Here is a 115343-nt window from a genome sequence, read left to right on the forward strand (position 1 = left end):
CACCGGTTCCCGGTCGCGGGTGAGGACCGTGCACTCCAGGGTGCCCGCCTCGGGGAAGGGCGCGAGGAGCATCCCGCGCCCGGGGCGGACCAGGCCGCGCACGTGGTCGGTGAGCCCGAGGTCGTCGGGGAGCTCGAAGAGGGCGATGTTGGTCCCCAGGTACTTCCGGAAGCGCTCCTTGGGCCCGAAGACGAGGGAGCGGGTGTCGGAGTGGATCCCGTCGGCCCCGATCACGAGGTCGAAGTCCCGCGGCCGCCGGTTCCGGAAGCTCACGGTGACACCGTGGCCGGTCTCGCGGATCCCGGTGACCGAGTCGTCGAACAGGTACTCGGCCTCGTCGCGGGTGGCGCGGTACAGGATCTCGCAGAGGTCGCCGCGGCGGATCACCAGGCCCTGTTCGCCGGAGACCAGCGAGGCCCCCTCGATCACCACCCGGCGGCGCCCCCCGTGGCCGAAGCGGATCTCCCCGGGCGGCGCGCCGGAGAGCTCGCGGGCCTCCTCCAGGAGCCCGGTGCGGCGCAGCGCGTCGACGCCGACGCCCTCGATCTGGATGCGGTGGCCGCCGGTGCGCACGGCCGGCGCCCGCTCCACGACGGTGGGCCGGAATCCGTAGCGGTGCAGCCAGTGGGCGAGGGCCGGGCCGGCGATGCCGCCGCCCGAGATGAGGATGCGTTCTCCCGGCATGTCGTCCTCCCGAGAAGTGGACCGGCACTTTTGATTGTACGTACGTTCAAATCCAGGGCAAGGGGCTCTCCCGGCCGGAATCGGACACGCCCCCGGGAACGCCGACGGCGCCGGTCCCGGTGGGACGCGGCGCCGTCGGTGGGCGGGCGGGGCGGTCAGCCGGAGCGTTCCACCACGTAGTCGCACAGGGCCTCGAAGGCGTCGCGCGCCGGGCCCTGCGGCAGGGTGGCCAGCTCGGCGCGGGCCTTGTCGGACCAGCCGCGCAGGGTCTTCTCCGCCTCGGCCATCGCCGGGTGGGCGCGCAGCAGGCCCAGGGCCTCCTCGGCCTCGGTGTCGTCCAGCGGGCGGCCCAGCAGCGACTTGAGCCGGTCGTCGGCCGGGTCGGTGGAGCGCAGCGCGTAGAACATCGGCAGGGTCAGCACGCCCTCGCGCAGGTCCGTGCCGGGGACCTTGCCGGACTCGCGGGTCTCGGCGGCCACGTCGATGAGGTCGTCGGCGAGCTGGAAGGCCATCCCCAGCGCGTCGCAGGCGCGGGTGAGCGTGCCGGTGGTCACCGGGTCGACCTTGCCGAACATGCCGCCGAACTCGGCGGAGGAGGCGATGAGGGAGGCCGTCTTGTCCCCGATGACCCGCAGGTAGTGGTCGAGCGGGTCGACGCCCTCGGGCGGGCCGGAGGTCTCCAGGATCTGTCCCTGGACCAGCCGGCCGAACGTCTCGGCCTGGAGGCGGACGGCCTCCGGGCCCAGGTCGGCGAGGATCTCCGACGCCTTGGCGAACACGTAGTCGCCGGTGAGGATGGCGATGGTGTTGCCCCAGCGCTGGTTGGCGCTGGGCTTGCCGCGGCGCAGCTCCGCCTCGTCCATGACGTCGTCGTGGTACAGCGTCGCCACGTGGGTCAGCTCGACCACGGCCGCCGCCGGGACGAGGTCGGGCATGTCCGGGTCGCCGAAGTGCGCGGCCAGCAGCACCAGCATCGCCCGGAACCGCTTGCCCCCGGCCTCCAGCAGGTGGGAGGCGGCCTCGGTCAGCATCGGGTCGCTCGCGCGCACCGACTCCCTCAGGACGTCCTCGACCTTCTCGAGACCGTCCTGGACCTCCCGGGCGAGGGCCGAGTCGACTCTCGGCAGAGCGAGAAACCCGCTCGGGACAGCACCGCTCACCGTAAAGCTCCACCTGTTGAACGGGCACGGCGGCGGCCGCTCGGGGCCGCCGCGTGCTCAGCACATGAACATGATCCGACTTGCCACGGTATCCGACCCGGAATGATCATCCAAAGCCACACCCGGGTACGACCCGGACCGGAATGGAACCGCAGCTCATCCGGCCCGGGCCGCGGCCGTGCCTCCTCGAACCCCCGCTCCGCCCCGGCTCGCGCGGGGGCGCCCGGGGAACGGGGGCCTTCGGCCCTTCCAGAACCCCGTGCGCCCCCGCGGGCCCCCGGCGGTACAGGGGTGTGTTCGAGAACGGGCCCTACGGCCGCCCGCCCTCGGTGGACGCCTGGTCCACCATCACCGAGACCGGGTCCTGCCCGCTCTCCGGGGAGGGCAGCAGGTTGTCGAGCACCGGCCCGGGGTACAGGCCGAGCGCCAGGGTGGCGGCCACACCGATGGCGATGACCCCGCCGGTGGCGGCCCCGGCCCGCACGACGGTGGGCCCGTCGGCCTCCGGATCCCGGAAGAACATCACAACGATGATCCGGACGTAGAAGAACGCGGTGACGGCGCTGCTGAGCACGCCGACGATCACCAGCGGGGTGGCCCCGGCGGCGACGGCGGCCTCGAACACCGCGAACTTGCCGATGAACCCGCTGGTCAGCGGGATGCCCGCGAAGGCCAGCAGGAACAGGGACAGCGCCCCCGCCAGCAGCGGGTGGCGGCGGCCCAGCCCCGCCCACCGGTCCAGGTCGCCCAGCTCCTGCCCGCCGTCGGCGGTGCGGACCAGGGTGACCACGGCGAACGCGCCCAGGGTGGTGAACCCGTAGGCGGCCAGGTAGAACATCGCCCCGGCCAGGCCGTCGGTGCTCCCGGCGACCACGGCGGTGAGGATGAACCCGGCGTGCACCACCGAGGAGTAGGCCAGCAGCCGCTTCACGTCCCGCTGGGACACGGCGATGACCGCGGCGACCACCATGGTGAGCACCGCGATGATCCACAGCATCGGCTCCCAGGCCCCGATCCGGCCGCCGAAGGGCACGAAGAACACCCGCAGCAGGGCGCCGAACGCGGCGACCAGGGTGCAGGAGGCCATCAGCGCCGTGACCGGGGTGGGCGCCCCCTGGTACACGTCCGGCTTCCAGTTGTGGAACGGCACCGCGCCGACCTTGAACAGCAGGCCGACGGCGACCAGCCCGATCCCCATGAGCAGCAGCGGCTCGCCGTTGCCGTCCGCGAAGATCGCCGCCCCGCCGGCCTCGACGGCCGCGCGCACCTCGCCGAAGTTCACCGACCCGGCGTAGCCGTACACCATGGCGGCGCCGAACAGGAAGAACGCCGAGGAGAACGCCCCGAGCAGGAAGTACTTGACCGCGGCCTCCTGGGAGAACAGGCGGCGCCTGCGGGCGAGCCCGCACATCAGGTACAGCGGGAGGCTCATCACCTCCAGGGCGATGAACATGGTGAGGAAGTCGTTCGAGGCGGGGAACATCAGCATCCCCAGCACCGCGAACAGCACCAGCGGGTAGATCTCGGTGTGCTGCGACCCGGCCAGGATGTGCGCCCGCTCCTCCTCGCTGCCGGGGACCGCGGCCGCCTGGGCGGCGAACGCGTCCCGGCCGTCGCGGCGCTCGGCGATGAGCAGCAGGCTCACCAGCGCCAGCACCGTGATGGTGCCCTGGAAGAACAGCACGGTCCGGTCGACGGCCAGCGAGCCGACGCCGACGGTCACCCCGGCCTGCCCGTCGGGCAGGGACCCGACCTGGAGCACCACGAGCACGAACGTCGCCAGCAGGGCCAGCGCGGCCAGGCCGATCTGGAGCGGGCGGCGGCGCGCGGCGGGCACGAACGCCTCGAACAGCACGGCCACCATCGCGGCGCCGAACAGGGTGAGCAGCGGTGCCAGCAGCCACCAGTCGAGGACCGGTGCCTCCTGGGTGACGACGGGGAGGTCCTGGGGGATCACTCCGCGCCTCCTTCCTCGGCGGAGTCGACCGTGGCCACCACGGTGCGTTCCGCGGCCGGTTCGATCGCGTCGAGCAGCGGCTGCGGGTACAGCCCGAACGCGATGATGAGCGCGAGCAGCGGACCGACGGCCCACGCCTCGCGCGCGGACAGGTCCTTGAACCCGGACACGCTGTCGGCGGTGGGCCCGGTCATGGTGCGCTGGTACATCCACAGGATGTAGAGCGCGGCGAGCACGACGCCGATCACGGCGATCAGGGCGGGCGCGGGGCTGAACGCGTACACGCCGACGAACACCAGGAACTCGCTGACGAACGGCGCCAGCCCGGGCAGGGCGAGCCCGGCCAGGCCGGTGACCAGGAAGACCCCGGCGAGTTTGGGCGCCGCGTTCTGCACCCCGCCGAAGTCCTCGATGCGCGAGGAGCCGCGGCGGGCCACGAGCAGCCCCACGACCAGGAACAGGGCCCCGGTCGCGAACCCGTGGTTGACCATGTACAGCGCGGCCCCGGTCTGGGCCTGCGCGGTCATCGCGAAGATGCCCAGGGTGATGAACCCGAAGTGGGAGATCGACGTGTAGGCGACCAGGCGCATCATGTCGGTCTGGCCGATGGCCAGGATCGCCCCGTAGACGATGCTCACCAGGCTCAGCACCACCACGGGCCACACGAACCAGGACACGGCCGCGGGGAACAGCTCCATGCAGTACCGCAGCATGCCGTAGGTGCCGACCTTGTCGAGCACGCCCACCAGCAGCACGGCGGTGCCGGGGCGGGAGGCCCCGGCGGCCTGCGGCAGCCAGGTGTGCACGGGCCACATCGGCGCCTTGATCGCGAAGGCGATGAAGAAGCCGAGGAACAGCCAGCGCGCGGTGGACGGGTCCAGGGCGGCCAGCGCCCCGTCCTCCCCGACCAGGTCGGCCCAGAGGAAGGTGCCGCCGTGGACGAACACCCCGATGACGGCGACCAGCATGACCAGGCCGCCGGCGAGGCTGTACAGCAGGAACTTGACGGCCGCCCGGGCCCGCTCGTCGCCGCGCCCGTACCGCCCGATCATGAAGTAGACCGGGATGAGCATGGCCTCGAAGAACACGTAGAAGAGGAAGACGTCGGTGGCCGCGAAGACCCCGATCATCATGGCCTCCAGGGCCAGGATGAGCGCGAAGTAGCCGCGCCCGCCGTCCTCCCGGTCGTCGTGCTCCCTCCAGGCGGCCAGGACCACCAGCGGGACCAGGACCGCCGACATGAGGATCAAGGTGAGGGCGATGCCGTCCACCCCGACGGCGAAGTGGACCCCGAAGCGGGGGATCCACGGGTACTCCTCCACGAACTGGAGGGAGCCCGCGTTCGACGTGTCGAAGCGCAGGGACATGGCGACCAGGACGGCCAGGGTGGCCAGGGAGAAGCCGAGCGTGATGCGCTTGGCGTTCTCGGCGGAGGCCGCCCCGGAGGCGGTGGCCGCGGGGGCGCGGACCGCCGTGGCGGTGCCGCCGCCCCCTTCGGACGCGACGGCGGCGGCCGACGCGGCCGGCGCCCGGCCGCCCGCACCGGTGCGCGGGAGCGCCCAGACGAGCACGGCGCCGATCGCGGGCAACGCGATCGCGATGGTGAGCCAGGGGATCATTGTCTACAACCTCACAACCAGCGTCGCGGCGACGATCACGGCGCCGAAGAGCATGGTGAGCGCGTACGACCGGGCGAAGCCGGTCTGCGCCCGCCCGAGCCCGCGGGAGGAGTCGCGCACGCCCGCGCCGAGCCCGTTGACGAACCCGTCGATGACCTTGTCCTCGATGTCGGAGAGCACCTTGGTGAGGACCTGGCCGGGGCGCATGAACAGCCCCTCGTTGATCTCGTTGCCGTACAGTTCGCGGCTCGCGGCGACGGTGACGGGGCTCCCCTTCGGAGCGGTGCGCGCGACCGGACGGCGCAGGTACACGGCCCAGGCCGCCGCCACACCGAGGACCAGCACGCCCAGCGCCGCCAGCCCGTAGGGCGAGGTGAAGGCGTGGGCCAGGTCGAAGTGGTGCGGGTGGGCGCCGATGGTGGGCGCCAGGAAGTTCGCGAACCGGTCGCCGAACACCAGGAACGCGCCCAGGAACACCGAGCCGATGGACAGCACGACCATGGGGGCGGTCATGCTCACCGGCGACTCGTGCGGGTGCACGCCCTCGTCCCACCGCTTCTCGCCGAGGAAGGTCATGAAGAACATGCGGGACATGTAGAAGGCGGTGAGCCCGGCGCCGAGGATGACCGCCGACCCCAGGACCATGCCCTGGGTGCCGCCGACGCCGAACGCCTCGGTGATGATGCTCTCCTTGGTCCACCAGCCGGACAGCAGCGGGACGCCGATGATGGCGAGGTAGCCCAGTCCGAAGGTGGCGAAGGTGATCGGCATGACCCGGGCCAGGCCGCCGTAGCGGCGCATGTCGACCCCGTCGTCCATGGCGTGCATGACCGATCCGGCGCCCAGGAACAGCCCGGCCTTGAAGAAGCCGTGCGTGATCAGGTGGGCGATGGCGGCCACGTACCCGACCGGGCCGAGCCCGGCGGCCAGCACCATCATGCCGATCTGGCTCATCGTCGAGCCGGCCAGGGACTTCTTGATGTCGTCCTTGGCCGAGGCGATGATCCCGCCGGCGAGCATGGTGGCGGCCCCGACCACCGCGACGGTGGTCTGCGCGGCGGGCGCGGCCTCGAAGACCGGCCCGGCGCGGACGATGAGGTAGACGCCCGCGGTGACCATGGTCGCCGCGTGGATGAGCGCCGACACCGGGGTCGGGCCCTCCATGGCGTCCAGCAGCCACGCCTGCAGGGGCAGCTGCGCGGACTTGCCGCAGGCGCCGAGCAGCAGGCACAGGCCGATGGCGACCAGCACCCCGTTCCCGGCGCCGGGGACGGCGGCGAACACGTCGCTGAAGCTCACGGCGCCCAGGGCGGTGAACATGATCATGATCGCCGCGAGCAGGCCCATGTCGCCCACGCGGTTGATGATGAACGCCTTCTTGGCCGCGGTGGCCGCCGACGGCTTGTACTGCCAGAACCCGATGAGGAGGTAGGACGCCAGGCCCACGCCCTCCCAGCCCAGGAACAGCAGGGCGAAGTTGTCGGCCAGGACCAGCACCAGCATGGCCGCCACGAACAGGTTGAGGTAGGCGAAGAAGCGCCGCCGCCCCGGGTCGTGGGACATGTAGCCGATCGAGTAGACGTGGATCAGCGACCCGACGAACGTGATCAGCAGGACGAAGCTGATGGACAGGGGGTCGACCAGCAGGTCCGCCCCCACCGTGAACTCGCCGACCGAGAACCACTCGTAGACCGGGACCGACACGCTGCGCGCGTCCTGCGCCCGGCCCAGGAGGTCGAACAGGATGAGGGCCGCCCACACGAACGAGCCCACCGGCAGCGCCGTGGCGAGCAGGTGGCCCCAGGAGTCGGTCCGCTTGCCCCCCAGCAGCAGGACCGCCGCGCCGGCCAGCGGCAGGGCGATGAGCAGCCAGGCGTTCGACAGAACCGCGCCTTCCGCGGCCACCGCCGTCCCGGTGTCGGCGGCGAGGAGAGTGTGTTGTTGCACTGCCACGTCGCCTTCTAGTGCTTGAGCAGGTTGGCGTCGTCCAGCGACGCGGACCTGCGGGTTCGGAAGATCTGCATGATGATCGCGAGACCGACGACCACCTCGGCGGCGGCGACGACCATCACGAAGAAGGCGATGACCTGCCCTTCGATGTCCCCGTGCATGCGGGCGAACGCGACGAACGCCAGGTTGCAGGCGTTGAGCATCAGCTCGACGCACATGAAGACGATGATCGCGTTGCGCCGGATGAGCACGCCGACCGCGCCGATGGTGAACAGCAGCGCCGCGAGGACGATGTAGTTCATCGGGTCCATGTCGACTCCACCTCCTGCCCGTCGCCGTTCTCCTGGGCCCGGTCGCCGGCGCCCGCCTCGTGCGGGTGGGCCTCGGCCCCCGCGGTGGGCTCGCCCTCCTTGGAGTGGGCCGAGTCCGACCCCCCGCCGGGGAGCGGCGGGCGCCCCGCCCGGACGTCGTCGGGCACCCGCGACTGGTACTCGGGGTCGCGGGCGGTGAGCACCGGGTTGAGCGAGAGCCGGGCGACCTGGCCGTCCGGCAGCAGCGCGGGCATGTCGATCGCGTTGTGCCGGGCGTAGGTGCCGGGCCCGGGCAGCGGGGTCGGGTGGTCGCCGCGGATGCGGTCCTCGGAGATCTCCCGCTGGGTGCGCCGCTTCTTGGTGCGGGCGGTGTGGGCCAGCACCAGGGCGCCCAGGACCGCGGTGACCAGCAGCGCGGCGGTGGCCTCGAAGGCGACCACGTAGCGCAGCAGCAGCTCCCCGGCGATCCAGGGGATGCTGCCGCCCGCCGCCGCGGTCCCGGCGGCCAGGCCGACCGGGTCGCCCACGGAGATGCGGGTGATGCCGGTGGCCAGGGCGCCGACGAAGCACAGGGCGACGACGGCGGTGAGCAGCCGCTGCCCGCCCAGGGTCTCCTTGAGGGAGTCCGCGGAGCTGACGCCGATGAGCATCAGCACGAACAGGAACAGCATGAGGACCGCGCCGGTGTAGACGACGATCTGCACGACCATGAGGAAGGGCGCGGCGTTGATCCCGTAGAAGATCGCCAGGCCCACCATGGTCAGCGCCATGGACATGGCCGAGTGGACGGCCTTGCGGGAGAACACCACTCCCAGGGCGCCGAGCAGGACCACGGTCCCCAGGATCCAGAAGGCCGAGGCCTCCCCGCCGCCGATGGGGGCGGCGAGGTGGACCTCGTGCGTCGGGCCGAGGGGGGAGGCGAGGAGGGCGGAGGGGGTCATCGGACCGCCTCCGTGCTCTCGTGGTGCCCGTCCTGGGAGCCGTGCTGGCCGCGGCCGGTGGCGTAGTAGTCGAGGTCGCTCTCGCCCAGGCGCATCGGGTGCGGCGGCGCCTCCATGCCCTCCTTGAGGGGGGCGAGCAGCTGCTCCTTGGTCCAGATCAGGCTCTGCCTGCTGTCGTCGGCGAGCTCGTACTCGTTGGTCATGGTGAGGGCGCGCGTCGGGCACGCCTCCACGCACAGCCCGCACAGGATGCAGCGCAGGTAGTTGATCTGGTAGACCCGCCCGTAGCGCTCACCGGGCGAGTAGCGGTCGTCGTCGGTGTTGTCACCGGCTTCGACGTAGATGGCGTCGGCGGGACAGGCCCAGGCGCACAGTTCGCACCCGATGCACTTCTCCAGCCCGTCCGCCCACCTGTTCAGCTGGTGCCGTCCGTGGAAGCGCGGCGCCGTGGGGCGCTTGACCTCCGGGTACTCGACGGTCGGCACCTTCTTGAACATGGTGTGGAAGGTGACGCCGAAACCCTTGACGGGATTGAGCCAATCAAGCACCGGTGACCTCCCCCTTCTGCTTGACGCTGCGGCCCGCGGCGGCCGGGGCCGTCCGCGGCGGTTCGGCGAGCACGCTGCTCCCGTAGTGCGGTGCGGTGCTCGGTGGCACCGGGAACCCGCCGAAGGCGGAGTCCTCGTGTGCGCGGCGGGCGTTCTCGGCGCGCTGGGCCGCCTCCTCGGCGCGTTCGCGGCGCGCCGACCGGAGCCAGGCGTAGAACGCGACGAGGGTGGCGAGGGTGAACGCGGCGACGACCGAGCCGATGACGACCGGGGAGGCGCCGTCCAGGACGAGCATCCGCACGACCGCGACGGCGGTGATCCACACCAGCTGGATGGGGATGAGGACCTTCCAGCCGAACTGCATGAGCTGGTCGTACCGGACCCGGGGCAGGCTGCCGCGCGCCCAGATGAACAGGAACATGACGCCGACGAACTTGAGCAGCCACCACAGGGCGGGCCACCAGCCCTCGTTGGCCCCGGGGAAGGCGGTGCCGATCCCGAAGGGGGCGTACCAGCCGCCGAGGAAGAGCGTGACGGACACGGCGGCGACCGTGCACATGTTCACGTACTCGGCGAGGAAGAACATCGTGAACTTCATGGACCCGTACTCGGTCATGAAGCCGCCGACGATCTCGCCCTCGCCCTCGGCCAGGTCGAACGGGAGCCGGTTGGTCTCGCCGATCATGGTGACCAGGTAGATCAGGAACGACGGCAGCAGCAGCACCGCGAACCACAGCCCGCGCTGGGCCTCGACGATCCCGGACGTGGTGAGCGTGCCCGACATGATGAAGACCGCGACGAACGACAGGCCCATCGCGATCTCGTAGCTGATCACCTGGGCGGACGCGCGCAGGCCGCCGAGCAGGGCGTAGGGCGACTGGGACGCCCAGCCGCCGAGCACGAACCCGTACACCCCCAGGGCCGCGGTGGCCAGGACCACCAGGGCCGCGATGGGCAGGTCGGTGAGCTGGAGCGGGGTGACGACCCCGAACAGGTTCACCTCGGGCCCGATCGGGATGACCGAGAAGGCGATGAACGCGGGGACGGCGGCGATCACCGGGGCGGCGATGTAGACGAACCGGTCGACCCCCTCGGGGATCAGGTCCTCCTTGAGGGAGAGCTTGATCCCGTCGAACAGGGACTGGAGCAGGCCCCAGGGGCCCATCCGGTTGGGTCCGTGCCGCTGCTGCATCCGGCCCATGACCTTGCGGTCGGCCATGATCATCATCAGGACGCACACCATCAGGAAGACGAAGATGGCGAGCGCCTTGATGGTGGTGATCCACCACGGGTCGTTGCCGAAGGCGCTGAGCGTCTCCTCCGACGCCAGGTGCGCCACGCTGGTGGCGACGGGGGTCACTGGTGCCTCCCGGCGGTGCTCGGCGCCGACAGCAGGACCGTCTCGCCCGCGCCGCTGCCCAGATCGCGACGGATGTCGCAGCCCCTGGCGTTGGCCGGGAGCCAGACGACCCGGTCGGCGATGTCGGTGACGACCACGGGAACGGTGACCGAGCCCCGGGTGCCGGTGACGCGGAGCGATCCGCCGTCGGGCACCCCGACCTCGTCGGCCGTGGCCTGGGACAGGTAGGCGCGGGCCGGCCGGGCCGTCCCGGCCAGGAACGGCTCGCCGTCCTCCATCCGCCCGGTGCCCAGGAGCTGGCGCCAGGTGGACAGCAGGGCCTCGCCGGGGCGGGGCTCGGGGACGGGGACCGGGCGGACGGCCGGGGCCGCGGCCCGCTCCCCCGCCCACAGGCCCAGCTCCAGCAGCTCGCGGTAGGCGGAGGCGGCGTCGGGCAGCCCCAGGTGGACGTCCATCTCGTCCGCGATCGCGGACAGGACCCGCAGGTCGGAGAGGGCTCCGGGGACCTTGAGCGCGTCGCCGAAGGGCCGGTGGCGGCCCTCCCAGTTGACGAAGGTGCCGGACTTCTCGGCGACGGCGGCGACGGGGAAGACCACGTCGGCGCGGTCGGTGACCTCGCTCGACCGCAGTTCGAGGCTGACGATGAACGGCACCCGGGCCAGGGCCGCGCGGGCGGCCTCGGGGTCGGGCAGGTCGTCGAGCTCGACCCCGGCGACGACCAGGGCGTCGAGCTCGCCGCGGGCGGCGGCCTCGATGATGGCGGCGGTGTCGCGGCCCGGCTCCGGCGGCAGCGTGCCGACGTTCCAGGCGCGGGCGACCTCGGCGCGGGCCGAGGCGTCCGAGACGGGCCGGCCGCCGGGCAGCAGCCCGGGCAGGGCCCCGGCGTCGACGGCGCCGCGCTCCCCGGCCCGGCGCGGGATCCACACCAGGCGGGCGCCGGTGCGGTCGGCCAGCGCCGCGGCGGCGGTGAGCGCGCCGGGGACGGCGGCCAGCCGCTCCCCGACGACGATGACCGCGCCCTGCGCGCCCAGGGCCTCGGCGGCCTCGGGGGCGGTGTCCTCCAGGGCGTTGAGGACGCGGGCCTCGTCTCCCGGAACGGCGCCGATCAGCGTGCCGCCCGCCTTGGTGAGGCCGAGGCTGGCATGGCCGGCGACGGAGTACAGCTTCAGCCCGCGCTTGCGGTGGGCCTTGCGCAGCCGCAGGAACGTGGAGGGCGACTCGTCCTCGGGCTCGAACCCGGCCAGGAGCACGGCCGGGGCCTTCTCCAGGCCGGTGAAGTCCACGTCGATCGGGGTCCCGGCGACACGGGCCGCCAGGAAGTCGGCCTCCTCCCGCGAGTGGGCGCGGGCCCGCATGTCCACGTCGTTGGTGCCCAGGGCGACCCGCGCGAACTTGGCGTAGGCGTAGGCGTCCTCGTAGGTGAGGCGCCCGCCGGTCAGGACGCCGACCCGGCCGCGGGCGGCGGCCAGGCGGCGGCCCGCGATGGAGACGGCCTCCGGCCAGGAGGCGAACTCCAGGGCCCGGGAGTCCTCGTCGCGCACCAGGGGCCGGGTGAGCCGGTCGCTCTGGGTGGCGTAGGTGAACGCCCACCGGCCCTTGTCGCAGTTCCACTCCTCGTTCACCTGCGGGTCGTCGCCGGCCAGGCGGCGGGTGACCTTGCCGCGCCGGTGGTCGGTGCGCTGGGCGCAGCCGCCGGAGCAGTGTTCGCAGACGCTGGGGGTGGAGACCAGGTCGAAGGGGCGGGACCGGAACCGGTAGGCCGACCCGGTGAGGGCGCCCACCGGGCAGATCTGCACGGTGTTGCCGGAGAAGTAGGAGTTGAACGGCTCGCCGCCGGCGATCCCGACCTGCTCCTTGGCGCCGCGCTCCATCAGCTCGATGAGCGGGTCGCCTGCGATCTGCGCCGCGAACCGGGTGCAGCGGGCGCACTGGATGCAGCGCTCCCGGTCGAGCAGCACCTGGCTGGACAGCGGGATCGGCTTGGGGAAGGTCCGCTTGACGTCGATGAACCGGCTCTCGCCCCGGCCGGTGGACATCGCCTGGTTCTGCAGGGGGCACTCGCCGCCCTTGTCGCAGACCGGGCAGTCCAGCGGGTGGTTGATGAGCAGGAACTCCATGATGCCGCGCTGGGCCTTCTCCGCCACCGGGGAGGTGAGGTGGGTGTTGACCACCATCCCCTCCATCACGGTGATGGTGCAGGACGCCTGCGGTTTGGGCATGCCGCGCCCGTTGCCCATGTCGGGGATCTCCACCAGGCACTGGCGGCAGGCCCCGACCGGGTCCAGGAGCGGGTGGTCGCAGAAGCGCGGGATCTGGATCCCGAGCAGTTCGGCGGCGCGGATGAGCAGCGTGCCCTTGGGCACCTGGATGCGGAAACCGTCGATGGTGACGGTGACCAGGTCCTCGGGCGGGGGCGCGGGGGCCGCTCCGCCCGGCGTGTTGGTGGTGACGGTCACGGGTTCCCTCCCGTCGTGGTCGGGCGGTCCGCCCACAGGGTGGACCTGGAGTGGTCGAAGGGGCAGCCGCCCTGCTCGACGTGGTCGATGTACTCCTGGCGGAAGTGCTTGATCGACGACATGACCGGGCTGGTCGCACCGTCGCCCAGGGCGCAGAACGACCGGCCGAGCAGGTTGTCGCAGATGTCCAGGAGCTTGTCGAGGTCGGCCTCGGTGCCCTGGCCGCGCTCCAGGCGGTCCAGCACCTGGACCATCCAGTAGTTGCCCTCGCGGCAGGGTGTGCACTTGCCGCAGGACTCGTGGGCGTAGAAGGCGATCCAGCGGCCGACGGCGCGGACCACGCAGGTGGTCTCGTCGAAGATCTGGAGTGCCCGGGTGCCGAGCATGGAGCCGGCGGCGCCCACCGACTCGAAGTCGAGCGGGGTGTCCAGGTGCTCCTCGGTGAAGATCGGCGTGGAGGAGCCCCCGGGCGTCCAGAACTTGAGGCGGTGGCCCGCGCGGATCCCGCCCGCCATGTCGAGCAGTTCGCGCAGGGTGATGCCGAGCGGGGCCTCGTACTGACCCGGCCGGGTGACGTGCCCGGACAGGGAGAAGAACCCGAACCCGGCGGACTTCTCGGTGCCCATCGAGGTGAACCACTCGGCGCCGCCCAGGACGATGCTGGGGACGCTGGCGATGGACTCGACGTTGTTCACCACGGTCGGCGAGGCGTAGAGCCCGGCGACCGCGGGGAACGGCGGCTTGAGCCGGGGCTGGCCCCGGTAGCCCTCCAGGGAGTCCAGCAGGGCGGTCTCCTCGCCGCAGATGTAGGCGCCGGCCCCGGCGTGGACGACCACGTCGAGGTCGAAGCCGGTGCCGAGGATGTCCTTGCCCAGCAGCCCGGCGGCGTAGGCGTCGGCGACGGCCCTGCGCAGGCGGCGGATGACGTGGACGACCTCGCCGCGCACGTAGATGAACGCCTGGCTCGACTTGATCGCGTAGGAGGCGATCGCCACGCCCTCCACGAGGGAGTGCGGGTTGGCGAGCATGAGCGGGATGTCCTTGCAGGTCCCGGGCTCGGACTCGTCGGCGTTGACGACGAGGTAGCGCGGGTTGGGGTTGTCGGCCGGGAGGAAGCCCCACTTCATGCCGGTGGGGAACCCGGCGCCGCCGCGCCCGCGCAGGCCCGACTGCTTGACCAGGTCGACGAGGGCCTCGGGCTCCATGGCCAGCGCCCTGCGCAGGGCCTGGTAGCCGCCGTCGGCCCGGTAGCCCTCCAGGGTGAAGGAGTCGGGTCGGTCCCAGTTGTGGGACAGGACCGGGGTCAGGGTGGTCACTTGGCCTCCTCCTCACCCTGGGCGGGACGGGGAAGGTTCGCGGGTTCGGAAGAAGACCGCGCCGAAGGCGTCCGTTGAGGGTTGGCGGCGGGCGACGGGTCGGGCGCCGTCCACCCGCGCTCGCGCGCGAGGGCCAGCCCGGCCAGCGAGGGTCCGGCGGCCTGCACGCCCTCGCCGGCGCGGCCGTCGTCGAACCCGGCCAGCACCCGGGAGGCCTGCTTCCAGGTGCACAGGGACGCCGGGCCGCGGGTGGGCGCCACGTCGTTGCCCAGGCGCAGGTCGTCCACGAGCCGCTTGGCCGAGTCCGGGGTCTGGTTGTCGAAGAACTCCCAGTTGACCATCACGACCGGCGCGAAGTCGCAGGCCGCGTTGCACTCGACGTGCTCCAGCGTGACCTTGCCGTCCTCGGTGGTCTCGTTGTTGCCGACGCCCAGGTGCTCCTTGAGGGCGGCGAAGATCTCGTCCCCGCCCATCACGGCGCACAGGGTGTTGGTGCACACCCCCACCTGGTAGTCGCCGCCGGGGCGGCGGCGGTACATGGTGTAGAAGGTCGCGACCGCGTTCACCTCGGCGAGGGTGATGCCGAGCTGGTCGGCGCAGAAGCGCATCCCGGCCCGGCTGACGTGGCCCTCCTCCGACTGCACCAGGTGCAGCAGCGGGAGGAGCGCCGACCTCGGCTTCGGGTAGCGGCCGATGAGCTCCTTGGCGTCCTGCTCCAGGCGCGCGACGACCTCGGCGGGGAACGTGTCGGTCCCCTCCGGGATCGCGGTCGCGCCGTGGTCGTGGCTGTGGTCGTGTCCGCTCACCGGTCCACGCCTCCCATCACCGGGTCGATACTGGCCACGGCCGCGATCACGTCCGCCACCGTGCCGCCCTCGCACATGGCGGCGACGCTCTGCAGGTGGGTGAAGGAGGGGTCGCGGAAGTGCACGCGGTAGGGGCGGGTGCCCCCGTCGCTGACCGCGTAGCACCCGAGCTCGCCCTTGGCGCTCTCGACGGCCGCGTAGGCCTGGCCCGCCGGGACCCGGAAGCCCTCGGTGACCAGCTTGAAGTGGTGGATGAGCGCTTCCATGGAGCTGCTCATGATGTGCGCGATGTGGTCGGGCGAGTTGCCCATGCCGTCCGGCCCCAGCGCCAGCTTGGCGGGCCAGCCGATCTTGGCGTCCTCGATCATCACCGGGCCCGGCGCCAGCTTGTCCAGGCACTGCTCGATGATCTTGAGGCTCTCCTCCATCTCGGCGATGCGCACCCGGTAGCGGGCGTAGACGTCGCCGCCGTCGGAGACGGGGACGTCGAACTCGTAGCCCTCGTAGCCGCAGTACGGCTTGGCCTTGCGCAGGTCGTAGGCCAGCCCCGAGGCCCGCAGCAGCGGGCCGGTGACGCCCAAGGCCATGCAGCCGGGCAGGTTGAGGTAGGCGACGTCCTTGGTGCGGGCCAGGTAGACCGGGTTCTCGTCGAGGAGCTTGCGCATGATGGTGATGCGCTTGGGCATCTCCTCCAGCAGCTCCCGGACCTTGCCGACCGCGCCGGGCGGCAGGTCCTGGGCGACCCCGCCGGGGCGGACGTAGGCGTGGTTCATCCGCAGGCCGGTGACGAGCTCGAAGATGTCCAGGATCATCTCGCGCTCGCGGAACCCGTTGGTCATGACGGTGGTGGCGCCCAACTCCATGCCGAACGTCGCCATCGCCACGAAGTGCGAGGCCATCCGGTTGAGCTCCATCATCATCACGCGGATGACGTTGGCCCGCTCCGGGATCCGGTCCTCGATGCCCAGCAGCTTCTCGACCGCCAGGCAGTACGCCGTCTCGTTGAAGAGCGGCGTCAGGTAGTCCATGCGGGTGACGAACGTGGTGCCCTGCGTCCACGTCCGGAACTCCATGTTCTTCTCGATGCCCGTGTGCAGGTAGCCGATCGCGACCCGGGCCTCGGTACAGGTCTCACCGTCCAGAGTGAGGATGAGGCGGAGCACGCCGTGCGTGGACGGGTGCTGCGGCCCCATGTTGACGACGAGGCGCTCGGCGCTGGTCGCCTGCGCCTTCTCGATGACGTCGTCCCAGTCGCCGCCGGAGGCGTCGATGTAGTCCTCGGTGACGGTCATGCCGTGCCTCCCTTCCAGAAGTGTTCTTGCCGGGTCACGTGTACGACCTCCGCTGGTCGGGCGGGGGCACGGTGGCGCCCCGGTACTCGACGGGGATGCCGCCCAGCGGGTAGTCCTTGCGCTGCGGGTGGCCGTGCCAGTCGTCGGGCATCTGGATGCGGGTGAGCGCCGGGTGGCCGTCGAAGACGATCCCGAAGAAGTCCCAGGCCTCGCGCTCGTGCCAGTCGTTGGTCGGGTAGACCGACACGATCGACGGGATGTGCCGGTCGGTGTCCGGGCAGGTGGTGGACACCCGGATCTCGCTGTTGTGCGTGATCGAGCGGAGGTGGTAGACCGCGTGCAGCTCCCGGCCCTCCTGCTCCGGGAAGTGCACCCCGGTCACGCCCAGGCACAGCTCGTAGCGCAGGGCCGGGTCGTCGCGCAGGATGCGGCACAGCTCGGGCAGGGCCTCGCGGCGGACGTGGAAGGTGATCTCGCCGCGCGAGACCTCCACCCGCTCCACCGCCCCGGCGGCGTCGCCCAGGGCGGCCTCCAGGTCGTCGGCCACCCGGTCGAAGTCGGCGGTGCGCGGGTCGTCCGGGTCGGTGAAGGGCCGCTGCGAGGAGACGGGAGCGCTCCCCCGCACCTGCAGCCGTCCGAAGCCGGAGGTGTCCCCGGTGGTGGTGGTGCCGAACATGCCGGTGCGCCTGATCGGCGCGGCCAGGCGCTCCTCGCCCAGCCGGTCGGGGAGGCGCGCGGCCTCCTCGTCGCGTTCGCGCTCGTTGTCGGTGCTCATGTCAGTCCTTGCTCACCAGGGGAAGCGACCGGCGGAGCATGCGCTCCTCGGTTTCGGTGATCTCCTGCTCGCGGTGCGCGCCGAGCTTGGTGTTCTGCACCTTGTCGTGCAGCTTGAGCACCGCGTCCAGGAACATCTCGGGGCGGGGCGGGCAGCCCGGCAGGTAGATGTCCACCGGGACGATGTGGTCCACGCCCTGGACGATCGCGTAGTTGTTGAACATGCCGCCGCTGGAGGCGCACACGCCCATCGCGATGACCCACTTGGGCTCGGGCATCTGGTCGTAGATCTGGCGCAGGACCGGGGCCATCTTCTGGCTCACCCGCCCGGCGACGACCATGAGGTCGGCCTGGCGCGGGGTGGCGCCGAACTTCTCCATGCCGAACCGGGCCAGGTCGTAGTGGGGCCCGCCGACGGCCATCATCTCGATGGCGCAGCAGGCCAGCCCGAACGTCGCGGGCCACATCGAGGTCTTGCGGGCGAGTCCGACGACCTGTTCGACGGTTCCGAGCAGGACGCCGCTGGGCAGTTTCTCTTCGAGTCCCATCAGCTGCGGACCTCCTCCGGGCGGGGCTGCGGGGTGCGGACGCGGGGTGCGGGGGGTCGCGGGGTCAGTCCCATTCCAGGCCCCCGCGGCGCCACTCGTAGGCGTAGGCGATGGACACGTTCACCAGGAAGAGGACGATCGCGACCAGTCCGAACCAGCCGAGGGCGTCGAAGTGCACCGCCCAGGGGATGAGGAAGATGATCTCGATGTCGAAGACGATGAACATCATCGCCGTCAGGTAGTACTTGACGGTGAAACGGCCGCCGCCCGCGGGCTGCGGAGTGGGCTCGATGCCGCACTCGTAGGCCTGCATCTTGGCGCGGTTGTAGCGCTTGGGTCCCAGCAGCGCCCCGGCGACCATGGACACCACGACGAACGCGGCGCCGATCCCGCCGAGCACGAAAATCGGTGCGTAGAGCTCCACCGGTCACCCTCCTTCCGGCTGATCGGCGCGGCCGCGGGGCGTCGCGCTTGTGATTGCTTTCACTTGTGCGGGCTCTTCTCTGATCCGTCCCGTCGTCCCCGGTGGCGGCTGCGGGGCCGCCCGGAGGGGCGGGGCCGCTTATGCCGCGGGTGCGATCTTGGACAGGCCGTTGATGACCCGGTCCATGGCGTCGCCCTGCGAGGGTTCGGTGAGGTTGGCGAGCATCTTGAGCGCGAACTTCATGAGGGTGCGCTGGCGCAGGCCGTACTTGGTGGCGTACTTCATGAACTCGGGCTGGCCGATCATCTTCACGAAGTAGCGGCCCAGCGTGTAGTAGCCGCCGTAGGTGTCGGCGAGGACCTGCGGGTAGCGCAGCAGGGCGCGCTCGCGGGTCTGCTGGGTGGAGCGGCCGTGCGCCTGCACGACCACCTCGGCGGCGATGGCGCCGGCCTCCATGGCGTAGGCGATGCCCTCGCCGTTGAAGGGGTTGACCATGCCGCCCGCGTCGCCGACGAGCATGAGGCCGCGCGAGTAATGCGGGACCCGGTTGAAGCCCATGGGCAGCGCGGCGCCGCGGATCGGGGTGGTCTGGTTCTCCTCGGTGAAGCCCCACTCCGGCGGCATGGAGTCGGTCCAGCGCCGCAGCAGCCTGCGGTAGTCGACGTCCTGGAAGGAGGCCGTCGAGTTGAGGATGCCCAGGCCGACGTTGCTGGTGCCGTCGCCGACGCCGAAGATCCAGCCGTAGCCGGGGAGCAGCACGTCCTTCTCGCCGCTCCTGTCCCACAGCTCCAGCCAGGACTCCAGGAAGTCGTCGTCGTGGCGGGGGCTGGTGAAGTAGGTGCGCACGGCCACGCCCATGGGGCGGTCGTCGCGCTTGCGGATGCCCATGGCGACGGACAGCCGGGAGGAGTTGCCGTCCGCGGCCACGACCAGCGGCGCCCGGAAGGTCACGGGTTCGCGGTCGGCGTTCTTGGCCCGGACACCGACGATGCGGTTGCTGCGCTCGTCCATGAGCGGCCCGGTGACGGTGGTGCGCTCCAGGAGCTTGGCGCCGGCGGTGACGGCGCGGTCGACCAGGATCCGGTCGAAGTCGAACCGGGTGCGCACGAGGCCGAAACCCGGGTAGGCGGCCAGGTCGGGCCAGGGCAGTTCGAGGCGGACCCCGGCGCCGACGATGCGCAGGCCGTGGTTCTTGATCCAGCCCTCGTCCTCGAAGGTGATGCCCATGGCGGTGAGCTGCTTGACCGCCCGGGGGGTGAGCCCGTCGCCGCAGACCTTCTCCCGGGGGAAGGCGGTCTTCTCCAGCAGGAGGACGTCGAGTCCGGCCTGCGCCAGGTAGTAGGCGGTGGTGGAGCCGGACGGTCCGGCGCCGACGACGATGACGTCGGCGTCGTACTCGACGCGGTCCCGGCCTCGGCCTCTGAGGTCGGGAGAGGAGGTGGCTGTCTCGCTCACGGGTGTGTCCTCGACTGCTCGCGCGGATGCACCGTGGCGGGCCAGTGCGGGGTTTCGACCCGCTCACGGGGGGCTGTCCTGGTCGTGTTCTCTCGGCGTTATGGGGCGTCCGGGCCGCGGCCCCGAGGGTGGCTCTGCGTGCGGGGGCCGTGACCAGGTGCGTTGTACGGTTGGGGACTCATGTCATGTCGGACATAGGGCCATGTGTCACATCCCTCGTGTCCTTGTGAAGCACTTCACAAGCTTCTTTTCGGCAGTCTAGCCCTCTGGCGGCGCGGTTGCGAGCCCCGGGGGGTATACGGAGCGAAACATTCTCAATCGCCCCATAGGCACACGAGAGCCATGAAAGCCACCACAGACTGACAAATACGCAGCTCATCACCCTTTCCACCGCCACATGCATCACATAGGGCACAACAAAAACCCGGAGAACACAGAGTTCTCCGGGTTTTGCGAGCTTTGAAGCTATTTAAGAAGTAGGCGACTCGGTGAGTCCTATGTCGGTTTTACTTCTCGCGGAAGCCCCGGTGGAGGGCGACGATCCCGCACGACAGGTTCCGCCAGGCGACCCGGGACCAGCCGGCGTCCTGGAGGTGCCGGGCCAGCTCGGCCTGGGCGGGCCACGCCATGATCGACTCCGAGAGGTAGTCGTAGGACTCGCCCTTGCCCGACACCGCGCCCGCGATCTTGGGCAGCGCGGCCATCAGGTAGGTCGAGTACAGGCGGTCCACGAATTCCACCGGGATGTGGCTGAACTCGCAGATCACCACGCGGCCGCCGACCTTGGTGACCCGCAGCAGCTCGCGCAGGGCCCGGTCCACGTCGTTGACGTTGCGCAGGCCGAACGAGATGGTCACCGCGTCGAAGGTCTCGTCGGCGAAGGGCAGGTGCAGCGCGTCGCCCGCGACGAAGGTGACCCCGCCCCGGGACGCGCCCCCGCGGCGGCGAACCCCCGTGGACAGCATGCCCAGGGAGAAGTCGCAGGCGATCACCCTGGCGCCCTTGCGGATGAAGGACTCCGAGGAGGTGCCGGTGCCCGCGGCCAGGTCCAGGACCAGCTCACCGCTGTGGGCGTCGACGGCGTTGACGGTCGCCCGGCGCCAGGCGCGGTCCTGGCCGAGGGAGATGACGTCGTTGACGAGGTCGTAACGGTCGGCGATGCCGTCGAACATCGCCGCGACGTCCTGGGGCTTCTTGTCGAGTTCAGCGCGGGCCATGCCCACCAGCCTACGGCCGCCCGGACGCCGCCGTGCCGCGGGCGGCCCCTCGGCGGCACGGATTTCGTTACTCTATGTGATTTAGGCGCGACTCTTTGCGAGAATCGGTCGTGCCCCTTACCCTGCCGCGCGACCGAGGAGAACACCCCGTGAAACCGAAGCTCACCGCCCTGGTGCTGGGCATGGCCCTGCTGGTCCCGCTCGGGGCCGCGACCCCCGTGGCCGCGGGCGAGACCGCGCACCGGTCGGTGGTGGGCGAACGACCGGTCCAGTGGACGCCGCACGTCCTGGACGGGGCGGTCAAGGACATCCTCCGCGTGGGGGACACCGTCGTCGTCACCGGGGCGTTCGAGCGGGTCTCCGACGCCGACGGCGGGCGCGTCCACGAGCTGCGCAACATCTTCGCGTTCGAGCACGGCACCGGGCGGATCATCCGCGAGTTCGCCCCGCGCGTGAACGGGACCGTGGCCTCCGTGGTCCCCGGGCCCGACGGCACGGTCGTCATCGGCGGGGAGTTCCGGACGGTCAACGACACCCCGGCCCGCGGGCTGGCCCGGGTGCGGCTCCACGACGGATCGCGCGTCGCGGCGTTCACCGCGACCCTGGACGGCGGGTCCGCCTACCGGCTGGCCTCCGACGGGGACCGGCTGTACGTCGGCGGGTCCTTCCCCGGGATCGGCGGGACCGCGCAGCCGGGCATCGCCCGGCTGGACACGACCACCGGGGCGGTGGACACCGGGTTCGCGCCGCGCGTCTCCGAGCAGCGCCGCGGCTCGCTGCGGGTGCAGGAGCTGGCGCTGAGCCCCGACGGGCGGAGGCTGGCGATCAACGGCACGTTCACCAAGGTGGACGGGCAGGACCGGTACCAGATCGCCGTGCTGGACACCGCGACCGGGAGGCCGACGCGGTGGTCCACCGACGCGTTCGAGCCGGACTGCGACTACTCGTCGATGCACACCTACATGCGGCGGATGGACTACGCCCCGGACGGGTCGTACTTCGCGCTCGTGACGGCGGGCGGCCCGCGGGTCAAGCCGGGGCTGTGCAAGGCGGTGGTGCGGTTCGAGAACACCGACACGCCCGGCGCCGAGCCCACCTGGGTCAACAAGACCGGCGGCGACTCGCTGTACTCGGTCGAGGTGACCGGGGCCGCGGTGTACGCGGGCGGGCACCAGCGCTGGATGGACAACGAGCAGGGCGCGCTCAACCCGGGGCCGGGTTCGGTCGCCCGCGAGGGCATCGCCGCCGTGGACCCGCGCACCGGGCGCGCCCTGGCCTGGAACCCGGGCCGCTCCCGCGGCCACGGGGTGGAGGCCCTGCACGCCACCTCCGACGGCCTCTACGTCGGCAGCGACACCGAGCGGTTGGCCGGCGAGTACCACGCCCGCCTGGGCATGTTCCCCCTCCCCTGACCCCTCCGGCCCCGTCCCGCCCACCCGGGCGGGACGGCGGAGCGGCCCCCGGCGGCGGCCTGGAACGGCAGCGGCCGGCGGGGTCTTCGGCGGGGTGCGGTCCCGGGCGCGGTGCCCCGCGAACGGAAGCCGCCGGAGGCGACGGCCGAGGGCGCGGCGGAGCGGCGCGCCACGGCCCCGCCGGGCCGGTGGCGGGTACGGCTGCGGTCCGGGGCCCGGCCGAGCGGCGCGAAACGCCCCCGGCAGGACCGGTCACGGGTACGGCGGCCCGGGACACGGCGGGGCTGCGCGCCACGGCCCCGGCGGACCCGGTGGCGGGTACGGCGGCGGTCCGGGGCACGGCCGAGCGGCGCGATACGCCCCCGACAGGACCCGCGGCAAGCGCAGCGGCGGTCAGGCGTCGCGGCCCCGCCGGGCCGGGGACGGGTACGACGGCGGCCCGGCCGGAGCGGCCGGGCCGTCGGACCGGGGGGCTAGGAGTCCTTGGGGGCGGCGGGGGCCTCCTCGGCCCTCTCCGCGGCCGGGGCGTCCTCCGCGGCCTCCTGGAGGTGGTCCTCGCGGGCGGCGCCGTCGTCGAGGCGGTCGCCCACCAGGGAGCCGCGGCGCTGCTCGATCCGGTCGACCACCGAGGCCGACATCCGGTCGCGCAGGGAGGACAGCAGCACGTAGGAGGCCAGGCCGCTGATCAGCCAGGCGAGGATGAGGGCCATCCACGAGCGGGCGCCGAACAGGTACACCACTCCGAACGCCGCCAGGAACAGCCCCACGCGGGCGGCGGTATAGGGCAGCCAGCTACGCATCGAAAAGCCTCACAACAGATGATTACCTGGACTAGATTGGTCGCTACGCCCATCAACGCACGAGACGACCGGTCCGCTGTCGCGGTTTCCGGGGGGCCGGCCTCTCGATGAGGCCGGTGTCTGCGCGCTCATGTGCTCTCACCTCCAGGTTAAGGGTGAGCCGCCCGGAGCCCGCACCGGGTAGGCCTGTGTCCCTCATCGCGGATGATCGGACCCCTGCGCCCGGATTCAGATAGTCATGGGATGTTTCCAATCCCGACAGCAGGGCCCGAACATCACGTTCCGGTCACATATCCCGTACTCCTCCCCCCAACACCGCAATTTCTCCGAAAACTAGGGAGGAAACGGACCAACTCATGCACACTAGGGGATCAAACGCCCGCCGCCCCCATAGTCCAGGCGGGCACGATTGGGGGAATGTGAAGGTGGAACGAGCAAGCGAACGCCTGTTGACCCCCGGGGAAGTGGCCTCACTCTTCCGGGTTGATCCCAAGACCGTCACCCGCTGGGCCGCCTCCGGGCGGATCAGCAGCATCAGAACCCCGGGCGGCCACCGCCGCTTCCGGGAGTCCGAGGTCCGCGCCCTCCTGCTCGGCGAGCCGAGCGAGAGCAGTTCCTGACCCCCAGGGGACGCGTCCCCGAGAGGCATCCCGGGGTCCGCACGGACCCCTGGTGAAGGGAGCCGCGCCTCCGCGACCCGGGCAGCCGCCCCGAGGTCCGCGGTCCCCCCGCCGCGCACGGCGCGGCGGCGTCACGGCCGTGGGAGTCGGCCCGACCATGGGGAGTGGACAGCGGGAGATAGGCTGGAAACATGGTGTGGCTTGGTGGCCTGATCACGCTCGTGTCGATCGTTCTCTGGGTGTACGCGTTCTTCGACGCGCTGACCACCCCGGCCCAGGACGCCCGGAACCTTCCGAAGATCCTCTGGCTGGTCGTCATCGCGCTGTTCGTGCCCGTGGGGTCCATCCTGTGGCTGTTCCTGGGACGGCCCCGCAGGTCGGCCGCCGTATGGGGCGCCGCGGCCTCCCCGGCCCAGGCCGCCGCCTCGATCGACGACCTCGACCCGTCGGACTTCGCCAAGCCCTCCAACAGTCCGCACCCGCTCGGTCCGGACGACGACCCCGAGTTCCTGCGCGGCCTCGACCGCCGGATCGACCCCGACGAGTAGACCGCGCCCGACCTCCAGGACCCTCACGGGTCCCTGCGTCGCAGGGGGCCGCTCCGCATCCCGGAGCGGCCCCCTGCGCCGTTCCGCGTCAGAGCAGGCCCGCGCCCGTCTTCCGCTCCAGGCCGCGCAGGGCGTGCACGGGCTGGACCCCGGTGTCGAGCCGCGGCGTCCAGGCGGACCCGGTGCCCAGCAGGGCCTCCGGGTGGGCCGCGTTGTGCTCGGCGACGAGGTCGACGCGGGTGATCCTCCCCCGGCCGTCCGTCATGACGCCGTTGCCCGTGCCGCCCACGTCCGTGCCGCCCCAGTTGTACAGCAGGGCGCCGGCGGTGTGCCCGTCACGCAGGTCGAACAGGTTGTTCTCCACGTACAGCTGCGACTCGAATCCCGCTCCCAGGCTGTACTGGTACAGGTCGCCGCTCACCGTGTAGAGGTTGTTGTAGACGTGGACCTGGCCGTACCGCACCCGCGGGGCGCGCTGGCCGAGCCCGTCGAAGTGGTTGTGGTGCCACGTCACGCGCAGGCGGCCGCGGTCGGTGGTGCGGCCGTCGCTGTTGCCCAGCAGCAGGGCCTTGTCCCGGCCGTCGAAGTGGTTCCACGACACCGTCACCAGGTCCGAGGCCCGCACGATGTCCAGCAGCCCGTCGTGCACCTCGTACCTGCGGCCGAAGTACTCGGGCTGTCCGGCACCGGGGCGGTCGCCGTCGTCGAAGGTGTTGTGGTCGATCCACACGTTCGTGGAGCCGGACACCTCGATCTGGTCGTACTCGGAGTTCCAGTTGCCGCTCTCCCCGTCGCCGGGGTCCCAGCCGGGGAAGCAGTCGTGGGCGTCGGAGAAGGTCAGGTTGCGCAGGATGACGTTCTCCACGTCGTGGACCAGCAGGCTCATGCCGGTGAGCTCGGCGCCGTCTCCGGCCCCGACGATCGTGGTGTTGGAGCCGACCCGGTAGCGGACGTTCGCGGCCTGGGCGTTCTGCGATGCCTCGCGGGCCTCCTCCAGGGGTCCGGAGGGGTCCTCCCACCCCCAGACCCGCGGGTCGTAGGCCGCCAGGTACGCCTCCAGCGTGTAGCCGCCGACGGCGTAGTCCTCGCAGTCCAGGGGGGAGCCGTCGGGGGCGGTGTTGGCGTCGATGAGGCCTTCGACGTAGACGATCTTGGGCTCGTCCCCGGCGACGGCCTCCCGGAACCCGGCCGCGGTGGACACGCGGAACACGTTCTCGTCCGCGGCGGCCGCGCCGCCCGTGGTGCCGTCGCCCGCAGAGGCCCAGCCGTCGCCCTCGGGCAGCACCCTCCTCCCGAGGTCGTCGTCGGCGGCGGCCGGCACGGGCGCGGTCAGCGCCGCGGCCAGGGCGAGGGCCAGGGCGGGGGTGAGCCGTCTTCGCATGGTGCGCTCCTGGGGGATGAGGCTGCAAACGTTTGCAATAAACTCCTCGAACGCCCGGAAAGAAGCAAGGCCTCCGGCCGTGGAAAGATGGGAAAACCCGGACCCGGTCGGAGCGGCCGGCCGCCCTCCCCCGCCCCGGGCCCTCACGGAAAGGTCGTGCCGTGGCCGTGACGCTCAAGGACGTGGCCCGGGCCAGCGGGGTCCACGTGTCCACCGTGTCCCGGGCGTTCTCGGCGGCGCACCTGGTCAACGCCCGGACCCGGGCCCGCGTGCTGGCCGCCGCGGACGAGCTGGGCTACCGTCCCAACCGGGCCGCCCGGGCGCTGTCGACCCGCCGTACCGGGAACCTCGGCGTGGTCGTCGCCGACATCGCGAACCCGTTCTTCCCGCCGCTGCTGAAGGCGGCGCAGGAGGAGGCGCGGGCCCGGGACCACCACCTCTTCATCGCCGACACCGACGAGCGGACCGCGGTGGAGGAGGAGGCCGTCCGGTCGCTGGCGGGCCAGGTGGACGGGCTGGTCCTGGCCGCCCCGCGGATGTCCGACCGGCTCATCCGCGAACTGGCCGCCGAGGTCCCCCTGGTGGTCGTCAACCGCCGGGTGCGGGGGCTGCCGTGCGTGCTCATGGACGTCGGCGGGGGGATCGCGCGGGCCGTCGCCCGGCTGGCCGCCCTGGGGCACCGCGACCTCGCCCTGGTGTCCGGGCCCGCGGCCTCGTGGACGGGGCGGCGGGCGGCGCGGGCGGCCGGGGCCGCCGCGCGGGAGCACGGGGTGCGCGTGCACCGGGTCGGCCCCCACCCGCCGACGGAGGAGGGCGGGGCCGCCGCGTTCGACGCCGTGGCCGGGCTCGGCGCGACTGCGGCCCTGGCCCACAACGACCTCATGGCGCTGGGCCTGCTGGCCGCGGCGCGGGAGCGGGGCGTCCCCGTCCCGGGGCGGCTGAGCGTCGTCGGGGTCGACGACAGCCTGACCGCCCGGCACACCCGCCCCGCCCTGACCACCGTCGCGATGCCCGCCGGAGAGGCCGGCCGGGCCGCCGTCGACCTGCTGCTGCGGGGCGCGGCACCTCGGGACCTCGTCCTGGGCACCCGCCTGGTCGAACGCGACTCGACGGGCCCCGCCCCTCGCGCTCAGGCGTAGGAGTGCAGGCCGCTGAACATGTAGTTGACAGCGAAGAAGTTGAACAGGATCGTCGCGAAGCCCAGCACGTTGATCCACGTCGCCTTGGGCCCGCGCCAGCCGCCGGTCGCCCGCGCGTGCAGGTAGGCGGCGTAGATGATCCAGGAGATGAACGACCAGACCTCCTTGGGGTCCCAGCCCCAGAAGCGGCCCCAGGCCTCGTCGGCCCAGATCGACCCGGCGATGATGCCGAAGGTCCACAGCGGGAACGCGAACAGGATGAGCCGGTGCGAGATGCGGTCCAGCAGCTCCGGGCTGGGCAGGCGGCCCGCGATGCCCGCGACGTCCTCCCCCGCGGCCCGCTTGACCTCGGTGCGGTGGGAGACCAGGTAGGTGATGCCGGTGACACCGGAGACCATGAACGCGCCGCCCGCCAGGATGGCCGCGGTGACGTGGATCGGCACCCAGTAGGAGTGCAGCGCCGGGATCAGCGGGCCCGGGTCGACGTACAGCCACTTGACGCCGATGCCCAGCAGGATCAGCACCGGGACCAGCACGAACGCGCCCAGGAAGCGGGCCTGGTAGCGGAACGAGGCGTACAGCAGCACGCCCACCGCGACCAGGCACATCGCCACCACGAACTCGAACATGTTGCCCCAGGGCCAGCGGCCGGCGGCCACGCCCCGCGTGATGATCTGGGCCAGGCCCATCAGGAAGCCCAGGGCGGTCACGCCCAGCGCGACCTTGCCCAGCACGCTCTGGGAGGCCTTGGCCTCGCCCTCGGTGGTGCGGACGTTGACCTCGATGCCGTCGTCCCCGTCGGACCCGCCGGCCGCGCCGGCGCCGACCGGCATCAGCCGTCCCGACTTCAGCTTGGTCCGCTTCCCGTAGGCGGCCTCGATCGCGAACAGGAACAGGGCCGCGGCGTAGGTCACGATCATGGCGATGACCAGCGTGTCGCTGGCGGACGCCATCGTCTCGTTCACCGGCGCGGCGAGAGTGTACGTCACCGGTCACTCCTCGTGTCGGAAGGGTTCTGGGGGTTGTCGTCCGACTCGTTCCGGAGTCGTGCGGCAAGCTCGGTCGTGATCTCGTGGAACTCGGCGTTGTTCCCCGCGACCTCGGTCTTGCCGAGGCCGGCCAGCTCCACCCGGGTCCGGCCGTCCGCGTCGCGGACGGCGCGCACCCACACCCGGCGCGGGCGGATGAACAGGGTCAGCAGCAGCCCGCCGACGGCGGTGGCCGCGGTGATGAGCGCGGGCAGCCGGGCGCCGTCCCGGTTGGCCTGGAGGCTGACGTACTCCTTGTAGCCGGCGAACTCGATGGACCCGGCGCCGTCGGGCAGCTCCCAGACGTCGCCGACCTCCAGCACCGGGGATTCGCCGAGGGACTCCATGCCCTCGGTGCGCAGCTGGTACACCGACTGCGGGTCGATCATGCCCAGGTCGCCCGTGTACCCCTCCAGGGTCACCCGCGGGTCCGTGGCGCCGGGGAAGCTGGAGGTCAGCTCGCCGTCGGGGGTCTCGGCCGCGGTCGGCAGGAAGACCCCGACGAAGCCCAGCTGGTCGGCGTCCTCGTTCCCGGTGTCGGGGACCTTGACCACGCCGTCGGACACGAAGCTCATGGTGTCCCGGTACAGGAACGGCACGGCCTGGTCGAACACCACGTCGCCGTCGGCGTTGCGCACCACGAACTCGGGCGCGTACCCGTGGCCGAGCAGGTAGACCTGCACACCGGAGACGCTGAGCGGGTGGTTGACCTCCAGCCGGTGCGTCTGCTCGGGGCCGCCGGGCTCCTCGGTGTAGGTGAGGTCGGCGACGTAGGACGCGGCCTGCCCCCGCAGGTCGCCCTCCTCGATGAACCGCGCCTCGAAGTCGTCCAGGTGGATCGTGAAGGGCGCGATCGCGTCCATGTCGGTCCAGTGGCCGGGGTAGATCGCGTCGTAGGAGGGCAGCGTGTTGGCGAACCCGTCGCCCTCGACGACGAGCATGTTGCCGCGGTAGCCGAAGAACGACCCGGCGGCCAGCGCCAGCAGCAGGCCGAGCAGGGCCAGGTGGAACAGGACGTTCCCGGCCTCGCGCAGGTAGCCGGTCTCGGCCGAGACGGAGTCGCCGTGGCGGTCCTTCCGGTACCCCTTGAGCACGCGCTCGGCCTGCGCCAGCACGGTCTCGGGGTCGGCGTCGGTGGTGAACCTCGCGGCGTAGGGCATCCGGCCCAGGTTGCGCGGGGTGGGCACCGGCCGGGCGCGGACCGCGCGGGCGTGCACCAGGGCGCGCGGGATGACGCAGCCCGCCAGGGACACGAACAGCAGCAGGTAGATCGCCGCGTACCAGGGCGAGGAGAAGACGTCGAAGAGGTAGAACCGGTCCAGCCAGGGGGCCAGGTCCGGGTTCTCCCGGAAGTAGTTGTTCACCTCGTCGACGCTCACCACGTTCTGCGGCAGGATCGACCCGGGGATGGCCCCGACCGCCAGCAGGAACAGCAGGATCAGCGCGGTGCGCATCGAGGTGAGGACGCGCCAGGCCCAGCGCAGCCAGCCCAGGGCGCCGAGGCCCTTGGGGCCGGGCGCGGCCGCATCCGCGGCGCCCGCGTTCGTCTCGGTCGTGGTCGTACTCATCAGATCACCGTCTGGTAGTCGGCGGCCCAGCCCTGCATGACGATGGTCCACTGGGTCCACAGCCCGGTCACCATCGCCAGGCCGACCAGGACGAGCATGGCACCGCCGATCACGGTGACCGTGCGGGTGTGGCGCTTGAGCCGCCCGAAGGCGGTGAGGGCGCGGCGGTACAGGAGCGAGGCCGCGATGAACGGCAGGCCCAGGCCCGCGCAGTAGGCCAGGGAGAGGAGCATGCCGCGCCCGGCGCCGCCCTCGACGAAGGCGAGCGTCTGCACGGCGGCCAGGGTGGGGCCGATGCACGGGGTCCAGCCCAGGCCGAACAGCACCCCCAGCAGGGGGGCTCCGATCAGTCCGGCCCTGGGCAGGCGGTGGAAGCGGAACTCGCGGGCGAAGCCGGGCAGGACGCCCATGAAGGCCAGGCCCAGGACGACCGTCAGCACGCCCAGGACCCGGGTGATGGGGTCGGTGTAGTCCACCAGGAGGTCGCCGAGCCAGCCGATGAAGCCGCCCACGGCCACGAACACCAGGGTGAACCCGGCGATGAACAGGGCGCTGCCGGTGACCATGGTCCAGCGGCGCCCGGCGAGCTCGTCGTCGACCTCGGCGAGGGTGGCGGTGCCGCCCCCGACCGCGGTGCGCTTGCGCACGTCGGCGGCGCTCATCCCGGTGACGTACGACAGGTAGCCGGGGACCAGGGGGAGCACGCACGGCGACAGGAAGGAGACCAGCCCCGCGGCGATCGCCAGCGGGACGGCCATGAGGAGGGAGCCGGTGAGGACGGTGGTGCCGACGGGGTCCATCAGGCGTCGTCCCCGTCGGGGCTCGGGCTCTCGCCGGGTTCCGCGGACTCCTCGGGCTCCCCGGACTCCTGCGCCTCGGCCTCCTGCTCGGCCACGCGGGGGCGCTCCTCCGGGTCGCCGAGGTCGTACTCCACGACGATCGGGTTCAGCAGCTCGGTGAGCTGGCCGTAGGTGGTCGGCCCGATGACGCGGGCGGCGATGCGCCCGTCGGGGTCGATGATCAGGGTGCTGGGGATCGCGCGCGGCGGGACCGTGCCGCGGAACGCCTGGGGCACCTCGCCGGGCTGGTCGTACAGGCTCGGGTACTCGACGCCCTTGGTCTCCAGGTAGGCGCGGGCGGCGGTGTCGTCGTCCTTGATGTTGACGCCGAGGAAGTCCACGCCCAGGTCGGTGTACTCGGTGTACACCTCGTCCAGGACGGGCTGCTCGGTCCGGCAGGGCCCGCACCAGCTGGCCCAGACGTTGAGGACGACGATGCCGCCGGCGTAGTCGGACAGCCCGATGGTGTCGCCGTCCAGGGTGGTGCCGGAGAAGTCGGGCGCGTCGACCCGCTCGTCGGCGGGGAAGGCGGTGGCGCTGCCGTCGCCCGAGATGAAGCGGTCGTCCTCGCCGCCGGTCTCGATCTCGTTGCCCCCGGCGCAGCCGGTCAGGGCGAGGACGGCGGCCGCCGCGGCCGCGGCAAGGCGCGTCACAGCGCGACGGGACCGCGCGCCGTTTCTGGCACTGGGCATCGAGGAGACCTCGCGAACGGGGTGTGAACTGGGCGGACTACGACAACGACAAAGTGTAGTAGACACCCTGGGGCCCGTTCCGTCGCCCCGGCGCAAGAGCCGTCCGTCCCTGGTGGGGGACGTCACGAGAGCGGGACCACCCGTGGGGGTCCGGGGGCCCCGCTCTGCGCGCTCCGGCGGCCGACCGGGAGGGGTGGAGACCCCGGCCCGGCCGTTCCGCGATCATCCCGCCTCGACGAAAGCCTCACGGAGGTAGTCGTGGACGGCCCGCTCGGGGACCCGATAGGAACGCCCCACGCGGATCGCGGGGAGAACTCCCGAGTGCACCATGCGGTACACGGTCATCTTGGACACTCGCATGATCGTGGCGACCTCCGCCACGGTCAGGAACCTGACCTCTTCGAGAGGCGGCTTGCTCCCGTTCATCTTCCGACGCCCTCATTCCCGGACGTGAGTATTGGCTACCAGTTCGGCCCGACGCGGTGCCGGTGGGAAGCGACCCCGGTATGTGCTCCGTCCCAACGCCACGCCGGCGTGTCATGCTGTCACTACTGACACGTCCGTTTTCAGAGTAGAGCGGAGTTCCCGTCTGCGAAAGGTCGTTCGTGCCGTCTTCCGAGCAATACCCGGAAGGCGCCCCGGGTGAGGTTTAACGGTGGGTATAAATGGCCGACACGGCTCAGGATAGACCCGCTCGGGCGAGAACGTAATCGCGCAGCGGCGCGTAGTCCTCGGTCAGATAACCGTCGTCCAAAGGGACCGTGACCAGTAGTTTTCCCTCGTGTTCCGCGAGAAAGAGGGCGGGGTCGTTGCAGTCGGCGAACCCCAGTGTGGGCACTCCCGCCTCTCCGGCCGCACCCGCGAACCCGTGATCCGCGATGACCAACTGCGGCCATGGCTCCCCGCGGTCGGAGAGGTCCCCGAGGATGGCCCGCATGGCGAACGGGTGGTGGCTGTGCCGGGCCAGGTGCCCGTCCGTGACGATGGCGACGTCGTCCCGCCAGACGACGAAGCGGCGGTTGGGCGGGCGCTCTGTGGTGACCTCGTAGGTGTAGCCGCCGGCGGCGGTGAGGACGGGGCAGCCGCGGGCGGCCAGGGCGTCCTTCCAGACCCGGTAGGTGCCCTGGAGCTTGTTCGGGTGGCCGGTGGCGAACATGACCCGTTCGCGGCGCTCGGCGGCCAGGGCCATCCGGTCGGCGACGGCCTCCAGGGCGTCGACGGTGAGGTCGGGGTCGATGGTGTCGATGCCCCAGACGTACTCCTCGTCGCCGACGACGCCGCACCGCTTGCTCATCAGGGCGAGGACCTCGGAGAAGGTCCAGTCGTGGGAGAAGGTGAGGCCGAACTGGTGGTAGGGGTCCTTCTGGACCAGGCGCCGGTAGTGCCGAAGATTGTTCTGGCGTGAGGTGTCGACGTGTCCGGCGATTCCCGTCCGCACCAGATGGGAGATGAGTTCAGCACGTGTCGGCGGCGTCACCAGGTGTTCCCCTTCCTCGTCGGGGCGACCACGTGACGCGCCGCTCGGCCACCACGACGCCTGCTCACGTTCGCCCGGTATTCAACCTCTTCCTACCCGCTGGACGCGCGCCACGCCCCGTCCTCCGGAATTCGCCCCGGCGCTCACCGGGCGACATGGCCCACCCGGAAACGATACCGGGGGCACGGACATCGGGTTAGAAAATAGAAGAGATCGGAACGAAAGGGTGTCTTCGTGAGAAGCCGCCCGAACACCTCTGATCAGAGACTCGGGTCGATACCGTGGCTCGGGAACACCGCGGTCCGGGTCGCGTGAATGGCGCGGTCCACCGGGTTACCGGGGTCGTAGCCCTCCTCGAAGGGCGAGAACACCACGTCGCGGCCGTCGGTCATGTACAGCGGGGCCAGCTCGCCGGTGCGCTCCCGGACGAAGTCGCGCCAGCTCTGGGGGGTCTCGCGGTCGGGGTCCACCGGGCGCCCCGCCGCCTCGGCGAGCAGGTGCGTCCAGGCCCGGGGCACCACGTGCACCAGCCCGTACCCGCCGCCGCCGAACAGCACCCAGCGGCCGCCCGCGGTGCGCTGGGCGAGCTTGTGCAGCTCGGCGTAGGCGCGCCGCTGGCCGTCCACGCTGAGCGTGAGGTTGGCGAGCGGGTCCAGGGCGTGGGTGTCGCAGCCCTGCTGGGTGACCAGGATCTCCGGCTGGAACTCGTGCAGCAGCGGCGGGACCACCGCGTCGAAGGCGCGGTGCCAGCCGCTGTCGCCGGTGCCGGCGGGCAGGGCGACGTTGACCGAGTACCCCTCGGCGTCGGGTCCGCCGGTCTCCCCCGCCTGGCCGGTACCCGGGAACAGGGTGACCGGCGACTCGTGGAGGCTGATGGTGAGCACCCGGGGGTCGTTGTAGAAGGCGCGCTGGACGCCGTCCCCGTGGTGGACGTCGATGTCGACGTAGGCGATGCGCTTGGCGCCCTGCTCCAGCAGCCAGGCGATGGCCAGCGCCGGGTCGTTGTAGACGCAGAAGCCCCAGGCGTTGCCGCGCATGGCGTGGTGCAGGCCGCCCGCGATGTTGGCGGCGTGCACGGACTCCCCCGTCCACACCGCCTTGGCGGCGGCGACGGAGGCGCCCGAGATGAGCGCCGCCGCGTCGTGCATGTCCTTGAAGACGGGGTTGTCGGCGGTGCCGAGCATGTGGGCGTCGTCCGGCTCCAGGGTCCGCCCGGCCCGCTTGACCGCCTCGATGTAGGAGCGGTCGTGCACCAGTGCCAGGAGGTCGTCGGAGGCGGGCTCCACGTCCAGGAGCGAGACGCCGGGGGCGCCCAGGACCCCCAGTTCGCGGGCGAGCGCCATGGTCAGCTCGACCCGGATCGGTGCCATCGGATGCTGCGGGCCGAAGTCGTAAGCCGTCAGCCCGTCGTCCCATGCCACCCGGAGCGAGCAGGACGTGCGCCCTCCCATGTCGGTGACCCCCGTTTCAGGTGTACGTGTTCCGAAGCACACAGTACGCAAGGGCGGACAGTGCTCGGGACCCCGGGGTGCGGGGACGGCGCGGGCCGGCGCGGGACACCCGCGCCGGCCCGGCCGCCCGCCGGGCGCTACTCGCCCGTGGTGACGTAGTAGCAGCTCTCGGACAGGTCCCCGCCGCTCAGGTCCACCGTCCCGTGCATGGGCCGGGTGAACAGCGAGTCGCTGTTGGCGATGAGGATGCGGTACTCGCCCGGCTCCAGCTCGACCTTGAGGGTCTCGCCGTCGCCGAAGCACGCGTCGTAGGAGGGCGGCGAGCCCGGCGCGTAGGTGTCGCAGTCCTCGCACGGGGCCGCGGTGACCTCGCCGTGGACCTTGTCCGGTCCCACGTAGAGGAAGCGCAGCTCGTACGGCGAGTGGTTGACGATCTCGAAGACGAACTTGTCGTTGCCCGAGCCGCCCGTGGGCGAGGCGTCCAGGTCGCTCTCGCCGATGGCGGTCATCAGGTCCATCTCCTGCTCGATGCGCCCGGCACCGATGTGGGTGACCATCGTCTCGACGTCGCCGGCCTCGTAGTCGGCGTACTGGGACTCCAGGATCTCGACCATCTCGTCGGCCTGGTCGAACTCCTGGGCCTCGACGGACTCCCAGCCGCACTCCAGGGCGGCCTCGGGGCGCTCCTCCTCGATCCGGTCGGGGATCTCGGGGGCCGCGCTCCAGTCGAGGTCCCTGAGGACGTCGATCTGGTCCAGGCCCACGCACCACTCCGAGCCCAGGCGGTTGGTGCCCGTCTCGTACAGGCCGACCAGCGCCTCGGGCACCCGGCCCGCGGCCGCGGTGCCCTCGTAGTCCACCGGGATGATCGCGAAGATCTCGTGGGCCCGCAGGACGTCGTCGGTGTACTCGGGGGTGACCTCGCCGGCGAGCGCGGCGTCGGCGTTCTCCAGCAGGTCGGTCGCGTAGGAGAAGTGGATGTCGGCGACCTCGCCGTCGGTGTCCTGCCAGCGGGCGGCGGGGTGCTCGAAGTAGACCGCGTAGGAGTCCAGCGCCCGCCCGTAGTCCTCGGCGGCGACGTCCTCCTGGGCCTGCTCCAGCAGGCGGCAGGCGGCGATCCCGGCGCGGGCTCGCTCCATGAGCGAGGGGGAGAAGGACAGCTGGAAGAAGTCCTCGACGGACTCGTACTCGGCGACGGCCTCGGAGTTCCCGCACTCGCCGCGGGCGTGGGAGGCGTCGGCCACGCGCAGCCGCCACTCGCCGAGCTGCCACACGGCGGTGAGGGAGACGACCAGGGCGACGGCCAGGCCGCCGGCCGTCAGGTAGGGGACGGCGCTGCGGGGCGGGGTGCCGCCCTGGGCGAGGACGCGCTCGTCGTGGGCGCGGCCGGCGAAGAGGCCGTGCACCGCGGCGGCGAGGAACCAGGCCAGGAGGACCGGGGTCCACAGCAGCAGGTTGTCGGCGGCGCCGAGGAACGCCGCGGTGACCAGCAGCCCGAGGGTGACGGCCAGGGCCACGGCGAAGAACGGCCACCGCTTGATGCGGAGGTAGCCCGCGCCCACGCCGGTGGCGTTGAGGGCGGCGGTGTGCAGCGCGGTGGGCGAGGAGAACAGGCCCAGGCGCTTGGGCCGGGGCGGCGGGGGCGGGCCGAACGGGCCGCCGGGGGGACCGGGCGGTCCGCCGGGACCCATGGGGCCGCCGGGTCCCATGGGAGCGCCGGGGCCGGTCGGTCCCCCGGGGCCCATCGGAGCCCCCGGTCCGGCTGGCCCACCGGGGACGCCCCCGGAGTACATGCCGCCGGCGGGCATGCCGCCGTGGGGCGGGACACCACCGGGAACACCTCCCGCGGGCATGCCGCTGTACGGCGGATTACCACCGGTCGGAGCACCGCCGGGAACACCGCCGGCGGGTGTGCCACCGTGGGCCGGCACACCACCGGGAACACCTCCCGCAGGCGTGCCGCTGTACGACGGGTTACCACCGGACGGCGGACCGCCGGGGACGCCCCCCGCAGGAGTACCTCCGGTCGGCGGACCACCGGGAACACCTCCGGCGGGAGTACCGCCGTAGGGCGGATTGCCACCGGTCGGGACACCACCGGGGACACCTCCCGCGGGCGTGCCGCCGTACGGCGGACCACCGGGGACACCCCCGGCGGGGGTACCGCCGTACGGGGTGTCGCCGCCGGTCGGCGGACCGGCCGGTGCGCCCTGGTCGCCCGCGGGCGGGCCCCCCGACGGGGGTACGGGGCCTCCCTGCGGCTGGGACGGGTCTGGGGACGAAGGGGGAAGACTCATGAGGTGGGGCCCTGGGTCGGGGGAACGGGGGAGGCGACCCTGCCTCCCGGGAGATGACAGAGCCTGTCGAGGGCGTTCCCGCCCTCCCTCAGAACACTATCTATGTACCCGGACGACCCCTTCGTGCAGTCCGACCGTTTTCGGCCACCTCGGCCGGGAACCGGCGGCCGCCCCCACACGTCTCAGCGCCCCGGGAGGAGCCCCGGCCTCAGTTCCCCGAGAGCGCGCTGCTGCGGTCCCGGGCGGCCTCGATCGCGTCCGTGAACGCGGCGCGCACCCCGTGCCGCTCCAGCTCGCGCAGCGCCGCCGCGGTGGTCCCGCCCGGCGAGGTGACCGCCTCGCGCAGCACCACCGGGTGCTCCCCCGAGCCGTTGAGCATGGCGGCCGCGCCGGTGATGGTCTGCCCCACCAGTTTCTGGGCGGTGGCCCGCGGCATGCCCATCGCGACCCCGGCCTCGATCATCGTCTCGGCGATGAAGTAGAAGTAGGCGGGCCCGCTGCCGGAGATCGCCGTGACGGTGTCCATGTGCTGCTCGCCGACCCGGATCACCTCGCCGACGGTGCCCAGCAGCGACTCGGCGCGCTCCAGGTGCGCGGGCCCGGTGTGGGCGCCGCCCGCCACGGCGGTCATCCCCTGTCCCATGAGGGCGGGGGTGTTGGGCATGGCCCGCACCACCGGGGTACCCGGGGGCAGGTGGCTCTCCAGCACGGCGGTGGTGAGCCCGGCGGCGACGGAGATGACGAGCCGCCCGTGGCCCAGGTGCGGGGTGATCTCGTCCAGCAGGGCGACCATGTCCTGCGGCTTGAGGGCGAGCAGCAGCGTGTCCGCGCGCTTGGCGGCCTCGGCGGCCGGCACGACCTCCACGCCGTAGCGCTCGCGCAGCTCGGCCGCGTGCTCCGCGCGCGGCTCCGTGACGAGGACGTCCTCCGGCGCGTGGCCCTTGGCCAGCATCCCGGCGAGCAGCGCCTCGCCCATCTTCCCGGCACCGATGATCGCGATCATGAAAGGGTCCTCTCTGCGGTCCCCTCCAACGCTAGCCGCCCCGGGGAACCGGAGCGGACACCGCGTCCCACCCAGTGGTACGGGGGCCGGGTCAGTCCCCGTCGCCGCTCTCGACCGTCCCCGAGGAGTCCACCTCGAACAGCCGGGGCGGGGCAGGCGGACGGCGCCGCAGCAGGGCGATCCGCTCGCGCCGGTCGCGGGGCCCCGGCGCCCCCGCGGGCTCGGCGGGCCGGGCGAAGTGCAGCCGTGTGAAGGCCAGCGCCTCGGCCAGCTCCCGCAGCCGGGCCTGGCGGTCGGGCGCCTTGCGGGTGCTCACCTCCAGCACCAGCTGCCCCTCGAACCCGCCCGCGGCCAGGTACTCCAGGACCTCGGCGACCGGCTGGCGGCCGCGGCCCGGGATGAGGTGCTCGTCGAGGTTCTGCCCGCCGAAGCCGTCGGCGACGTGGATGTGGGAGAGCCGGTCGCCCAGCCGCTTGGCCATGTCCATGGCGTCGGAGCCCGACATCGCGGTGTGCGACATGTCCAGGGTGACGTCGGCGTAGTCGCGGTCGAGGGGGTTCCAGCTCGGGGCGTAGGGCACGACCTCGCGGTCGCGCACGCGCACCGGGTACATGTTCTCGACGGCGAAGACGACGTCGGTCTCCTCCTGCATGCGGGCGACGCCCACCTCGAACTCGCGGGCGTAGTCGCGCTGCCAGCGGAAGGCGGGGTGGACCACGATGGTCTTGGCGCCCAGCGCCTCGGCCATCTCCTTGGAGCGGACGAGCTTGCCCCAGGGTTCGCGCCCCCACACCCGCTGGGTGAGGACGAGGCACGGGGAGTGGACTGCGGTGACCGGGATCTGGTGGTAGTCGGAGAGGCGCCGCAGCAGGTCGATGTCCTGGCTGGCGGGGTCGGAGGAGACGAGCACCTCGATGCCGTCGTACCCCAGTTTCGCGGCGATCTCGAAGGCGGCCGGGGTCTTCTCAGGGTAGACCGACGCCGTCGAGAGGACGACGGGCGCGTCTGGTACCTGGATAGCGCTCACGTGGACAGGGTATGCGCTCCGGCCCGCCCCGTGCGTAGCCGCCGTGTGAACGTGGCGTGCCGCCGGTCCGCGCCCCGCGGGGCGCTGCGCGTAGGCTCTTCGGTCATGATCCCCGCAGAGGCCGTCCCGAGCCCGAACATCTGGCGCCACCCCGACGTCTACGAGCTGGAGAACCTCGCCGTGGACCCGGACGGGGTCATCGAGGCGGCGATGGAGCGCATCCGCCCGATGGCGGGCGCCCGGGTGCTGGACATCGGGTGCGGCACCGGGTTCCACCTGCCCCGGTTCGCGCGGAGCGCGGCCCGGGTGACCGGGGTGGAGCCCCATCCCGCGCTGGCGGCGCGGGCCCGCAAGCGGGTGGCGGGACTGGACGGCGTCGAGGTCCTGAACGGTGTGGCCCAGCGGCTGCCCGTCCCCGACTCCGTCGTCGAGGTCGCGCACGCCCGCTGGGCCTACTTCTTCGGTCCCGGCTGCGAGCCCGGCCTGGCCGAGCTCGACCGGGTGATGCGACGCGGCGGGGTCGCGTTCGTGATCGACAACGACGCGACCCGCTCCACGTTCGGCGGCTGGTTCCGGCGGTCGCTGCCGTCGTACGACCCGGCCGCCGTAGAACGGTTCTGGTCCTCCCACGGGTTCGGGCGCGAGGCCCTGACGATGCGATGGGACTTCACCGACCGCCGCGCCTTCGAGGCGGTGGTGGGGATCGAGTTCCCTCCGGCCCTGGCCGCGGAGATCATCGCGGCGCATCCGGGGACCGCGGTGGACTACGCGGTCAATCTCTGGTGGCGGAGGTACTGAGTGCACCGGGTCCAGGGGTGCGGGCCGCCGGGGTCACCCCCCGGGAGAGCGTGTGCCCGCGGCCGTCGGCGCCCTGCGCGCGGCCTGCGGGGGCGGCGTCACAGCCGCACGGCTCCGGCGAGGTTGTAGCGGGTGACGTCCCGCTCGCGGACCTCGTCGCCCGTTCGGGGCGCGTCGATCATCCGGCCGTTGCCGAGGTAGATGGCGACGTGGTAGGCGTAGCCGCCGCTGTCGGTCCAGTACAGGAGGTCGCCCCTCCTCGCGTTGGAGTAGCTCACCCGGGTGCCGTGGTCCACCTGGTCCTGGGCGATGCGGGGCAGGTTCACCCCGGCCTGCTTGAACGACCACTGGACGAGCCCGGAGCAGTCGAAGCCGCCGGGCTTGCTCCCGCCCCAGGCGTAGGGGGTCCCCTTCTGGGACTCGGCGGCCTCGATCGCCCTCTCCGCGGTGGCGGAGGAGAGCTGGTGGACGCGCTCTCCCCCGCCCGCCGGGGCGGCGGGGGCCGCCTGTGCGAGCCCGGGTGCGGCGCCGAACGCCAGCGCGGCGGCGAGGAGGGCCGCGGAGAGCGCACGCGCCCCGGTCCGGGGCCGCCGGGAGTGCGAGGCCTGCCGCCCCGGGTCCGCGGGACGACAGGCCTGCGTTTGCTCGTGGTGTCGCGGTATTCGCACTGGTCCTCCACATGCCGAATGTCGGTTCGCCGTGGCGTCCGCGCCCCTGCGACGCGGATGGGTCGGTCACGACGCGCATTTCATTCGTCACACAGACACCACGAGAAATCACTCTCCGTAGTCTAATCGGTCTCCAAAAAAGGTAAAGCATCCTTGACGGAGGGCGCTGAAACCGGGTCAGGCCATGGCCAACCGCCCCTCACCCGGCGCGCCTCCCCCGACCACCTCCGGCGGGGTCCCGTCACCCACAGTGGCGAAGCGCGCCGGGCGGTGCCCGTCAGGCGACCGGGGCGCCCAGCGCGGCGGCGACGCGGTCGGCGACGGCGGCCATGCCCTCGGCGTTGGGGTGCACCGGGGCCGCGGAGTTCTCCGGGATGATCCCCTCCACCCAGCGCTCGGAGCCCGGGGAGCAGATGTCGTGGCCGCGCTCCAGGACGTCGACGAAGACCGCGCCGTGGGCGGCGGCCTCCTCGGCGATCATCGTGTTGAGCGCGGTCTGCACCCCGTCCAGGTAGGCCACGTCGCCGCGGGCGATCGGCTCCCGCGGCCAGCAGCCGTTGCTCTCGGGGAGGATCTGGAGGTACCCGACCGCGAGCACGGTCGCGCCGGGGCTGCGGACGGCGATCTCCTCGTACACACCGGAGATCTCGTCGCGCAGGTCGTCCACCCGCCGGTCGAGTTCGTCGCCGTAGTGGCGCTCGCAGGGGTTGCCCAGCGGGTTCTCCAGGCTGCGCTTGGCGCAGGTGGTGAGCACGTCCACGAAGCCGAAGTCGTTGCCGCCGATCCCCACGGTCACCAGGTCGGTGTCGGGGGTGAGGGCGTCGTACTGCGGGGCGACCCCCGTGAACTGGGACTCGGAGAAGTCGGCGGTGACCGCCCCCGAGCAGCTGACGTCGGTGAACTCGGCCACGCCCAGCCGGTCGGCGGTGAGCTGGGCGTAGTTGGCCGAGGAGCGCAGGCAGCGGGGGTCGGAGCCGGGCGCGTACGGCGGGATCAGCGGGCCGGCGGTGAACGAGTCGCCCAGGGCCACGTAGTGCTGGAAGGCCGCCTCCTCGGCGGCCGCGGGGGCGGCCGCCAGGGACAGGCCCAGGGCCGCGGCCGCGACGAGTGCGACCTTGCGGGAGCGTCGCGGCTTCACGGGCGGTTCGGGGGCGAAGGGGGCTTCGGGGGACATGGACGGCGTGTCGGTGCGGGGCACGCGGGTCTCCTCTCCAGGGAGCGGGGGGTTGTCGGAGGTTCCGGACCCTAGGAATTCTGTAACACGACCTTCACGGAAAGTGTCCTAACCCGTAGGTAACTTTCTTGTGGCGCACCGCGTCCGGCGACCCCCGCGGGCGGCCCGGACGGGCGCCGCGGCCGCGGCCCGTCCACAGGGGAGGTCCGGGGCGGACGGAGCGTCCCCGGCAGGCGTTAGCGTGTCGGACATGGCCAAAGCGAAGACGATGTTCCGGTGCGCCGAGTGCGGCTGGACCACCCTCAAATGGGTGGGCCGCTGCGGGGAGTGCCAGGCGTGGGGCACGGTCGAGGAGGCCGGGGCCCCGGCGCCCATGGCGGTCGCCCCCGCCGCGGTGACCTCCCGGGCGCGTCCCATCACCGAGATCAGCGTGGAGAGCGCCGAGGCCGTGCCCACCGGCATCGACGAGCTCGACCGGGTGCTGGGCGGCGGCGCCGTCCCGGGCGGCGTGGTCCTGCTCGCCGGCGAGCCCGGTGTCGGCAAGTCCACCCTGCTGCTCGAGGTGGCCGCCAAGCGCGCCCAGGCCGGGCCCGTCCTGTACGTGACCGGCGAGGAGTCGGCCGGGCAGGTCCGCCTGCGCGCCGAGCGCCTGGGGGCGCTGTCGGACAAGCTGTACCTGGCGGCGGAGACCTCCATCGCCACCGTGGCCTCGCACGTGGACGCGGTGGCGCCGGGCCTGCTCATCGTCGACTCGGTGCAGACCATGATGTCCCCCGACACCACCGGCGTCCCGGGCGGCGTGACCCAGGTGCGGCAGGTGACCGGCGCGCTCATCCAGCTCGCCAAGGAGCGCGGGATCGCCACGGTCCTGGTCGGACACGTGACCAAGGACGGCTCCATCGCCGGCCCGCGCCTGCTGGAGCACCTGGTGGACGTGGTGCTCCACTTCGAGGGCGAGCGCCACTCCCAGCTGCGCCTGCTGCGCGCGGTCAAGAACCGCTACGGCCCCACCGACGAGATCGGCTGCTTCGAGCTGACCGAGACCGGCATCGTGGGGCTGGCCGACCCCAGCGGCCTGTTCCTCACCGAGCGCACCGACCCGGTCCCGGGCACCTGCATCACCGTGGCCCTGGAGGGGCGGCGGCCGATCATCGCCGAGGTCCAGGCCCTGGTGGCGCCCACCCCGCTGCCGGCGCCCCGCCGGGCCACCTCGGGCCTGGACACCTCACGGGTGAACATGATCCTGGCGGTGCTGGAGAAGCGGACCGGGATGAAGCTCGCCAGCCTCGACGTGTACGCCTCCACGGTGGGCGGCGTGCGCCTGACCGAGCCCGCGATCGACCTCGCGCTGGCGATGGCCGCGGGCAGCTCGCACAACGACGTCGCCCTGCCGCGCGGCCTGGTGGTGGTCGGCGAGGTCGGCCTGGCCGGGGACGTGCGCACGGTCACCGGCGCCCGCCGCCGGGTGGCCGAGGCGCAGCGCCTGGGCTTCACCGAGGCGATCGTGCCCAAGCACTTCGGCGACCCGGTCCCCGGCATCCGCGTCCACGAGGTGGAGGAGCTCAGCGAGGCCCTGATGCGCGTGGCCAGGCGGCGCTGACCCGGGGCTGGAGCCTGTTTCTTGAGGCCTCCCCTGCGCCGCCGGGATTCGTGAGGCGCCCGGCGGGGTTCCGGAGGCCCAAAGGGGACGCCCTCCAGGAAGGTCTGCGGCCGCAGGCCGTCCGTCGAGGACCTTCCGCCGCCCGACGGGCGGGCCGACGCGCAGCGGAGGTTCACAAGAGCACGGCCTAGAAGGCGAAGACCGCGCCCTTGGCGGTGCGCAGGACGCAGGGGTTGCCGAAGGTCTGCTCGAACTCCTCGTGCCCGCGGGCGGTGGCGGTGACCGGGCGGTACTCCATGGTGCAGAAGCCCTCGGCGGGGGCGACGGCCTCGATCGACCCGGCCCCGGCGATGGCGGCGCAGGCCGCCTCCGCCTCGGGGTGGGCGCCGCCGGCGGGGTCGCAGTGCAAGGTGGTGACGGAGCGCTGGCCGGTGCCCTCGTCGGTGACGGTGAGGACGTACCGGTCGGAGTGGCGGTCGGCCGAGGCCGCCCCGGGGGTGAGGGCGAGGGCGGCGAACAGGGCGAGGCCGCAGGCGGCGAGGCGTTTCACGGTGGGCTGGCTCCCGGATGGAGGAACACGGACGGCACTCATCGTAGTCGCATGAGTGCCGTCCGTGTTCGCATTCGCCGGGTCCGGCTCAGGCCTTCAGCTGGAACACCACCTGCTCGGTCGAGCCCGCGTAGTCCCCGTGCAGGTTGGCGCGGTACCAGCCGGGCCGGGCCTGGGACGTGCCCTCGCGGCAGTCGGTGAAGGAGCGCATCCGCTCCCAGGTGATCGTGAACTCGTGCGGCACGCCCCGGCTCAGCTGGCGGTCCTCGCGGGCCTCGCCCTCGACGCAGTCGGCGGTGGAGAAGATGCGGTCGTCACCGGAGTGGATGCGCAGCTCCAGGGCCTCGCGCCCCACGTCGACGGTGCAGGTCTGCTCGGCGGTGTTCACCACGGTGACCCGGAAGGCCGGGTTCTGGCCGGCCCCGTAGACCTCCTTGTCGGCCTCCGCGAAATCGAAGCTGACCACCACGTCCTGGGGACGGCACAGGTCCTCCGGCTTCTCCGGCGCGGCCGCCGCGCCGCCGGCCCCCTCCTCGCCGCCGCCGTCCTCGCCCTCGGACTCCTCGGCGTCGGAGGGGTCGTCGGAGGCGGACGGGTCCTCGCTCGGAGAGGCGTCGGCCTCCGAGGGGTCCTCCGACGGTTCCGGTGACGCGGAGGGGTCCTCCGGTGCGACACTGGGGGAGGCGTCATCGCCCATACCCGCTTCGGACCGGGTCGTCTCCCCCTCGTCCCCGCCGCCCGGGCGGCACGCGAAGACGATGAGGGTGAGCACCAACATGACCCCGGCCAGCACGAGGGCGCGCCGCTTCCAGTAGGTCTCGGGACTGACGGGATGTCCGGTACTTGACGCCATGGCCCGTAGTATTGCGGTTTTGCGGGCGCGCCACCTACTCAACCCGCCGATCCCCGGTTTAAAGATGAGCGATAACCCTTACAGCACCGCCGTTCTGGCCTGGTACGAGGCCAACGCCCGCGATCTCCCCTGGCGGGAGCCGGGGGCCTCCCCCTGGTCGATCCTGGTCAGCGAGATCATGCTCCAGCAGACCCCGGTCGTGCGGGTGCTGCCCGCCTGGCGGGCCTGGATGGAGCGCTGGCCCACCCCCTCCGACCTGGCGAAAGACTCACCGGGTGAGGCGGTCCGCATGTGGGACCGGCTCGGCTACCCGCGCCGGGCGCTGCGCCTGCACGCCTGCGCGACGGTCATCACCGAGGAGCACGACGGGGTGGTGCCCGACGACCACGCCACCCTGCTGGCGCTGCCGGGCATCGGCGCGTACACGGCGGCGGCCGTGGCGAGCTTCGCTTTCGGCCAGCGGCACGCCATTCTGGACACCAACGTGCGCCGGGTCCTGGCCCGGGCCGAAACAGGCATCGAGTACCCGCCGAAAACCCAGACCAAGAGCGAGGTGACCCTCGCCGAGTCGCTGCTGCCGCCCGAGCCGTCCGTGGCCGCCCGCTGGGGCGTGGCCGTGATGGAGCTCGGCGCACTGGTGTGCACCGCCCGTTCGCCCAAGTGCGTCGACTGCCCCATCGCGAACCAGTGCGCCTGGACGGCGGCGGGGCGGCCCGCCCACAGCGGACCGCCCCGGCGCGGCCAGACCTACGCGGGCACCGACCGCCAGGTCCGCGGCCGCCTCCTGGCGGTGCTGCGCGACTCGGCCGTGCCGGTGCCCAAGGAGGCGCTGGACGCCGTCTGGGACGACCGCGTCCAGCGCGAGCGCGCCCTGGACGCCCTGGTCGTCGACGGCCTCGTGGACCCGCTGGAGGACGGCCGCTACGCGCTGCCCTCCTGAGTCCTCAGGCGCCCATCGTGGCGATGGTCCCGTCCTCGATGAGCAGCTCGACCTCGGCCTCGCTCTCGGAGATCCCGCCGCTGCACGGGGCACCGGGCTCGGGGGTGGCCGGTCCCTGGACGTACTCGCGCAGGTAGTCGGTGAGCGCCGGGTCGGCGGGGTCGTCCAGGGTGAGCTGCGAGCCCCAGGCGGAGGCCACCACCGGGGACGGCAGGCCCTCCATCGGGCTGATCACCAGGTAGTCGCCGGAGGTGTACAGCGACTCCAGGACCGCGACGTCGTCCGGGGCCATGGAGGGGTCGTAGGTGATCCACACCGCGCCGTGCTCCAGCGAGTGCACGGCCAGCTCCACGCGCAGCGGCTCGGTGTACACGCCGCAGTTCTGCCAGGTCGGGTAGTGGGGGCCGCCCGCCGGCGGGAACATGTCGTAGGAGACGGTCTCTCCGGGCTCGACGTGGTCGGCCGACAGGTTCTCGAAGGTGGTCACCTCACCGCCGGACCCGCCCCGGGACGAGACGTAGAACCACAGCCCGCCGCCCGCGACGAGCAGCACCAGGACCAGGGCGCCGGCGACGATGCCGATGACGAGCCCGGCCGAGGACTTCTTCGGCGGCGGCGGGTACCCGCCGGGAGGCCCGCCCGCGTGGCCGGGCTGCGGGCCGTAGCCCGGCTGCGATGGTTGCGGCGGCCCGTAGCCCGGCTGCGGACCGTAACCGGGGGGCGGGCCCGCCTGCGGCGGGCCGTGTCCCTGGTGCGGCTGCTGCGGGGACGGCTGCTGCGGGCCCTGCTGTCGGGGGTCGTGGTGGGGATCATGCGGCTGAGTCACCCTCGCACCCTAACCGGTCCCCCGCGCCGGCCCCGGGCCCGGGAACGACGGCGGGGGCGCCCGAGGGCGCCCCCGCTGACGGAGTGCGTTGTGCCGGGTCCGTTACTCGGCCTTGCCCGCGGCCGACTCCTCGACCTCGGGGGTGTCCGGGACGGCGGCCGGCTTGGGCACACCCTTGAAGGTGAGCTTGGCGTCGGTGCCCTCCCCCTCGGCGTCGATCACGACGATCTGGCCCGCCTTGAGGTCGCCGAACAGGATCTTCTCCGAGAGCTGGTCCTCGATCTCCCGCTGGATCGTCCGGCGCAGCGGCCGGGCGCCCAGGACCGGGTCGAAGCCCCGCTCCGACAGCAGCTTCTTGGCCGCGGGACGGAGCTCGATGCCCATGTCCCGCTCCTTGAGGCGGTTGTCGAGGCTGGAGATCATCAGATCCACGATCTGGAAGATCTCGCTCTCGGTCAGCTGGTGGAAGACGATGATGTCGTCCACACGGTTGAGGAACTCCGGCCGGAAGTTCTGCTTGAGCTCCTCGCCGACCTTGGCCTTCATCCGCTCGTAGTTGGTCTGGGCGTCGTCCTCCTTGGCGAAGCCCATGGCCACGCCCTTGGAGATGTCCCGGGTGCCCAGGTTGGTCGTCATGATGATGACCGTGTTCTTGAAGTCGACGTTGCGACCCTGGGCGTCGGTGAGACGGCCCTCCTCCAGCACCTGGAGGAGCGAGTTGAAGATGTCGTTGTGGGCCTTCTCGATCTCGTCGAACAGGACCACGGAGAACGGCTTGCGGCGCACCTTCTCGGTGAGCTGGCCGCCCTCCTCGTAGCCGACGTACCCGGGCGGGGAGCCGAACAGCCGCGAGACCGTGTGCTTCTCCATGAACTCGGACATGTCCAGCTGGATCAGCGCGTCCTCGTCCCCGAACAGGAACTCGGCCAGGGTCTTGGACAGCTCGGTCTTACCGACACCGGACGGGCCGGCGAAGATGAACGAACCGCCGGGGCGCTTGGGGTCCTTCAGACCCGCACGCGTGCGCCGGATCGCCTGGGAGAGCGCCTTGATGGCGTCCTCCTGGCCGATGACGCGGCGGTGCAGCTCGTCCTCCATGCGCAGCAGCCGGGAGCTCTCCTCCTCGGTGAGCTTGAAGACCGGGATGCCGGTGGAGGCGGCCAGGACCTCGGCGATGAGCTCCTCGTCGACCTCGGCCACGACGTCCATGTCGCCGGCCTTCCACTCCTTCTCCCGCTGCGCCTTCTTGGCCAGCAGCTGCTTCTCGTCGTCGCGCAGCGAGGCGGCCTTCTCGAAGTCCTGCGCGTCGATCGCGGACTCCTTGTCCCGGCGGACGCCGGCGATCTTCTCGTCGAACTCGCGCAGGTCCGGCGGCGCGGTCATGCGGCGGATGCGCATGCGCGAGCCGGCCTCGTCGATGAGGTCGATCGCCTTGTCCGGCAGGAACCGGTCGCTGATGTAGCGGTCGGCGAGGTTGGCCGCGGCCACCAGGGCGCTGTCGGTGATGGAGACCCGGTGGTGGGCCTCGTACCGGTCGCGCAGGCCCTTGAGGATCTCGATGGCGTGCGTGATGGTCGGCTCGTCCACCTGGATGGGCTGGAAGCGGCGCTCGAGCGCGGCGTCCTTCTCCAGGTACTTGCGGTACTCGTCCAGCGTGGTCGCGCCGATTGTCTGCAGCTCGCCGCGGGCCAGCATGGGCTTGAGGATGGAGGCGGCGTCTATGGCGCCCTCCGCCGCGCCCGCGCCGACCAGCGTGTGCAGCTCGTCGATGAACAGGATGATGTCGCCGCGGGTGCGGATCTCCTTGAGCACCTTCTTGAGGCGCTCCTCGAAGTCGCCCCGGTAGCGGCTGCCCGCGACCAGCGCGCCCAGGTCCAGCGTGTAGAGCTGCTTGTCCTTGAGCGTCTCGGGGATCTCCCCCTTGACGATCTTCTGGGCCAGGCCCTCGACGACCGCCGTCTTGCCGACGCCGGGCTCACCGATGAGGACCGGGTTGTTCTTGGTCCTGCGGGACAGGACCTGCATGACCCGCTCGATCTCCTTGTCCCGGCCGATGACCGGGTCGAGCTTGCTCTCCCGGGCGGCCTGGGTCAGGTTGCGGCCGAACTGGTCGAGCACCAGGGAGGTGGAGGGGGTGGACTCCGAGGAGCCCGTGGTCGCCTGCGGCTCCTTGCCCTGGTAGCCGTGGAGCAGCTGGATGACCTGCTGGCGGACCCGGTTGAGGTCGGCGCCGAGCTTGACGAGGACCTGGGCGGCGACGCCCTCGCCCTCACGGATGAGGCCGAGCAGGATGTGCTCGGTCCCGATGTAGTTGTGGCCGAGCTGGAGCGCCTCCCGCAGGGACAGCTCCAGGACCTTCTTGGCCCGCGGCGTGAAGGGGATGTGCCCCGACGGCGCCTGCTGGCCCTGGCCGATGATCTCCTCGACCTGCTGCCGAACCGCTTCGAGGCTGATACCGAGACTTTCCAGAGCCTTGGCGGCGACGCCCTCACCCTCGTGGATGAGGCCGAGCAGGATGTGCTCCGTACCGATGTAGTTGTGGTTGAGCATCCTGGCCTCTTCCTGGGCCAGAACAACCACTCGCCTCGCGCGGTCGGTAAACCTCTCGAACATGTCTCGTCGCTCCTCTACAGAGCGGTCAGGCAGGGTCGGTTCCCACCGACCCGACTCTTCCGCATATCGGCCCCACAGGGATAACCGCCCCGGGGAGCACTGTCGCACCCGTCCGAACCGTTCGACCGGCTGCCGAGCGGACGGACATCTCCGCCACGATCCGGCCGAAGCCGTCCGTGCCAGAGACTTTCCCCGACGATAGGGCGTTCACCCAACATCCAACTACCGATTGCGGCGTCAGATTTCCCTGTACGCCGAAGGCGAACGACCCGGTACTCCCGTGATGCCGGGAGTGACCGGGTCGTTGCTTGTACTGGCCGTAATAATCGGCTCTCAGCGAACAGGCTCCGTGTTGTTCAGCCGGAAGCGAAATTGCGGGAAAGCGATCGGCGATCCCGGTCCGGTGGTCTCTGCAGAGGCACCGGGATCGGTCCGAAGTGGTCCTGCGGGTGATCCGGACCCACCGCCGTCCCGTCCTCCGGCTCGCCCCCGTGGGCGGCGGGCCGTGACGCGTCGGCGCCGATCGAGCGGCGCGGGCGTGCCGCGCCGGGGCGTTCGCCCCGTGGACCGGTGTCCCCTTCGCCCGGATCCCCGCAGCAGCGGGGATCCACGTGTCACCGCGGCCGCGGCCGCGTCGGGCGGGTTCGGAGGACCTCGGCCCCCTCCGGGCGGCGCCGGTCGGAATCAGATCAAGAACCGACAACATTTCGGCGTACCCGGGGTCGGGCGGACTAGCCCTTGATGGCCTCGTATTCGGCGACGATCGCGGCGGGGATACGCCCGCGCTCATTGACGGGCTTGCCCGCGGCCTTCGCCCAGGCGCGAATCTCCGCGCTGCGCTCACGGCTGGGGGCATTCCGGCTGGCGGCACGGCGACCGGTCGAGCGGCCCGCCTTCGGCGAAGCCTTGCGAGACGCCTCGACGAACGGAGTAAGGGCCTCACGCAGCTTGGCGGCATTACTCGCACTGAGGTCGATTTCGTACACGGAGCCGTCCAGACCGAACGTGACCGTCTCCTCGGCCTCGCCACCGTCGAGGTCGTCGACCAGGAAAACCTGGACCTTCTGTGCCATGGAATCAAACCTTTCAGAAGAGCGGTGTCTCCGCACCTGAATATAAAGCTATCCCGCAGCCCGCGGGAACACAATTGGCGACGTGCCGGAAATCACCCGGCGGCACCGCCGTCCGGCCATGGGAGGGATCGGCCGGGGAGTGGGCGGCGGGACGCGTGTTCATCACGAAACACCGTCGGAACCGGCCCGTGGCGGCCGGTCGGGGGATGTGATCGGTCAAGGACCGTATCAACGGTCGCCGGATTCTTCGCCTTCCGCGCTCCGGACATTCGCCGTCCCGTTCGCCGCGCCGGTCTCCCCGGCCGCCCGGGTGTTCTCGCCGACGGCTCCGGAGGTCACGGGCGCACCCTTGCCGACCAGGCTTCCGTCCATCCTGCGCGGCGCCATCTCACGGCGCAGCACCTTCAGGATGAAGTAGCAGAACACGAAGGCGACGACCACCGGAGGGATGAGCGCCGACAATACGTCGAGCAGTCCGGGGGGAAGCACCGACGACAAAAAGTCACCCATCGAACCGGTCCACCCTTCCTGGTTGTTACTTATTGCAGCAAATACCCGACTCAGTGTCGGGACACTCCTGGGGGGATGGCGCCCGGCGGGGCGGGCAATCGCATACCGGACATCATAGACACCGTATCCCCTGCTTTGACCGGGGCGGTACCGGGCCCCGGTACGGCAAACCGGAGGGCGTCAATGCGGAGTGCGCTTCGGTGCGCCGGCGCACCGGGGGTCGAAGGGGCCGGGCGGGTCACCGGAAGCGGAGAAATCACGACCCTTCGTCACCGGACTCCGCCGAACTCGCCGCCGAACTCGCTTCCGGCGGCGGACCGGGCGCAGGTACACATTACCTTCCCCCTTCCACTTCCATACCACCCGGTGTGCCCAATCGCGGGTTCGAGGGTCGGTAGCCGGTTCGGGACCGTGGTCCGTTTGCCTCCGGCATTGCCGGAACGCGGTCCCAAGAGAGTACGAAAACCTTTAGCCACCGGTGTTCTCGACTCCGGGGCCGAGGTGGACCAGCATCCGGGTGTTCCCGAGGGTGTTGGGTTTGACGCGCTCCAGATCGAGGAATTCGGCGACACCTTCGTCATAGGAGCGCAGGAGTTCCTCGTACACCCGGGAGGAGACCGGGGTCCCCTGGATCGGGGCGAAGCCGTGGCGCGCGAAGAAAGCGGTCTCGAACGTCAGGCAGAACACACGGCGCACGCCCAACGCGCGCGCGGTGTCCAAAAGGGCGGAGACGATCCGGTGGCCGATGCCGAAACCGCGCAGGGACGGGTCCACCGCGACGGTGCGCACCTCGGCCAGGTCCTCCCAGAGGACGTGCAGGGCACCGCAGCCCACCACCCGGAACTCCGCCTCCCCGGCCGGGGACCCTCCCCCGGCGTCGTCGGGGGCGATCTCGGCCTCGGCGACCCAGAACTCCTGGACGTCCTCGTAGAGGTTGACCGTGCTCTTGGAGAGCACGCGCCGATCAGCGGTGTAGGTGTCGACGAGGCGGCGGATGTGCGCGACATCGCCGGTGCGGGCGCGCCGCACCTGTACATGACGAACGGGCATAACCGGTCCAGACTATGCCCCTGGGGTCCCGCGCGGATCACCGGCTCGCTCGCGGCCGGTGAACGCGGGCCCCCGAGGACATCGGGCCGGCATGCCCGTGGTCGGTCCCCGGCCGCGCCGGGGAGGAGGGTGCGTTCGTCCGTCAGATCAGCTGGCGCCGGGCGGCCCAGACGACCGCCTCGATCGGGGTGTTGACCCCGAGCACGTCGCAGATGTTGCGAATGCGCCGGCGCAGCGTACGGGCGCTGAGCTCCAGGTGCCGGGCGGCGACCTCGGTGGTGACACCGGTCGCGATCTCGGCGAGGAGCTCGATCTCTTCGTGACTCAGTTCGACCGGCGCGTACGGACCGACGCCGACTTCGCGCGGGCGGCTCTGCAGGGGGACCACGTTCTCACGGTGCTCCCGTGCCTGCGGCACGCCCTGGTCCTCAACGGTACGTCGTACGAGTGTGGCCTGTTCCACTCCGTCCTCCCTCATCCATGTGAGTGCGGAACATCGACTCGTCACCTGGTGAGATGCGAGTGCGTCGGGAGGGGTTCCGACGCACGGCCCCGTGGTGCGAACTCCTCACGGCCGACCCTCTGGCACAGGGACGGGGGAGACGTTCGGGCACGGGTCGCACGACCCTTGGAGCGTTGCGGCCTGGGACGGACAGACCGCACCGGTGGGTGCTTGCGAGTGCGCGAGGGGGGACCGGGGCTCCCGGCGCTCCTGACACACTCCGCGTTACTCGATCCACTTCGGCGAACACGCGGGACTCGGCCCGCTCTCAGCACGCTAGGCGGAGGAGCAGATACCGTCAAGGCCAGATAAATCACCCTGAGTGACAAGTCCGGAGCAATACGTCGCACCGTCACGGAAAGGGAAATTCTTTTTCCGCACTGACCTGCGGAAACGGTCACCGTCCGTACAGGCCCGGGCGACGGCCCCCGACAGGGGAAAATCTTCGCCGCGCCGACGCCCTCCGCGGGCCCGCCGCCGGGGCCCCGCCGTCCGCCTCCGGCCCCCGGGTTCGCCACCTGCGCCGGGAACGGCGGCGGGGTGGTGGCGCGGTGCCCGGGCACCGCGCCACCACCCCCGCTTTCGGACATCCGCCTACCGGGATAAGGGCCCGGCAAATGGGACGCCAAGGAAATCAGGCGTCGTTCCCCTCGGGCTTCACGATGGGGAAAAGGACAGTTTCCCGAATGTTCTTGCCGGTGAAGGCCATCAGGAGCCGGTCGATGCCCACGCCCACGCCGCCGGTCGGCGGCATGCCGTACTCCAGGGCCCGCAGGAAGTCCTCGTCGAGCTGCATCGCCTCCGGGTCGCCGTCGGCGGCCATCAGCGACTGCTCCGTGAGGCGGCGGCGCTGCTCGACCGGGTCGACCAGCTCCGAGTAGCCCGTGCCCAGCTCCATGCCGAAGCCGATGAGGTCCCACTTCTCGGTGAGCAGCGGGTCCTCGCGGTGCTGGCGGGTGAGCGGGCTCGTCTCCAGCGGGAAGTCTCGCACGAACGTGGGCTGGACGAGCGTGTGCTCCACCAGCTCCTCGAAGACGTGCTCGACCAGCTTGCCCTGGCCCCAGGCCGGGTCGTACTCCACGCCCCTGGCCTCGGCCAGGCGGCGGACCTCCTCGACCGGGGTGCGCGGGTCGACCTCGGCGCCCAGCGCCCCGGAGACCGCTCCGTACAGGGTGACCTGCGGCCACTCCCCGCCCAGGTCGTACTCCACCCCGTCGCGCTCGACCACCGTGGTGCCGAACGCGGCGCGGGCCGCGTCCTGGATCAGGGAGCGGGTGACGTCCGCCATGACGTTGTAGTCGGCGTACGCCTGGTAGAACTCCAGCATCGTGAACTCGGGGTTGTGCGTGGAGTCCGCGCCCTCGTTCCGGAAGTTCCGGTTGATCTCGAAGACCTTCTCCAGGCCGCCCACGACCAGCCGCTTCAGCGACAGCTCCGGGGCGATCCGCAGGTAGAGGTCCAGGTCGTAGGCGTTGATGTGGGTGGTGAAGGGCCGCGCCGTGGCACCGCCGTGCACCCGCATCAGCATCGGGGTCTCGACCTCGATGTAGTCGCGCGCGGTGAGCCCGTCCCGGATCGCGCGGATGGCGGCCGAGCGGCGGCGCACCATCTCGCGGGACTCGGGGTTGACGATGAGGTCGACGTAGCGCTGCCGGACCCGGGCCTCGGGGTCGGTGAGGCCCTTGTGCTTCTCCGGGAGCGGGCGCAGGCACTTGGCCGTGAGCGTCCAGCTGCGCACCATGATCGACAGCTCGCCGCGGCGGGAGGTGATGACCTCGCCCTCCACGCCCACGTGGTCGCCCAGGTCGACGTCGGCCTTCCAGGCGTCCAGGCGCTCCTGGCCGACCTGGTCCAGCGACAGCATGATCTGGAGGTCGCCGGTCTCGTCGCGCAGGGTGGCGAAGCACAGCTTGCCGCCGGTGCGGTACAGCATCACGCGGCCCGCGATGGCGACGTCCACCCCGGTGCGGGTGTCCGGCGGCAGGTCGGCGTGTTTGTCACGCACGGCGCCGATCGACGTGGAGCGCTCGAAGAGCACGGGGAAGGGGTCGATCCCCTCCGCGCGCAGGCGGTCCAGTTTCTGGCGCCGAACTCTCATCTGTTCGGGCAGGTCGTCGTAGGTGTCGTCGTGCGTGTGGTTCACAGAGGCGATCCTACCGGCGCGGAAGGTCTGGACCGGCCTTCCCGCAGGGTGCCGGAAGCGGCCACAGGGATGAAATCAGTCCCTTCGGTCACTACGATCACACTGCCGTGACCAGCCGACCGGCAGGCACTTCTCGAGAGATGGAAGATATCCGTGGCCGTTGAAGGAAGCACGAAGGCCGTCGTCACGGCCCTCGTGGCGAACATGGGGATCGCCGCGACGAAGTTCGGCGCCTACCTCCTGACCGGGTCGGCGGCGATGCTCGCCGAGTCCATCCACTCGGTCGCGGACTCCAGCAACCAGGGGCTGCTGCTCCTGGGCGGCAAGCGCGCCCGGCGCGCCGCCACCAAGGAGCACCCGTTCGGCTACGGGCGCGAGCGCTACATCTACTCCTTCATCGTGGCGATCGTCCTGTTCAGCGTGGGCGGCCTGTACGCGCTCTACGAGGCCTGGCACAAGATCTCCCACCCCGAGCCGATCACCCGGTGGCAGTGGGTGCCGATCGTCGTGCTGGTGGTGGCGCTCATCCTGGAGTCCTTCGCCATGCGCACGGCCATCAAGGAGTCGAACGCGGTGCGCGGCAAGGCGACCTGGGTGCAGTTCGTGCGCCGGGCCAAGTCGCCGGAGCTGCCGGTCATCCTCCTGGAGGACGCCGGCGCCCTGCTCGGCCTGGTGTTCGCGCTGATCGGCGTGAGTCTGACCCTGGTCACCGGCAACGGCATCTGGGACGGCCTGGGCACCGCGGCCATCGGCATCCTGCTGGTGGCGATCGCCATCGTGCTGGCCGTCGAGATGAAGAGCCTGCTCATCGGCGAGTCCGCCACCGACGAGCACGTGCGCGAGATCGAGAGGGCGATCACCTCCGTGGAGGACGTCGACCGCCTCATCCACATGAAGACGCAGCACGTCGGCCCGGAGGAGCTGCTGGTGGCGGCCAAGGTCGCGGTGGACGCCCAGGACGACGCCGCGCGGATCGCACGGGCGATCAACGAGGCGGAGGCGCGCATCCGCGCGGCCGTGCCGATCGCCCGGATGATCTACATCGAGCCGGACCTGGACCGCGCCGCGGCGGCGGGGGCCTCCGCGGAGGACGCCGACCGCGTGTGACACCGGCCTGCGGCCGGCGGCGGCGCCCGGAGAGCGCCGCCGTCGGCCGCCCGCCTTTTCCGGGCCCGCGGCTCCGACCGCCCGGCCGGCTCCTCAGCCCGTGTTGCGCTCGAACACCAGGCGCAGGCCGATGAGGGTCAGCCAGGGCTCGTGGACGTCGACCGTCTCGCACTCCCCCACCACCGTCGAGGCCAGGCCCCCGGTGGCCACGACCGTGACGTCGTCGGGGTTGTCGGTGAGCTCGGCGACCATCCGGTCGACGATCCCGTCCACCTGGCCCGCGAACCCGAAGACGATGCCCGAGCGCAGCGCCTCCGTGGTGTTCTTGGCGATCGCGGCGCGGGGCCGCACGATCTCCACCATGTGCAGCTGGGCGCCGCGCCGGGACAGGGCGTCCACCGAGATGTCGATGCCCGGGGCGATGGCGCCGCCCACGTACTCGCCCTTGGTGCTGACCGCGTCGAACGTCGTGGCGGTGCCGAAGTCGACCACCACGGCCGGGCCGCCGTAGAGGTGGTCGGCGGCCAGCGCGTTGATGATGCGGTCGCTGCCGACCTCCTTGGGGTTGTCCATCCGGATCGGCACGCCCGTCTTGACGCCCGGCTCGACGATCACCGCGGCGACGCCGTCGAAGTGGCGGCGGAACATGTCGCGCATCTCGTGCTGCACCGAGGGGACCGAGCAGCACAGGGCCAGCCCGTCGATGTCGTCCACCCCGCCGTGTGCGCTCCCCTCCAGGAGCCCGCGCAGCACCACCGACCACTCGTCGGCGGTGCGCCGGGTGTCGGTCCCCACTCTCCAGTGTTCGAGCAGGTCCTCCCCCTCGAAGAGACCGAAGACCGTCTCGGAGTTACCGACGTCGATCGCCAGCAGCATGGACCCTCATCCTGGTCGAAGTGTCTTTTCTGGGAATCCTCTCCCAATCCCGGCCTTCACGGGAAGTCGGACGGCGGATCCGTTCACAGCAGATCGAGGGCGATGTCCAGGGCGGGGCTGGAGTGGGTGAGGGCGCCGACGGCGAGGAGGTCCACCCCCGTCCCGGCGACGTCGGCGGCGACGTCCAGGGTCAGGCCGCCCGAGGACTCCAGGCGGGCGCGCCCGGCCACCAGGGCGACGGCCTCGGCGAGCTCGGGGACGGTGAAGTTGTCGAGCAGGATCTCCTCGGCGCCCTCCGCCAGGGCCTCCTCGATCTGGTCGATCCGGTCGACCTCGACCTCCAGGGGGATCCCCGGGAAGCGCTCGCGCACGGCGCGGACGGCGGCGCCCACACCGCCCGCGGCGACCACGTGGTTGTCCTTGATGAGCCCGGCGTCGCTGAGGCAGTAGCGGTGGTTGACCCCGCCGCCGCAGCGCACGGCGTACTTCTCCAGGGCGCGCAGCCCGCCGTGGGTCTTGCGGCTGTCGCGGACGCGGGCGCCGGTCCCGGCGACGGCGTCCACCCAGGCGCGGGTGGCGGTGGCGATCCCGGACAGGTGGGTGAGCAGGTTGAGAGCGGTGCGCTCGGCGGTGAGCAGGTCGCGGGTGCGGGCGGTGACGGCCATGAGGATGTCGCCCCGCTTGACGGAGTCGCCGTCGGACGCCTGCCGGGTGACCTCCAGGGCGCCGTCGGAGACCAGCCAGAACACCAGCTCCGCCAGCGGCAGGCCGCAGACGGTCCCGTCGGCGCGGGCCACCACGTGGGCGGTGCGGACCTGGTCGGCGGGGATGGTGGCGACGGAGGTGACGTCGACCCCGGCCCCGCCGGTGAGGTCCTCGGCCAGGGCCCGGCGGACCAGGTCCACGTGCGCCTGGTGGGGCGCGGTCCAGGGGAGCGTGAACTCGGCGCGGGCGTCCGGCCCGGGGGCGTCCCCGGCGAGGGGGAACGCGATGGCGTCGAGCTCGGCGGTGAGCCCGGGCGGCAGCGAGGGGGTCCAGGGTTCGTCGGTGGCCACGGGTGTGTCCCCTTCCAGTCGGACGATCACCGGGCGGACCCGCCACTGCGGGCGGGGGCCGGCGTGGTCGGCGCGTTGATGGGAGCCGCGGCTCTCGGTGCGGTGGGCCGCGGCGGCGGCCACGAGGCGGGCCACCGTGAGCAGGTCGGCGGCCTCCCAGGAGGCCGTGTCGGGGGTGACCGGGGCGGCGGAGCCCGTGAGGGCGTCCAGCTCGGCGACCAGCGTCGCCAGGCCCTCGCCGGTGCGCAGCACCCCGGCGTGGCGCGACATCAGGGAGCGGATCCGGGCGACGACGGCCGGGTCGGGCAGGGCGGTCACCCGCGGGGCGGAAACGCCCCCGGTCGGCAGCGGTCCGCGCTCGGCGGCCAGCCGGGCGGCGATGCGCTCGGCGAACACCAGGCCCTCCAGCAGCGAGTTGGAGGCGAGCCGGTTGGCGCCGTGGACGCCGGTGCGGGCGACCTCGCCCACCGCCCACAGGCCGGGGACCCCGGTGCGGCCGTCGATGTCCACCTCCACGCCGCCGGAGGCGTAGTGGGCGGCCGGGGCGACGGGGATCGGCTCGGCCAGCGGGTCGATGCCGTTCTCACGGCAGGACGCCAGGATGGTCGGGAAGCGGCTCTCCCAGACGGCCGCGCCGAAGTGGCGGGTCTCCAGGTACACGTGGTCGACGCCCTGCTCCGCCATCGTCCTGGCGATGGTGCGGGCGACCACGTCCCGGGGGGCCAGGTCGGCGAGCTCGTGGACGCCCTCCATGATCCGGTTCCCCTCCGCGTCCACCAGGTAGGCGCCCTCACCGCGCAGCGCCTCCGAGACCAGGGGCTGGCGGCCGCGGGCCTGGGCGCCGAGCCAGAGCACCGTCGGGTGGAACTGGATGAACTCCAGGTCGCGCAGGCGGGCCCCGGCCCGGGCGGCCAGGGCGAGCCCGTCGCCGGTGGAGACCGGCGGGTTGGTGGTGGCGGCGAAGATCTGGCCGAGCCCGCCGGTGGCCAGCACCACGGCCGGGGCGAGGGCGGCGCCGACCCCGTCGCGGCTGCCCTCCCCCATGACGTGCAGGGAGACGCCGCAGACCGCACCGGTGCCGGGATCGCGCAGGGCGTCCAGCGCCACCGCGTGCTCGATGATCTCGATGCGCTCCTCGGCCAGCACGGCCTCGACCAGGGCGCGCTGGATCTCCGCCCCGGTGGCGTCGCCCCCGGCGTGGGCGACCCGGTCGGCGCGGTGGCCGCCCTCCCGGGTCAGGGAGAGGCCGCCGTCGGCGTCGCGGTCGAACTCGGCTCCCAGGGCGATGAGGCGGCGCAGCGCCTCGGGACCCTCGGCGGCCAGGACGTGGACGGCGTAGGGGTCCGACAGCCCGGCCCCGGCCAGGTGGGTGTCGACCATGTGGGCGACCGGGTCGTCCCCGGGGGCCACGGCCGCGGCGATGCCGCCCTGGGCGTAGGCGGTGGAGCCGGTGGAGATCCGGTCCTTGGTCACGAGCACGACGCGCCCGGCCCCGGCGCGGCCCAGGTAGCCGAGCGCGGTGCTCAGGCCCGCGATGCCGGAGCCGACGATGACGACGTCGGCGGTGACGGTCCAGCCCGGCGCGGGTGCGTCGAGCCGGGTCGGGGTGGCTGTGCTCATGGGATCTTCTTCCGGGGAGGGCGCGGTGACGCGGGACCGGTGGTCTAGAAGCGGATCGACGTGTTGTCGATCAGGCGGGTGGTGCCGACCCGGGCGGCCAGCGCCAGCACCGCGTCACCGCGGTGGTCGTCGGCGACCTCGGCGAAGGTGGACGGGTCGATGAGGGCCAGGTAGTCGGGTTCGACCGGCGGCTCGCCCGCGGCCGCCTCCTCCAGCACCGCGGCCGCCGCGGCCCGGGCCGCGGCGGCCCCCCGCCCGGCGGCGCCGCGGGCCGCTTCCAGGGAGCGCGACAGCGCCAGGGCGGCGGTGCGCTCGGCGGCGGAGAGGTAGACGTTGCGGCTGGAGGAGGCCAGGCCGTCGGGGTCGCGCAGGATGGGCGCGCCCACGATCTCCACCGGGAAGTCGAGGTCGGCGACCATGCGGCGGATGAGCGCGATCTGCTGGGCGTCCTTCTCCCCGAAGACCGCCAGGTCGGGCCGGACCAGGTGGAACAGCTTGCCGACCACCGTGAGGACGCCGGTGAAGTGGCCGGGCCGGGAGGCACCCTCCAGCCGCTCCCCCATCGCCCCCGCCTCGATGGTGACCATGGGCCGGCCGGCCGGGTACATGGTCCCGGTCTCCGGGGCGAAGACCACGTCCACGCCCTCCTGGGCGCACCGGGCGGTGTCGCCCTCCAGGTCGCGCGGGTAGCGGTCGAAGTCCTCGTTCGGGCCGAACTGGAGGGGGTTGACGAAGATGCTCACGACCACGGTGTCGGCCCGCTCCCGGGCGATCCGCATGAGGCTCTGGTGCCCCCCGTGCAGGGCGCCCATGGTGGGCACGAGGGCGGTGCGCCCGGCGTCGGCCAGGGCGCGGCGCAGCTCGTGGGGCGTGCGCACGACGAGCGGGGCGGAGCGGTCGGTGGATGAGGTCATGCGGGTTCCCCTGGGGTGTCCGTGACGTGTCGGTGGTGGTCCGGGTGCCGCGGCGGCGGGCGGGACGGTCAGCGGCGCAGTACGTCGAGGAGCGGTTCGGCCGCCTCGGGCTTGAGCATCCCGGCGTTGATGGCCAGGTCGGCGGTGAGCCGGGCCAGCTCGATGTAGGCGGCGGCGCTCTCGGGCGCGTGGGCGCGCAGCTGCTCGATGTGTCCGGCGACGGTCCCGGCGTCGCCGCGCAGGACCGGGCCGCTGAGGCCGTGGATGCCCAGTCTCAGGGCGTTGTCCAGGGAGGCGCTGAGCAGGGGGGCGATCATCCGGCCGGGGTCGGGTACCCCGGCGGCGGACAGCAGCGAGGCACTGTCGGCGACGAGGGTGACCAGGTGGTTAGCGCCCCCGGCCAGGGCCGCGTGGTAGAGGGTGCGCTTGTCCTCGGCGATCCAGACGGGTTCGGCGCCCATCTCGACCACCAGTGCCTCGGCGATGGGCCGCAGCGGGTCGGGGGCGGTGATCCCGAACGCGCAGTCGGCCAGCCTCTCGAGGTCCTCGTCGCGGCCGGTGAAGGCCATGGCCGGGTGCAGGGCCAGCGGCAGGGCGCCGGCGGCGGTGGCCGGGGCCAGCACCCCGTACCCGTGGGCCCCGCTGGCGTGGGCGAGGAGCTTGCCGCGCAGGTCGACGCCGGTGGCGGCCAGCCCCTCGGCGAGTTCGGCCAGGGCGTCGTCGGGGACCGTGAGCAGGACGAGGTCGGCGGCCTCGACCACGCGCGCGGGCTCCATCAGCCGCGCGGTGGGCAGGCGCTCGGCGGCGCGGGCCTTGGAGGCCTCGGAGACGGCCGCGGCGGCGACGACCCGGTGCCCGGCCAGGCCCAGCGCCCGGCCCAGGACCGAGCCGACGCGGCCGGGACCGATGACGCCGATCCGCAGCCGGGCCGGACGCCCCTGCGTGGTCTCCATGCCTGTGCCCCCTCGTCGTGAGTGCGTCCGGCCCTCCCCGGCCGTGACGCCTGAGCACACGATAGTCCTCCCCGCCGCCCCCTCCCGCGCGCCGCCCCTGGTCGAGGGCGCTTCCCGGAGGACGCGCGAGGGGGCGGGCCCCGTCGGGCCCGCCCCCCGGTCCACCGCCGCGGCGCCCCGCGCTCGGGGCGGCCGGGTCAGTCCTGGATGATCACCCCGGAGTTGAAGCAGGAGGCCAGGGACTGGCCGAGGACGGCGTTGGAGTTGCCGCAGCCCTGGTTCACGTTCTCGATGCCGTTGATGTAGGCGATGTTGCCGCTGACGTTGGAGCCGTGGCCGGAGGTCCAGGCCCCGCTCTGCGCCGCCGCCGGTACCGCGGAGAGGAGGATCCCGGCGGAGGAGGCCAGGACCAGTGCACCGGTGGCGAGCGTCTTCTTCAGCACTACGCGTTCTCCTTGTCGTGTCCGGGTCGGGGGGACCGCCCGGGCTCGTCGCTGGCGCCGTGTCGGCACCGGTGCTGAAACTACCCGTGGACCCCGCGTTTTCGACCCCTCTGAACTGGGATCATCACGAAGAATTCCTTTTGAGTGACGTTGCGTGATGGCTTTTCGGGGCAAAGGGCGGCCAAGCGGCGGCCCGAAGAAGCACGAAGCGTCACCATCGGCGGTGATTCAGCACGACGCCAATGCGCTTTACAGCCGATGGCCTATCCGGAGCACGGATTCGTGCGCGGCACGGTCGGCCCCGGACGCGGAACACGACCGGCCCCGGACATGAAAAAGGAGCGCCGCTCCGTCGTCACGGAGCGGCGCCCGGGAAGTCCACTCGGCCCCGGATCCGCCGGGACGCCCCCGACGGGGACGTCTCCGGCCGGGACCCTCCCGGCCGTCAGGGCCGGAACGCGGTCGTCCTTAGTTCTTGACGGTGGCGCCGGAGTCCACGCAGTTGGCGCCGGCCACGCCGAGGATGGCGATCGCGTTGCCGCAGACGTTGATCGGAACGTCCAGGTCGGCCACCAGCTGGTTGCCGCCGAGGATGCTTCCGTTGCCGGAGGTGAAGACGTTGCTGTTGGCCATGGCCGGAGCGCCCGTGAACAGAACGCCCGCGGCGGCGGCGACGATGGCACTGGCGGCGAAAGCCTTCTTCAGCATGTGTTTCTCCCGTTCGGACCGAACGGCGGGGGCGCCGATCGGTCGATAACGTTGACCATGTGTACAACCGAGAACACTCAACGTGTTCGGTCACCATTTAGCCATACTCGGCGGCCGCCAGAGGCCAGAACACGCGAGCTTTTTGCAGCCTTGACCTGGAGGTATCACCCATCGTGAGCACCCATGTCGGACATGAGAGCCATTAGCGGCAGCAATTTGCGCCTTCGATGTGCCGCACGTCACATCACTCTCCCCCGGAGTCCTCCGCGCGTGTCATGGTCGCCCGCGTCGCCCAGCGCTCGGGGCCCGCCGCCGGGACCCGCGCCCGCCTCCCCAGGTCGACCATCTCGTCCAGCAGGCGGCGGGCCTCGGCCGCCTCCCTGTTCTGGGCCCGCGCCCGGACCGGTCCCGGCGGGACGCCCACGCCGAACGCCACCCGGCCGGTGAACCGGGACAGCGGGCCGGCGGTCAGCCGCAGGGACTGCACCCGCTCCATCGGCACGACCTCCGTCACCCGGCAGAACAGCCCCGAGACGGTCACGAACAGGTGCGCGTCCACGCCCACCAGGGACCGCGAGCCCTTCCGGCCCGGGACCAGCGGCACGTACGCCACCTCGCTCTCCGGGAACAGCTCGTTGACCAGCGCGTAGGCCCGCCGCCGGGGCGCCACCGGGAGCAGCGCCGCCGAGTCGGCCTGGCGGGCCCCCGCGTACCCGGCCACCGTCGCCTCGACGCGGGCCACTCCCAGCGCCCGCCACAGCAGCGGCTCCACCACCCGCACGGCCTGGACCCGGCCCGGGGGGACCGTCTGCATGCGCCGCTGGAACATCCCGTAGCGGAGCCGCAGCCCGTCGGAGGAGACCGAGGCGTAGTAGTCGGTGTAGCGGGCCAGCGGTCCCCAGAACGACCGGATCAGCCCCAGCGTGAGCGGCACCAGCGCCCCCAGCACCCCGGGCTCGCGGAACATCACTCCGGCGGTGACCGTCGCGGCCAGGCCCAGGGAGGCCAGCAGCACCGGGACCCGGAAGGTGAGCGCGCCCAGCAGGAGCAGGAACGGCAGCCGGTAGAAGGGCCACTCCGGCGCCTCCGGCGAGCGGCCGGACAGCCCGGCGGCGTGCGCCAGGACCGCGACGCGCATCTTCTCGGCGGTCCCGTGGCGCAGGTAGCGCAGGCGGACCGCGCTGTTGTCGCCGCCGGCCAGCTCGATGCGCAGTTCGGCCAGGCCGAACACCTGGCCCAGCAGCGGCCGGACCACGTCGACCGCCTGGAGCCTGCTCAGCGGGATCTCCCGGGAGCCGCGCATCACCAGTCCGCTGTGCACCACCAGGTGGTCCTCGCGCAGCCCGAAGCTGCCGTACCACCAGGAGGGCAGCGTGTAGGCGAGCGCGCCGAACAGGACCGCGATGGTCAGCATGACCACCCACGCGTACCCGAAGATCGTGAGGATGGGGCCGGCCAGCGCCACGAAGGCCAGGGTCACCGCGAGGACGCGGATCGGCACCATCGACCAGTGCGCCCGGTACACGCCCGTGGTGACGTCCTCCTCCCGGCGCCGGGGCGGGGCCGGGGGCTGGCGCTGCCACACCGTGGGCGGCAGCATCACCGGCGGCCCGTACCCCGGCGGCCCCGAGCCGGCCGGCCCGGGCCCCTGCGGCACCGGCCACTGCGACACGGGCCCCTGCGGCACGGGCGGGTGCGCGGGACGGGGCGGTCCGGGCGGGTGCGGGTGCCCCGGGGGCGCCGACCGCTGCGGCGGCCCCGGCGGTGCCTGGGGCGGCCGCTGCGGCACGGGCTGCGGAGCCCGCGGCGGGTCCTGCGGCGCCGGCGGCGGCCCCTGGGGGCGGGGAGAGTCGGGACGGTCGGGTTCGTGCATCTACAACCCCGTGGAGAACGTCTCGCTGCGGGACGCCAGCCGGTCGCGCAGACCCACGGCCTCCGCCAACGGCAGGCCGACCACGCGCGTGTCGGCGGTGCTGGCGGCGGTGCGGACCCGCACCGTGGCGATGCCCAGCGCCTGTTCGAGCAGGTCGGCGGTGGTGTCCACCACCTGCATGCGCCCGTAGGGCACGACCACCAGCTGGCGGACGAACACCCCGTACGTCAGGTACAGCTCCGTCGCCCCCTCGACGTACCCCCAGGAGCCCTGGAAACGGCCGGCCAGCACCCAGCCCGCGCCGAGCACGGCCAGGGCCGCGACCGCCCAGACGGCGGCCCAGACCCGGTCCGCCCACAGGAACAGGAGCAGCACCCCGATCAGCCCGGACCCCAGGCACAGGGCGCCCACCACCAGACGGCGGTACCAGGCCAGGGCCGGGGACACCCGGAGCCACTCGGTGCCCTCGGGCGCGGCGAAGGCCGCGTCGAGCGGGCGCTCCGGCACGGGGGGCGGCGGGTCGGTCGGTGTCGGTTCGCTGGTGTCCACGGGCCCAGTCAACCATTTGCCGCCGCTCCCCGTCCGGAGGCGGTCCGGGATCGGTCAGGCCGTCCCGGGGCGGTCGTCGTCGCGGTCCTCGTCCCCGGGCACCCGGCAGGCGTACTCCAGGTACAGGGCGGCGGCCGCCAGCACGCCCGCGGCCAGCGCCGTTCCCAGGGCGGTGAGGAACACCTCCCGGTGCACCGGCAGCCCCAGGTTGTCCACGACCGTCAGCGCCACCCCGAGGCAGAAGCCGCCGAACAGCGCGGCGGCCAGCACGCTCGCCTTGGCCAGGGCGACCAGGCGGGCGGCGCTGAGCGGCGGGATCGGCTCGGTGCCGGGCGCCCGGCGGATCCGGCGCCGTGTCCGCCCGGCGGTGAACGCCTCGGCGAAGGCGAGCAGCAGCAGCGTGGGGATCGCCGTCCACGGCATGGGCGGCAGTCCGGGCAGCGCCGTCCCGAACAGCGCCCCCAGCAGCAGGCCGACGACCCCGAGCAGCAGCGGCGTGCGCCACCCGGTGGGGTGCAGGCGCCGCTCGTCGTCCTCCTCGTCGGTCATCGGGTCCCCCCGGGCGGGAACAGCCGCAGGTCGTCGCGTCGGCGGAGCTTCTGCTCGCCCCCGGTGTCCGCGGCCTCCACCGCGGCCAGCAGGTCGGCGAGCGGTCCGCGCCCGGGCAGCTCCGCGCCGGGGTCGGCGTCCAGCCACGGGCGCAGCACGAACGCCCGCAGGTGGGCGCGCGGGTGCGGCAGCGTCAGGACGGGGTCGTCGGAGCGCACGTCGCCGAAGGCGATGACGTCCACGTCCAGGGTGCGCGGGCCCCAGCGGACCTCGCGCACCCGGTCGAAGGCGCGCTCGGCGGCCTGCGCGCGCTCCAGCAGCTCCCCGGGCGTGCCGTCGGTCTCGACGACCACCACGGCGTTGAGGTAGGCGCCCTGTTCGGGGCCGCCCACCGGGGCGGTCTCGTACACCGGGGACAGCGCGACCGGGGCGGGCGCGCCCGCCCCGGTCAGCAGGTGCTCCACCCCGCCGCGCAGGGTCGCCCACCGGTCGCCGAGGTTGGACCCCAGGGCCAGGACGGCACGTGTCACCGCGCGGCACCCCCCGCCCCGGGCACGGCGCCGCGCACCACGGTCACGGACACGTCCGCGAACTCGTGCTCGATCGGCGCCGACGGCTTGTGCACGGTCAGTTCGACCCCGCGCACCCGCGGGTCGGCCGTGCACTCGGCGGCCAGCCGCTCGGCGAGGGTCTCGATCAGGTCCACCGGCTCCCCCGTGACGATCGCGACCAGCCGGTCGGCGAGCAGTCCGTAGTGGACGGTGTCGGCCACGTCGTCGGAGGCGGCGGCGGGCGCCAGGTCCAGGTACAGGACGGCGTCCACCACGAAGTCCTGGCCCTCGCGGCGCTCGAAGTCGAACACGCCGTGGTGGCCGCGGGCCCGCAGGCCCCGCAGGGCGATGCGGTCGGTCATTCCTCCCCGCCCTCGTCCTCGTCGTCGCCCATGAGCACCGGCGAGGCGTGGTGGGACCACAGCCGCCACCCCTGCGCGGTGTCGACGAACAGGTTGGTCGTGACGACCTGGCCCCCGGCGATGAACCCGGGGTTGCCGTCCTCGGCGGTGAGCACGTTCTCCTCGCACGTCACCATCGCGATGTCGCCGCCCACCCCGATGTGGGTCTCGGTGAGGACGTACTGGATGTAGGTGACGTTGGCCATGATCAGGGACCAGGCCCGCATGATCTCGGTGCGGCCGCGCAGCAGCGGCCACCCGGGGTTGACGCACACCAGGTCGGGGGCCTCGTGCTCCTCGGCCCACACACTGCGCATCAGGTCGATGTCGCCGTTCTCGATGGCGCTGTAGAACTGCGCGTTGGCCTCGGCCACGCGCTCCATGACCTCCTGGCGGGACCTCACCGGCGGCCCCGACCCGTGCCGTCGGCGTCCTCGAAGCGCCCCTCGACGAGGGCCTTCCCGCCGTCGGACCAGGCGGCGGCCACCCGGACCGCGTCGGCGCTGGCGCGCACGTCGTGCACCCGCACCGCCCAGGCGCCCCGGTCGGCCGACAGGGTGGTCAGGGCGGCGGTGGCGGCGTCGCATTCGAGGAAGGGCCGCTCCTCCCCCTTGGGCTCGCTCAGCAGCCGGCTCAGGAAGCGCTTGCGCGACCCCGCCACCAGGACGGGGCGGCCCAGCTCGTGGAACCGGTCGAGATGCCTCAGGAGCGCCCAGTTGTGGGCCTGCTCGGGTCGTTTGGAGAATCCGAGTCCCGGGTCGAGGACGATCTGCCCCGGGTCGACGCCTGCACTGATCATGGCCTCCATACGGTCGCGGAGCTCATCGATGACCTCCTGGACGACATCCGTGTACACGGCACGGCTCTGCATGTCATGACTATGCCCGCGCCAGTGCATCAACACGTAGGAGACACCGGAAGCGGCCACGAGCCGCGCCATGGCCGGGTCGGCCAGCCCGCCGCTGACGTCGTTGACCAGGACGGCGCCGGCCTCCACGGCCCGCTCGGCGACCTCGGCCCGCATGGTGTCCACGCTGACGGCCACTCCGCGCGCGGCGAGGGCCCTGACCACCGGTTCGACCCGGCGCAGCTCCTCCTCGGCCGGAACGCGCTGGGCGCCCGGGCGGGTCGACTCGCCGCCGACGTCGATGATGTCGGCGCCCTCGTCCACCAGCCGCAGGCCGTGCTCGACCGCCCGCTCGGGGTCGAACCAGGCTCCGCCGTCGGAGAAGGAATCGGGGGTGACGTTCACTACCCCCATGACCAGGCACCGCCCGCGATCGGGCAGGCCCGGAAGTGTGTATTTCGGCCCCATGGGGGTCACCTTACGCGTAACCACAGGGGCCGGGGGCGCACGCCCCCGGCCCCTGTCCGGATGTTCTCCACGTCACCCGCCGGCGGTCAGCGGCGGTCCAGGATGAGGCTCATCGCCTCCGAGCGGGTGCGGTCGCTGCTGCGGAAGATCCCGCGCACCGCCGAGGTGACGGTCTGGGCCCCGGGCTTGCGCACCCCGCGCATCGTCATGCACAGGTGCTCGGCCTCCACGACCACGATCACGCCCCGCGGGTTGAGGTGCTCCATGATGGCGTCGGCCACCTGGCCGGTGAGCCGCTCCTGCACCTGGGGGCGGCGCGCGAAGACGTCGACCAGGCGGGCGAGCTTGCTCAGGCCGGTGATGCGGCCGTCGGAGCCGGGGATGTACCCGACGTGCGCCACCCCGTAGAACGGCACCAGGTGGTGCTCGCAGGTGGAGTACAGCTCGATGTCCTTGACCAGGACCATCTCCTCGTGCCCGGCCTCGAACACGGTGGTGAGCACCTCGTCGGGCTTCTGCCCGAGTCCGGCGAACTGCTCCTCGTAGGCGCGGGCGACCCGCTCCGGCGTCTTGAGCAGGCCGTCGCGGTCGGGGTCCTCGCCGATGGCGATGAGGATCTCGCGGACGGCGCGCTCGATGCGCTCGCGGTCCACGGGTCTGGGCTGGTCCGGCTCGATCACGCCTCGTCCCCTTCTCCGGGGGCGGACGCCCCGTTCCCGACACCGTGGCCGGTGACCTCGTGCAGTGCGGTGCCCGGTTCGGAGCCGTTGGCCTCGGCACCGTTGAGCATGGCCAGCTCCTTCTTGGAGTGCACCGGGGGCCGGTCGGAGGGCTGGCGCTTGCCGTAGCCGGTGTAGGAGCCGCGGGCCGGGCGCTTGTTCACCGGCGCGAAGATCTCCAGCACCTGCTCGCGGGAGAGCGTCTCCTTCTCCAGCAGGGCCACGACCAGGTCGTCGAGGACGTCCCGGTACTCGACCAGGACCTCGTAGGCCTCGTCGTGCGCGGACTCGATGAGGCGGCGCACCTCCTCGTCGATGATGGAGGCGATCTCCTCGGAGTACTCGCGCGAGTGCGCCATCTCCCGGCCCAGGAACGGCTCGTTGCTCGACGACCCGAACTTGCGGGCGCCCAGGCGCTCGCTCATGCCGTACTCGGTGACCATGTTGCGGGCCAGGCTGGTGGCCTTGTCGATGTCGTCGCTCGCGCCCGTGGTGGGCTCGTGGAAGACCAGCTCCTCGGCGGCGCGGCCGCCCAGCATCATGGCGAGCCGGTCCATCATCTGCGAGCGCGAGGTGAGGAACTTGTCCTCGGTCGGCACCGACATGGTGTAGCCCAGGGCGCGGCCGCGGGGCAGGATCGTGATCTTGTGCACCGGGTCGGCGTTGGCCTGCGCGTGGCCCACCAGGGCGTGGCCGCCCTCGTGGTAGGCGATGATCTTCTTCTCGCGCTCGGACATGACCCGGCTCTTGCGCTCGGGTCCGGCCATGACGCGCTCGATGGCCTCCTCCAGCACCGCGTGGGTGATGGTCTCCCGGCCCGCGCGTGCCGACAGCAGGGCGCCCTCGTTGATGACGTTGGCCAGGTCGGCGCCGGTCATCCCGGCGGTCTGCCGGGCGATGGTGTCGAAGTCGACGTCCTCGGCCATCGGCTTGCCCTTGGAGTGGACCTTGAGGATGTCGCGGCGGCCGTCCATGTCGGGGCGGTCCACGACGATCTGCCGGTCGAAGCGGCCCGGGCGCAGCAGCGCCGGGTCCAGGATGTCGGGCCGGTTGGTGGCCGCGATGAGGATGACCCCGCCCTTGACGTCGAAGCCGTCCATCTCGACCAGCATCTGGTTGAGGGTCTGCTCGCGCTCGTCGTGGCCGCCGCCCATGCCGGCGCCGCGGTGGCGGCCGACGGCGTCGATCTCGTCGATGAAGATGATCGCGGGGGCGTTGGCCTTGGCCTGCTCGAACAGGTCGCGCACGCGCGAGGCGCCCACACCGACGAACATCTCGACGAAGTCCGAGCCGGAGATGGAGTAGAACGGCACCCCGGCCTCGCCCGCGACGGCGCGGGCCAGCAGGGTCTTGCCGGTGCCGGGCGGGCCGAACAGCAGCACGCCCTTGGGGATCTTGGCGCCCATCGCCTGGAACTTGGCCGGGTTCTGGAGGAACTCCTTGATCTCCTGGAGCTCCTCGATGGCCTCGTCCGCCCCGGCGACGTCGGAGAAGGTGTTCTTGGGCGTGTCCTTGGTGATGAGCTTGGCCTTGGACTTGCCGAAGTTCATCACGCGGGAGCCGCCGCCCTGCATCTGGCTGAAGACGAACCAGAAGATGGCGACGATGAGCAGGATCGGCAGGAAGCTGAAGAGCGCCGTGGTCCACAGCGGGGTCGTGGCGACCGAGACCTCGTAGCCCTGGAGCTCGGTGCCCTCCTCGTCCAGCGAGGCCTGGAGCATGTCGGCGAGCTGCAGGCCCTGGCCGGCCACCCAGTAGGCCTCGAGGATCTCGTCGTCGGTCGTGGTCAGCACGATGCGCTGGTCACGGTCGATGATCTCGGCGTTGTCCACCTCGTTGCGCTCGATGAGCTGGTGGACGGTCGAGATGTCGGTCTCTTCGGGCTGCGGTTCCCCGCCCAGGTCGAAGACGTTGAAGACGAGGAGGAGCATGGCGAGAACGGCCAGTATCCATATCCACGGGCCGCGGAAAAAGCGCTTCAGATTCATGTGAGCGGAACCCCGTCGGGTCCGTCCCTCCTGACCAGGCCGCCCGCACCGGAGGACTTTCCGAGGCAGGACCTCTTATCGGACACGTGCGTTCCCCGCGAGTACGCCGGGATCGAAATCGACGGTACACCCGTCGGACGGGCGCACCCCTTCCGGATGCGCCGGGGCGGGGGCCCGTCATGAGAGCAACGATCGCGCCCCCGCCGCTTGTTCCCCGCTACTGCTCGTAGACGTGCGGGGCGAGAGTGCCGATGAACGGCAGGTTGCGGTACTTCTCGGCGTAGTCGAGCCCGTAGCCGATGATGAACTCGTTGGGCAGGTCGAAGCCGATGTACTTGACGTCGAGGTCCACCTCGAAGGCCAGCGGCTTGCGGACCATGGTGCAGACCTCGACCGAGCGGGGCCCGCGCGACCGGAGGTTGCCCACCAGCCAGGACAGGGTCAGGCCGGAGTCGATGACGTCCTCGACGATGAGGACGTCGCGGTCCTTGATGTCGGTCTCCAGGTCCTTGAGGATGCGGACCACGCCGGAGGAGGTCGTCCCGGCCCCGTAGGAGGACACCGCCATCCAGTCCATGGAGACGGGCGTGTGCAGCACCCGGGCCAGGTCGGCCATCACCATGACGGCGCCCTTGAGGACCCCGACGATCAGGAGGTCCCTGCCCGCGTAGTCGGCGTCGATGCGTTCTCCGAGCTCGACCAGGCGCGCCTTGATCTCTTCCTCGGTGACCAGGACCTTCTCCAGGTCCCGGCCCATGTCCTTAGCGTCCACGCTCACTGTCCTCGCTGCTGGGTTCCCCGTTTGCGGCAACCAGGATAAACGTGCCGAACGTCCCGGGGGCGCCGACGGGCTGCCCCGGGGCCGGCCCCGGCCGGGCCGGAGCCCGGCACCGGGTGACACACCGGGCCGCCGACGGGTTCCGCCCGTCAGCGCTCGAAGCGGACGTGACCGGCGACACGCCGGGCCCGCACCCCGCCGGGCAGGTCGAGGTGCGCCTGGCCGCGCCAGGCGGTGACCAGCCGGTCGACCTCCCGCACGTGCCGGGCGGTGAGGGCGCCCGCCGGGCAGCCCGCGTCGATCGCGGCCCCGCGCAGGACGCGGGTCCGCAGCGCCTCGGGGGCGTCGGCCAGGACGGCCGCGGACAGGCCCTCCCCCGTCCGCGCCCGGGAGCGCAGCCCGTCGGCCAGGGAGTCCAGGGCGTCGGCGTCGGCGCGCAGCAGGGAGGCGGTGCGGGCCAGCGCCGCGGCGACGCCCGGGCCCAGGGTCCGCTCCAGGACGGGCAGGGTCTCGTGGCGCACCCGGGAGCGGGCGAACCGGGCGTCGGCGTTGTGGGGGTCCTCCCACGGGGCCAGCCCCATGGCGGCGCAGGCGGCGCGCACCGTGGCGCGGTCCAGGTCGAGCAGGGGGCGCAGGAGGTGGCCGTTGCGCGGGGCCATCCCGGCCAGGGAACGGGCGCCCGAGCCGCGGGCCAGGCCCAGCAGGACCGTCTCGGCCTGGTCGTCGAGGGTGTGGCCGAGCAGCACCACCGCGGGCCCGTGTTCGGCGGCGGCCTCGGCGAGCGCCGCGTGCCGGGCCGTCCGGGCGGCGCCCTCGGGCCCGCCCGGCCCGGTCACCTCGACCGCGCGGACCGACACCGGGTCCAGGCCCAGTCCGGACAGGACCGCGGCGACCTTCTCCGCGCGCTCGGCCGAACCCTCCTGGAGCCCGTGGTCGACGGTGACCGCCCCGGCCCGCAGTCCCAGCCGGGGCGCCTCGAAGGCGGCCGCCCCGGCCAGCGCCAGCGAGTCGGCCCCGCCGCTGCACGCCACCAGCGCCGCGGTGCCCGCGGGCAGCGGCGCCAGGGCCCGCCGGACCGCCGACCGGACGGCGGCCACGGCGGGGGGCGGACCGCTCATTCGGTGATGGCCGCCGGGCGCACCACCCGGTTCACCCAGGCGGAGGGGTCGCGGATCTCCGCGATGGTGGGCAGGGTCTCGCGCGAGGTCCACACCTTGTTGAACTCGGCCATGCCGACCTGGGCCACCGCCTCGCGGACGAACGCGGCGCCCTCCTCGTACTGGCGCATCTTCATGTCCATGCCGAGCAGCTGGCGCAGCAGCCGGTCCAGGGGGTTGACCGCCTCCCGCCGCTTCTGGAAGCGGGCGCGGATCCGCTCCACCGACGGCACGACGCCCGGCCCGACCGCGTCCATGACGTAGTCGCCGTGGCCCTCGGCCAGGCTCATCACGGCGGTGACCCGGTCCATGATCTCGATCTGCTCCGGCGTCTGGATGGCGGTGAGGAGGTTGCCCTCCCCGCCGCGCACCGCGTCCGCCACGGCCTCGCCCGCGGCGCGCAGCCGGGTGATGAGGTCGCCCGCGTCCATCTCCGTGGACAGCAGCAGCTCGCGCATCAGCTCCTGGACGTACCCCCGCAGCCACGGCGTGGCCGTGAACTGCATGCGGTGGGTCTCCTCGTGCAGGCACACCCACAGCCGGAAGTCGTGCGGGTCGACGTCGAGCTCGCGCTCGGTGTTGACGATGTTGGGGGCGACCAGGGTCAGCCGCCCGGTGGGCAGGGTGCCGTCGGGGTCCGGCGGCAGGAAGAGCTCGTACTGGCCCAGGACCTTCCCGGCCAGGTAGGCGAGCACCGCGCCGAGCTGCACCCCGGTGATCCGGGAGCCCACGGCGGAGGTGAGGGCGGCGGCCGCGCCGCCGCTGTTGAGGCGCTCGGCGCCCATCTGTTCGAGTACGGGTTCGATGACGGTGCGGAAACCGTCGACGTTGGCGCGGATCCAGCCCGGCCGGTCGACGATCACCGCCGGCCCGGTGGGCTCCAAGGGGTTCATGCCGGTGAAGTCGCGCACGTGCCCGGCGGCCACGGTGGAGAGCTCGCGCAACTGCGCGACGGCCTGTCGCGCGTCGGCGAGATCCACCTGCGGGCCCGGTCGGACGAGGCGGACACCGGTGTTGACGGCTACGTCCCAGTCGATCACAGTCACATTCGCAGCCTACCCACGCAGAGCCTTCCGGCACGGGGATCGGGGTTCCAATTCGGGGTAAGCCCCGGGTTCACCCCGAGCCGGGCCGAAAAGCGGCGCCCCCGGCGCCGCGGGGCGGCCGGGGGCGGGGGCCGGGCTCAGGAGCAGCCGCAGCGCGCCAGGGCCGCCGCCAGGGGATCGAGCTGGTAGCCCTGGACGCCCGGGCTGTTGGCCACGAAGGCGAACAGGAACATGTTGCCCTCCTGGTCGTGCACGGTCCCGGCGAGCGCGCTCACGTCGTTCAGGGTTCCGGTCTTGCCGCGGATCAGCCCGGCCACGTCGTGGACCGGGGTGCCCTCCGTGTAGCGGTTGCCCAGGGTCCCGGTGGAGTTGGACGTGGGCAGGCCGGTGATCGCCGCGTTGAGCTCGGGGTCGTCGGCCGCCACCCGGAGCATCTCCACCAGGGCGCGCGGGGTGATGCGGTTCTCCGGGCTCAGCCCGCTGTTGTCGGCCAGGTCGACCCCCGTGATCCCGTAGGAGTCCATGACCCGGTGGGTGGCCGCGGCCCCGCCCTCGAACGAGGCCTCGCCGCCGGTCTCCAGGGCGGCGATCCGGGCCAGCGCCTCGGCCATGTTGTTGTCGCTGGCCAGCATCATGTGCTCGACCAGGGCCGTCATCGGCGCGGAGTCGACCGAGGCGATCGGGTCTCCCTGTGCCAGGACCTCGCTCGGCTCGCCCCCCTCCACGGTGAGCCCGGCCTCCTTCAGCTGCTTGACGAAGGCGTCGGCGGTGGCCCGGGGCGGGTCCGGGACCCGCGAGTGCGTGTCCGGGGAGACGCGCCCGCTGTCGTGCATCAGCGCGTGGACGGAGGCGGTGCTGCCCTCCGTGATGTAGCCGGGTTTCCAGGAGGGCCCGGTGTCCGGCCCGGTGAACAGCGAGTCGTCGTAGCCGACCGAGACCGTGTCCACCCCCTGCTCGGCCAGGGCCGCCGCGGTGCGCTCGGCGAGCTCCTCCAGCGTGGCCACCTGCGGGTAAGCTGCGGAGTCGGCGGTCGTGGTCAGGGTGGAGTCGCCCGCGCCGCGCAGCACCACCATCCCCTGCGCCGGGTCGAAGTGGGCCGTGGTGGTCAGCACGTGGTCGGGTCCCACCGCGTCCAGGACCGTGATGGCCGTGGCGATCTTGGTGGTCGACGCCGGGACCGCGGGGGTGTCCGGGCTGCGCTCGTAGAGCGCCTGGCCGGTGGCCCCGTCGACGACGAAAGCGGAGAGGCCCTCCGCGAGCCCGGACTGCGCCATGGGATCATCGATCACGTCCGCGATCCGTTCCGGGTCCGCCGGGGACGAGGGCGCGGGTTCCGCCGCGGCCGCACCTTCGGCGTTCACGACCGGGTGGGGCACCGCGGGGAGTGGTCGGGCCTCGATCACATCGAGGGCTGCGAACCCGGCGATCAGCACGAATATGTTGAGCAGGGCCAGCGTGAGGAAGACCTCACTTCGTACCCGTCGCACCCGGGGCACCCGCCCTTCCTTAGGTGTCGCGGCCTGACGTTGTTGTTATACGGCGACATTAGTCGCAATGGGAGCCGAGATCAGCATGGAATTCGACGTTACGATCGAGATCCCCAAGGGGGAGCGCAACAAGTACGAGGTGGACCACGAGACCGGTCGCATCCGTCTCGACCGCATGCTGTTCACCTCCACCACCTACCCCGCCGACTACGGTTTCGTCGACGGGACGCTCGGTGAGGACGGCGACCCGCTGGACGCCCTCGTCCTGCTCAAGGCCCCGACCTTTCCGGGCTGCCTGATCCGCGCCCGGGCCATCGGCATGTTCCGGATGCGCGACGAGGCCGGCGGCGACGACAAGCTGCTGTGCGTTCCGGCCACGGACCCGCGCATGGAGCACCTGCGTGACATTCACCACGTGAACGAGTTCGAGCGCCTGGAGATCGAGCACTTCTTCACGGTCTACAAGGACCTGGAGCCCGGCAAGTCCGTCGAGGGCGCCAGCTGGGTCGGCCGCCACGAGGCCGAGCAGGAGATCATCGCCTCGGTCAAGCGCGCCGAGGAGGCGGGCGTCCACGGCGACTCCTCCCACATCTCCGGCGACAAGGAGAAGTAGGGCGGGGCTCCCGTTCGACCTCCGGGGCGACGGTCCGGCGGACTCCGCCGGACCCGCCCGCCCCGCCGCCCTCGGCCCGCGTCCTCCGGCACGGCTCCCCCACACCGCCGCCCTGGAGGCCGCGGGCCGTTCTCGCGGGTCAGCGGCCGACGAGGCCGGCCGGACCGGTCCAGGGCCCCTCGGCCTCCGAGGTCCGGGTCAGCAGGTAGCCCGCGCAGACGGCGGCCACCAGCGCCATCAGCATCACCAGTCCGATCGAGCCGGCCAGGGACGGGCCGTGCGGGGTCGGTGAGTCCCCCGGGCCGAGGGGGAAGCCGTCGTGGCCGAAGCGGTCGGCGCGGGCGGCCACGTGGGCCCGGTAGCCGTCCAGCTCCGGAGCGGCCATCCCCTTGAGGATGCGGACCGGCACCAGACCGGTGTTCTCCGGCATGCTCCGCTCCCCCGGGAGCCGGAGGTCGTACGAACGGCGGCGGACGCACTCGACCTCCGCCAGGGCGTGCAGCCACTCCCCCAGACGGTCGGGCTCGGTCAGCCGCCCGATGTGCGCGCAGGCGACGATCAGCGTGTCGCGCAGCACCACGTGCGCCGCGTCGCGGTCGCCCAGGGCCAGGATGCAGCGCCGGAACAACTCCTCGCCGTACGCGTCGAGCAGCCTTCGGTAGGCCTCGGCCGACGGCGCGCCGTCGGCACGCAGAGCGTGGATGAGATCCCGGTCCGTCATGGACGAGAATCTACGCTGCCGACCGCGTACACCCCGGCGCTTCGCCGAAAGACGCGTGTGAGAGTCCTCTCCGTCAGCGATCCGAAGGCGGGCGGCGCCGCGGGCGGCCGCGCAGCCAGAGCAGGACGAACGTCAGCGCGGTCAGGGCGCAGACCAGCAGCGCCGCGCCGGGGCCGAGGAAGCCCAGCGCCATCACCCCCGCCGCCGCCACCACGAGCGCCCGGACCAGCAGGCGCACCCACAGCCCGGCCGGGTCGGGGTTCAACCGGCACCTCCGGGCGTGCGAGCCGACACGGCCACTCCTGTCAGTGCGTTCGGGGGACGGTGCCTTTCCGGCGGTGCTCTCACGCCGTACTCGGGCTCCACATGTCACCACCACGCGACGCCTCCCGCAACACCGCCGGATGAGAAGAGGTGTGACACACGCGATTCTCCACGATCGCTTGACTCCCCGCGCCCTTTGCTGGTCTCCTTACAACCATGTATCCGCGCACCCGCACCGACGCCATGGCTCGCAGGGCCCTCCCGGCCCCCTGCCACCCGTCCTGTGCGGCGTGTCCGTGTTGTCGTCGCTGAGTCTTCTTCTCCGGGGCCCATCGGCCCCCTAGGCTCCAGGCCCGCCCGTCCGCGCGCGCTTTCGCGCGACCGTTCCCGGCGGCTCCTCTCCGCGTATCCACCGCGGTGACCCGTGCCCTGAGCGGCACCGACGGCCCCTTCCTCCGTGTGACGGGGCCCCCTGACGACATCCGCGCCCTCGACGGCGCGCACGCGAAGGATCTTCCCACGATGGCCCAGCAGGCTCTCTCCGTACGCACCGCCCCGCCCGCCCGCACCTCCGGGGACGACGCCGCGCCCCGCGGCACCGCACCGCGCCGCGTGTCCGTGGAGGGCATCGGTGACGTAGCGGACGCCGGCCGCAAATCCGGCTACGCCCACCTGGCCGAACGCCGGCTCCCCACCGTCGGACGCCTGGTCGCCGCCGCCCGCGGCGCCGCCGCGGTGCTGGCCCGGCCCACCCTGTGGCCCGCCCGGCGGGGCCACTGGCAGCCCGCCCCGCGCGCCGCCCGCCGCGGGGCCGGCGGACGGCTGCGGGTGAGCACCGTGTCCCTGGATCCCAACAGCTTCGTGTCCGGCCCGGTGTCCCCGCGGGCCGCCGACATGGAGGTGCTGTTCCTGGTGAGCGGTCGGGCCCACCTGATCTCCTCCGGCTCCGACGGGCGCATGCGCTCGGCGGCCGAGCTGGCCCCCGGCCGGGCCCGGGTCGTCGGCGGCTCCCTGGGTGGGCACCAGCACCTGGTCAACACCGGCGAGGAGGTCGCCGTGGTGGTCCGGGTGACCGCCTGAGGGAGGGCTCACGCCCCCTCCTCGAACGCCTCGCCGTCGTCCCGGGCGCGCAGGGCCGCCTCGACGGCCTCGACGGAGCGCAGGACGGCGGCCGTGCGCCGCCCCTCCGCCTGGTAGGCGCGCATCACCTGTTCGAGCGCGTGCGGCGGCAGGTGGCCGCGCAGGTCGACCCGGGCGGTGCGGTAGCCCTCGCGGCCGGCGGCCAGGACCGCGGAGAGGTGCTGGCGCGCCAACCGCGAGAGCGCGACCGGGTACCGCCGCAGGACCCCGTGCGTCCGGTAGTCGGCGGGCAGGAGGTCGAACAGCCACACCGCGGCCGTCCGCTCGAAGGAGTCCGACCCGGGTGGGTGCACACTCGCGGGCCAGTCCGGACTCAGCGACTGATCGGGCATGCCCCGAGCATACCCTTTGTTCGAAATCCTGTTCGAAAAGACCCGGGGTCAGTCCGAGGAGATCTCCTCCCCCTCTTCCCGGCCCTCGCCGGCCTCCTCCTTCCTTCTCTCCAGCTCCACCCTGATGGCCTGCTCGGCCGCGTCGACCGCGGCCCGGGCGGTGATGGCGTTGACGTGGGCCCGGTCCAGCTCCTCGAGGAGGATGCAGTCGAACGCGACCCGCGCGTCGTGGATCGACGCCTCCAGCTGTCGTGATGCCTCTTCCAGACTCATGTCACCCCCCATACCCCGGGAGGACCGTCCTGCACATCCCGCCCCAGGGGACACGGGGCGTGCCGGGCGCCGCGGCCGGGTAGACCCGTGGTGGGACCGGACACCGAAGGGGGAGCACGTGGTCTATCTCATCCTCGTCCTGTTGGCGCTGTGGCTGTTCCTGGCGATCCTGGGGGTGTTGATCAAGGGCCTGTTCTGGCTCACCGTCATCGCGGCGATCCTGTTCGTCGCCACGGCCGTGTGGAGCGGGCTGCGCAGCCGCGCCGGGATGTGATTCAGCGTTCGAGGGCCGGTGTGCCGTCGCCGTCGCCGCCCAGTTCCGCGACGATGCCGCGGGCCCGGTCCTCGTCCCCGTCCAGGCGGTCGCGCACCAGCCGGACCGCCTCCTCCGAGCGCCCCAGCGCCACCAGGTTGGCCACCCGTGCGCGCAGCTGCGGCGGCAGCTCACCGGGGACGCGCGGGGCGGGCACGTACCCGCCGACCTGCGCCGCGGGCCCCGGGTCCACGGGGGCGGGCGGCTCGTCCGCCTCCAGGCGGGCGGCGACCGCGGCGATGACCCGGCGCAGGGCGTAGGAGCCGCCCGCCAGGACGAGCACCGCGCCCACCAGGGCCACCAGCATGAACAACAGGCTCATGCGGTGCCCCTACCCCGGTTCTCCCCCGGCCACCGGACACGAACGGTCATCATTCGGCCACCTCAGGTGGCGTGCACGTCCTCCGGCAGCAGGGTCCGCAGATCGTCCACCCCGGGCTCGGCCCCGGCCCGCGCGGCCTGTTCGATCCTCCGCGCCTGCCGGGTCAGCGCCTCCTCGAACGCCTTGCGGACCTCGCGGCCGTTGCCGTCGGAGAACCGCTCCTCCTCGGCCCCGAACAGCCGGGCCGCCGCGGCCCGGGTGTCCTCCGGCACCAGGAAGTCGGCGCCCTCCGCCATGCCGACGAGGATCCGCAGCAGCTCGTCGTGCGTGTACGGCGCGAACTCCACCGTGCGGGAGAACCGCGACTCCAGCCCCGGGTTGCTCGCCAGGAACCCGCTCATCTCGCCCGTGTACCCGGCGGCGATCACCACGACCTCGTCGCGGTGGTCCTCCATGAGCTTGAGCAGGGTGTCGACGGCCTCCTGGCCGAAGTCGTGGCCGGAGCCCCCCGGCCGGACCAGCGTGTAGGCCTCGTCGATGAACAGCACCCCGCCGCGCGCCCGGTCGAACACGTCCCGGGTCCTCTGCGCGGTCTGCCCGACGTACGCCCCCACCAGGTCCGCGCGGCCCACCTCCACCACCTGCCCCTGGGCGAGGACGCCCAGGGCCGCCAGCAGCCGCCCGTAGATCCGCGCCACGGTGGTCTTCCCGGTCCCCGGGGGCCCGGCGAAGACCAGGTGCCGCGACGGCAGCACGGCCCCCAGCCCGGCCGCCTGCCGGCGGCGCCCCGCCGAGATGAGGCTCATCAGGTCGGCGACCTCGCCCTTGACCGAGGTCAGCCCGACCATCGACTCCAGCTCGGCCATCAGCCCGTCGACCTGGCCGCCGTCGCGGGGCCCGCCCACCCGCGCGGACAGCCCGGCGTCCACGACGCCCTCCAGGTCCTCCGGGAGGATGCGGCCCAGGTCCTCGGGGCTGTGGAAGTCCCCCTCCACGACCCGGGTCGCCTGGGTCTGCACGACCGCCTCGAACACGCGGCGCGCCTCGCGCCCGTTGCCGAAGGTCTCGTCGCGCTTCTGGGCCCGGAAGTGCGCGGTGACCGCCTCCAGCACGCCCTCGCCGGGGTCGTACCCCTGGGCCCGCGCCATCCCCGCGAAGATCGTGGTGAGCTGCTCGGGCGTGTAGTTCTCGAACTCGATGGTGCGGGCGACCCGCGACCGCAGCCCGGGGTTGGCGTCCAGGAACCCGCGCATCTCGCTGGAGTACCCGGCGAAGACCACGACAACCTCGTCGCGCAGGTCCTCCATGAACTTGATGAGGGTGTCGATGGCCTCCTGGCCGAAGTCGGTCCCGCTGCCGAACCGCCGGGACAGGGCGTAGGCCTCGTCGATGAACAGCACTCCGCCGCGCGCCCGCCCCACGGCGTCGGCGGTGAGCTTGGCGGTCCCGCCCAGGTGCTCGGCTACCAGGTCCGAGCGGGAGACCTCCACGAACTGCCCCTGGGAGAGGACCCCCAGCGAGCGCAGGATGCCCCCGTACAGGCGGGCGACGGTGGTCTTGCCGGTCCCGGGCGGGCCCGAGAAGACCAGGTGCCGCCCCACGTTGAGCGCGGGCAGCCCGGCGGCCTCGCGCTTGGCGCTGGCCCTCTGGAAGTTGACCAGCGTGCGGACCTCCTTCTTGACCCCCTCCAGCCCCACCATCCCGTCCAGTTCCGCGAGCAGCTCCTCCACCGGCGCCGCCTCCCCGACCGGGGCGTCCGGGACCGCGGCCGCCCCGCCCGCCTCGGCGGCGACCCGCACCGTGTCGCCGCCGCGGTTGTTCTCGAACGTGGTGTCCTCGACCTTCACCGCCGCGCCCTCCTCGGCGTCCACGGCCCTGCCCCCGTTGTCGGCGATCGTGCACCGGCGCAGGGTCGCCCGGGAATCCCCGTGGACGTCGACTCCGCTGCCCCCGCACCCGCGCACGGTGGAGTCCTCCAGTACCAGGCGGCCGCCGTCCTGGACGATGGCGCCCCTGTCCCCCGCGTCCGAGACCACTGCCGAACGGAGGGTGAGATCGCCCCCGTCGGCCCAGGCGCCGTACCGGCACGAGGTGCTCTCCAGCCCGTCGATCTCGGCCTGCGCGCCCTCCCCGACGCGGACCGCCCAGGCCTCCAGCCCGCGGAGCCGCAGCCCCTCGGCCCTGTACCTGCCGCCGTCGTCGAAACCGATGCCCCGCACACCCTCCTCCACCGTCACGTCCGCCAGGGTGCCGGTGGAATCGTGGACGCCCACCGCGGTCCCCCACAGCCGCGTGACCGTGAGCCCCCGCACGTCGAAGCCCGACGTGCCGTCGAGGAGCAGTCCGATCGGCTCCTCCGCTCCGGCGGGGGGCTCGCCGAGCTCGATGTCGGACAGCGTCGGCCGTCCCCCGTTCAGGCGGACCGCGACGATACCCGCGCCGGTGACCTTGGAGCGGTGGATCTCGACCCGGGAGTCCACGGTGAGGACGCCGTTGTCCTTCGCCCCCGCGACGGTGAGCCCGGTGGCGGTCAGCGCGCTGTCGGACGAGCAGACCGCGCTGCCGGGCGACCGCGTGACCGTGCAGTCGGTCAGGGTCAGCCCGCCGCCCTCCCACACGTACAGCGAGTCTCCCCCGGGCCGGCCGCCGTCGATCCTGAGCCGGGTGAAGGAGGCCGTGGACCCGCCCAGGACCCGGACCGGATAACCGCTGTCGCCCGTGATCTCCACGTCCGAGAACACGGGTGCGGCCTCCTCCTGGACGCAGACGGCGTTGGTGTTCTCGCTCCCGCCGTCGGTGATCCTGCACTTCTGGATGCGCGGCGAGGCACCGCTGATCAGCAGGGTGTGGCAGGAGGGGTCCCCGCCCTGGAAGGAGACGTCCGACACCGAGAGGGCCCCCTGGCCCTCGATGAACAGGACGGCCCTCTCGAAGCGCGTCCGCGCGACGGCGCCCCCGGACCTCTTCAGGTACAGTCCGGCGTCGCGGAAGACGCACCCCTCGATGTGCAGGGTCGCCCCCTCCGCCTCCACCCGGGCGGTGGAGGCGAAGACGCACTCCTCGGCGCGGAACGCGCCCCCGGGGTGGACGTAGACCGGGGGGAAGTCCGCGGAGGCGTTCCTGACCTCGATGCCGAACAGTTCGAGACGCCCTTCGTGGACGTTGAACACGTTGGTGTCGCCGACGGCGACGGTGACCGTGCCCCGCCCCGCGCTGGGGACGACCATCACGTGCCCGTTCACCCCGAGGACGTGCGGCTCCAGGTAGTACCCCGGGTCCACCTGGAGGTAGAGGTCCTGGTCGGCGAACCGCGGGTCGTTCATCGCGTCGGCGATGCCACGGAAGGCGTTCGGGTCGGACTGCGACACACGGAGCGTGATCATGCGTGGGGCTCCCGGGGGGAGAGGGGACGTGCGCTATGTACCGTAGCGGTCGCGCCTTGCCCGCATCCGTACCCCGGTGACCGGTTCCGGCCGGGCCCGGGGCCCGCCGGAACGGCGAAGGCCCGTCCGGGGGCCGGCCGGGCCTTCGTGCCGAGCCGCCCGTCGGAATCGAACCGACGACCCGGTTCATCACGGGGGCGCCCACGTCATGGGGGACCTCTACGCCGAGTAGGCATTGGTCACCCGAGTGGTCACCTACGCGAAACGCCACCCCGTACCGGGGTGGCGTTCGTGCTGAGCCGCCTGTCGGAATCGAACCGACGACCTATTCATTACGAGTGAATCGCTCTGCCGACTGAGCTAAGGCGGCGCGACGCCGCGCGGTTCCACGCGGCGAGGCGATCACCAGTTTAGCGTCTCCGCGGAGTGCCGGGTACACGGTTTCGGACCCGGCACCCCGCGGGGTCAGGCGCAGGCCATCCCGTCCCGGGGGACCTCCAGGTCGATGAGGTAGGCGTCGACCATGCGGTCCACGCACGCGTCGCCCATGCGGTAGCCGGTGTGGCCGTCGCCGTCCCGGGTGACCAGGAAGCCGGACTCCAGCGCCCCGGCCAGAGCCTCGGCCCAGGCGTAGGGGGTGGCGGAGTCGCGCGTGGTGCCCACCACCATGATCGGCGGGGCGCCCGGCGCGTCCAGCGGGCCGCCGTCGTAGACGGCCTCCTCGGGCCAGAACGCGCACGGCAGCGCGCCCCAGGCCAGGCTCGGCCCGAAGATCGGGGACTCCTCCCCGGCCTCCTCCGCGGCCTCCACGTAGGCCTCGACCCCGCGCGGGCTGGGCGAGTCGGAGCAGTTCACCGCGATGAGGGCGGCCGTGGAGTTCTCGTACTCCTGTGTGTCGCCCCGGCTGTACAGCTCGTCGCCCAGCTGGAGGAGCACGGTGCCGTCGCCGTCGCTCATGGCGTCGTCCAGGCCCTCGCGGACCCGCTCCCACCAGGACTCGGAGTACAGGGCGGCGAGCACGCCCAGTTCGGCGCGGGCCCGGTTGATCTCCCGGTCGTCCATGGAGTTGTGGAGCGGCTCGCGGGCCGTCCGGGCCAGGAACCCGTCGAGGGCCGCCACGCCGTCCTCGACCGAGTCCCCGTTGCCGCCCAGCGGGCAGTCGGTGCGGGTGAGGCAGTCCTCGACGAAGGCGCGCAGCGCGGTCTCGAACCCGGTGGCCTGGGCGACGCTCAGGTCGAGCTGGTCCAGGGTGGGGTCGACGGCGCCGTCGAGCACCAGGGCGCGCACCCGGTCGGGGAACTGCTCGGCGTAGTGGGCGCCGATGTGGGTGCCGTAGGAGGCGCCCAGGTAGGTGAGCTTCTCGTCGCCCAGCAGGGCGCGCAGCACGTCCATGTCGCGGGCGACGTTGACGGTGCCGACGTTGAGCATGAGGTCGGGGGCGTTGGCCTGACAGGCCTCCACGAACTCGCGGCTGCCCTCCTCCATGTCGGCGACCCCGGCCTCGGTCAGCTCGGACATGTCGCCGTCGCCGTCGGCGGACTCGGCCTCGCCGCCGATGAAGTCGTCGAGCTCCTCGGCCGGCAGGCAGGTGATCGGGGTGCTGCGGCCGACCCCGCGCGGGTCGAAGCCCACCAGGTCGAAGCGCTCGCGCACCTGTTCGCTGACGATGAAGGAGGCGTGGTCGACGAAGTCGTACCCCGAGCCGCCGGGGCCGCCCGGGTTGACCAGCAGGGAGCCGATGACGTCGTCGCCGGTGGCGGCCATGCGCTTGACCGCGATCTCGATGCGCTCGCCCTCGGGCTCGTCGTAGTCCAGCGGCACCTCGTACGTGGCGCACTCGGCCTCGGAAGGCCCGCCGTCACAGGGCCCCCAGTCGAGCTCCTGCTCCGCGAGGTCGCCCAGGGCCCCGAGCGATTCGGCCGGCTCCTGCGCCCCTCCCCCCGGTGTCAGCGCCGTACACCCGCTCACCAGGAGCACCGTGCCGGTGAGCGTCACCGCCACCGCTGCCCGCAGCCTCGTCGCCACGTGTTTCCTTCCCGTCGTCCGGTTCCACCGTTGCCTGTGACGGCCGTGCCGCCGTTGCGGTTGCGACGGGGAGGCGGTGCCGTAGGTCGACCGTATCCGCCGGGGGCGTGGAACGGGCACCGCCCCGCGTCCGGCCCGGTGCGGGCGTCAGCCGAGGAGGAGGGCGGAGGTCATGGCCTCCATGGCGATCTGCGGGTGCACGTTGGCGGCGATGCGCTCGCGGCAGTCCATGATGGCGTCGATGCGCCGCAGGGTGGTCTCCGGCGTGCTGGAGCGGGCGACGCGCTCCAGGTCGCCGGAGCGCTCCCCGGTGGAGCGCTCGACGGACGCCCCGAACTGGAGGGTGAGCACGTCGCGGTAGAAGGCGGCCAGGTCCAGCAGGGCGCGGTCGTAGGAGTCGCGCTTGATCCGGGTGGCCCGGCGCTTCTGCCGCTCCTCCAGGTCCTTCATGGCGCCCGCGGATCCCCGCATGGCCTTGGCCACGCCCTTGCCGGTGGAGCCCTCGCCGAAGGCGGCCTTGAGCTCGTCCTTCTCCTTCTCGTCCAGGGCGCTGGTGATCGCCTTGGACTCCGCCTCGGCGATCTCGTAGAGCCGGGCGGCGAAGGTGACGCAGGCGCCGATGCCGTCGAGCCTGGCCGGGATGGACAGCACCTCCTCGCGGCGGCGGCGCGCCTCGGGGTCGGTGGCCAGCTGCCGGGCGCGGTCCACCCGCCCCGCCGAGGCGACGGCGGCGGCCCTGGCCGTGCCCTCGTCCACGTCGCCGGCGCGGGTGAGCGCGCCGACGATCTCGGCGGTGGTGGGGGTGGTGAGGGTGACCAGGCGGCACCGGGAGCGGATGGTGACGAGCAGGTCGTCGGGGGTGGGCGTGCACAGCAGCCACACGGTGCGCGGCGACGGCTCCTCCACCGCCTTGAGCAGGGCGTTGGAGGCCGCCTCGGTGGCGCGCTCGGCGTCCTCGAACAGCACGATCCGGAACCGGCCGCCGGAGGGCTTGGACCCGGCGCGCAGGACCAGCTCGCGGGTGGCGGCGACGCCGAAGCTCAGGCCGCTGGGCCGCACGTACAGCACGTCCGGGTGGGTCCCGGCCAGGGCCTGGTGGCAGGAGTCGCAGTGGCCGCAGCCGCCGTCGCGGCACTGGAGGGCGGCGGCGAAGGCGCGCGCGGCCTCCGAGCGCCCCGAGCCGGGCGGACCGGTGAACAGCCAGGCGTGGGTCATGCCCGTGCCCGCTCCCCCGGCGACCAGGTCGGCGGCGCCGGCCACCGCCCGCCGCAGGTGGTCCACCGCGGCCCGCTGACCGACCAGGTCGTCGAAGACCGTCACACTCCACCCCCGCGTAGAAAGACGTGCCAGGGATCCAGGATAGGAGCCGGGGGCGACGGTCGGGCCGTTTCCACAGGCCCGCCCCGCGGCCGGGAACGCGCGGGGCCCGGAGGCGTGCGCCTCCGGGCCCCGCCCCGCCGCGGCGGGTCAGTCGTTCTTGATGACCGGGATCATCCCGGTGACGGCCTCGGCGCTGCTCGGGACCGGGTCGGGCAGCAGGGCGCGCACCCGCTTCTGGATCTCGCGGGTGATCTTCTCGCGGGGCTCGCGGGAGTCCAGGACCAGGTAGCGGTCCGGGTCCCGGCGGGCCAGGTCGAGGAAGCCCTTGCGGACCCGCTCGTGGAACTCCACGGACTCCGACTCGATGCGGTCGGCCGGGCCGCCCAGCCGGGACAGGCCCTCCTCGGGGCGCACGTCCAGCAGCACCGTCAGGTCGGGGACCAGGCCCTGCACCGCCCACGTGCTGATGTCGGCGATGTCCGACACCGCCAGGTCGCGGCCGGTGCCCTGGTAGGCGAGCAGCGAGTCGGTGTAGCGGTCGCTGATGACCACGGCGCCGCGCTTGAGCGCGGGCAGGATCTCCTGCTGGACGTGGTCGGCCTTGTCGGCGGCGTACAGCAGCACCTCGGCGCGCGGGGTGATGTGGGAGTTCTCGCGGTCCAGCAGCAGGGCGCGCAACCGCATGCCGAGCTTGGTGGCGCCGGGCTGGCGGGTGCTGACCACCTCGAAGCCCTGGTCGCGCAGCCACACCGTGAGTTCGCGGACCTGCGTGGACTTGCCCGCGCCCTCGCCGCCCTCGACGACGATGAACGCGCCGGAGGGGCGCTCGTCCTCGTCGACCGGCTCGGTGATCTCGACGCCGCGCAGCGCCGCGAACAGCTCGGGGAGCAGGCCGGGGCCGGCCTCGGGGTCGTTCCGGTTGACCTGGCGGTGGGCGACCGCGGCGGCGACCACGCCCAGCAGGGCGACCGCCGCCAGCACGACGGCGCTGCCGCGCAGGTCGTAGGTGAGCGGGCCGATCGCCAGGGCCCGGTCGCCGATGAGTCCGGCGGCGACGGGGGCGAGGACCGCCGTCAGCACCAGGGCCAGGCGGGCCGCGCCGTTGAGGTGGGCGTGCACCGCGGTGCGGTGCTCCTCCTCGACCTCGCGGGTGACCACGCCCAGCGCGGTCGCCCAGGACATGCCCGCGGCGACGCCCAGGACCAGGGCCAGGACGGCGGCCAGGACCATGTCGCCGACGGCTCCGGCGAACAGCAGCACGACCGCCGCGATGACGGCGGTGAGCCCGAAGAGCCGGCGGCGGCTGAGCAGCTTGAGGACGCGGGGGCCGGAGACGGCGCCCAGGCCCATGCCGCCCAGGACGGCGGCGAACAGCATGCCGAACCCGGCGTTGCCCGCCTCCAGGCCCTCGGCGTGCAGGCGGCCGACGCCGATGACGGCGCCCACCGCGACGACCGTGGTGATCAGGCCCAGGGACAGGCCGCGCAGCAGCACCGGGTCGCCGGAGCCGCGCGTGCCGCGCGCGACGGACGGCAGGATGCGGGCGTCGCGGGTGGGGCTCTGGGCGTCCTTGGCGGGCCGGTGGCCGGGGATCTGGAGTCCGGCGACGAGCCCGGCGGCGGCCAGGAAGAGCAGCCCGTTGAGGTAGAGCGCGATGTCCGCCTCGGGGGAGGCCAGCGAGGGCACCAGGACGCCGAGCACGTTGCTCACCGAGGCCAGGGCCGCGAACAGCAGTGCGGCCACCGGCGCGGTGCCGTAGGAGGTGAACAGCACCAGGCGGTCGGCCTGGCCCAGCAGCTTGCGGGGCACCAGGTTGGGGATCGCGGAGTCCCGGGCGCCGGTCCACAGCAGCTCGACGATCTCGGCGAGCAGTGCCGCGATGAACAGCCACGGCAGCGCGAACCCGGGGGCCAGCAGGCCCACCACGGGGACCGAGGCGTAGAGCAGGGCCCGCAGGACGTCGCCGCCGACCATGGTCCAGCGGCGGTCCAGCCGGTCCACGAGGGCCCCGACCAGGGGGCTCAGGAGGACGGAGGGCGCGAGTTTGACGGCCAGGACACCGGCGATGGCCAGGTACCGGACCAGGGCCGGGGCGTCGAACGTGAAGATCGCGGCCAGGGAGACCAGAGCCAGGAGGCTCAGCCAATCGCCCAGTCCGGACAGCACGAGCGAGATCCACAGCCTTCGGAAGGGAGTGATCGCGAGGACGTTGTGCGCCTCGGACGGCGCTCCCGGAGATGCAGGTCTGCTCATAGCGCTCAAGGTTATTCGGTGAGGGGGAGGGGAGGAGTGGGCCGTCGTCCGCTGAGGAATTCGGTGGATCGGCGGAAGATCACTTGCGTTTCAGTGTTCCCGTCGGCCACGTCCAGCGTAGTACGGAAGATCATCTGCCAACAGGGGGTACGGCGGGCCCCGGAGTGAACGTGGAGATCGTACCGACCCGCACACCCCGTGTCACACGACGCGGACCGCCCCGGGCCGGAGGTGCTCCGGCGCGGGGCGGTCCGCGTTCGACGGTGTGCGCCGCTCAGGCCTCGTCGGAGGCCTTGGCCGCGGTACGGGGCGTGCCCGTCTTCTTGGCCGGCGCCTTCTTGGCGGCGGTGGTCTTCTTCGCCGCCGTGGTGGTCTTCTTGGCGGTCGTCTTCTTCGCGGGCGCCTTCTTGGCCGCGGGCTTCTTGGCGGGCGCCTTGGCCCGGCGCTCGGCCAGCAGCTCGGCGGCGCGCTCGTCGGTGATGGACTCCACCTCGTCGCCCTTGCGCAGCGAGGCGTTGACCTCCCCGTCGGTGACGTAGGGGCCGAACCGGCCGTCCTTGACGAGCATGACGGCGCCCGACACCGGGTCCTTGCCCAGCTCGCGCAGCGGCGGGGCGGCGGCCCGGCGGCCGCGCTGCTTGGGCTGGGCGAACAGCTCCTTCGCCTCGTCGAGGGTGACCGTGAACATCTGCTCCTCGGAGGCGAGCGAGCGGCTGTCGGTGCCCTTCTTGAGGTAGGGGCCGTAGCGGCCGTTCTGGGCGGTGACCTCGTCGCCGTCGATCACGCCGACCACGCGCGGCAGCGAGAGCAGCCTGATCGCGTCGGCGAGGGTGACGGTGTCCAGGGTCATCGACTTGAGCAGCGAGGAGGTGCGCGGCTTGACGGCCTTGGCCTTCTTGCCCCCGTTCTCCTCGGGCTCCTCGATGACCTCGGTGACGTAGGGGCCGAAGCGCCCGGACTTGGCCACGACGACGTGCCCGGTCTCGGGGTCGGTGCCCAGCTCGCGGTCGCCGCTGGGCTGGGCGAACAGCTCCTCGGCCTTCTCCGGGGTCAGCTCGTCGGGGGCCAGGTCCTCGGGCACGTTGACCCGGACTCCCCCGCGGTCCAGGTAGGGGCCGTAGCGGCCGACCCGGAGCACGATGTCCTCGGTGCCCGGCACCGTCAGGGAGCTGATCTCCTTGGGGTCGATGTCGGCGAGGCGGTCGCCGACCAGTTCCTTCAGGCCGGTCTCCCGGTCCCCTTCGGGGGTGTCGCCGCCGAAGTAGAACCGGCGCAGCCACGGCAGGCTCTCGGCCTCGCCGCGGGCGATGGAGTCGAGCACGTCCTCCAGGCGGGCCGTGAACTCGTAGTCCACCAGGTTGCCGAAGTGCCGCTCCAGCAGCTGCACCACGGCGAACGCCAGGAAGGACGGCACCAGGGCGGTGCCCTTCTTGAACACGTAGCCGCGGTCCAGGATGGTGCCGATGATCGAGGCGTAGGTGGAGGGGCGGCCGATCTCCCGCTCCTCCAGCTCCTTGACCAGGGTCGCCTCGGTGTAGCGGGCCGGCGGGCGGGTGCTGTGCCCCTCGGCGGTCAGGTCGCGCGCGGTGAGCGGGGCGCCCTCGGCCACGGCGGGCAGCCGCCGCTCGCGGTCGTCGAGGTCGGCGGCCGGGTCGTCGGCGCCCTCCACGTAGGCCTTGAGGAAGCCGTGGAAGGTGATGATCTTGCCGGTGGCGTTGAACTCGGCGACCTCGCCGGCCGAGGAGGTGCCCTGCACCTTGACGGTGACGGACTCGCCGACGGCGTCCTTCATCTGGGAGGCGACGGTGCGCTTCCAGATCAGCTCGTAGAGGCGGAGCTCGGGGCCGCTGAGCCCGGTCTGGCTCGGGGTGCGGAACTCGTCGCCGGCCGGGCGGATGGCCTCGTGCGCCTCCTGGGCGTTCTTGACCTTCTTGGCGTAGACGCGGGGGCGCTCGGGCAGGTAGTCGGCGCCGTACAGGCGCTGCACCTGGGAGCGGGCGGCGCGCACCGCGCTGTCCGACAGCGTGGTGCTGTCGGTGCGCATGTAGGTGATGTAGCCGTTCTCGTAGAGCCGCTGGGCGACCTGCATGGTCTGCTTGGCCGACAGCCCCAGCTTGCGCGACGCCTCCTGCTGGAGGGTGGTGGTGCGGAACGGCGCGTACGGCGAGCGGCGGTAGGGCTTGCGCTCCACCGAGGACACGCCGAAGGCGCTGGCGGACAGCCGCTCGGCCAGGCCGCGCGCGGCCGCCTCGTCGAGCTGGCGGACGGCGCGGTCCGGGCGCACGGTGCCCTGGGCGGTGAAGTCGCGGCCCACCGCGATGCGGGTGCCGTCCACGGCGACCAGCGTGGCCGGGAAGTCGGTGGGGTCGCCCGCGGGAATGCCCGCGCCGGAGGCGTCGAAGAGGGCCTTGATGTCCCAGTACTCGGCGGGGGTGAACGCCATCCGCTCGCGCTCGCGCTCGACCACCAGGCGGGTGGCCACGGACTGCACCCGGCCCGCGGAGAGCTTGGGCATGACCTTCTTCCACAGCACGGGGGAGACCTCGTAGCCGTAGAGCCGGTCCAGGATGCGGCGCGTCTCCTGGGCGGTCACCAGCCGGGTGTTGAGGTCGCGCGTGTTGTCGGCGGCGCGCTGGATGGCCTCCTTGGTGATCTCGTTGAACACCATGCGGCGCACCGGGATCCTGGGCTTGAGCTCCTCCAGCAGGTGCCAGGCGATGGCCTCGCCCTCGCGGTCCTCATCGGTGGCGAGCAGGAGCTCGTCGGCGTCGGCCATGAGCTCCTTGAGCTTGCGCACGTGGGACTTCTTGTCGGCGTTGACGACGTAGAGGGGCTCGAAGTCGCCGTCGACGTTGACGCCCAGCCGGGCCCAGGGCTCCCCCTTGTACTTGGCGGGGATCTCCGCGGCCTTGGTGGGCATGTCGCGGATGTGCCCGATGCTGGACTCCACGACGTAACCGCGGCCCAGGTAGCCCGCGATGGTCTTGGCCTTGGCGGGCGACTCGACGATGACGAGGGCGGTCCCCGAGCCCTGTCGTCCGCTGTCCTGCGAGCCGTTCTTGCCGGCGCTGCCCTTGGTGGGTGGCACGTGTTCCCCTACGTCTACGTCTAGCCTCTGCGTGGTCTGTCGGCCGCGGTCCCTCGGCTCCCGTGGAAACCGACGGTAACCGAAACCCCAGGCGTTCCCCCGTCGGTGGGTGGGCGGAGGGACTCCCGTGTACACGGGGCCGTGACCGCGGAGAGCGGGCTCTTCACCCACCGGCAACCGCAGAATAAGCGCTCACCGCACCGCTACCGGCCCGTACCGCGCAGGCCGTGCTCCGGCCGTGCGGGCCCCGGAGCCGCCTCCGGCTCCGGCGATCACCCGGAACACGCCCTCAAAGTGACTTCCATCACACTTCCCGGGGGGTCGGGTGCCCATACCCCCCACAAAGCGGCGAGTCCTCCCGGATATTCCCGGGAGGACTCGACTGTGGTTCCGAGCCCCGGACGGACACCCCCACCCGCCCGCAGTCCACCGCGTTCCTCACGGAACGGGCGCGCGGAGGCGGTCCGTCCTGCTCTCGCCCGAACGACGCACGCGACACCCTGCACGTGCCGCTCCGGGTTCCCGGAGCCCCGACCCGGTCCCCGCCTGTGGTGTTCGGCACCTCGCAGTCCACCGCGTTCCAAACGGAACGAGAGGCCGCGCACCACCGGCGGGGGACGGGTCCGGTCCCCTTTCCCCCGTCCGCGTCGTTACAGGCCCACGCCCACGGCGCCCAGAACCTGGCCGACCGGGTCCACCGGCGCGGCGGGCGCGGGCAGCGTCTCGGCGTGCTCCGGCGCGTGCTCGGCGACCGCCTGCTGGGCGGTCTCGGTCACGGTGTACTCGACGGGCAGCGTCTCGGAGACGGGCACCTCGGGCAGCTGCTCCACCACGGGCAGCGCGTCCAGCGCACCGGACTGGTGCTCGGTGGCGCTCTGGTGCACGACGGCCGCGTCGCTGTCCGTGGAGCTCGCGCCCGCCAGGCCGGCGACCGCGGCGACCGCGTTGCCGGTCACGTTCACGGGGACGTCGCCGTGCACGACGGCCTGGTTGCCGCCGGCCAGCGAGCCGTTGCCGGAGGTCGCGATGTACTCGTGCGACTCCTTGACGACCGCGTCGCTGTCGGTCGCGGCCGCGCCGGCGACGCCGCCCACGGCGCCGACCGCGTTGCCGGCCACGTTGACCGGGACGTCCAGGTGGCCGACCAGCTGGTTGCCGCCCAGCACCGAGCCGTTGCCGGAGGTGGCGATCGACTGGTGCTCGCGGACCGGGGCGGACTGGCGCAGGACGCCGGCGTCCACGCCGGAGGTGTCGGGCAGCAGGCTGGCGTTGCGGGCGGCCTCGCCCACCAGGTCGACCGGGGTGATCTCGGTCTCCGCCGCGTAGTGGTCGCGGCCGACGTGCCCGCCGTGCCCGACGTGTCCGCCGTGCACGTCGTGGACGATGGCGTCCGCGTCGGTGGCCGCCGCACCCGCGACGCCGCCCAGGGCGCCGATCGCGTTGCCCGACACGTTGACGGGGACGTCCAGGTCGCCGACGAGCTGGTTGCCGCCGATCAGGGAGCCGTTGCCGGTGGTCGCGACGTCGGGCTCGCCCTCGCCGTGCCAGGCGTGGCCGTCGTGGTGGACGACCGCGTCGGAGTCGGTGGTGGAGGCGCCGGCGATGCCGCCCACGGCGCCGATCGCGTTGCCGGTCACGTTGACGGGGACGTCCCCGTCGATCACGAGCTGGTTGCCGCCCAGCACCGAGCCGTTGCCCGAGGTGGCGACCTCGTTGTGCTGGTGGTCCACGACGGCGGCGTCGCTGTCGGTGGTGGAGGCCCCGGCGGTGCCCAGGACGGCGCCGACCGCGTTGCCGGTCACGTTGACCGGGACGTCGGCGTTGACGACGGCCTGGTTGCCGCCGAGGACGGACCCGTTGCCGCTGGTGGCGGCGTCGGTGTCGGCGAAGGCGACGCCGCTGCCCAGGGCGACGAAGCCCGCGGCCAGCAGGACGGACTTCGCGGAGGTCCTGGCCCACTTAGACATGTGGGAAGTTCCTTTCAGAAAACGTGCTGATGAGAAGGTGTGTGCTCGGGCCACAGGCCGTTCCACACCCCTGGGTGGGGTACGGGCCTTCGGCCAAGGCCGGGGATCGTCCTCCCGGCTCCGCACCTGGGCGGTGCGTGTCGGTCGGTGCTCGAGGGCTGCGTCGCCGTCCCGTCCGCCGGATGCGGACGGACGCGCGCGCCCCGTCGGTCAGCTCCGCCCTGGTGGGGCGGCGGCTGACGTGAACCCCGCGCACATGGCCTCGGCCGGTGCTACGGGACTCGCGTCAACCCCCGGGCCGCGTCGGCGGCCCGGGAAGCCGTGCGGTCAGATCCGGGAGCGTCGACGGCCCGCGATGACCAGGCCGACCCCGGCGACCGCCGCGGCGATCGCGGCGATGACCAGGCCGGGCAGGCCGGCGGAGCCGGTCAGCGGGAGCCGGGCGTCCGAGGTGTCGGACGGCCGTTCGCCCGCGGTGCTGGAGTCGGACGGTTCGCCGGGGCTCTCACCCTCCTCGGGGCCCTCCGACGGGGACTCGGACGGTCCCTCCGACGGCCCTTCCGACGGGCCTTCGGACGGAGACTCCGACGGCCCCTCGGACGGCCCTTCCGACGGGGACTCGGACGGTCCCTCGGAGGGCGACTCCGACGGTCCCTCCGAGGGCCCCTCGGAGGGGCTCTCCGAAGGCTCCGGCGAGTAGCCCGGGTACCCGGGGTGGCCCTTGTCGCCGTCCCGGTCCGGGCCGCCCCCGGTGCCGGCGTCCCCGCCGGCGCACTGGGCGCCCGCCGCACCGAGGAGGGCCAGGGAGTTGCCGCAGACGTCGACCGGGGCGTCGAGGTCGGCGTGGAGCTGGTTGCCTCCGGCGATCGAGCCGTTGCCGCTGGTGGAGGTGTCGGCCAGGGTGGTCCCGGCCGGGGCCAGTGCCAGGAGGCCCGCGGCGGTCAGTGCCGCGATCCTGGCGTGGGTCCGATGGGTCATCGCGTGTCCTTGTCAGCGAAGAAGGTCGTGATTGCTGCGTGGACCGCGGTCGTTCCGACTCCTGGGGAAGGGGGCCCGAGCGGGGGGCGCCTCCGGGGAGCCAGCGGGTGGGAAGGGGCGCTCAGGGCGCACCGGACCGACCGCGGCGGGTGAAGGCGCGGCTAGTCGGGGGAGAAGGAGGGGTCGTCGGCGGCGTCGCGCACGACGAGGGTGGGGTCGCCGGGCAGGGCGACCCGCTGCACCCGGGGGGCCAGGTGGGCGGCCCGGGGCGTCAGGAACCCGGCGGTACCGGGCGTGGGGAACGACGGCGCGGACGCACCGGTGGCGTCGGCGCCGCTCGGGCCGGTGGAACCGCCCGCGATGAGGCGGATGCGCTCGCCCCGGTCGGTGTCGGCCTCGCCGGAGGCGCCGTCGACGGCGCCCGCGGACGCGTCGGCCGACCCGCCGACGGGCGTGACCAGGCCGAACCCGGGCGCGGTGCGCTCGGCGCGGCCCGCCCGCTCGATCGCCTCGGTGGCGGAGCCGACCGCCCGGTCCACCGCGGGGCGTGCCACCGCGGCGGGGGTGTCGGGGCCGCCGACCAGCGGCAGGTCGGCGGGCATCGTCGCGGTGACGGTGTCGCCGAGGGCGTCCAGGGCGCCGGTGGGCTCGGTGAGTCCGGCGACGCCGCCCACCAGGTCGCCTTCGCGCAGGGCGCCGTCGGCGGAGCCCACCACTTCGCGCCCGGTGGTGGCGACGGAGTCGACCAGCCGACCCGCCCCACGGGCGGTGCCGTCCACGGTGCGGGCGGTGTCCTCGACGACGCGGCCGGTGGAGGTGCCCTCCAGGGCTCCGGAGACCCCGGTCCCGTCGAGGACGGTCTCGGGGAGCTCGGCGGCCTGGGGCACGACGGTGCCGGTCAGGGCGTCGGTGGCGGCCCGGGCGGCGGTGCCGGTGACCCGGACCTCCCCCTCGGCCGAGCGGCCGGCCTCCTCGACGACGCCCTCGGGGCCCAGGACCCGGTCGACGAGCCCGCCGGGGCCGGTCTCGCCATGGGCGACACCCACCCCGGCCAGCCACGCGACGGCCATGATGCCGGACAGGAGCAGCAGGCGGCAGAGGGCACGGTCGCCACGGGCGGCACGGTCGGTCGACACCGACCACTCCCGGCCCGTGAGCACCATGGATGCCCCCTCGTTTCCTGACTGCTGGACGGTCCCGTGCGACGGCGCCGCCCGGATCGGATGCGGTGGGCGCACGGCGGACGTGCCCGAGCCACCACATCGTTGAACTCACAGACACCGTAGCATCACGTTCTGTGACGACGCACGCGAACAAGGGGGCCGCGCCGAGAAGTTCCCGACGCGGCCCGGGGACGAATCACCGCAGGCAGGGGCGGATCATGTCATCCCGATTCCGGCTCGTCCCGGTTTCCGTTCAGCTCATCTCGATGAACCGGTCCAGCACCCGGACCCCGAACCGCAGCCCGTCGATCGGCACCCGCTCGTCCACGCCGTGGAACATGCCGGCGAAGTCCAGCTCCGGGGGCAGCTTGAGCGGCGCGAAACCGAAGTTGCGCACCCCCAGCCGGGAGAAGCTCTTGGCGTCCGTCCCGCCCGACAGGCAGTAGGGGACGGCGCGGGCGCCGGGGTCCTCCGCCAGCAGGGCCGCCGACATGGCGTTCACGAGCCCGCCCTCGAAGGGGGTCTCCACCGCGGGCAGGTGGTGGATGAACTCCCGGCTCACCTTGGGGCCGAGCAGCCGGTCGATCGTGGCGAAGTAGTCGTCCTCGGTGCCGGGCAGGAAGCGCCCGTCCACCTGGGCGGTCGCCTCGCCGGGGATGACGTTCGCCTTGTAGCCGCCGCCGAGCACCGTGGGGTTGAGGGTGTTGCGCAGGGTCGCCCCGATCATCCGGGCGATCGGGCCCAGCCGCGCGACCGTCGCGTCCAGGTCGTTCTCGTCGAAGGGGATCTGGAACTCCTCGCAGATCTCCTCCAGGAACGTGCGCACCGTGGGGGTCAGGTGCACGGGGAACGCGTGCTCCCCCAGCCGGGCGACCGCCGCCGCCAGCTCGGTGACCGCGTTGTCCCGGTTGACCATCGAACCGTGCCCGGCGGTGCCGCGCGCGGTCAGCTTCATCCAGGCGATGCCCTTCTCGGCGGTCTCGATGAGGTAGAGCCGCCGGTCGTCCCTCACCGTGAAGGAGAAGCCGCCGACCTCGCTGATGGCGGCGTCGCAGTCGGCGAAGAGGTCGGGGTGCTCGTCCACCAGGTACTGGGCGCCCCAGGTGCCGCCCGCCTCCTCGTCGGCCAGGAAGGCCAGCACGATGTCGCGCGGCGGGCGCCGCCCCTCCCGCAGCCGCTGCCGCAGCACCGCCAGGACCATCGCGTTCATGTTCTTCATGTCGACCGCGCCGCGGCCCCACACACAGCCGTCCGCGATCTCCCCGGCGAAGGGGTGGTGCGTCCAGTCCTGCGCCGCGGCCGGCACCACGTCCAGGTGGCCGTGGACGAGCAGCGGGGGACGGCTCGGGTCCGCCCCCTCGATCCGCGCCACCACGTTGCTGCGGCCGGGGTGCTTCTCGTAGACCGTCGCCTCCACCCCGACCTCGTCGAGCCTGCCCACCACGTACTCCGCCGCCTTGCGCTCGCCCGGCCCGGAGTGGTCGCCGTAGTTGGAGGTGTCGAAGGCGATGAGCTCCCGGCACAGGTCGACGACCTCGACCTCGGCCGCGCTCAAGCCCTCGGATTCCCGTGTCATCGGACGCTCCTGTTCCACCGTGTCACTGTGCTCGTCGCCCCCGACCCTGTCATGATCACCCCCGGCCCGAAAAGCGGTTCGGGGCACTCCGGAGCTTTGCTATTGTTGACCTGTCAGGCGGCGCTGCCGCCCGATACCACCGGTCCGGGTGGCGGAATAGGTAGACGCGCTAGCTTGAGGTGCTAGTGGCCGTTAAGGCTGTGGGGGTTCAAGTCCCCCCTCGGACACAACGAAGGCCCTGTTCGCAGGGCCTTTTCTCATGTCGGGGCGCGGTTCCCGCGCACGGGCGCGACGGCCCCCCGCGCCGGGCGTGGCATGCTGGCGCCATGGCCGTCGATGTTCGCCCCGCCTCCGTGTTCGAGGACGTGCGGGCCCTGGTGGGACCGAGATCACCCGGCGCCGACGTGTGCTGGTGCCTCAGTTATCGACTCCCGTCCGCGCTCAACAGGGAGCTGCGCGGCCCCGCCCGCGGCGAGTACGTCGCCGGGCTGTGCCGCGCCGAGCCGGCGCCGGGGGTGCTCGCCTACGACGGCGACGAACCCGTCGGCTGGGCCGCGGTGGCGCCGCGCGCGGACACCTCCTTCGCCCGCAGCCGCAGGATCCCGCACGTCGACGACCTCCCCGTGTGGTCGCTGTGGTGCATCCGCGTGCGCCCGGGCCATCGGAAGAAGGGCATCTCGCACGCCCTGATCGCCGGGGCCGTGGAGTTCGCCCGGGCGCACGGCGCGCCCGTGGTCGAGGCCTACCCCCTGGACAACGGCGACGCCCGGGTGGACCTGACGATGGCCTATCCCGGGCTCCGGAGGAACTTCGAGCGCGCCGGGTTCGTCCACGCCGCCGACACCTCCTCGGTCCTGGCCGGCCACCCCCGCGTGCTGATGCGGCGCGACCTGCGCTGACCCGCCGCCGGGGCGCGACACGCCGCGCCCCGGCGGCGACGGCGGACACCCCTCCCCCTTGCATACCCCCCAGGAGTATGTTAAATCTGTTCCCCAGATACCCCAAGGGGGTATCCCGACACGAGGAGGAACCCCATGTGCTCCACCTGTTCCTGTGAGACCGGGACGACCGCCGCCGAGACCCCCGGGGACGCGCGGGTCTACCAGGTCGAGGGAATGACCTGCGGACACTGCGCGAACTCCGTCAGCACCGGGATCGGCGGCGTCGCCGGCGTCACCGGCGTGACGGTCGACCTCGCCGCCGGCACGGTCGCCGTCCAGGGCTCGGGCTTCGACGACGACGCGATCCGCGCGGCCGTCACCGAGGCCGGCTACCGGTTCGCGGGCGTCTGACGGAACCCCCACGGTCCCGCCCCGCCCGACCACTCCAGCTCCACCCCTCGATGGTCCGCCGCGAGGCGGGACCGTGATCAGGAGACAGCAGCATGTCAACGCCACAAGCCGATCCCCGCCGCTGGTGGGCACTCCTGGTGCTCGCCGGCGCGCAGTTCATGGTCATCATGGACACCTCGATCATCGGGGTCGCCCTGCCCGAGATGCAGCGCGACCTCGGCTTCTCCCCCAGCTCCCTGCAATGGGTCTTCAACGCCTACGTCATCGCCTTCGGCGGTCTGCTGCTCCTGGGAGGGCGCCTGTCCGACCTGCTCGGCGCGCGCCGGGTGTTCACCGCGGGCTGGGTCACCCTCATCGCCGGGTCCGTCCTGGCCGCCGCGGCCGAGACGGCCTGGGTCGAACTCCTGGGCCGCGCGGTCCAGGGCGCGGGCGGAGCGCTGATCGCGCCGTCGGCGATGACCCTGCTGATGATGATCTTCGCCCACGACACCGGCGAGCGCACCAAGGCGCTGGCCTTCTACGGCGCGGCCGCCCCGGCGGGCGGCACGGCCGGCGTCTTCCTCGGCGGCGCCATCACCGAATGGCTGAGCTGGCCGTGGCTGTTCCTCCTCTACATCCCCATCGGACTGGCCTCCCTGGCCGCCGTCCCGGCCCTGCTGCCGGCGGTGAGCGGACGCGGCGGATCGGTCGACCTCCTGGGCGCCGTCTCGGCCACCGGCGGCCTGGCCCTGGCGGTGTTCGGCATCGTCCAGGCCTCCGAACAGGGCTGGACCTCCGCGGCCACGCTGCTCGGCCTCGTCGGCGGAGCGGTCCTCCTGGGGGTCTTCGTCGTCAGCCAGCGCCTGGTCCGCGCCCCGCTGATGCCCCTGGGCGTCTGGCGCACCCCCGGCCTGCTGGCCGGGAACGTGGCGATCACCCTGCTGGGGGCCGCGTGGATCCCGATGTGGTACTTCCTCAACCTCTACCTCCAGCAGGTCCTGGGGTACGGGGCCTTCCCCAGCGGCGCGGCCCTGCTGCCGATGACGCTGCTGATGATGCTCCTCATGACCACCGTCACCGGCCGGCTCATCGGCCGCTTCGGCCTCAAGCCGCTGATCGTGACGGGCCTGCTGGTCCTGGCCGCCGGCCTGGGCCTGCTCTCCCTGGCCCGCCCCGGGGGCGCCTACCTCGTCGACGTCCTGCCCGGCTCCCTGATCGCGGCCCTGGGCATGTCGCTGGTGTTCATCCCGGCCACGATCGCCTCCATCAGCGGGGCGCGCCCGGAGGAGGCGGGGCTGGCCTCGGGCATCGTCAACACCACCTACCAGGTAGGTTCCGCCCTGGGCCTGGCGGCCATGACCGCCGTCGCCACCGCGTGGGGGGCCGACCGGCTCGGCGACCCGGCCGCGCTGACCGACGGCTTCCAGGCCGCGTTCATCGGGGCCGGAGCGGTGGCCGTGGCGGGTGCGGTGCTCGGGTTCGCCCTCATGCGCCCGCAGGGACCGGCCGCGGCCCGGTCCGAGGAGGGGGAGGCCGCCGGGACGGGCGCCTGACCCGTCACCCGCGGCGAGCCGGGCGGCCCGAGGAGGGGCCGCCCGGCTCCGCCGTGTCCACGGATTCGAGGACACACGTCACAGTGGCACCACCCCGGGGACTTGTATACCCTGGGGGGGTATGGTATTTCTTGAGTTGTCGCCGACGAACTCCCCCATGGAGGGCTCCGGCGCACACCGCTCGAAGCATCCGGCCACAGAGGAAGGAAAGGACCGACGATGAACGTCCCCGCCAAGCTCGGGCTCTACGGACTGGGCCTCGCCGTGGCCTTCGCCGGAGCGATGGGGGCCGGCGGCCTGGTGGGCCCCCTGCTCCCGGACACCACCGAGGCGAGCGAGCACACCGGCCACGACGGCACCACCGGCACCGACGCCACCACCGACGAGGAGACTTCCATGAACGGCGCGCACTCCACCCCCTCCGGCCTCCAGATCTCCCAGGACGGCTACACGCTCACCCCGGTCCGGACCCCCGACCGGGCGGGCGAGGAGGAGACCCTCTCGTTCCGCATCCTGGGCCCCGACGGCGAGCCCGTGACCGGGTTCGAGGAGTCGCACGACAAGCGCATGCACCTGATCGTGGTCGGCCGCGACATGAGCGGATACCGGCACGTGCACCCGGAGATGGCCGAAGACGGCACCTGGAGCGTCCCGCTGGAGGTGGATACCCCCGGGGCCTACCGGATGTTCGCCGACTTCGTCCCGCAGGAGCACGGGAGCGGCCTCACCCTCGGCGCGGACCTCACCGTCCCCGGCGACCACGAGCCGCAGGACCTCCCCGCCGCCGAGCGGACCGCCGAGGTGGACGGCTACACCGTCACCCTCGACGGCGACCTCGTCCCCGGGCGGACCAACCCGCTGACCCTCACCGTCACCCGCGACGGCGAGAAGGTCACCGACCTAGAGCCCTACCTCGGCGCCTACGGCCACCTCGTGGCGCTGCGCGCCGGCGACCTCGCCTACCTGCACGTCCACCCGGAGGGCGAGCCCGGCGACGGTGTGACCGAGCCCGGGCCCGAGATCACCTTCCAGGCCATGGTGCCCTCCGTCGGCGACTACCGGCTCTTCCTCGACTTCAAGCACGGCGGCGAGGTGCGGACCGCGGAGTTCACCGTGACCGCCGACGGCACCGTCACCGCGGAGGAGCACACGGACCAGGAGAGCCACGCGCCGCACTCCCACTGACCGTGACGACGCCCCCCTGCCGCGCACCCCCACGACCTCAAGGAGCAACGATGAACACCGGAACCGGAGACGTCAGAGAGTCCGGAGAGCGGATCGAGCTGGCGATCGGCGGCATGACCTGCGCCTCCTGCGCGAGCCGCATCGAGAAGCGCCTCAACCGGCTCGACGGCGTCACCGCCACCGTCAACTACGCCACCGAGACGGCGCGCGTGGTCTTCGACGGTGACCCGGTGCCCGCCGAGGAGCTGATCGCCCAGGTCGAGAAGGCCGGGTACACCGCCGAGGTGCCCCGCTCCGCCGACGCCGCCGCCGACGACGGCGCGGCGGAGGCCGCGGACCCGACCCGCCCGTTGCGCGACCGCCTCATCGTCAGCGCCCTGCTGTCGGTGCCGGTCATCGCGATGGCGATGGCCCCCGCGCTCCAGTTCACCTACTGGCAGTGGGCCTCGCTCGTCCTCGCGGCGCCCGTGCTCGTCTGGGGCGCGCTGCCCTTCCACATCGCCGCCTGGAAGAACCTCAAGCTCGGCGCGGCCACCATGGACACCCTGGTGTCCATGGGCACGATCGCCGCCTTCGCCTGGTCCCTGTACGCGCTGTTCTTCGGCACCGCGGGCGAGCCGGGCATGACGCACCCGTTCGAGCTCACCATCGCCCGCACCGACGGCTCCGCCAACATCTACCTGGAGGTCGCCGCCGGGGTCACCACCTTCATCCTGGCCGGGCGCTACTTCGAGGCCCGGTCCAAGCGCCGGGCCGGCGCCGCCCTGCGCGCCCTGCTCGAACTCGGCGCCAAGGACGTCACCGTGCTGCGCGACGGCGCCGAGCAGCGGATCCCCACCGCCGACCTGACCGAGGGCGACCTGTTCATCGTCCGGCCCGGTGAGAAGGTCGCCACCGACGGGACCGTGGAGGAGGGCACCTCCGCCGTCGACATGAGCATGCTCACCGGCGAGTCCGTGCCGGTCGAGGTCGGCCCCGGCGACGCCGTGGTGGGTGCCACGGTCAACGCCGGCGGACGCCTGGTCGTGCGCGCCTCCCGCGTCGGATCCGACACACAGCTCGCCCAGATGGCCCGCCTGGTCGAGGACGCGCAGAACGGCAAGGCCGAGGTCCAGCGCCTGGCCGACCGGATCTCGGGCGTCTTCGTCCCCATCGTCATCGCCCTGGCGGCCGTGACCCTCGGCTTCTGGATCGGTACCGGCGGATCGGTGGCGGCGGCGTTCACCGCGGCGGTCGCGGTGCTCATCATCGCCTGCCCCTGCGCCCTGGGCCTGGCCACCCCGACCGCGCTGCTGGTCGGCACCGGGCGCGGCGCCCAGCTCGGCATCCTCATCAAGGGCCCGGAGGTCCTGGAGACCACCCGCGGCATCGACACGGTCGTGCTGGACAAGACCGGCACCGTCACCACCGGCCGGATGACGCTCACCGACGTGTTCACCGCCCCCGGCCAGAGCGAGGACGAGGTGCTGCGGCTGGCCGGGGCCCTGGAGAACGCCTCCGAGCACCCCATCGCCCAGGCCATCGCCAAGGCCGCCCTCGCCCGTACCGGCGGGCTCGGGCAGGTCGAGGACTTCGCCAACGTCGAGGGACAGGGCGTCCAGGGCATCGTCGACGGCCACGCCGTCCTGGTCGGCCGCACCTCGCTGCTCGCCGAGTGGTCGCAGGAGCTGCCCGCCGAACTGGCGAGCGCCAAGGCCGCCGCGGAGGCCGCGGGCGGGACCGCCGTGGCCGTCGGCTGGGACGGCGCGGCCCGCGCGGTGCTGGTCGTGTCCGACGCGATCAAGCCCACCAGCGCCCAGGCCATCGAGCAGTTCCGCGCCCTGGGTCTGACCCCGATCCTGTTGACCGGTGACAACGAGGCCGTGGCCCGGACGGTGGCCGACGAGGTGGGTATCGAGGAGGTCATCGCCGAGGTCATGCCCCGGGACAAGGTCGCCGTGGTCGAACGCCTCCAGGCCGAGGGGCGCACCGTGGCCATGGTCGGAGATGGCGTCAACGACGCCGCAGCCCTGGCCCGCGCCGACCTGGGCCTGGCCATGGGCACCGGCACCGACGTCGCCATCGAGGCATCCGACCTCACCCTCGTGCGCGGCGACCTGCGCGCGGCCGCCGACGCCATCCGGCTCTCCCGCCGCACCCTCAACACCATCAAGGGCAACCTCTTCTGGGCCTTCGCCTACAACGTGGCGGCACTGCCCCTGGCCGCCGCGGGACTGCTCAACCCGATGATCGCGGGAGCGGCCATGGCGTTCTCCAGTGTCTTCGTCATCAGCAACAGCCTCCGGCTGCGCGGTTTCGCGCCGCTGAAGGGCAACGAGGACACACCCGACGCCTCCGCGCTCCCCGCCTCCGGCCGCCGGGAGTCCTCCTCCCTCGCGGCCTGAGCCGCCGCACACGCCCGGTGCCCCGGACCCGCCGGTCCGGGGCACCGCGCCGCTCCGGCGGTCGTTCTTCTGAGGTGCGGCGGGGGCGGGCCCGGGGCCCCGGGGTGTCCGTGACCACTGGGATACTCCCCGCATGCCTCATCCACTCCCTCCTCTCCCGCAGCACGCCTCGGAGTCGACGCTCTACTCCGACTGGGTCCGCCTCAACGACCCCGCCAACGAACAGGCGGCCGCGGAGTTCCTCGACAAGCTGCCGCAGTCCCCGCGCAAGCTCGCCGGGGACCTGAACTGGATCGAGTCCCGCGCCTCCCGGGTCGGGCTCCCCCTGGACCACCTGCCGTGGCTGTGGGACACCATCGGCCACCGGCTGGCCCCGCAGCACCCCCGCCGGGCCGGGGCCGCGTACGCGGCGGCCCGGGAGGCCGAGGCGCGGCACCGGCTCCCGGTGTCGAAGGTGCACGCGGTCGAGAACGCGCTGCTGTTCACCCGGTACGGCGCACTGCCCGCCAAGGAGGTCCGCCTCCACTGGGACCGGCTGACCGGGCTGTTCCCGGCGGAGGAGGCGTACCGGGAGTTCCTGCGGTTCCTCCAGGGCTGGGCGCGGGGGCAGGACGGCCTGCCCGCCGACCTCGTCACCCGGCTGCGGGCGGCGGCCGCGCACGCCGGCCTGGGACCCGACGAGGTCGGCCGCTCTCTGGGCCGGATCCTCACCGAACGCGCCCCGGGGGCCGGGGCCTCCGACAGACTCCTGGACGCCGCGGCGAAGGTGTTCGCCGAGCACCCGCCGGAGGAGGGCGCCCGGGCCGCCCTGGTGAACCTGTTCCCCCAGGCCACGACCGACGGCGGCGCCTGGCTGCGGCTGCTGGACTCCCTCGGGCTGATCGACGACCTGGTGGACGGGAGGATCGTGCCCGCGGGCGGGTACGCGGACTGGCTCTCCGCCTTCCCGCGCCGGTACTCCCAGGTCAAGGACGGCCGGTACATGAAGATCCAGCCGATGGCGCCGGAGCTGCACGCGCTGGTCCCGCGCATCGCCGACCGGGTCCGCGCCGGGGGCGGGCGGGTCAGGCTGGACGCGGGCCGGTGGCGGCCCACCCTGGACCTCGGGTTCGCCGACGCCTGCCTGGCCGCCGGGCTGCCCGTGGACGACCCCGGCCCGAGGGTGGAACTCCGCTCCCGGATCAGCGGGCCGCTGGAGGCGGTGGCCGCCGACCCGCGGTTCGCCCGCTTCCGTCCGGCTCCGACAGCCCCCGCGCCGAAGCCCGCGCCGGAGACCGCACCGGAGACCGCACCGGCCGCTGCCGATGACGTCCCCGGCCTGGCACCGGAGACCGCGAAGGCCCTGGACAACCACCTGGAACGGCTCACCGAGGGCACACCGCTCGCGGCCGAGGCGGCGGTGGCCGCCGTGGAGAAGCTGCTCGGCCACGGGAACGCCCTGGCCCTGGCCCGGGCGGGCCGGTACCTGGACGGCCCCGACCTGTCCGGGCCGCTGGCCCGCGCCCTGCGGTTCGGCGTCCCGGCGGAGTACACCTGGCCCGCCTTCGAGGAGGCCGTCGCGGAGTTCGCCGCCGCGGAGGAGCCCTTGCTGGGGATGACCTCCAGCTGGCCGGTGCTCACCCTCTACGGGCGGTCCCTGGCCGTCGCCGTCGACCACCGGGGGGTGCGGGCCCGCGTCTCGTTCACGATCCCGGCGGAGGCGTCGCGGTTCGCCGTCCACCACGTCGGGGACGACCTCCTGGTCACCTGGCACGACGGCGACGACGACGCGGACCACCGCTCGGCGTTCTGGTGCTCGGACCCCGGGCGCGTCCTCACCGGCGTCCGGCCCGCCGACGTCCCCTCCCCCGGCGGACGTTTCAGCGACGCCCTCGGCTTCAGCTTCGGCGGGGACCGGGGCCGCCATGGGGGCGACCGCCTGGTGCGGCCGGGCGACCCCGAGGGGGTGGGCCGCTCGGAGGACCTGCTGAGCGACGGTGAGAGGCTGTGGCGCCACCTGTACGTGCGCAAGGCCGACGACCCGCCCTTCGAGGAGCTCGACCCGGTCGACGGGACCCCGACGGGTGTGCACTCCCGCCCCGGGTTCCTCGTCGGCACCGATGCCGGGAAGGACTCCCGGCTGGGGCGGTGCAGCCTGGTTCCGCTGCCCGAGGGCGTCACGGACTCACCGCTGGGCGCGGTGGACGGCGTCGTCGGGTTCCGCCTGCGCGAGACCGTCGACGAGGGGTCCGGGAAGAAGTCCCGGACCACCGTCGTCGAAGGAGTCGACGGGCGCAGGGCCACGACGGGTCACAGGTACACCTCCAAATCCTGGGGCGTCCTCCGCATGCCCGGGGGCGGCGACGGCCTGCTGGTGGAGGAGTGGAAGAGCCGCGTGCGCGTTCTGCGCTGCCTGACGACCGAGGGCGACGAGCCGTGGTGGGAGGTGTGGTGCCTCCCCGGCCACGACCCGGACGGACCGGGCGACGGCGGCGGCCGCATGCTGTTCCCCCCGCCCGCGTTCTGGCACTTCCTGGTGCCCCGGGACGCGGAGGGCTCCAGGGCGCTGCGCGGGGCGGACGCCGCGCTGGCCCGCGGGCTCCTCGATGCCGCCGGGAGCACCGGGGACGCCGCCGCGGTGCGCGACGCCGTGGCCCGGCTGCTCCCCGGGGTCACCGCCGACCGGCTCGTCGACGGCCCCGGCGGGATCGTGGAGACGGTGCTGCACACGGCTAGGGTGCGCGGGCGCCGGGAGCGGGCGACCCGCTTCCTCTCCTCGATCGAGACCGCGAAGGTGGTGGCGCCGTCCGCCACGACCGACGGGGAACTGGGCCGGGCCCTGCACGGCCTCACCCCGCTGACGCTCTCCAAGGGGTCCGGCGCCGCCACCCTCACGGCCGTGGCCGCCGACGGGGCCTTCCTGCGCGGGGACATCACCGACGCGACCCGCCGGGTCTCCCCGCCCGCACCGCCCCTCCACTGGCCCGACCTGCTGGGCCGGGTGGACGCCGCCCTGTGGAGGCTGGCGACCACGACCGACGAGGAGGCCCGGCGGGCGCTCATCGACCTGCTCCGCACCTGGGCGGGCCAACCCTTCGCGGAGCCCGGCACCCGGTGGCGGCGGGGACTGGCCCGGGGCGGCGCGCTGGAGCCGCTGGTAGCGGCGGGGCAGGCGATCGTCACCGGAAAGCGCGTACAGACGTCCTGGAGTTCCTCCGTCCACCCCGCCCCGGCGCCGGGCGAGATCCCGCACCCCCGTGAGTGGTACTTCTTCGTGCAGCCGGACTCCGCGCCCGTCCCGGAAGAGGCCGACGGCGTGGACACGGTGACCGTCGGCCCCGACCGGGCCGCGCGCCTCCGCCGCCTGCTGGAACTCCTCGACGAGCGGGGGCCGGCCAGGGCCGGGGACGGGGCGGTGCGCGCGTTCGTCGGCCGGACCGGGGCCTTGGATCCCCTCGCCGTGCTCGTGCTGAACGGGCGCCTGGGGCTCCCGGACGCCAGGCCCGGCGGCGCCAAGGCGCGGACGAGCCTGGCCGGGGAGTACGACCGGGTGGTCAGGACCCTGGGCCCGGACGGCCTGACCCGGCTGCTGGGCGCCGCCCTGCCTGAGGATCCGGCCGACCTGTGGGAGCCGGACGGGGACGTGCGCGCCGCCGAGCGGGCGGCCGCGGTGTGGGCGGAACTGGTCGGGGTGCGCCCCGTGCTCGACGCGGAGGCCGTCGCCCTGCTCGACAAGGAGCTCAAGCTGGGTGCGCAGTGGGCGGAGACGCTCATGGACCCGTCCTCCTCCGACTTCTGCACCCGGGACCTGAACCGGGTCATCGCCGAGGACGAGGGGCCGTACAGCAACCCCTCCCTGTTCTCCGTGTCGGAGGACGGGCTGCCGGACCGCAAGATCTACCACTACGACCCGGTCACCTGCTATCCGTACCGGGTGGCGACCTCGCTCGTGGCGTGGCCGTCCGCCCGGCTCCCGGTGGGCCACCCGTGCGCCGCGGGGGTGCCGGAGCTGTACCGCCGGCTGGTCGACCGGATGCGGGCCCCGGGGCTGCTGGTGCCGGTGGGCTCCTACGCCGATCTCAGCGACATTCTCCCGCTGCTGGAGGCGACCGGGTACGAGCGGCTGCCCTACCGGCTGCACCGGACCCGCGACCCCGAACGGCGGATCCCCGAGATCCTGGGCGGGCCGCTGCTCGTCATGGCGGCCGGACGAACGCACTGGGGACACGTCTACGTGCGTCCCGCCGGGTTCTTCGAGCCCGGGGTGTACGAGGCGACGGAGAAGGCCCTGATCGCGCGCGACTTCAAGGACCCCGAGGACAAGGCGTCGCTGCTGGTGGAGCTGCGCGGCCTCAGGGAGGTCTGCGTCGGGTCGCTGGGCCGTATGGCCGCGCGGACCGCGGACACCCCCGTTCCGGCCGGCGGGTACGAGGCCGACCCGCGGCTGAGCGTTCCGGAGCTGGTGGAGGAGGCCGCCGCCGCGCTGGACACCGACGCCGACGCGGCCGCGCTGTACCTCCAGCTGCTCACCCTGTCCCGGCCCACCGACCAGAACGTGCGCCGGTGGAACGGCTGGTCGGCGGCCCGGCACAAGAAGACGGCCGCACGGCTGCTGGAGACGGGCGCGGTGGACCAGGGCAAGCGGCCCAGGGCCGGGCGGACCCTGTTCGCGCAGGACGGGTGGGTGGCGCCCAAGGCGCCGGACCTGCCGGTGGAGGCCGCCAAGCTCCAGACCCACTTCGCGGTGCTCTCCGACAAGAAGGTGCTGGTCTCCCCGACCTCCGGGCAGCTCCCGATCGCCCCGCTGCACGAGATGTTCGAGGCGGCCTGGCGCTCCCGGGAGGCGGACGGCTGAGCCGCGGGCCGGTGGTGCGCGGCGCGCACCACCGGCCCGCCGTCGGCGGCCCGCGCCGTCAGCGGCGGCGTTCGGGGATCCGGCCCAGCACGGCCTTCTGCAGCGCCTCCAGCGGCCCGAGCCGGAACCGGCGCAGCCACAGGGTGGACCAGGCCAGGAGCAGCGCGGCGACCGCCGCCCACAGCCCCATCACCCACCACGGGCCGGTCCCGTCCAGCCGGGCGGCCAGGCCCAGGCCGACGCCGTAGCAGGCGAGCATGCACAGGAGGTTCTGCGCCACGTACCCGCTCATCGCCATGCGGCCCAGGGAGGACAGGGACACGATCCCCCACCCCGCCGGGTCGGCCCGGTCCACCAGCCACCCGACGGCGCCGATCAGGCCCAGGGCCACGACGGGGGCGGCGACGTAGCGGTCCACGAAGAACAGGTCGGCCCCGCCCAGGGCGGTCGCGATGTTGAGCGGGACGCCCACGCCCAGGCCCCAGGCCAGCAGGCGGCCGCGCAGCCGCCGCCCGGCGGCGTCGCCGCCGAAGGCGCCGGCCCGGAACAGGCGCACGCCCAGCAGGAACATGAAGACCATGAAGGCGAACGTGATGATCGGCTCCGAGCGCATCGCCAGCGCGTTGTCCAGGCGGAACGCGATCTGTTCGAGGTAGCCGCCGTGCGCGTACAGGTCCACGACGTCGGCCGGGACCCCGCCGTCGGCGGACTGCTCGCCCGGCTGCGGGAAGAGCGTGTACGCGGCGGTGAGCAGGCCGACCACGGCCAGGTGCAGCACGAGGCAGGTCCACATGACCGCGTTCTGGGCCCGTTGCGACCGGGTGAGCAGCCAGGCCACCAGCAGGGAGGTCACGGCGTAGCCCATGAGGACGTCGGCGGCGAACACCAGGGTGAAGTGCACCAGGCCCTCGGTGAACAGGAACAGCGCCCGCCACTTGTAGGGGCCGGGCCAGCGGCCGCCCTTCTTCGCCGCGGACCGGAACTGGATGGCCAGGCCCACCCCGAAGAGGAGGGTGAGCAGCGCCAGGAACTTGCCGTTGGACAGCAGCAGGAAGACGCCCTCGGCGACGGTCGCCGGGGAGGGGTCGGACAGCGCCGCCTCCAGCGGGCTGAGCGAGGCGGTGAAGAGCATGTTGGCCTCGCCGCCGGGTGCGGCGAACAGCCACACGTTGGTGGCGAGGGTGCCCAGGATCGCGACGCCGCGCAGGACGTCGAGCAGGGGCAGGCGGCGGGACGCGGCCGGAGGGGCACCGGGTGCGGCGGGGGCCGCCGGGGTGTCGGGTGCTCGGGTCTCGTCGGTGTGACCGGTCAAGGTCGTGGCCTCCGTGTCGGGCTCATCGGTGATCAAGGGGTCCGGGGGCTCTCAGGGGCCGTGAAGAGCCGGTCGAGATGGGTGGTGAGGGCGGTACGGATCGCCTCAGCGGTGAAGGGCTCGGCGGTGACGATGTGGTGCAGGGTCAGGCCGTCGACGCAGGCGATCAGGGCGACCGCCTCCGCCCGGGGGTCGCGGTCGGCGGGGAGCTCCCCCTCCCTCACGGCGATCTCCAGCGCCTCGATGAGCGCGTCGGCGAGGGTCCGGGTGGTCTCGCGGTGCATCCGCAGCATCTCGGGGTCGGCCAGGGCCGCCGGGAGGAACTCCAGCCAGACGGTCAGCTCGCGGACGCGCTCGTCGTCCAGGGGCAGCAGCGTCTCTGTGGCGCGGTCGAGCCAGTCGCGCACCGAGGAGACCGGTCCGTCGGAGACCTCCTGCAACCGCTGCTCGGCCCGGTGGTACATGTGCTCCACGCCGAACCGCAGCAGCTGCGCCTTGGAGCGGAAGTAGCGCTGCACCAGGCCGACGGACACCCCGGCGTGGTCGGCGACGTCGGCGAGGGTGGTCCGGGCCAGGCCCCGCTCCCCCACCACCGCCATGAGCGCTTCGGCGACCTGTCGTCGCCTCTGTTCGTGATCCGCGGTCCGTGCCATGAAAAAATAATATCGAAATATTTTTATGGGGCAAGGGGTGGCCCCGGGTGCGGCCGACTCCGGCCGCGCCCGGGGCGGGAGGCCTCAGCCGGCCTCCATCAAGCGGTTCAGCAGCGGTCCGAACTCGTCGTCGGAGGTGTACAGGGACACCGACCGGTCCTCGTGGTCGACCTTCACCCCCACCGGGCGCAGGTCGGGCACCCCGGCCTCGGCCCGCTCGGCGGAGTCCGGGTGCCACCAGAACAGCTGGGCGCTGATCGGCTTCTCCGCGTCGGCGACGAAGCGCTCGGCCAGCTCCTGGAGGCGCTCCATCGCCATGATCGGGTGGCCCTTGCCCAGCGGGTGCGCCAGCACCACCTCGCGCACCGGGAAGGCCACCAGCGCGCCGTGGGGCGCCTCCCCCAGGAAGCGGGAGAGCACGTGGGCCTGGGCGGCGGTGTAGGGCTGGGCCCCGCCGATGTGGATGATGGCCGCGCCGCCGAGGTCGACCTCGCTCGCCTCCACCTCCTCGGCGACCGAGGCGGCCACCGCCTGCGTGAAGGCCTGCTCCCGCGTGAGGTCCATCGACTCCAGCGCGGACCGGTTCAGCGGCTGCACGCTGTCGGGCGTGTCGATGACCACCGTCTCGCGCAGGCCCTCGGCGAAGTCGCGGTACAGCAGGGTGTCCCACACCTCCTGCGGGAGGGCGCCGACCGGGTAGACGCGGGAGCGCAGCCGGCCGGCGGAGTCCGCGTTCTGCGGGGCGATCTGCCGGATCTGCCCGGCGAGGGCCTCCGCGTAGGGGCCCGCCCGGTCGAAGGCCGCGTCGACGGAGGCGTCCTCCAGGCCCTCCAGGTACCGGCTGACGTCGGTGCGGACCGAACCCTGGGGGGTCCCCACCTCCAGGACGTTCGGGAACAGGAACCTGGCGCGCAGGCCCAGCTGTTCGAGCACGGCCAGGAGGGCGCCGCGGGCGTGGTCGGAGGTGCGGGGCGGGTAGTGGGTGCCCAGGGCGACGCCGCGTTCGCGGAAGCCCCGCATCAGTGCGAGGACGACCTGCGAGGCCAGCTCCGGGTACTGCTCGTCGGGGTACTCGCGGGCGCTCCGGACCGCCTCGGCGTAGTCGTTGAGGAAGGGCTCGGCCTCGGGGATGTGGATCAGCACCTCGGTGGACGAGCGCCGCTCCGCGGTGATCTCCGCGCGCGCGAACGCCTCCACGATCAAGGCGACCAGATCGGGGCGGGGACCGCCGGGACTCTGTGTGTCGGACATGCGCTGTGTGACTCCTCGGTGACCGGTGTGGTTCGGGCGGCCGGTGTTCCGTGTCCGAGTCTGGTGCATGGCGGCGACGGACCGCACCCCGGAGCGGCCGCGCGCGCCGCGCGTGCTCTCATACCCGTATGCCCTCCGCCCCCCGCCCCTCCCGCCGGAGCCGCCGCGCCTTCCTCGCGCTGGGCGGCGGCGCCCTGCTGGCCGCCACCGCCTCCTCCGCCGTCCCGCCCCCGGAATGGGACGTGGCGGTGGTCGGGGCAGGGCCGGCCGGGCTGGCCGCCGCGCGCAACCTGTACGACCACGGCCTGCGGGTGGTGGTGCTGGAGGCCCGCGGCCGGGTGGGCGGCCAGGTGTTCACCGACCGGTTCCTGGCGCCGGTGGCGGTGGAGCTGGGCGCCGGGCTGATCCACGGGGCGGACGCCTCCACCTGGGAGCTGGTGGCCGAGACCGGGGCGCGTACCGTGCGGATGCGCTCGGACCGGGCGGCGCCGCCGCCCCTGGACCTGCCCCGGGGGCCGCGGGAGGACGAGGACGCCGCCGCCTACCTGCGCAGGCTGGGGGTGCCCGAGTCGCTGTGGCCGCCGGTGGAGGTCGACGGGGAGCCCCTGGAGCGGTGGAGCGCGCGGTGGGTGCACGACACCGGGGTGCTCGACTGGTGGAGCACGCCGCGGGAGGACTTCCGGGTGCCGGACGGGTACGACCGGCTGCTGGAACCGCTGGCGGCGGGCCCGGTGATCGCGCTGCGCAGCCCGGTCCGGCTGGTGCGGCGCGGACCGGCCGGGGTGGAGATCGGTGTGGCCGGGCGGAGGCGCCCGGTCCGGGCCCGCCGGTGCGTGCTGGCGCTGCCCGTCGGGGTGCTGCGGTCGGGGTCGGTGCGGTTCGAGCCCGCGCTGCCCGCCGGCCACCGGGACGCGGCGGCGGCGCTGGAGGCCACCGACGCCGTCAAGCTGGTGTACCGGTTCGACCGGCCGGTCCTGCCCGCCGGCCGGGACACGCTGGACGGGGACGGCGCGGTGGTCTGGAGCGTGGCGCGCGACCCGGAGACGGTGTCGGTGTGGGCCGCCGGGGACCGGGCCCGCGACCTGCTGGCCCGCCCGGGCCCCGACCGGTTCGCCGAGGGGCTGCGGATGCTGGCGTCCGCGGTGGGCGGCGCGGTGCCGGACCCCGTGGGGAGGATCACGCACGACTGGGCGGCGGACGAGTACAGCCGGGGCGCGTACCTGCACGTCCCGCCGGGGGCGCACGACGCGCCCGCGGCGCTGGGCGGGCCGGTGGACCGGACCCTGTTCTTCGCGGGAGAGGCGGTCACGGGGGAGAACACCGTGGACGGCGCCTACGACAGCGGCTACGCGGTCTCCGACGACCTGCTGTCCGACCGCTGAGCCCGTCCCGCCGCCGGACCGGGCCCCGGAAGCGCCCGGGAGAGAACGGGACGGCCTGTGGACAACGCCCCCTTACCTGGGCTTTGTGGTGGAATTGTGCGGAGCCGTGGAACCGTCTCGCCTTCCCCGAGTCCGTTCCCGGCACCGACCAGAGCACATCCAACACGAGGGGGTTGCCCGATGACCGATCGCGCGTACGTGATCGCGGGTTCTGAGGCCACGGGGGGCGCCGGGATCCAGGCCGACCTGAAGGCGTTCCAGGAGCTGGGCGTCTACGGGATGGGGACGATCACCTGCATCGTCTCCTTCGACCCGAAGAACGGCTGGGGGCACCGGTTCGTGCCGGTCGACCCGCAGGTCATCGCCGACCAGATCGAGGCGGCCACGGCCTGCCACGACCTGGACGTGGTGAAGATCGGGATGCTCGGCACCCCCGACACCATCGACGTGGTCGCACAGGGCCTGCGCGAGCGGGACTGGCGGCACGTGGTGCTGGACCCGGTCCTGATCTGCAAGGGCCAGGAGCCGGGCGCGGCGCTGGACACCGACAAGGCGCTCACGGAGAAGGTCCTGCCGCTGGCGACGGTGATCACGCCCAACCACTTCGAGGCGATGACGCTGTCGGGCATGGAGAGCATCGACACCGTCGACGACCTCGTCGAGGCGGCCCGCCGCATCCGCGACCTGGGGCCCTCGCACGTGATCGCCAAGGGCGGCGTGGAGCTGCCCGGTCCCGACGCCGTCGACGTGCACTTCGATGGCGAGGAGGTGACCGTGCTGCGCGCCCCCAAGATCGGCCAGGAGCGTGTGAGCGGCGCGGGCTGCACCTTCGCCGCCGCGATCACGGCGGAGCTGGCCAAGGGCGCCGAGGTGGGCGCGGCCGCGGCCACCGCCAAGGAGATGGTGCGCCGGGGCATCGAGCAGAGGCTGACCACCCACGCCCCCTTCGCCTCGGTCACCACCCGCTCCCCACGCTGACCCGTCCGGGGCGGCGGGCCCTCGGGGCCACCCGGCACCCGGGCCTTCGGAATGCCGAACGGCCCGGGCCACACCCCTCCGGGGCGGGGCGGCGGTCAGGCGGGGGTGAGGTGGAGCAGGATCACCTGGCCGGGGGCGAGGTTGGGCAGCTGGACGCCGGACCGCTCCAGGACACGGCCGGAGGCGACCGCCTCCCCGAGGGTGAACCACTCCGGTACGGCGCGCTGCATGGTGGCGGGCCATCCCACGTCCTGGCGCCACCGCAGGCGGTAGCGCAGGTCCGGGCGCAGTCCCGGCAGGCGGACCCGGCCCGGGTGGGTGCGGACCGAGGAGGTGAGGCGGGCGTAGCGGAAGACGGCCTGCGCGCCGTCGCGGGCGACGACGCCGTCGAGCTGTTCGGCGGGGTCGGGATCGTCCGCGCGGACGAGGTCCCCGGTGTGCAGCAGCGGGCGCAGCTCCCGGTACAGGGCGGTCCAGCGGGCCAGCACGCCCAGCTCCTCCTCGGTGCAGACGGAGATGTCCCACTCGATGCCGGGGTGGCCGATGAGCGCGGTCAGGCAGCGCGTCGCCAGGTCGGTGACCCGGCCGGTGGTGTGCGACACCGGCCCGCCCACGTGGCCGCCGACCAGCTCCGGCGGGAGCAGCAGGCCCGTCCAGCGCTGGATCGCCAGCCGCTCCAGCGGGTCGTTGACGTCGGAGGCCCACACCCGGTCGGTGCGCTCCAGCACGCCCAGGTCCACCCGGCCGCCGCCGGAGGAGCACGACTCGACCTCCAGTCCGGGGTGGCGGGCGCGCAGCCGGTCCAGCAGCGCGTACACGGCGGCGGTCTGGCGGTGCACACCCGCGCCGCCGGTGGGGCCGTGCACGGCCTCCAGCAGGTCGCGGTTGTGGTCCCACTTGAGGTGGTCGGGCCGGTACTCCGCGACCAGCGCGTCCAGCCGTTCCAGCAGGTACGCGGCGACCTCGGGGCGGCCCAGGTCGAGCACGTGCTGGCCGCGTCCGGTGGGCGGCCGGTGGTCGGCGGGGCTCAGGATCCAGTCGGGGTGCGCCCGGAACAGGTCGGAGTCGGGGTTGGCCATCTCCGGCTCCACCCACAGCCCCACCTGCATGCCCAGCGCGCGCACGTGGTCGAACAGCGGGTGCAGCCCGTCCGGCCACACCTCGGGGTCCACGGTCCAGTCGCCCAGGCCCGCCGTGTCGTCGCGGCGGCCGCGGAACCATCCGTCGTCGAGGACGAAGCGCTCCACGCCGACGCGGGCGGCGGTGTCGGCGAGCGCCCTGAGCGTGTCGAGGCGGTGGTCGAAGTAGACGGCCTCCCAGGTGTTGAGCACCACCGGCCGCGGCGTCGCCGGGTGGTGGGGGCGGGCGCGCAGCCACCGGTGGACGCGCGCCGACATGCCGTCCAGCCCCCGGTCCGACCAGGAGAAGCACACCCAGGGGGTGCCGTACGACTCGCCCGGGGCCAGGCGCACCTCGCCGGGGTGCAGGAGTTCCCCGCCGCCGAGCACGGCGTCGGCCTGCCCGGCCCCCTCGGGCAGACGTTCGGCCAGGTGGACGTGGTCGCCGCTCCAGGCGACGTGCACGCCCCAGACCTCGCCCCGGCGGAAGCCGAAGCCGGAGGTCCCGGCGACCAGGAACAGCGGGGCGTCGTGGCCGGTGCGCCCGCGGCGGGACGCCCGCAGCAGGGTCCCCTGGGCGAGGTCCCGGCGCTGGGGCACGCGTTCGCGGCACCACCGGCCGGTGGGGTCGAGCACCTCCTCGGCCTCCCGGGGCAGCGGCAGGAACACGTGGAGGGCCGCCGGGGTCCACACGTCCTCGCCGGTGTTGGTCGCCTCCAGGCGCGCCCGGACCAGCCCGTCGGCCTCCATCCGCAGTTCGCCGCGCAGCCCGAGTCCCGCGGCCGGCGCCTCGGCGGTGAACACCAGCACCCCGCCGGTGCCGGCCGGGGCGTCCGGCAGCGGGTCCACGACGACCTCGCGGACCAGCCAACTGGGGTGTGAGGCCCGGCCCTCCCGGTGGCCGGACAGCCCGGGGTGCCCGGACCAGCCCTCCCCCTGGCCGGGGACCAGGGACAGCGGGAAGGCGGCGTCGACGGTGTTGTGCGGGACGGCCGGGCCGGACAGCGCGGCCAGCCCGGCGGTGTCGGGCAGGTCGGCGCCCCAGTGCAGGACGTACGGCAGGCCCGTGTCGGGCACGCCCAGCACCAGCGCGGTCCCGGCCGCGGCCAATCGGACGGTCGGGACGTCGGGGGCGATGGCGGGGGCGGTCGGCGCTCCCGGCTGCTGCGGCACGGGCGGTCCTCCGGGGGTCGCTGGGGCGGCCCCCACATGCTCGGTTCCGGGTTCGCCGGCTGTCAATACACCGGCCGACACGATCCAACGCCTTCCGACACGGAAGCGGGGCCGTGGAGCGTTCTCTTCCCCGTTGTTGACACTCCAACGGCCCGTGGTCCACAGTTCCCAACGGGATCGAACATTTTCCACCGGCCGAGGAGAAGCGATGCTGGCCGCCCAACGGCAGGAGCTGATCCTCGAACGGATCCGGAGCACCGGCGCGGTCCGGGTCGCGGACCTGGTCGAGAGCCTCGCGGTGTCGGACATGACCGTCCGCCGCGACCTGGACGCCCTGGAGGCGCGGGGCGCCCTGCGCAAGGTGCACGGCGGAGCCGTCGCCCGGGCCCGCACCGAGGAGCCCGGGTTCGCAGCCAAGTCCGCCCTCCAGGGGGACGAGAAGCGCGCGATCGCCCGCGCCGTCGCCGGGCTCGTACCCCCGCACGCGGCGGTCGGGCTGTCCGGCGGCACCACCACCGCGCTGGTCGCAGAGCACCTGGTCGACACCCCGGGGCTGACCGTCGTCACCAACTCCCTGCCGGTGGCCGAGGTGTTCCACCGGGCCGCGCGCCCGGACCGGACGGTCGCCCTCACCGGCGGCTTCCGCACCCCCTCCGACGCGCTGGTCGGCCCGCTGGCGCTCGCCTCCATCCGGGGGCTGAACCTGGACCTGCTCGTCCTGGGCGTGCACGGCATGCAGGAGCGCGCCGGATTCACCACGCCCAACCTCCTGGAGGCCGAGACCGACCGGGCCCTGGTGGAGGCGGCGGGGACCCTCGTGGTGGCCGCCGACCACAGCAAGTGGGGCACCGTCGGCATCAGCACCATCGTGCACCTGGACCGCTGCGACGTGCTCGTCACCGACGACGGGCTCGCCCCCCGGGCCCGCGAGGTGCTCGGCGAGCGCGTGGGCCGCCTCGTCCTCGCCGGGGCCCGCGCCCCGCAGACGGAGAAGGAGGACCCGGCATGAGCCGGACCGCCGCCGACGGC

General features: G+C 72.9%; 99 protein-coding genes and 2 tRNA genes (2 of these 101 cut by a window edge). 22 read left to right on the forward strand and 79 right to left on the reverse strand.

Annotated features, from left to right (window positions below; all coding sequences use genetic code 11):
• The 18 genes from K1J57_RS05850 to K1J57_RS05935 all read right to left on the reverse strand — a co-directional run.
• Positions 1 to 684: the 5' portion of an FAD-dependent monooxygenase gene (locus tag K1J57_RS05850; protein WP_220563453.1), read on the reverse strand. It extends 501 nt beyond the left edge of the window; only the first 684 of its 1185 coding nucleotides appear in the window; the start codon lies at positions 682 to 684; its stop codon lies beyond the left edge, outside the window.
• A gap of 155 nt (positions 685 to 839) precedes the next feature.
• The gene (locus K1J57_RS05855; protein WP_220563454.1) at positions 840 to 1844 is read right to left on the reverse strand and encodes a polyprenyl synthetase family protein; all 1005 of its coding nucleotides are present in this window, start codon (positions 1842 to 1844) and stop codon (positions 840 to 842) included.
• Between the two features lie 310 nt (positions 1845 to 2154).
• On the reverse strand, positions 2155 to 3801 hold the full coding sequence (gene nuoN / locus K1J57_RS05860; protein ID WP_220563455.1) for an NADH-quinone oxidoreductase subunit NuoN: 1647 nt from the start codon (positions 3799 to 3801) through the stop codon (positions 2155 to 2157).
• A complete protein-coding gene (locus tag K1J57_RS05865; protein ID WP_220563456.1) occupies positions 3798 to 5420 on the reverse strand; it encodes an NADH-quinone oxidoreductase subunit M in 1623 nt (540 codons plus the stop codon). Before K1J57_RS05865 ends, nuoN begins: the two co-directional genes overlap by 4 nt.
• A 3-nt stretch (positions 5421 to 5423) precedes the next feature.
• Positions 5424 to 7367, reverse strand: a complete 1944-nt coding sequence (gene nuoL, locus K1J57_RS05870; protein ID WP_255646856.1) for an NADH-quinone oxidoreductase subunit L — start codon at positions 7365 to 7367, stop codon at positions 5424 to 5426.
• 14 nt (positions 7368 to 7381) lie between these two features.
• Positions 7382 to 7681 carry an NADH-quinone oxidoreductase subunit NuoK gene (gene nuoK / locus K1J57_RS05875; protein WP_220563458.1) on the reverse strand — a complete coding sequence of 100 codons (300 nt, stop codon included), beginning with the start codon at positions 7679 to 7681 and terminating at the stop codon, positions 7382 to 7384.
• The gene (locus tag K1J57_RS05880; protein ID WP_220563459.1) at positions 7669 to 8622 is read right to left on the reverse strand and encodes an NADH-quinone oxidoreductase subunit J; all 954 of its coding nucleotides are present in this window, start codon (positions 8620 to 8622) and stop codon (positions 7669 to 7671) included. The genes nuoK and K1J57_RS05880 overlap by 13 nt, the downstream gene beginning before the upstream one ends.
• A complete protein-coding gene (gene nuoI, locus K1J57_RS05885) occupies positions 8619 to 9170 on the reverse strand; it encodes an NADH-quinone oxidoreductase subunit NuoI (RefSeq protein WP_220563460.1) in 552 nt (183 codons plus the stop codon). The genes K1J57_RS05880 and nuoI overlap by 4 nt, the downstream gene beginning before the upstream one ends.
• A complete protein-coding gene (gene nuoH / locus K1J57_RS05890) occupies positions 9163 to 10530 on the reverse strand; it encodes an NADH-quinone oxidoreductase subunit NuoH (protein WP_220563461.1) in 1368 nt (455 codons plus the stop codon). Before nuoH ends, nuoI begins: the two co-directional genes overlap by 8 nt.
• Complete coding sequence (locus K1J57_RS05895; protein WP_220563462.1) at positions 10527 to 12986, reverse strand: NADH-quinone oxidoreductase subunit G; 2460 nt, start codon at positions 12984 to 12986, stop codon at positions 10527 to 10529. Before K1J57_RS05895 ends, nuoH begins: the two co-directional genes overlap by 4 nt.
• On the reverse strand, positions 12983 to 14302 hold the full coding sequence (gene nuoF / locus K1J57_RS05900) for an NADH-quinone oxidoreductase subunit NuoF (protein ID WP_220563463.1): 1320 nt from the start codon (positions 14300 to 14302) through the stop codon (positions 12983 to 12985). Before nuoF ends, K1J57_RS05895 begins: the two co-directional genes overlap by 4 nt.
• Positions 14299 to 15066, reverse strand: coding sequence for an NADH-quinone oxidoreductase subunit NuoE (gene nuoE / locus K1J57_RS05905; RefSeq protein WP_370634669.1), 768 nt, complete (start codon positions 15064 to 15066; stop codon positions 14299 to 14301). Before nuoE ends, nuoF begins: the two co-directional genes overlap by 4 nt.
• 38 nt (positions 15067 to 15104) lie before the next feature.
• Complete coding sequence (locus K1J57_RS05910) at positions 15105 to 16400, reverse strand: NADH-quinone oxidoreductase subunit D (RefSeq protein ID WP_220563465.1); 1296 nt, start codon at positions 16398 to 16400, stop codon at positions 15105 to 15107.
• 34 nt (positions 16401 to 16434) lie between these two features.
• Entirely contained in the window at positions 16435 to 17175 is a 741-nt protein-coding gene (locus tag K1J57_RS05915) for an NADH-quinone oxidoreductase subunit C (protein WP_220563466.1), read from the reverse strand.
• A gap of 1 nt (position 17176) precedes the next feature.
• Complete coding sequence (locus tag K1J57_RS05920; RefSeq protein WP_220563467.1) at positions 17177 to 17722, reverse strand: NADH-quinone oxidoreductase subunit B family protein; 546 nt, start codon at positions 17720 to 17722, stop codon at positions 17177 to 17179.
• 64 nt (positions 17723 to 17786) lie between these two features.
• Entirely contained in the window at positions 17787 to 18146 is a 360-nt protein-coding gene (locus K1J57_RS05925) for an NADH-quinone oxidoreductase subunit A (RefSeq protein WP_220563468.1), read from the reverse strand.
• Positions 18147 to 18284: 138 nt separating this feature from the next.
• Complete coding sequence (locus K1J57_RS05930) at positions 18285 to 19601, reverse strand: geranylgeranyl reductase family protein (RefSeq protein WP_220563469.1); 1317 nt, start codon at positions 19599 to 19601, stop codon at positions 18285 to 18287.
• Positions 19602 to 20107: 506 nt separating this feature from the next.
• Complete coding sequence (locus K1J57_RS05935; protein WP_220563470.1) at positions 20108 to 20818, reverse strand: demethylmenaquinone methyltransferase; 711 nt, start codon at positions 20816 to 20818, stop codon at positions 20108 to 20110.
• Positions 20819 to 20967: 149 nt separating this feature from the next.
• Between K1J57_RS05935 and K1J57_RS05940 the strand changes: the two genes are divergently transcribed.
• Positions 20968 to 22230 (forward strand): delta-60 repeat domain-containing protein, encoded by a 1263-nt coding sequence (locus K1J57_RS05940; protein WP_255646857.1) that lies wholly within the window; start codon positions 20968 to 20970, stop codon positions 22228 to 22230.
• 473 nt (positions 22231 to 22703) lie between these two features.
• Here the strand turns inward: K1J57_RS05940 and K1J57_RS05945 are convergent, their stop codons facing one another.
• Positions 22704 to 23030 (reverse strand): DUF4229 domain-containing protein, encoded by a 327-nt coding sequence (locus tag K1J57_RS05945; protein WP_220563471.1) that lies wholly within the window; start codon positions 23028 to 23030, stop codon positions 22704 to 22706.
• A 419-nt stretch (positions 23031 to 23449) separates the two neighbouring features.
• Between K1J57_RS05945 and K1J57_RS05950 the strand changes: the two genes are divergently transcribed.
• Entirely contained in the window at positions 23450 to 23650 is a 201-nt protein-coding gene (locus K1J57_RS05950) for a BldC family transcriptional regulator (RefSeq protein WP_220563472.1), read from the forward strand.
• 191 nt (positions 23651 to 23841) lie between these two features.
• A complete protein-coding gene (locus tag K1J57_RS05955) occupies positions 23842 to 24198 on the forward strand; it encodes a PLD nuclease N-terminal domain-containing protein (RefSeq protein WP_220563473.1) in 357 nt (118 codons plus the stop codon).
• A gap of 88 nt (positions 24199 to 24286) precedes the next feature.
• Here the strand turns inward: K1J57_RS05955 and K1J57_RS05960 are convergent, their stop codons facing one another.
• On the reverse strand, positions 24287 to 25579 hold the full coding sequence (locus tag K1J57_RS05960) for a polysaccharide lyase family 1 protein (RefSeq protein ID WP_220563474.1): 1293 nt from the start codon (positions 25577 to 25579) through the stop codon (positions 24287 to 24289).
• 161 nt (positions 25580 to 25740) lie between these two features.
• Between K1J57_RS05960 and K1J57_RS05965 the strand changes: the two genes are divergently transcribed.
• Positions 25741 to 26718, forward strand: coding sequence for a LacI family DNA-binding transcriptional regulator (locus K1J57_RS05965; RefSeq protein WP_220563475.1), 978 nt, complete (start codon positions 25741 to 25743; stop codon positions 26716 to 26718).
• On the opposite strand, the gene ccsB is transcribed toward K1J57_RS05965, so the two are convergent.
• The 10 genes from ccsB to K1J57_RS06015 form a co-directional block, all read right to left on the reverse strand.
• Positions 26709 to 27707, reverse strand: coding sequence for a c-type cytochrome biogenesis protein CcsB (gene ccsB / locus K1J57_RS05970; RefSeq protein ID WP_220563476.1), 999 nt, complete (start codon positions 27705 to 27707; stop codon positions 26709 to 26711). The genes K1J57_RS05965 and ccsB overlap by 10 nt on opposite strands.
• A complete protein-coding gene (locus K1J57_RS05975) occupies positions 27704 to 29314 on the reverse strand; it encodes a cytochrome c biogenesis protein ResB (RefSeq protein WP_220563477.1) in 1611 nt (536 codons plus the stop codon). Before K1J57_RS05975 ends, ccsB begins: the two co-directional genes overlap by 4 nt.
• On the reverse strand, positions 29314 to 30114 hold the full coding sequence (locus tag K1J57_RS05980; RefSeq protein WP_220563478.1) for a cytochrome c biogenesis CcdA family protein: 801 nt from the start codon (positions 30112 to 30114) through the stop codon (positions 29314 to 29316). The genes K1J57_RS05975 and K1J57_RS05980 overlap by 1 nt, the downstream gene beginning before the upstream one ends.
• Positions 30114 to 30806 (reverse strand): TlpA disulfide reductase family protein, encoded by a 693-nt coding sequence (locus K1J57_RS05985; protein WP_220563479.1) that lies wholly within the window; start codon positions 30804 to 30806, stop codon positions 30114 to 30116. Before K1J57_RS05985 ends, K1J57_RS05980 begins: the two co-directional genes overlap by 1 nt.
• Positions 30807 to 31067: 261 nt before the next feature.
• Positions 31068 to 31271 carry a helix-turn-helix domain-containing protein gene (locus K1J57_RS05990; protein WP_013155995.1) on the reverse strand — a complete coding sequence of 68 codons (204 nt, stop codon included), beginning with the start codon at positions 31269 to 31271 and terminating at the stop codon, positions 31068 to 31070.
• 253 nt (positions 31272 to 31524) lie between these two features.
• Positions 31525 to 32322, reverse strand: a complete 798-nt coding sequence (locus tag K1J57_RS05995) for a phosphatase (RefSeq protein WP_220563480.1) — start codon at positions 32320 to 32322, stop codon at positions 31525 to 31527.
• Positions 32323 to 32582: 260 nt separating this feature from the next.
• Positions 32583 to 33743 carry an acetoin utilization protein AcuC gene (locus tag K1J57_RS06000; protein ID WP_220565359.1) on the reverse strand — a complete coding sequence of 387 codons (1161 nt, stop codon included), beginning with the start codon at positions 33741 to 33743 and terminating at the stop codon, positions 32583 to 32585.
• A 167-nt stretch (positions 33744 to 33910) separates the two neighbouring features.
• Positions 33911 to 35464 (reverse strand): DUF1109 domain-containing protein, encoded by a 1554-nt coding sequence (locus K1J57_RS06005; protein ID WP_220563481.1) that lies wholly within the window; start codon positions 35462 to 35464, stop codon positions 33911 to 33913.
• Positions 35465 to 36278: 814 nt separating this feature from the next.
• Positions 36279 to 37073, reverse strand: coding sequence for a pyrroline-5-carboxylate reductase (gene proC, locus K1J57_RS06010; protein ID WP_220563482.1), 795 nt, complete (start codon positions 37071 to 37073; stop codon positions 36279 to 36281).
• A gap of 91 nt (positions 37074 to 37164) precedes the next feature.
• Positions 37165 to 38100, reverse strand: coding sequence for a sugar phosphate isomerase/epimerase (locus tag K1J57_RS06015; RefSeq protein WP_220563483.1), 936 nt, complete (start codon positions 38098 to 38100; stop codon positions 37165 to 37167).
• Between the two features lie 180 nt (positions 38101 to 38280).
• Between K1J57_RS06015 and K1J57_RS06020 the strand changes: the two genes are divergently transcribed.
• A complete protein-coding gene (locus tag K1J57_RS06020) occupies positions 38281 to 38898 on the forward strand; it encodes a class I SAM-dependent methyltransferase (protein WP_255647125.1) in 618 nt (205 codons plus the stop codon).
• A gap of 98 nt (positions 38899 to 38996) precedes the next feature.
• Here K1J57_RS06020 and K1J57_RS06025 read toward each other — a convergent pair whose 3' ends face one another.
• Positions 38997 to 39566 (reverse strand): C40 family peptidase, encoded by a 570-nt coding sequence (locus K1J57_RS06025; protein WP_220563485.1) that lies wholly within the window; start codon positions 39564 to 39566, stop codon positions 38997 to 38999.
• Between the two features lie 277 nt (positions 39567 to 39843).
• Entirely contained in the window at positions 39844 to 40740 is an 897-nt protein-coding gene (locus K1J57_RS06030; RefSeq protein WP_220565360.1) for an SGNH/GDSL hydrolase family protein, read from the reverse strand.
• A 250-nt stretch (positions 40741 to 40990) separates the two neighbouring features.
• Between K1J57_RS06030 and radA the strand changes: the two genes are divergently transcribed.
• Positions 40991 to 42340 (forward strand): DNA repair protein RadA, encoded by a 1350-nt coding sequence (gene radA / locus K1J57_RS06035; RefSeq protein ID WP_220563486.1) that lies wholly within the window; start codon positions 40991 to 40993, stop codon positions 42338 to 42340.
• 187 nt (positions 42341 to 42527) lie between these two features.
• Here the strand turns inward: radA and K1J57_RS06040 are convergent, their stop codons facing one another.
• Positions 42528 to 42890, reverse strand: coding sequence for an SSI family serine proteinase inhibitor (locus tag K1J57_RS06040; RefSeq protein ID WP_255646858.1), 363 nt, complete (start codon positions 42888 to 42890; stop codon positions 42528 to 42530).
• Positions 42891 to 42978: 88 nt separating this feature from the next.
• Positions 42979 to 43743 (reverse strand): hypothetical protein, encoded by a 765-nt coding sequence (locus K1J57_RS06045; protein ID WP_220563488.1) that lies wholly within the window; start codon positions 43741 to 43743, stop codon positions 42979 to 42981.
• Positions 43744 to 43807: 64 nt separating this feature from the next.
• Here K1J57_RS06045 and K1J57_RS06050 point away from each other — a divergent pair, with 64 nt between their 5' ends.
• Entirely contained in the window at positions 43808 to 44683 is an 876-nt protein-coding gene (locus K1J57_RS06050) for an A/G-specific adenine glycosylase (RefSeq protein ID WP_220563489.1), read from the forward strand.
• Between the two features lie 4 nt (positions 44684 to 44687).
• Here the strand turns inward: K1J57_RS06050 and K1J57_RS06055 are convergent, their stop codons facing one another.
• The 7 genes from K1J57_RS06055 to lysX form a co-directional block, all read right to left on the reverse strand.
• Positions 44688 to 45509 (reverse strand): DUF3105 domain-containing protein, encoded by an 822-nt coding sequence (locus K1J57_RS06055; RefSeq protein ID WP_338151193.1) that lies wholly within the window; start codon positions 45507 to 45509, stop codon positions 44688 to 44690.
• A 102-nt stretch (positions 45510 to 45611) separates the two neighbouring features.
• A complete protein-coding gene (locus K1J57_RS06060; protein ID WP_220563490.1) occupies positions 45612 to 48122 on the reverse strand; it encodes an ATP-dependent Clp protease ATP-binding subunit in 2511 nt (836 codons plus the stop codon).
• Between the two features lie 731 nt (positions 48123 to 48853).
• Entirely contained in the window at positions 48854 to 49195 is a 342-nt protein-coding gene (locus tag K1J57_RS06065) for an Lsr2 family protein (RefSeq protein ID WP_220563491.1), read from the reverse strand.
• 228 nt (positions 49196 to 49423) lie between these two features.
• Positions 49424 to 49705, reverse strand: a complete 282-nt coding sequence (locus K1J57_RS06070) for a hypothetical protein (protein ID WP_220563492.1) — start codon at positions 49703 to 49705, stop codon at positions 49424 to 49426.
• A gap of 468 nt (positions 49706 to 50173) precedes the next feature.
• A complete protein-coding gene (locus K1J57_RS06075; protein WP_220563493.1) occupies positions 50174 to 50755 on the reverse strand; it encodes an amino-acid N-acetyltransferase in 582 nt (193 codons plus the stop codon).
• 142 nt (positions 50756 to 50897) lie between these two features.
• Positions 50898 to 51218, reverse strand: coding sequence for a LuxR C-terminal-related transcriptional regulator (locus K1J57_RS06080; RefSeq protein WP_220563494.1), 321 nt, complete (start codon positions 51216 to 51218; stop codon positions 50898 to 50900).
• A 673-nt stretch (positions 51219 to 51891) separates the two neighbouring features.
• Positions 51892 to 53400, reverse strand: a complete 1509-nt coding sequence (gene lysX / locus K1J57_RS06085) for a bifunctional lysylphosphatidylglycerol synthetase/lysine--tRNA ligase LysX (RefSeq protein WP_220563495.1) — start codon at positions 53398 to 53400, stop codon at positions 51892 to 51894.
• Positions 53401 to 53553: 153 nt separating this feature from the next.
• On the opposite strand from lysX, the gene K1J57_RS06090 reads away from it, so the two are divergent.
• The gene (locus tag K1J57_RS06090) at positions 53554 to 54507 is read left to right on the forward strand and encodes a cation diffusion facilitator family transporter (protein WP_220563496.1); all 954 of its coding nucleotides are present in this window, start codon (positions 53554 to 53556) and stop codon (positions 54505 to 54507) included.
• 93 nt (positions 54508 to 54600) lie between these two features.
• Here the strand turns inward: K1J57_RS06090 and K1J57_RS06095 are convergent, their stop codons facing one another.
• From K1J57_RS06095 to dacB, 19 genes are all read right to left on the reverse strand, one after another.
• Positions 54601 to 55383, reverse strand: coding sequence for a type III pantothenate kinase (locus tag K1J57_RS06095; protein ID WP_220563497.1), 783 nt, complete (start codon positions 55381 to 55383; stop codon positions 54601 to 54603).
• A gap of 83 nt (positions 55384 to 55466) precedes the next feature.
• Positions 55467 to 58058, reverse strand: coding sequence for an L-aspartate oxidase (locus tag K1J57_RS06100; RefSeq protein ID WP_220563498.1), 2592 nt, complete (start codon positions 58056 to 58058; stop codon positions 55467 to 55469).
• A gap of 44 nt (positions 58059 to 58102) precedes the next feature.
• The gene (gene panC / locus K1J57_RS06105; RefSeq protein WP_220563499.1) at positions 58103 to 58972 is read right to left on the reverse strand and encodes a pantoate--beta-alanine ligase; all 870 of its coding nucleotides are present in this window, start codon (positions 58970 to 58972) and stop codon (positions 58103 to 58105) included.
• A 68-nt stretch (positions 58973 to 59040) separates the two neighbouring features.
• Positions 59041 to 59925 carry a Rossmann-like and DUF2520 domain-containing protein gene (locus K1J57_RS06110; protein ID WP_220563500.1) on the reverse strand — a complete coding sequence of 295 codons (885 nt, stop codon included), beginning with the start codon at positions 59923 to 59925 and terminating at the stop codon, positions 59041 to 59043.
• Positions 59926 to 60122: 197 nt separating this feature from the next.
• Positions 60123 to 60368 (reverse strand): hypothetical protein, encoded by a 246-nt coding sequence (locus tag K1J57_RS06115; RefSeq protein ID WP_220563501.1) that lies wholly within the window; start codon positions 60366 to 60368, stop codon positions 60123 to 60125.
• 468 nt (positions 60369 to 60836) lie between these two features.
• Positions 60837 to 61076, reverse strand: coding sequence for a chaplin family protein (locus K1J57_RS06120; RefSeq protein ID WP_073380878.1), 240 nt, complete (start codon positions 61074 to 61076; stop codon positions 60837 to 60839).
• Positions 61077 to 61320: 244 nt separating this feature from the next.
• Positions 61321 to 62676: a PH domain-containing protein gene (locus tag K1J57_RS06125; RefSeq protein ID WP_220565362.1), complete on the reverse strand. Its 1356-nt coding sequence runs from the start codon at positions 62674 to 62676 to the stop codon at positions 61321 to 61323.
• Positions 62677 to 62949: 273 nt separating this feature from the next.
• Positions 62950 to 63396: a PH domain-containing protein gene (locus K1J57_RS06130; protein WP_220565363.1), complete on the reverse strand. Its 447-nt coding sequence runs from the start codon at positions 63394 to 63396 to the stop codon at positions 62950 to 62952.
• Between the two features lie 156 nt (positions 63397 to 63552).
• Complete coding sequence (locus K1J57_RS06135; protein ID WP_220563502.1) at positions 63553 to 64047, reverse strand: DUF3180 domain-containing protein; 495 nt, start codon at positions 64045 to 64047, stop codon at positions 63553 to 63555.
• A complete protein-coding gene (folK, locus tag K1J57_RS06140; RefSeq protein ID WP_220563503.1) occupies positions 64044 to 64577 on the reverse strand; it encodes a 2-amino-4-hydroxy-6-hydroxymethyldihydropteridine diphosphokinase in 534 nt (177 codons plus the stop codon). The genes K1J57_RS06135 and folK overlap by 4 nt, the downstream gene beginning before the upstream one ends.
• Entirely contained in the window at positions 64574 to 64960 is a 387-nt protein-coding gene (gene folB / locus K1J57_RS06145; protein WP_220563504.1) for a dihydroneopterin aldolase, read from the reverse strand. The genes folK and folB overlap by 4 nt, the downstream gene beginning before the upstream one ends.
• Positions 64957 to 65403, reverse strand: a complete 447-nt coding sequence (locus tag K1J57_RS06150; RefSeq protein WP_220563505.1) for a nuclear transport factor 2 family protein — start codon at positions 65401 to 65403, stop codon at positions 64957 to 64959. Before K1J57_RS06150 ends, folB begins: the two co-directional genes overlap by 4 nt.
• The gene (gene folP, locus K1J57_RS06155) at positions 65400 to 66260 is read right to left on the reverse strand and encodes a dihydropteroate synthase (RefSeq protein ID WP_220563506.1); all 861 of its coding nucleotides are present in this window, start codon (positions 66258 to 66260) and stop codon (positions 65400 to 65402) included. Before folP ends, K1J57_RS06150 begins: the two co-directional genes overlap by 4 nt.
• A 140-nt stretch (positions 66261 to 66400) precedes the next feature.
• Positions 66401 to 66991, reverse strand: a complete 591-nt coding sequence (gene folE, locus K1J57_RS06160) for a GTP cyclohydrolase I FolE (protein WP_255647126.1) — start codon at positions 66989 to 66991, stop codon at positions 66401 to 66403.
• Positions 66991 to 69021 carry an ATP-dependent zinc metalloprotease FtsH gene (gene ftsH / locus K1J57_RS06165; protein WP_255646859.1) on the reverse strand — a complete coding sequence of 677 codons (2031 nt, stop codon included), beginning with the start codon at positions 69019 to 69021 and terminating at the stop codon, positions 66991 to 66993. Before ftsH ends, folE begins: the two co-directional genes overlap by 1 nt.
• A gap of 217 nt (positions 69022 to 69238) precedes the next feature.
• Positions 69239 to 69793 (reverse strand): hypoxanthine phosphoribosyltransferase, encoded by a 555-nt coding sequence (gene hpt, locus K1J57_RS06170; protein WP_220563507.1) that lies wholly within the window; start codon positions 69791 to 69793, stop codon positions 69239 to 69241.
• A 155-nt stretch (positions 69794 to 69948) separates the two neighbouring features.
• Positions 69949 to 70917: a tRNA lysidine(34) synthetase TilS gene (tilS, locus tag K1J57_RS06175; protein ID WP_220563508.1), complete on the reverse strand. Its 969-nt coding sequence runs from the start codon at positions 70915 to 70917 to the stop codon at positions 69949 to 69951.
• The gene (locus K1J57_RS06180) at positions 70914 to 71996 is read right to left on the reverse strand and encodes a zinc-dependent metalloprotease (RefSeq protein ID WP_220565365.1); all 1083 of its coding nucleotides are present in this window, start codon (positions 71994 to 71996) and stop codon (positions 70914 to 70916) included. The genes tilS and K1J57_RS06180 overlap by 4 nt, the downstream gene beginning before the upstream one ends.
• Before the next feature lie 143 nt (positions 71997 to 72139).
• A complete protein-coding gene (dacB, locus tag K1J57_RS06185) occupies positions 72140 to 73498 on the reverse strand; it encodes a D-alanyl-D-alanine carboxypeptidase/D-alanyl-D-alanine-endopeptidase (protein ID WP_220563509.1) in 1359 nt (452 codons plus the stop codon).
• Between the two features lie 76 nt (positions 73499 to 73574).
• Between dacB and K1J57_RS06190 the strand changes: the two genes are divergently transcribed.
• On the forward strand, positions 73575 to 74102 hold the full coding sequence (locus K1J57_RS06190) for an inorganic diphosphatase (protein WP_220563510.1): 528 nt from the start codon (positions 73575 to 73577) through the stop codon (positions 74100 to 74102).
• Between the two features lie 139 nt (positions 74103 to 74241).
• Here the strand turns inward: K1J57_RS06190 and K1J57_RS06195 are convergent, their stop codons facing one another.
• A complete protein-coding gene (locus K1J57_RS06195; protein ID WP_220563511.1) occupies positions 74242 to 74823 on the reverse strand; it encodes an RNA polymerase sigma factor in 582 nt (193 codons plus the stop codon).
• A 73-nt stretch (positions 74824 to 74896) separates the two neighbouring features.
• Positions 74897 to 75088, reverse strand: a complete 192-nt coding sequence (locus K1J57_RS06200) for a hypothetical protein (protein WP_220563512.1) — start codon at positions 75086 to 75088, stop codon at positions 74897 to 74899.
• Between the two features lie 521 nt (positions 75089 to 75609).
• On the opposite strand from K1J57_RS06200, the gene K1J57_RS06205 reads away from it, so the two are divergent.
• A complete protein-coding gene (locus K1J57_RS06205; protein ID WP_255646860.1) occupies positions 75610 to 76167 on the forward strand; it encodes a hypothetical protein in 558 nt (185 codons plus the stop codon).
• 8 nt (positions 76168 to 76175) lie between these two features.
• Here the strand turns inward: K1J57_RS06205 and K1J57_RS06210 are convergent, their stop codons facing one another.
• Positions 76176 to 76559 (reverse strand): hypothetical protein, encoded by a 384-nt coding sequence (locus K1J57_RS06210; protein ID WP_220563513.1) that lies wholly within the window; start codon positions 76557 to 76559, stop codon positions 76176 to 76178.
• Positions 76560 to 76607: 48 nt separating this feature from the next.
• Complete coding sequence (locus K1J57_RS06215; protein ID WP_220563514.1) at positions 76608 to 76832, reverse strand: hypothetical protein; 225 nt, start codon at positions 76830 to 76832, stop codon at positions 76608 to 76610.
• Positions 76833 to 76950: 118 nt separating this feature from the next.
• Here K1J57_RS06215 and K1J57_RS06220 point away from each other — a divergent pair, with 118 nt between their 5' ends.
• Positions 76951 to 77106, forward strand: a complete 156-nt coding sequence (locus K1J57_RS06220) for a hypothetical protein (RefSeq protein WP_220563515.1) — start codon at positions 76951 to 76953, stop codon at positions 77104 to 77106.
• A gap of 1 nt (position 77107) precedes the next feature.
• Here K1J57_RS06220 and K1J57_RS06225 read toward each other — a convergent pair whose 3' ends face one another.
• The 11 genes from K1J57_RS06225 to K1J57_RS06275 all read right to left on the reverse strand — a co-directional run bounded on the left by K1J57_RS06225 (position 77108) and on the right by K1J57_RS06275 (position 95220).
• A complete protein-coding gene (locus K1J57_RS06225; protein WP_220563516.1) occupies positions 77108 to 77467 on the reverse strand; it encodes a hypothetical protein in 360 nt (119 codons plus the stop codon).
• A 62-nt stretch (positions 77468 to 77529) separates the two neighbouring features.
• Positions 77530 to 80850 carry an AAA family ATPase gene (locus K1J57_RS06230; protein WP_220563517.1) on the reverse strand — a complete coding sequence of 1107 codons (3321 nt, stop codon included), beginning with the start codon at positions 80848 to 80850 and terminating at the stop codon, positions 77530 to 77532.
• A 297-nt stretch (positions 80851 to 81147) separates the two neighbouring features.
• Positions 81148 to 81220: transfer RNA gene (locus tag K1J57_RS06235), tRNA-Thr, on the reverse strand.
• 95 nt (positions 81221 to 81315) lie between these two features.
• The gene (locus K1J57_RS06240; protein WP_370634602.1) at positions 81316 to 82875 is read right to left on the reverse strand and encodes an alpha/beta hydrolase; all 1560 of its coding nucleotides are present in this window, start codon (positions 82873 to 82875) and stop codon (positions 81316 to 81318) included.
• Positions 82876 to 83022: 147 nt separating this feature from the next.
• Positions 83023 to 84195, reverse strand: coding sequence for a DNA polymerase III subunit delta' (locus tag K1J57_RS06245; protein ID WP_220563518.1), 1173 nt, complete (start codon positions 84193 to 84195; stop codon positions 83023 to 83025).
• A 147-nt stretch (positions 84196 to 84342) separates the two neighbouring features.
• On the reverse strand, positions 84343 to 86448 hold the full coding sequence (gene tmk / locus K1J57_RS06250) for a dTMP kinase (protein ID WP_220563519.1): 2106 nt from the start codon (positions 86446 to 86448) through the stop codon (positions 84343 to 84345).
• A gap of 274 nt (positions 86449 to 86722) precedes the next feature.
• Positions 86723 to 89536: a type I DNA topoisomerase gene (gene topA, locus K1J57_RS06255; RefSeq protein ID WP_220563520.1), complete on the reverse strand. Its 2814-nt coding sequence runs from the start codon at positions 89534 to 89536 to the stop codon at positions 86723 to 86725.
• A gap of 650 nt (positions 89537 to 90186) precedes the next feature.
• On the reverse strand, positions 90187 to 91503 hold the full coding sequence (locus K1J57_RS06260; RefSeq protein ID WP_220563521.1) for a hypothetical protein: 1317 nt from the start codon (positions 91501 to 91503) through the stop codon (positions 90187 to 90189).
• Between the two features lie 327 nt (positions 91504 to 91830).
• Positions 91831 to 92481, reverse strand: a complete 651-nt coding sequence (locus K1J57_RS06265) for a chaplin family protein (protein WP_220563522.1) — start codon at positions 92479 to 92481, stop codon at positions 91831 to 91833.
• Between the two features lie 161 nt (positions 92482 to 92642).
• Complete coding sequence (locus K1J57_RS06270; RefSeq protein WP_220563523.1) at positions 92643 to 93644, reverse strand: hypothetical protein; 1002 nt, start codon at positions 93642 to 93644, stop codon at positions 92643 to 92645.
• Between the two features lie 253 nt (positions 93645 to 93897).
• Positions 93898 to 95220, reverse strand: coding sequence for a M20/M25/M40 family metallo-hydrolase (locus K1J57_RS06275; protein ID WP_220563524.1), 1323 nt, complete (start codon positions 95218 to 95220; stop codon positions 93898 to 93900).
• Between the two features lie 142 nt (positions 95221 to 95362).
• Between K1J57_RS06275 and K1J57_RS06280 the strand changes: the two genes are divergently transcribed.
• The 7 genes from K1J57_RS06280 (at position 95363) to K1J57_RS06310 (ending at position 106447) form a co-directional block, all read left to right on the forward strand.
• A tRNA-Leu gene (locus K1J57_RS06280) sits at positions 95363 to 95447 on the forward strand.
• Positions 95448 to 95546: 99 nt separating this feature from the next.
• A complete protein-coding gene (locus K1J57_RS06285; protein ID WP_220563525.1) occupies positions 95547 to 96119 on the forward strand; it encodes a GNAT family N-acetyltransferase in 573 nt (190 codons plus the stop codon).
• 135 nt (positions 96120 to 96254) lie between these two features.
• A complete protein-coding gene (locus tag K1J57_RS06290) occupies positions 96255 to 96512 on the forward strand; it encodes a heavy-metal-associated domain-containing protein (RefSeq protein ID WP_220563526.1) in 258 nt (85 codons plus the stop codon).
• A 92-nt stretch (positions 96513 to 96604) separates the two neighbouring features.
• Positions 96605 to 98044, forward strand: coding sequence for an MFS transporter (locus K1J57_RS06295; protein ID WP_220563527.1), 1440 nt, complete (start codon positions 96605 to 96607; stop codon positions 98042 to 98044).
• Between the two features lie 219 nt (positions 98045 to 98263).
• Entirely contained in the window at positions 98264 to 99229 is a 966-nt protein-coding gene (locus K1J57_RS06300; protein WP_220563528.1) for a hypothetical protein, read from the forward strand.
• 50 nt (positions 99230 to 99279) lie between these two features.
• On the forward strand, positions 99280 to 101613 hold the full coding sequence (locus tag K1J57_RS06305; RefSeq protein ID WP_220563529.1) for a cation-translocating P-type ATPase: 2334 nt from the start codon (positions 99280 to 99282) through the stop codon (positions 101611 to 101613).
• Between the two features lie 133 nt (positions 101614 to 101746).
• The gene (locus K1J57_RS06310) at positions 101747 to 106447 is read left to right on the forward strand and encodes a hypothetical protein (RefSeq protein WP_220563530.1); all 4701 of its coding nucleotides are present in this window, start codon (positions 101747 to 101749) and stop codon (positions 106445 to 106447) included.
• A 58-nt stretch (positions 106448 to 106505) separates the two neighbouring features.
• Here K1J57_RS06310 and K1J57_RS06315 read toward each other — a convergent pair whose 3' ends face one another.
• The 3 genes from K1J57_RS06315 to K1J57_RS06325 form a co-directional block, all read right to left on the reverse strand.
• On the reverse strand, positions 106506 to 107672 hold the full coding sequence (locus tag K1J57_RS06315; RefSeq protein WP_220565368.1) for a DUF418 domain-containing protein: 1167 nt from the start codon (positions 107670 to 107672) through the stop codon (positions 106506 to 106508).
• Between the two features lie 119 nt (positions 107673 to 107791).
• Positions 107792 to 108412 (reverse strand): TetR/AcrR family transcriptional regulator, encoded by a 621-nt coding sequence (locus K1J57_RS06320; RefSeq protein WP_220563531.1) that lies wholly within the window; start codon positions 108410 to 108412, stop codon positions 107792 to 107794.
• 84 nt (positions 108413 to 108496) lie between these two features.
• Complete coding sequence (locus K1J57_RS06325; RefSeq protein ID WP_220563532.1) at positions 108497 to 109663, reverse strand: hypothetical protein; 1167 nt, start codon at positions 109661 to 109663, stop codon at positions 108497 to 108499.
• A 128-nt stretch (positions 109664 to 109791) separates the two neighbouring features.
• Between K1J57_RS06325 and K1J57_RS06330 the strand changes: the two genes are divergently transcribed.
• Together K1J57_RS06330 and thiD are read left to right on the forward strand one after the other, a co-directional pair.
• A complete protein-coding gene (locus K1J57_RS06330) occupies positions 109792 to 111045 on the forward strand; it encodes an NAD(P)/FAD-dependent oxidoreductase (protein ID WP_220563533.1) in 1254 nt (417 codons plus the stop codon).
• Between the two features lie 180 nt (positions 111046 to 111225).
• Positions 111226 to 112023 carry a bifunctional hydroxymethylpyrimidine kinase/phosphomethylpyrimidine kinase gene (gene thiD, locus K1J57_RS06335; protein ID WP_220563534.1) on the forward strand — a complete coding sequence of 266 codons (798 nt, stop codon included), beginning with the start codon at positions 111226 to 111228 and terminating at the stop codon, positions 112021 to 112023.
• Between the two features lie 95 nt (positions 112024 to 112118).
• Here thiD and K1J57_RS06340 read toward each other — a convergent pair whose 3' ends face one another.
• Positions 112119 to 114314, reverse strand: coding sequence for an alpha-galactosidase (locus K1J57_RS06340; RefSeq protein ID WP_255646861.1), 2196 nt, complete (start codon positions 114312 to 114314; stop codon positions 112119 to 112121).
• Positions 114315 to 114522: 208 nt separating this feature from the next.
• Between K1J57_RS06340 and K1J57_RS06345 the strand changes: the two genes are divergently transcribed.
• Complete coding sequence (locus K1J57_RS06345) at positions 114523 to 115323, forward strand: DeoR/GlpR family DNA-binding transcription regulator (protein ID WP_220563536.1); 801 nt, start codon at positions 114523 to 114525, stop codon at positions 115321 to 115323.
• Positions 115320 to 115343, forward strand: partial view of a galactose-1-phosphate uridylyltransferase gene (galT, locus tag K1J57_RS06350; protein WP_220563537.1) — the 5' portion only. The gene runs 1086 nt beyond the window's last position; 24 of the gene's 1110 nt are visible here — the first part of the coding sequence; the start codon lies at positions 115320 to 115322; its stop codon lies beyond the right edge, outside the window. The genes K1J57_RS06345 and galT overlap by 4 nt, the downstream gene beginning before the upstream one ends.

Source organism: Nocardiopsis sp. MT53 (assembly GCF_019598965.1).
In the GTDB taxonomy this organism is placed as follows: Bacteria; Actinomycetota; Actinomycetes; order Streptosporangiales; family Streptosporangiaceae; genus Nocardiopsis; species Nocardiopsis changdeensis.

Coding starts and splice junctions, on each gene's coding strand:
- K1J57_RS05865 (WP_220563456.1), bottom strand. CDS start 5,420: ATGATCCCCTGGCTCACCATCGCGATCGCGTTGCCCGCGATCGGCGCC.
- nuoK (WP_220563458.1), bottom strand. CDS start 7,681: ATGGACCCGATGAACTACATCGTCCTCGCGGCGCTGCTGTTCACCATC.
- K1J57_RS05880 (WP_220563459.1), bottom strand. CDS start 8,622: ATGACCCCCTCCGCCCTCCTCGCCTCCCCCCTCGGCCCGACGCACGAG.
- K1J57_RS05910 (WP_220563465.1), bottom strand. CDS start 16,400: ATGACCGTCACCGAGGACTACATCGACGCCTCCGGCGGCGACTGGGAC.
- K1J57_RS05915 (WP_220563466.1), bottom strand. CDS start 17,175: ATGAGCACCGACAACGAGCGCGAACGCGACGAGGAGGCCGCGCGCCTC.
- K1J57_RS05920 (WP_220563467.1), bottom strand. CDS start 17,722: ATGGGACTCGAAGAGAAACTGCCCAGCGGCGTCCTGCTCGGAACCGTC.
- K1J57_RS05935 (WP_220563470.1), bottom strand. CDS start 20,818: ATGGCCCGCGCTGAACTCGACAAGAAGCCCCAGGACGTCGCGGCGATG.
- K1J57_RS05945 (WP_220563471.1), bottom strand. CDS start 23,030: ATGCGTAGCTGGCTGCCCTATACCGCCGCCCGCGTGGGGCTGTTCCTG.
- K1J57_RS05955 (WP_220563473.1), top strand. CDS start 23,842: ATGGTGTGGCTTGGTGGCCTGATCACGCTCGTGTCGATCGTTCTCTGG.
- K1J57_RS05960 (WP_220563474.1), bottom strand. CDS start 25,579: ATGCGAAGACGGCTCACCCCCGCCCTGGCCCTCGCCCTGGCCGCGGCG.
- K1J57_RS05975 (WP_220563477.1), bottom strand. CDS start 29,314: ATGAGTACGACCACGACCGAGACGAACGCGGGCGCCGCGGATGCGGCC.
- K1J57_RS05980 (WP_220563478.1), bottom strand. CDS start 30,114: ATGGACCCCGTCGGCACCACCGTCCTCACCGGCTCCCTCCTCATGGCC.
- K1J57_RS05990 (WP_013155995.1), bottom strand. CDS start 31,271: ATGAACGGGAGCAAGCCGCCTCTCGAAGAGGTCAGGTTCCTGACCGTG.
- K1J57_RS06005 (WP_220563481.1), bottom strand. CDS start 35,464: ATGGGTCCCGGCGGACCGCCCGGTCCCCCCGGCGGCCCGTTCGGCCCG.
- proC (WP_220563482.1), bottom strand. CDS start 37,073: ATGATCGCGATCATCGGTGCCGGGAAGATGGGCGAGGCGCTGCTCGCC.
- K1J57_RS06030 (WP_220565360.1), bottom strand. CDS start 40,740: ATGTCCCCCGAAGCCCCCTTCGCCCCCGAACCGCCCGTGAAGCCGCGA.
- radA (WP_220563486.1), top strand. CDS start 40,991: ATGGCCAAAGCGAAGACGATGTTCCGGTGCGCCGAGTGCGGCTGGACC.
- K1J57_RS06045 (WP_220563488.1), bottom strand. CDS start 43,743: ATGGCGTCAAGTACCGGACATCCCGTCAGTCCCGAGACCTACTGGAAG.
- K1J57_RS06050 (WP_220563489.1), top strand. CDS start 43,808: ATGAGCGATAACCCTTACAGCACCGCCGTTCTGGCCTGGTACGAGGCC.
- K1J57_RS06060 (WP_220563490.1), bottom strand. CDS start 48,122: ATGTTCGAGAGGTTTACCGACCGCGCGAGGCGAGTGGTTGTTCTGGCC.
- K1J57_RS06065 (WP_220563491.1), bottom strand. CDS start 49,195: ATGGCACAGAAGGTCCAGGTTTTCCTGGTCGACGACCTCGACGGTGGC.
- K1J57_RS06070 (WP_220563492.1), bottom strand. CDS start 49,705: ATGGGTGACTTTTTGTCGTCGGTGCTTCCCCCCGGACTGCTCGACGTA.
- K1J57_RS06075 (WP_220563493.1), bottom strand. CDS start 50,755: ATGCCCGTTCGTCATGTACAGGTGCGGCGCGCCCGCACCGGCGATGTC.
- K1J57_RS06095 (WP_220563497.1), bottom strand. CDS start 55,383: ATGCTGCTGGCGATCGACGTCGGTAACTCCGAGACGGTCTTCGGTCTC.
- K1J57_RS06100 (WP_220563498.1), bottom strand. CDS start 58,058: ATGAGCACAGCCACCCCGACCCGGCTCGACGCACCCGCGCCGGGCTGG.
- panC (WP_220563499.1), bottom strand. CDS start 58,972: ATGACCTCATCCACCGACCGCTCCGCCCCGCTCGTCGTGCGCACGCCC.
- K1J57_RS06110 (WP_220563500.1), bottom strand. CDS start 59,925: ATGGAGACCACGCAGGGGCGTCCGGCCCGGCTGCGGATCGGCGTCATC.
- K1J57_RS06120 (WP_073380878.1), bottom strand. CDS start 61,076: ATGCTGAAGAAGGCTTTCGCCGCCAGTGCCATCGTCGCCGCCGCCGCG.
- K1J57_RS06125 (WP_220565362.1), bottom strand. CDS start 62,676: ATGCTGCCGCCCACGGTGTGGCAGCGCCAGCCCCCGGCCCCGCCCCGG.
- K1J57_RS06135 (WP_220563502.1), bottom strand. CDS start 64,047: ATGACCGACGAGGAGGACGACGAGCGGCGCCTGCACCCCACCGGGTGG.
- folB (WP_220563504.1), bottom strand. CDS start 64,960: ATGACCGACCGCATCGCCCTGCGGGGCCTGCGGGCCCGCGGCCACCAC.
- folP (WP_220563506.1), bottom strand. CDS start 66,260: ATGGGGGTAGTGAACGTCACCCCCGATTCCTTCTCCGACGGCGGAGCC.
- ftsH (WP_255646859.1), bottom strand. CDS start 69,021: ATGAATCTGAAGCGCTTTTTCCGCGGCCCGTGGATATGGATACTGGCC.
- tilS (WP_220563508.1), bottom strand. CDS start 70,917: ATGAGCGGTCCGCCCCCCGCCGTGGCCGCCGTCCGGTCGGCGGTCCGG.
- K1J57_RS06190 (WP_220563510.1), top strand. CDS start 73,575: ATGGAATTCGACGTTACGATCGAGATCCCCAAGGGGGAGCGCAACAAG.
- K1J57_RS06195 (WP_220563511.1), bottom strand. CDS start 74,823: ATGACGGACCGGGATCTCATCCACGCTCTGCGTGCCGACGGCGCGCCG.
- K1J57_RS06205 (WP_255646860.1), top strand. CDS start 75,610: ATGGCCCAGCAGGCTCTCTCCGTACGCACCGCCCCGCCCGCCCGCACC.
- K1J57_RS06210 (WP_220563513.1), bottom strand. CDS start 76,559: ATGCCCGATCAGTCGCTGAGTCCGGACTGGCCCGCGAGTGTGCACCCA.
- K1J57_RS06215 (WP_220563514.1), bottom strand. CDS start 76,832: ATGAGTCTGGAAGAGGCATCACGACAGCTGGAGGCGTCGATCCACGAC.
- K1J57_RS06225 (WP_220563516.1), bottom strand. CDS start 77,467: ATGAGCCTGTTGTTCATGCTGGTGGCCCTGGTGGGCGCGGTGCTCGTC.
- K1J57_RS06230 (WP_220563517.1), bottom strand. CDS start 80,850: ATGATCACGCTCCGTGTGTCGCAGTCCGACCCGAACGCCTTCCGTGGC.
- tmk (WP_220563519.1), bottom strand. CDS start 86,448: ATGAGCAGACCTGCATCTCCGGGAGCGCCGTCCGAGGCGCACAACGTC.
- K1J57_RS06260 (WP_220563521.1), bottom strand. CDS start 91,503: ATGTCTAAGTGGGCCAGGACCTCCGCGAAGTCCGTCCTGCTGGCCGCG.
- K1J57_RS06265 (WP_220563522.1), bottom strand. CDS start 92,481: ATGACCCATCGGACCCACGCCAGGATCGCGGCACTGACCGCCGCGGGC.
- K1J57_RS06270 (WP_220563523.1), bottom strand. CDS start 93,644: ATGGTGCTCACGGGCCGGGAGTGGTCGGTGTCGACCGACCGTGCCGCC.
- K1J57_RS06275 (WP_220563524.1), bottom strand. CDS start 95,220: ATGACACGGGAATCCGAGGGCTTGAGCGCGGCCGAGGTCGAGGTCGTC.
- K1J57_RS06285 (WP_220563525.1), top strand. CDS start 95,547: ATGGCCGTCGATGTTCGCCCCGCCTCCGTGTTCGAGGACGTGCGGGCC.
- K1J57_RS06290 (WP_220563526.1), top strand. CDS start 96,255: ATGTGCTCCACCTGTTCCTGTGAGACCGGGACGACCGCCGCCGAGACC.
- K1J57_RS06295 (WP_220563527.1), top strand. CDS start 96,605: ATGTCAACGCCACAAGCCGATCCCCGCCGCTGGTGGGCACTCCTGGTG.
- K1J57_RS06300 (WP_220563528.1), top strand. CDS start 98,264: ATGAACGTCCCCGCCAAGCTCGGGCTCTACGGACTGGGCCTCGCCGTG.
- K1J57_RS06305 (WP_220563529.1), top strand. CDS start 99,280: ATGAACACCGGAACCGGAGACGTCAGAGAGTCCGGAGAGCGGATCGAG.
- K1J57_RS06310 (WP_220563530.1), top strand. CDS start 101,747: ATGCCTCATCCACTCCCTCCTCTCCCGCAGCACGCCTCGGAGTCGACG.
- K1J57_RS06320 (WP_220563531.1), bottom strand. CDS start 108,412: ATGGCACGGACCGCGGATCACGAACAGAGGCGACGACAGGTCGCCGAA.
- K1J57_RS06325 (WP_220563532.1), bottom strand. CDS start 109,663: ATGTCCGACACACAGAGTCCCGGCGGTCCCCGCCCCGATCTGGTCGCC.
- K1J57_RS06330 (WP_220563533.1), top strand. CDS start 109,792: ATGCCCTCCGCCCCCCGCCCCTCCCGCCGGAGCCGCCGCGCCTTCCTC.
- thiD (WP_220563534.1), top strand. CDS start 111,226: ATGACCGATCGCGCGTACGTGATCGCGGGTTCTGAGGCCACGGGGGGC.
- K1J57_RS06345 (WP_220563536.1), top strand. CDS start 114,523: ATGCTGGCCGCCCAACGGCAGGAGCTGATCCTCGAACGGATCCGGAGC.